The following is a 115343-nucleotide window of genomic DNA, read 5'->3' as shown; positions in this document are numbered from 1 at the left end:
CAGCCAAATGCAAATCGTTCAATATCTCATTCACGCCGTCTTCTATCAAAACTGCATACACACGATTCTTTTTGAGATTAGGTTTTTGATGATGGCGAATCTCAGCCTTAATCTGATAGAAATGATGTAACAGTTCATAAATGTGACGGGCAATCTTTGCATTTTCCGTACTGATAGAAAGAGTCAAACCTGATGAAGCTAAGCCCAAACTGCCTGATAATTTGATAATAGCAGATAGCTCGCTCTTATTTTGGCTAGACTGAAGCAGCAATTCTTCCTTTACTTGTACTGTAAAACTCATGACCGCACCTGCAAAATCTTGAGCAACTCTTCTACCACCAAGTCACCATCATGGAAAGCTCCGCCATTTTCCAAACGAAGAAAATTCGAAGAAATCACACGATTGGCCTGTTTTTGCAAACCTGCAAAATCGTGTTTTACCTGTACCAAGTATTCATCAAACTGATTGCTATTCATATACTCTTGTGGAACTGGCTCAATATTGACCAAAACTGTATCAATAAATTGTTCAGCTAGGTGAGCATTGAGAACCGCCACATGGTCCGCATCTGAGAAAAACTCAGTCTCTCCCCGTTGGGTCATAATGTTGCACACATAGGTCACTTCAGCCTTGGTTTCTTTTAGGGCTTTGCCAATGTCAGAAATCATCAGATTCGGCAAGATTGAGGTAAAAAGAGAACCCGGTCCAAGTACAATCATGTCACTTTCCATAATCGTTTCAACTACTTGGCGACTGGCTTTCGGTTCATCATCGTTATAAGAATTTGTCACATAGACATGATCAATCATCCCATTGTGCTTGGAAATCTTGCTCTCACCTGCTACCTCGGTCCCATCTGTAAAAATAGCATGAAGGGTCAAGGCCTGTTCGCTAGATGGATAAATCCGCCCTGTTGTATGGAAAAAGCGCGTCAACAACCTCATTGCATTGTAGGTTGAACCCTGCATTTCTGAAATGCCAGCAATGATGAGATTCCCTAGCGGATGACCAGCCAAGGGACCATCTGAATCCGCAAAACGATACTGAAAAATTTGTTCATAAAGTTTGGGCATATCCGACATAGCCAAAAGGACATTACGCAAATCACCTGGAGGGGTCACCTGCAAAGCCTGACGAATTTCCCCCGAAGATCCTCCGTCATCAGCTACCGTCACGATAGCGGTAATCTCTACATCCTTATCCCGCAAACTCTTCAAGATGACTGGAATACCAGTCCCGCCCCCGATAACTGTAATCTTTGGTTTTCTCATGAGCGGTTGACCGTCTCCTTCCGTCTATCCTTATCACGATGACTACGATTGACATTCCAATTTTTCTCTAAATCGTCTGCCAAACGTTTAGCAAAGGCTACGCTTCTATGCTGACCACCCGTACATCCAACGGCAATCGTTAGAACTGATTTTCCTTCCTTCTGATAACCAGGAAGAATCGGTTCTATCAAGCCGAGCAAATGACTATAAAACTCTTCCGATTCTTGATGCTCCATGACATAGTCAAATACAGGCTGATCTAGTCCTGTAAGATTCCGTAATTCTAACTTGTAGTAGGGATTTGGTAGGAACCGAACGTCAAAAACCAAGTCTGCATCCAGAGGTAGCCCATATTTGAAACCAAAGGACATCACTTCTATGCGAAACGACGGCTGATTATCTTGACTAGCAAACTGCTCCGAGATTTCCTTACGCAGATTACGAGGAGTCAGCTCTGTCGTATCAATAACATTTTGACTCATATTTTTCAAGGGAGCCAAAAGTTCACGCTCTAGCTGAATCCCGTCCAAAACACGACCATCAGCCGCCAAAGGATGGGAACGACGAGTTTCTTTATAGCGAGCAACCAATTCACTATCCGTTGCATCCAAGAATAGGACTTTAAAATCTAAATCCTCTGCCCCCTCAATCTCATCCAATACCTCTCGAATCTCCGAGAAGAAGGAGCGACTCCGCATATCTACAACAAGAGCAATCTTATTGTTATCCTGGCTATGGCGAATCAACTCTAAAAACTTTGGCAAGAGAGTCGGTGGCATATTATCAATGGTAAAATACCCCAAGTCTTCAAAAGACTGAATGGCTACCGTCTTACCAGCTCCAGACATCCCTGTCACAATCACTAAATGGAGTTTGTCCGACATGACATTCCCTCCTTTTCTCTTCTAATCAATAACTGCAATAACTTCAATCTCAACCTTAACATCACGTGGCAAGCGAGCTACTTCCACCGCTGAACGAGCTGGAAAATCTGCTGAGAAAGCTGTTTTATAAACTTCATTAAAGGCTACAAAATCATTCATATCTTTTAGGAAACAAGTCGTCTTCACCACATGGTCAAAGTCTGTTCCTGCTTCTGTTAAAATTGCTGCAATATTTTTCAAGACCTGCTCTGTTTGTTCTTGAATAGTCTCGCCAACAATCTCACCAGTTTCAGGCGAGAGAGGAACTTGACCAGAGGCAAATAGGAAATTTCCAACAACCTTCCCTTGAACGTATGGGCCAATTGCTGCAGGGGCCTTATCTGTGTGAATGGTTTTCATATCTCTATCTCCTTTTAATTTTTTATATCTATTATAGCACAAGTTCTGTATAAAACAGCTCACCTACTACTATCCTACACCTATTTTCTTTTATAAAAAAGGAATTGAGATAGTATCACCAACATGAAATAAGGCAATATATAATCTATTTCTAAAACTACCTGCTTATACCAAAAAACTAGCCTACTCAGCCAGTTTTCTTGTTTTTACATAAAATCTCCAAGTCAGAAAAATCGCTCGCAGTAGCAGGTCAATCAAAAGCGACAGCCAGACGCCGGCAATTCCTAAACCGAACATCTGACCTAAGACGATAACACCTAAGACGCGCAGCCCCCACATCCCAACCACTGTGGAATAGAGAGGCGACTTGGTATCCCCCAAGCCCTGCAGTGCGCCAGCCATGATTAAAGAAACCGCAAGGCCTGGCTGGTTGAAAGCATCAATACGTAAGGCTGTGACAACTTGTTTGACGGCTTCTAGGTCTTTGGTAAATAGTAGAGCAAAACTTGGAGCTCCGAAAAATAAGATGGTACCGAGCAGGGACATGATGGTAACACCATAGGCAGAGCTGTGAAATGCGACCCGTCTAACTGTGAGGATGTCCCCCTTTCCCAAGGCTTGACCAATCAAAACCGCTGCCGCTGTCGCAAGACCATAGGCTGGCATATAGGTAAAACTCTCGATATTGCCTGCAATCATGTGAGAAGCATAGATAGTCGTCCCCAGCCCCACAATCAAACTGAAATAGACCACCTGTCCCAATCGCATAACCAAGCGTTCGGTTGCTGCAGGTAGGGTCAAATCCACCATTTCCTTAGGACTTCCGAAATGGAACAATTGTTTGAGATCAACTGCCAAGTCAGTCTGTTGTACCTTTCGGTAAAGCAAGACAGTACCAAGCAAGCGAGCTAAGACGGTTCCCAAGGCCGTCCCTACAATCCCCAAACCTGACCAAGAGCCAATACCAAAAATCAAGAAATAGTCCAAGACCACATTAAAACCATTGGTCAGTAAGCTCATTTTCATAGGAGATACTGTATCCCCAGATGCCCGCAGGATTGTTCCCAAAATGGTCATCAGAGCTTGGAAAATCGTCAGGCCACCACCCCAGTAGAAAAATGCCTGGGCGCCAGCCAAACTCTCCGCATCTGCTCCCATTAAGACCAGCATCTGCCGCCCGAAAATAAGGGATAGTAAACCCAATAGCAGACCTACACCTACTGAAAGTACTAAAGCCTGACGTACCTGATAGGCGACCGCTTCCTTGTCACCCGCACCAATAGACCGAGCAATCAAAGCCGTTGCCCCAACTCCCAAAGCCATATAGACCGCCAAATAGACATTCAAAATCGTATTGGCTAGACCAACTGCCGTCACCGCTACCAGACCCAGCTGGGCTATCAGAAGGGTATCCACAAAACCAACCAAGGTCTGAAAGATATTTTCCACCGTCGCAGGCAAGGCTAAACCAAGAATTTCTTTTCCTAAACTTTCTTGATTCATTTTTCTCTCCACAGATTTATTTAGAATAATTATAAATAAATACCGGTTAAAAAGCAAGAAAACAGGGAATGGGGAAGAACTCGATAAGTCAAAAAGGAGTTCGTCTCCCCACCCCCGCACAGCTCCAAAGGTTCGGGGAACCTTTGGAGGTTGGAGATAAGGCGAACTCCGTTCGCTTCAGTCGTATAAGGAAGATTTGGAGTGGAAAACACGAATTGCTGAGATTTGCTTCGCAAATCTTATCTCCAACCTTTAACAGTCCACTGGACTGTTAAACCCAATCAACCACTGCGCTGAGATGTTGACACGAGCTCTGAGAAGTGCACCGATACCGAGCCTAGTTTCCTAAGGCTTCACTTTTTATAGATTTCTTTCCGGTACCCGATTTCAAGGGCTAGGATGACCATTTTGTTATCAATAATATCGCAAATCACACGGTAATTTCCCACACGATACCGCCACAGGCCCTTATAATCTCCAACCAAGGCCTTGCCAAACTGTCTTGGATTTTCCAAACCGTCCAAACGTTTTTTCAAATCCTTAGCAAGCATCATCCCCACATGCCTGTCCATTTTTTTCAACTGTTTCAAAGCATCATCGCTGAGAACAAGTTTATAAGCCATCTTCTAACTCCGCAAGAACATCATCAATCGAGTGTGTAACAGGATTTTCTTGGAATTTCTTCAAAGCCTTGATACCAATTTCATAGTCCAACTGGTCTTCTATCTGTTCAGCAAGTGCAGTTTTAAATAACTCAGACAGGCTTTTTCCTGTATGAATGGCATAGCTTCTGAAGATTTCTTCTTCTGCATCGTTTAACCGCAAGGATACAATTCCCATCATTCCACCTACTTTCTTCTTGTAATACATTGTATAACAATTCGTTCAAAATATCAATTGACACCAGAAAAACAGACCACGTTTGTAGTCTGTAAGTGAATATTTACTTCGCAGTCTTTCAGTTTACTTTTAGTACTAGGCAACGAGCTGCAGGCTGTACTAAGGTACGGCAAAGCGAGTTAACGACGTAATAAAAGAAAAACTGAACGACTGTATTACGGATGCAAGCGATGCAACATACGTGGGAACGGAATGGCTTCACGGATGTGTTTTGTACCAGCGACAAAGGTTACCATACGTTCAATACCGATACCGAAACCACCGTGTGGCACAGATCCGTATTTACGGAGGTCAAGGTAGAATTCGTATTCTGACTTGTCCATGCCGAGCTCGTCCATCTTGGCTACCAAGGCATCGTAATTGTCCTCACGCATAGAACCACCGATGATTTCACCGTAGCCTTCTGGCGCCAAAAGGTCCGCACAGAGCACGCGCTCTGGATTACCAGGAACTGGTTTCATGTAGAAGGCCTTGAAGCTTGCTGGATAGTTAACAACGAAAGTCGGTACACCAAAGTAGTTTGAAATCCAAGTTTCATGTGGCGAACCAAAATCATCCCCATGCTCGATGTGTTCGTAGTCCGTATCTTCATCAGCCTCATGCTCTTGCAAAAGGGTAATGGCATCATCATAAGCCACACGTTTAAATGGTTCTGCAATATAGCGTTTGAGAGCATCCACATCACGCTCAAGAGTTTCCAAGGCTTGTGGAGCACGGTCGATAACACCTTGAATCAAGGCTTTGACATAAGCTTCTTGCAAATCAAGTGACTCTTCATGGCTGAGGAAGGAATACTCGGCATCCATCATCCAAAACTCAGTCAAGTGACGGCGAGTTTTTGATTTTTCCGCACGGAAAACAGGTCCGAAGTCGAAAACACGACCAAGTGCCATAGCACCAGCTTCAAGGTAAAGCTGACCTGATTGGCTGAGGTAGGCAGGTTGACCAAAGTAGTCCGTTTCAAACAATTCTGTCGAATCTTCTGCAGCATTTCCTGACAAGATTGGGCTATCAAACTTGATAAAGCCATTCTTTTCAAAGAATTCATAGGTCGCATAAATGATCGCATTACGGATTTGCTGAATAGCGACCTGCTTACGCGAACGCAACCAGAGATGACGGTTGTCCATAAGGAAGTCCGTTCCGTGTTCTTTTGGTGTGATTGGGTAATCTTGTGACTCACCAATGACTTCAAGGTCTGTCACATCCAACTCGTAGCCAAACTTAGAACGCTCGTCTTCCTTGACAATACCTGTCACATAGACAGACGTTTCTTGGCTGAGGCGTTTTGCTACATCGAACTTTTCCGCACCAGCTTCTTCGCCGAATTTTTCAATGAAGTTTGGCTTGAAAGCAACTGCTTGGAAGAAGGCTGTTCCGTCACGCAATTGCAGGAAGGCTAACTTGCCCTTGCCAGACTTGTTGGCAACCCAGGCACCAATGGTCACTTCTTGACCGACATAATCTTTTACTTGGTTGATGGTAATCAATTTTCTAGACATTATTTTTCCTCTTTTTATTTTTTCATAAATGTGTGTAATCGAGCCACTGCTTCTTTGAGCGTGTCCATATCTGTCGCATAGCTGAGGCGGATATTCTCAGGAGCTCCAAAACCAGCACCTGTCACCATTGCGACTCCCACTTCTTCCAAAATGGCTGTGGTAAATTCAGTCACATCTGTGTAGCCCTTCATTTCCATAGCCTTTTTGACATTTGGGAAGAGATAAAAGGCACCTTCTGGCTTAATCACTTCAAAACCAGGCACTTCTGCCAGCAATGGATAAATGGTATTGAGCCGCTCTTCGAAGGCCAGACGCATGGTTTCTACTGTATCTTGCGGACCTGTAAAGGCCTCAATAGCCGCATACTGAGCAACTGCTGTCAGGTTTGAAGTCGTTTGTCCGATAATCTTGCTCATGGCCGCAATGATTTCAGGATTGCCAACGGCAAAGCCAACCCGCCAACCTGTCATGGCATAGGCCTTGGCCACCCCATTGACAACAATAGTTTGCTGGCGAATGCTTTCTGAAATGCTTGAAATCGGTGTGAAGGTATTTCCATTATAGACCAAACGACCGTAAATATCGTCTGCCAAGATGAGAATATCGTGCTCTACAGCCCAGTTTCCAATAGCTTCCAATTCCTCACGACTGTAAATCATGCCAGTCGGATTAGAAGGGCTATTGAGCAAGAGAACCTTGGTCTTATCCGTACGAGCCGCTTCCAGCTGGTCAACCGTTACCTTGAAATTGTGCTCTTCTGTCGCAGTGACAAAGACAGGCACCCCATCATTCATCTTGATTTGATCTGCATAAGAAACCCAGTAAGGTGTCGGAATAATCACCTCATCACCAGGATTGATAACCGCCGCAAAGAAGGCATAAAGAACAAACTTGGCACCTGTCGCAAGAACGACTTGATTGCGTTCGATGGAGTAGCCGTAGAAATTCTCAAAGTAGGTATTGACTGCGTCCTTCAATTCTGGAAGTCCTGAAGCTACCGTGTAAAAACTCGCCTTACCATCTTCGATAGACTTAATAGCAGCTTGCTGGATATTTTTCGGTGTGACGAAGTCTGGCTCACCCAAGGTCAGCTCTAAAATATCACGTCCGTCTGCCTTCAAGGCTTTTGCACGCGCACCTGCTGCCAGAGTTACACTTTCTTCCATCTCTAAGACTCGTCTTGATAACTTGCTCATAAGCCCTCCCGTTTGATAAAGTTCCCTGTTTCAAATTCAACTAAATAGTAGGCAGTACCTGACTTGACTTCCCAAATCGGCTTCGCATCTCTGTAGCCAAGAACCGATTTTTCTATCTCTCCAGCACCATTCTCTGTAGCGACTGCCTGCGCTTCTTCCTTAGAAATACCATTCGCCATTGGATAAACGTACACAGTATTTGTCTCTTCAGGAATGATAACTGCAATCATTTCTCCCTGACTCGTCTTTCCTTGCACGCTAAAGTATGTTTCTGCCCCATTATAGATAGAGACATCATCAACAACCTCTATATCCGCATAGTCTCGAGCTACAGAAATAGCGTGACTCTGTACATCAGAAAAAGGCTTAGCTGCAAGGTCCCAAATAACAAATATCGAAAAAGTCATGACACTTAGGAGTATAAAGGAACCAGCTATCAGCTGTCCCTTCTTCGTTGCCAATACTTCCAAAAGTTGAAAAATCTTTTTTTCCATAGTAGTCCTATTATACTACAAGTTAAAGCATATTTCCATTTTTTCCGTAATTGAATTGTGAATAAACTTTCATTCTCCTTCAGACAGAGAACGAATATAAGAACCGGGACCCACAGTTCAGCTCCTCCATGCTATAAAAGTACTTTACCTATGGATATAGGATCTAACTTTTTTTGCTTGATAACCGAACTATTTATTGCTAAAATATTCTCATGAGAACTGTTGAACAATCTTTAAATGAGAACAAGCATGCACTTCACAGTCTAGTCGTCTTTCGCAGAGCAGCTAATACTATCGCAAAATCAGAATTAGAAACAATCAAAAAATACGGACTGACAGTTTGTCAGTTTGGAGTGATGGAGGCACTCTACAACAAAGGAAATCTGCGGATTCAAGACTTAATTGATAAATTATTAAGCACATCTGGCAACATGACTGTCGTTATAAAAAACATGATTCGTGATGGCTATATCTACAAGACGATCGATACAAATGACCGTCGTGCTTCCTTGATTGCTCTCACTCCACTTGGACGCGAAACCATTGAAAAAATCCTTCCAGAGCATTATGATCACGTTGGAGAGATTTTTTCTGTCCTTAGTTCAGAAGAACAAGACCAATTAGCCGAGATACTTAAAAAATTCAAGAATCAGCAGACCTAGGATTGCCAACAAAAGACAAATACGATATACTAAATTTATGTTTTTATGAAAAGGAGGCCATCATGGCAAACGTATTGTTTTTAGTTGGTTCACTACGTGACGGTTCTTTTAACCATCAAATGGCAAAAAAAGCCGAAGCGTTCTTGACTGATAAGGCTCAAGTATCTTACATTGATCTTGCAAAAATTCCCCTATTCAACCAAGACATCGAGACACCTATCCTTCCTGAAATTGCAGAGCTACGTGCACAAGTAGACGCTGCGGATGCTATCTGGATTTTCTCACCAGTATATAACTATGCAATCCCAGGCATTGTAAAAAATGCTCTCGATTGGCTCAGTCGTTCGCTCGATTTATCCAATCCAAAAGGACCATCTATCCTACAAGATAAAATCACAACTGTCTCTGCAGTCGCAAACAGTGGTCACGACCACCTATTCAAAGACTTCCAACACCTTCTTCCATTTATCCGTACTCAGATTGCTGGTGAATTTACAGGTTCAACCATCAATCCAGAAGCTTGGGGAACAGGTGTATTGGAGTTATCTGACGAAACTCTAACAAAACTCGAACAACAAGCAGCTGACCTGTTGGCAGCAATTCAATAATCAAAAAAACCAGAAATTCTGGTTTTTTTTGATTAACATTTTAAGAGCATTCCGACTTCTGACAAGAATCAATTACTACTTTGATGACTTCTCAAAATCATTCCCCAACTTCACTTCTCACACACTGCAAGGCAGCTCCGATGACTTGGTGCATATCGTAGTAACGATAATGACCAAGACGCCCACCGAATATGACATTCTCTTGTTGTTCTGCGAGGCGCTTATAAGCAGTATAGAGTTTGTTGTTACGATCATTGTTCACTGGATAATACGGCTCATCGCCTCGTTTCCAGGTCTTCGAATACTCACGTGTAATAATGGTTTTCGTTTGTGTACCAAATTCAAAATGTTTGTGTTCGATGATGCGAGTAAATGGCGTTTCACTATCTGTGTAGTTGACAACTGCATTCCCTTGATAGTTTTCCATATCCAATACTTCTGTCTCAAATCGAAGGCTACGATATTCCAATTCACCAAGTTGGTAATCAAAGAACTCGTCAATCATTCCTGTAAAGACAATCTTCGGATAGGTAGCTAAATAGTCTTCCTTATTGGCAAAGAAATCAACATTTGTCTCAACATCAATATTCTCATGTTCCAACATTTTTTCAACAATCTGCGTGTAACCGCCGATTGGAATACCTTGGTAGCTATCGTTGAAATAGTTATTATCATAAGTCAAACGCACGGGTAAACGACGGATGATAAAGGCAGGTAACTCCGTACATGGTTTTTCCCATTGTTTCTCGGTATATGACTTGATCAATTTTTCATAGATGTCTGTACCAACTAGTGAGATGGCTTGTTCTTCCAAGTTCTCAGGCGTTTTTCCTCCCAAAACAGCTCGTTGCTCTGCAATCTTCGCTTCTGCTTCAGCAGGGGTCACCACGCCCCACAGTTTATTGAAAGTATTCATGTTGAATGGAAGATTGTAGATTTCACCTTTGTAGTTGGCGACTGGTGTGTTTGTATAGCGGTTGAACTCCGCAAACTGATTCACATAATCCCAAATTTCTTTTTCAGAAGTATGGAAAATATGTGCGCCATATTCATGGACTTGAATACCTTCTACTTCTTTTGTATAGATGTTACCTGCAATGTGGTCTCGTTTTTCGATAACCTTTATTTTTTTACCCTTTTTAGCTGCCTCATGAGCAAAGACTGCACCGAACAGCCCTGCACCAACAACTAGATAATCGTATTTTTTCATATTGTTTTTACATTTAACTTTCTAAGGAAGTCAATTCTCCAAATCTTTTACTAGACTATCATTTATACCATCGTCTCATTACCAATAAAGAATGAGTTGTGATAATCTCTTCCCTAAAACCTTTCACTTAAAGCTTGCAATATCCAATATTATAACAGACAATACAACCTTCATCAAGTTTAGCAATAATAGAGAGAATAGTAGGAAATAAATAATATATAGTCATTTGAATTAGCTTTGATACATCGTCACTTTCGACTTGCCGTACTCTAGTACAGCCTGCGCCTCAGTTCCTTGTCTGAAAGCTAATTCATTCGACTATAAAAACCCTAAAAACATTTACTAAAAAATTTTTTAAACTATATATATGTTTACACTAACAACAATATGTAGTATTTCGAAAACATCAAAAAAGGCGACTTCCAAACTAGGAAATCGTCTTTTCTTCTATCTTGACTATCAATAATATCTTCTCAGTTTATCCTGATTTTCTTTAAAAAATTCTTCTAGCCAGTCCATCCCATAGGCATGACTGAAGCCTTCTAGGAGAACGGAGAAATCAATGCTATCAAACCCCATTTTCTTCAAACCATCAAAGGTATTAAACGGAGAACGGAAGTGTTTGTATTTGATAATTGCTCCAATATCTTTCAAATCCTGCTCTCTTGTGCTAACCATCTTCATACCCAATACGTATTCAATTGGAGCAACTAAAACAGTTAAGTTTTCGAATGAATATAGGGTCTCACACAAATGTAATGGTGGCTGTCTGTTCATGTTTGCCACATTATTATTGAGCCATAGTTCTTCGTCAGTATTCAAATTAAAGCGTTGCCCTACACGAGCAATAATTTCGTTGATTTTCTGACTTTCTTCATAAAAAGCATCTACATCTTGTGTAGCTCGCAAACCATGATACTCTAAAACATAACCACCAACACAAATAATGGTTAAATGAAGATTGGCTTGAGATAACTCTTGGTTCAAGGCTTCAAAAACAGGTTTCATTTTATCCATGTCTGTATTTCTCCATCATTTTTTGTACATTGGTTAATTTGGCAGGCTTATTTAACGAAACAACATATTCATGAGTTGGTGTATGCTCTTGAATAGCATATTTCAAACTGACCTTTTGAAAATCTGTTAATTCTTTAGAAGCTAATAACTTTTCGACATCTTCTTCTGTCAAATAAGAATAGTCTTCAAAAATAACTTTTCGCAGATAGCGAAACCAGTGACTAGCATTAAACCGTGATTGCTCTGATGCCTTTATCATGTAGTCGTACCAATCCATCTTGCACCTTCCTTATCTTCTTTTTCTCTGCCGCTCATCTTCTTTAGGATTATAATTTAGAGCCTGTTGCAATTGTAAATCAAAACTGGAAAGTTCTAGCTTTTCTTCCTCAAATGGAATCTCAGGTAGTTTAAACTGAAACTTTTTGTAAAAGAAAGTATCAAATTCATCTTTATTATCTGAAATATCTACTAAAGTATCTAACTCAGAAAGTCGAGCTTGTATGCTAATTTTTGTAACTTCTCCAATTTTTTGATAAATCGCACAATAGGATAGGTCTTGGAAAAATTTTCGGTGTGATTTAACTACTTCCTGAGTGTAAGGGCAGTCATAGTAACTAAGATATTTGGTGTAAAAATTATCAGAGAGAGAAATTTGATAATCTACTAGCTTATTATCAATTGTTTTAGAAACTGTTCGCTCCATTTCTGCATGTAGTTTATCCATGGACTAACTCCTTGTATGTAGTACGAACTTCTGAAGATGACAATAGAAGATTGGAACAGTCGTTGTCAGCCATGCCTCGGGTATTATAACGGAAGTCAAACTCATCTACATAATCTTGTAGATATTTCTTAAACCAAGAATGGTAGATTCCCAGTACACCACGTTTGAGACCTGCCCCAAAACCTTCAATCGTATTTGTATAAACATCATCAATTACATATTCACGAGCACCATGATTTACAAAAGCATAGTCGTACATTTTCGCAACTTTATTATAACCTAACCATTCATCAGTGTAAAGCTGGGCAGCGTCTTTCACAAATTTTACGATTTGTTCTGTTAAAGTTTTTGTGCCTGTATCGGTTACTTTATGAGCATTCAATTTTCCTTCTCGTGCACCCATACCAACAACTGGGATTTTATCTTTTAGGGAGAGACCTTAGGCATTTTTAACTTTTTTTGAGTTATGGCGATTCTTATTTTTACCACTGATGTAGGTTTCATCTACTTCTACAGTTCCGTCCAATTTATTATTATTTTCTGAACTGAAACATCTACGAATACGCTCTAGCATAAACCAAGCTGTTTTTTGTGTAACGTTGATGTCTTTTGATAGTTGTAGAGAGGAGACGCCCTTTTTATGAGAGGCCATTAGCCAGATAGCTATAAACCATTTTTGAAGGGAGACTTTAGTATTATCAAACATTGTACCAGTTCTAACATTAAAATATTTACCAGTGTTTTTACATCTGTATTTACCATTCTTGCATTTATAGACTTTAGATGTTTCATCAAAAGGACTGACTACATAACCATTCCAACGAATTTTTTCTAAATGTTGCTCACAGTAATAGTCATTTGGAAAAGCATTCATCAAATCATACAATGACTCAAATTCACCTAACACTTCTGTACTCCTTCTGTATTATAAAATCATTATATCACTTAAAACATAAAAATCAACAAACCAGTGTAAATATAGATATACTTCTTTTCGGAAATTACCTTTTGTGATATAATAGTTTTATAAAAATAGCAAAGGAATTGATTTGTATGAATGCAATCACAGCTCACAGCTCACAGCTCACAGCTCACAGCTCACAGCTCACAGCTCACAGCTCACAGCTCACAGCTCACAGCTCACAGCTCACAGCTCACAGCTCACAGCTCACAGCTCACAGCTCACAGCTCACAGCTCACGCTGATTATGTAATCGGACGTGTTTTTTGTCAACCCCTAAAACAGGCTTTTTCACGTTTTTGTGAGGAGGCTATTTATTTTATCAATAATTTCGAGGTGTTATGATGAACCGTTTTGAAATTATTGATAAAATAGGCAAATTATACTACTCCACTAATCTTGAAAATGGTGAATTTAGTTATTCTAAGGGATTGAAAGCTGTAGGTAAATCTATTTCTGACTACAGAAATAGTAACTCAACGAAAAAACGTAACCATATAGATATTCGTTTTGAGAATGACCGTTTAGCCATATTGGTTGAAACAAAAGATAGATTCGATAACTGGGATAAGATTGAAATTCAGAAACAATTACAAGAATATGTAAAGTATGAAAAGGCATATTCAGATAGAAAAATTGTAGCTATTTTGACTGAGACAGAAGGTAATGACACTTGGACATGGTATTGTCAATCAGTAATTATTGATGATGAACACATGAATACTGAACTAACAACAGTTCTATCGTTTGAAGAATATGAAGAACTGTGTTTTGGAAAAGTAAACGACAAATTACAAGTAGTAGATTCAATTAAAGTATTGAATGAAATGTTACATTCTGACGGCCTTGCTGAGAAATTACGAAGTCAATTTGTAGGAACTTGTTTATTAGCACTTAAAAATGGACTTGTTTATGAAGGTATAAAACCTACAAAAGATACCGATGGAAATGATTTATCTCCTGAACAAGCTATCCTAAAAAGTATCAAAAATATTTTAGAAGGATTGCTCTCTCAAGGTGGGGGGTTAAATAAAGTTGGTAAGTTAGCGATACTCAATAACAAAGTGTTGGAAGACCAAGATGTAACCAGTCTGAGTTATCAGGAATTAACAGCTCTATTAGCCTATATAGACAATAATATTATCCCTTATATCAATGATAAAAATACAGCAGGGCAAGATTTATTAAATCTCTTCTTTACAACTTTTAACAAATACGTAGGAAAATCCGATAAAAATCAGGCTTTTACTCCGGATCATATTTGTGATTTTATGAGTAAGGTTGTCAATGTTAATAAAAATTCTCGTGTACTCGACCCATGTTGTGGGAGTGGTGCTTTCTTAGTACGTGCAATGACAGATGCTATGGATGATTGCAATACTGAGGATGAACGTAAGGCTGTTAAAAAGAATCAAATTTTTGGCATAGAATATGAAGAGGGAGCATTCGGTCTATCATCAACAAATATGTTGATACATGGAGATGGTAATTCAAATATTATTCAGGATTCTATGTTTAATAAGGGGAAATGGATTACAGATGCAAACATAGATGTTATTCTTATGAACCCGCCATATAATGCTACCAAAAAGAGTTGTGACCCTGAATATACAAAAAAATGGGCTTCAAAAGTTACACAAGACCCTTCAAAAGGACTTCATTTTGTCGAGTGGGTCGCTCGGCAAGTAACTGGTCAAGGCGAAGATAAGACTATTAAGAATAAAACTGCCAAAATCGCTGTTTTACTTCCCATGCAAGCTGCTATTGGCAATAGCAAAGAAACTAAATTATATAAGAAAAAGATGCTTGAAAAATATACTTTAGAGGCTGTCTTTTCTTTACCTGATGAAATGTTCTATCCCGGTGCTTCAGCTGTTGCTTGCTGTATGATATTTGATTTATCTCAAAATCATACTAAATCTGATAAGGATACCTTCTTTGGGTATTTTAAAGATGATAATTTTATCAAAAGGAAAGGCTTAGGTCGTGTTGAGAAAGTTGATAGCAACGGTGATAGCTTATGGGAACAAGTAAAATCCAAATGGCTATCATTGTATAGAAATAAACGTGAAATGGCTGGTCTATCTGTTATGAAAAAAGTTGGATATGAAGATGAATGGCTTGCAGAAGCCTATATGGAAACCGATTATTCAACACTTAACTCTGATGATTTTCAACGAACTATAAATCATTATCTATCTTTCTTGGTTAAAGAAGGAGAATGTGGCAATGATTGATACTCGAGATTGGGAATTTTTTGATTTTTCTAAGGTATTTCGTATGGAGAACGGTTTTTATAATAAGAAACCAGAATCTAGTGGAGTGGGAACTATTCCTTTTATAGGCGCTACTGATAAAAATAACGGTGTTACAGATTATTTCACATTAGAAGAAATCGAATCCGCTTCTAAGACAGGAGAAGAACCTAATCAGGAATTAAGCGATAAGATATTCCCCCCATATGCTCTCTGTGTCACTAACAATGGTTCTGTAGGATATGCTTACTATCAAGAAAAACTATTCACTTGTAGTCATGATGTTAATCCTTTATATAGAATTGACGGTGACTTCAATGAATTTACAGCTCTATTCATTGCAACAGTAATAATGCACGATAGGTACAGATGGGGATATGGACGAAAATGGCGTCCAAAAAGAATGAAATACTCCAGATTAAAACTTCCTATTCAAAAAGAGCCCAATGGAGAACCTGTTCTTGATGTAAGTAAACGATACTCCGATTCTGGTTTTATACCAGATTGGGATTTTATGGAAAACTTCATCAAATCACTAAAGTATAAACTGCCTGAAACTAAAAGAAACACTTATGTTGATATTTCTTCCCAAAACTGGGTTTCATTTACATTAGAAGAACTAGGTATTGATATATACAAAGCTAAAGCCCATACAAAAATTGATATGGATTTTTCTAAAAATCGAAAACCAAGTAAATTACCATTTGTCAGTAGAACAGAATTAAATAATTCTATAGATGGATGGGTTTCAAAAGATGAGGAAAATGGTATCGAAAAAGGCAATGCACTTGTGATAGGCGATACGACATCAACTATTTCTTATCAACCTAATCCTTTTGTTGCGGGTGACCACATTGTTGTAATTAGAGCAAATTGGTTAAATAAATATACGGGGCTATTTATTCAAACTCTACTGAATCAAGAAAGATATAGATATTCATACGGAAGAGCATTTAAGATGGATTTAATTAAAAAAACAAAATTATTGTTACCAGTAAATCACAATAAAGAAGTTGATTGGAGATGGATTGAAAATTATATCCAAACTTTACCATATTCAGAAAATATCTAAATACAAAAAGACGATTTCCTAGCTTGGAAGTCGCCTTTTTTGATGTTCTTGTAGATACTATATATATATATTGTGGTTAGTGTAAACAGACATATAGTTCCCAAAATTTTAATAAACTCTATAAAACAAATGCAGTTTATAGTTTTGCAACTATGTTACTTGATAATGGCGTCGATATTCGACAAATACAACATTTACTAGGCCACAGTAACATCAATGTGACACAAATCTACACCCATGTCTCTCAAAGCAAGCAGGTAGAAATTCTAAGTGAGCACAACCCTCTTAATCAAATTACACCATTACTTCGTACATAAATCATAGCCACCCGTGAAAATGGGTGGTTTTTACACTAACTATGAGGTATTTCTCTCCAGCAACATCTAAAGATGTCCACTAAAGTTTGTCCAGATTAATGCTATGATTACTTGACTAAATCCTGAAAAAATGGGCTTTTATCCTGTTTTAAAAATTACCATCTGAAATAGGTCACAGGATAAACAAAGCTAACCTTCCATGTTTCGGATGTACTTGACTAATTTAGAACTGCCTTATTCCAACGCCAAACTGGAAGCTACCAACAATCTCATCAAAGTAATTAAAAGAAATGCCTTTGGTTTCAGGAAGATGAAAACTCTAAAAAACGCATTTTGATTGCTTTGAACGTAAAGAAAGAGAGAACGAAGTTCGTCCTCTCTAGATGTTAGCTGACATCTACCCACTACAGTTGATAAAGAGCTGCAAATAATCGTAATTGGGCATTCAAAATTACCTCATATACTCAGTACTCTGATTATTTCAATCGTGTAAATAAGCTTTTATTACTACCGATCTTTATCCACATATAGATAATATAAATAACCAAGTATACTAAAAATCCTGCCAAACTTGGTAGAGCCCATGCAGCAAAAATAAATATTACCGCAATGATTGCTTCTATTAGAGCATCTAAAGCAACAGAAATTTCTAAGCTTTTTGCTAACAATATTTCTGCAAGAAAACAACGGAAAAATAGTAGGAAGGTAATAGAAAGCGTTGCCAATATTAAATTAGGAAAAATAAAAGTTGTAACAATAGTCAATAGAACACTTAAGAGCATACTTAACAAATTAACAAATAGTATTGTTCTCTCCATACGGAAAGCTTTCAAGTATGTGTTAATTAATAAAGCCATTTTACCTTCAAATACCGAAATCGGAAAAATTAGCGCCATATATAGCAAACTATCCGCATATTTAGGAAGCCAAATCATTAACGCTGTTCTAAGTGGAAAGAATAATAATAAAAATCCCAACAAAACAGGCATTAATAAAGTTCTAATTTTTACATATAATTCGGGTAACTCACTCTTTTCAGTCCTCTTCAACATTGGAAAAATGACAATTCCTACCGCATTGATAAACGTCATAATCAAATTAGAAATACTCAATGTCAAAGAAATTTTTCCAAATGTTGCTACATCCCAACGCTTCTCAATTCCCAAACGAACAGTCCCAATAACTAGCATACTAGCAACATTTGAAAGCATCAAATTGCTACCAACTTTTATGTTATCAATAACCTCTGAAATATCAAACTTAAAAAAAGTAAGCTTGTGAACTATTATATCTCTACAAAGATAGATACCGTAAAAAAGAGAAATAAATCGTCCAATCACGTCAACTACTATCATTAATTTATAGCTGTAAATACCACCAGCAATTAGTCCCAACAATAAACAGATGTACAGAACTCTATCGAGAATCATTATTCTTGCACTCTCTTTAATTAGATTGGTCGTTTGTAACAAATAAATAACAAAAAATCTAAGGTTGGTTGCTAGCAAGGTTAGTGATAGCATATTGAAGATAAATTCTTTATTCGTCCCGACATCTATGCTATTGCCTACGACAAAAATCAGAATGGCAATTATTGTTTGAAAAAGAGAATAGGCAATGAATTGTGAGAAAAACTTTTGTTTATCCAGTCGCTCATACTCTTCACCACCATATTTTAGATAGATACCATCAATCCAACCTAAATGAGCAAATCCAACATAACTTGTATAGAAAAGATACAATTGCCAATAACCATATTCCTCAACTCCAATTAATTTGGGTAAAATGAGAATGACTAAGGTTGAAACAAGTAGTGATAACAGATTTGATGTAATAGCATAGCTAGAGTTTAACAATAACTTTTTCAATGGTTCTCCTTATTCACTTTCATAGAAGTGATTAATGATTGAAACATAGCTTTTAACTGCACTGTCGGATTCCAACCTAATTCCTTTAGTTTCTTAGTTTCTAAATTAATTTTAACAGTTGGATTATATCCTAGTTGATTAATATCTTGTAAATCAACCTTAACTTTACAAATATTATTTTCATCAAGTTGACTTGCCAATATAGCCATATCATAAATTGAGGTATAGGTATCTTCGTTAGCTACATTATATGCTTGTCCAGAGACCCCCTTAAGTAAAATATGTATAATTGCAGCTACTGCATCCTTTGTATAACAATAACTACGCATTGTTTCACCTTTGGTATGCAATGTAATTGGCTTGCTTTCAATAACAGCACGGGCAAACTGAGCAAACACACGATTGTCCTGATATTCAACACCTGGTCCAAAAGTTTGTGTTAATCTAGCTAAGCTAACTGGAACCTGAAATTGGCTTGCGTAGGAAACACACAGGCATTCTGCCATTCGTTTTCCTTCTGAATAACTACTTCTAACCTGAGTGAAATCAATATAGCCATAATCATCTTCTGATATTGATTCTTTCGATTCGTTTATTCCATAGACCTCAAGCGAAGACAGATAGACAACCTTTTTTACTTTCTTCACTTTTGCTAACTCTAAAATATTTTTTGTCCCATTTAGCGCAGTAAAAATAGTATCAACAGGTTTTTCAACAAAATCACGGGAAGCAGTCACACTTGCACCATGAATAATAAAATCTATATCCCCAGCATAAGATTGTTCTTGACTAATATCCGAAACATGGAAGTCGATCTCACTCAGACAATCCGCAAACTTATACATAGCCTTTTCTTTAGAGCGAACAGCGGCCACTATTTTTATATTGGTCTGTAATAGACGATTTGCAAAAACAAGCGAGTAAACTAAGTGACTCCCGATTAAACCTGTAGCCCCAGTCACAAAAACCGTCTTATTAGTCAAGTCAGTTAGCAATTCTGAATTTTCTCTGACAAAAGCTATACAGTCTTTTTCTAAAGTTGAATCTAACATATTATTCCCTATCCAAAAATTTGAGCATTTTCCCTTGAATCGTAAATAGCTCTAAAAATATAAAAATCTGAAGGAGTTGTAATCTTTATGTTCTCAGGTCCTCCCATCACGGTAAATAAATCTAGACCATAATGACGAACCAATGTTGCTGAATCAGTCATATTGATTAAACCATCTTCTTGTGCTTTTAAATGTAGTGAATAAATATCTGCAAGATAGAAACTCTGAGGAGCTACTGCAGTCTGACAGGAATCCCTATCAACAACATTTGTAATAGCATTATCTTCATTCACTTGAATGACTGTTTCAATAACAGGCTTAACAGTAATTGCAGTCCTATTATTTCTTACACACTCAATATTGTTCGTAATAATTTCTGCATCAATAAGTGGACGCACACCATCATGAATCAGAACAATGTCATCGTTTTCTATATTCCCAGACAATGCTTCAAGCCCATTAAAAATGGACATCTGACCTGTTGTCCCACCTGGAACTACTTTTACAACTTTTTTAATTTGAAACTTAGAAAGCAGTGTTTCTAAATACTCAATCCATCCCTCAATGCATACAATAACAATTTGATCAACCAATGGATGATTCTCAAAATGTTCAATCGTATGAATAATAATAGGTTTTCCATGCAATTCTAGAAATTGCTTTGGCTTTGTCGTGGTTTTCATTCGCGAACCAGAACCACCTGCGAAAATGACTGCTGAAACTACCATATCTTCTCCCTCTTTTTATTACACATGTTCTTGTAAAATAACTTCATCAAGGTAAGTTCCTTTGTAATCCTTTTGTTCATACTTATAGGTTAGCTTATGTACTTCTATCATGCTAGAAATCTCATGCCAATGCTGATTATTAAAATTATCAAACATCCTAAATTGTAAAATATGTGGGTGCGAATTACTATACGGAATTACCTCTTTCCAGACTTCAGGATATGCTTCTATAGCCATTTCAAAAAAACAATGCAATAGAAAATACTCAAGCAAGCTATTGTTTTTCTCCCAATATTTATTCAATAAAAATCTCGTCAATAATATAATCTCATTATTGGCTTTTGCAGTCATAAACCAACTAGATATTCTCCTACTGTGTCCAAATGTATTTGGGCGTAATTCTTGAAACAAAAATAAATCAGATTCAAAAAAATAATCATGAATAATGGGAGAACTCATAAACACTGTTGCATCAACCCATGTCCCACCATATTTTGATAATAATTCAATACGAACAATATCTGAAAAATGAGCATGTGAAATCTTTCCTGAATGAAATTTCTCTACTATGAATACAGGTAAGTCGATATATTGGGATAAATTACTTTCATCTAAGGAAATTATTTTTTTATCCTCAGGCAAATTCCGTTTTAAAGATTCAAAACAATGTTTAACCAATTTAGGAGCATTTTCTATCCCTTGATACCACAGAACCCACACTACCTTCTCGTCGCTATCTTCTTTATATTTGAAATTGTTGATGTTAGCTTTAAAATATTCTATATCTGTTTTATATTTTTTCCTGAGTTTTCGCATAATTTTTTGGTCTATAGAAACTTGTAAAATTTCTAAGGACTTCTTAGTTTTGGGTTGAAGTAGCAATTGGAAAGCCGTGAAGAAAACAAGTCTATTACTTATAAGTTGCTTTACTCTACCGCTCTTAATTATCTTTCTTAAAATTTTAATTAAACTTTTCATTTTTACTCAAATACTTAATCTAATAATAAATTATTTTCAAAAATCGCTCTAAATACACTGTCAAAGAATTGAATCCCACCTGAGCTTCGATAAAAATTTTGAAACCAAAAATTAGTTAGAGAGAAAATAATTAATAGTGTTAGAATTATTTCCCTATTATATTTCAATTTCATTCTCGAACAAACGTTTAACACTATAATATAAAAAAGTATATATCCTAATCTAGAAAAACGTTCAAACTCAGAATTTATCACTTCAAAAAACATACTAATTACTAATATAATATTAGTAGCTTTCATTAAAAAAATATCTCTATCTTCAAAACAATGCTTAAAATACATATATAGAGAATGTAAAAATAATACTGGTCCTAATCGAAAAAATACCACTCTAGAAACAAAGACTACTCCTTTGAATTCTAAGCTTGTTACAAAATATTTTTGAATTGCCTGTGAAATTAAAGGGATTTGTATAAAACTATTCAAATAATTTATCGACAGTAGGGCTATTAAAACTCCTATCAAGCTAATATAAATATGTTTAAAACTTTTAGACTGCGTTAAAAAAAGAACTAAAAAAATAATGGATGAAAAATGAAGGGTTGTTGCTACAATAACTAGTATAAAAAATAGAATTTTCCCGATTGACGATTTATTTAGAAAGTATAATCCTAACAATACCAAAGTATATGCAATAAAAAATCTAAGTTGGACTATACTAATTGTCAAAGGGTATAGTAGTATCAAAACACATACTAAGTTTTTATACTCACTCAATTTATCTATAGAATAAAACAACAGAAGAATTGTAATAATTGCTAATATCTGTAGAAATTGTTGGAATAGTAATTGCTGAGATATACCTACTTTCATTAAACTTATATACCCAATATCTCCCAATTTCCCATCATAATTTCCTAAAGCAAACAATCTATAAATATTCGAATATGATATATAATCCGGATTATATGTATTATAACCAAATAATATAATAAAAAATAGCGCCCAGACTCCAAAAACAAAACTAGATTTTCTAAATAAAAAAGAAGTACTGCTCAATATTATCGCTATAAAAAATAACATATTTTCTTATACCTATCTTATCTTACTTTCCCAATCGTCTCTCAATCGAATATGTCTTTCCACTTGTTCTTCTTTCGAAGGAAGTTTCATATAATCTCCATATCGATTGGTTAGATACGCATTCGCATCATTTGGACCATAAAAGTAGTCAATTTCAAACCAATACTTTTCTTCTGGTAAAAAAACTTTATGAGAGACAATTTCTCCAAAATATCCTTTTACACCATAAGCAATGGTCATACTCTTACCATTTTTTGTCGATTTTAATAATCTTTCCATTAATTGAAACACTCTATGTGGTCCAATGAGATATGATGGCAAGCCAATACATTTCCTAATAAATAAATTTCCCTTCAATTCTTTTGACTTTGTCGCCATATAACTTAGATGTGGAGAATATTTCTTAAAACACCTTGAACTCGAATACGATAAATCGAGGATTTTAAATAAACTGCCGACAACTTTATTTTTCAAGTTATTATCAGAAACATAATCTATAGGCAACATATCTAAATATAGATATTTCTTTTTACTAAACCCCTCTCCCATCACGTCAAATAATGTCAGTGATTTACTCTGAATTTTTAACATTTTGTGGATACTACTACGATTTTGTGCCGGATCAATTATGAAAAAATCATCGTCATCCTTCATTGCAATTTTAAATTTCTCATAATCACTTCTTGGTAACACTAAGTCTATATCGTCATCCCATGGGATATAGCCGTTGTGTCTTAAAGAACCAATTAATGTACCTGCTACCATCATAGGCTTTATTCCAATTTTCTGACACTTTTTATTTAGCAAGACAAACATATCTAAATATGCTTGTTGTAATTTTTTTAATTGCTCAGCATCTATAGTCTGATACATTCCTTGAAATGCTTTATCTAAAGCCAGTTCCCACTCAATTTTTGATGTACTTCTCATTCCTATCTCCTGAATTTACTTACAATCATCCCAAATACGCTATGTAGACGAAGTGCGTACACAATGTCACTTATAAACGCTCGTTTACCATTATAATAATTTCTTAATTGGTATAATTTAAGTATAGAATAGATATTCCAATTTTTAATGAAGTTATATCTTGCAGTATAAAGCTCATAATAATTTTTAGAAATCCTTTCTACATCATCATTTTCTCCATCACAAGCAACCTGGGCAACAAAATCATAGCGATTATACATTTTCATATAGTAATCTAAACGACTCCCCAAAGAATTGTGAAACGACTTGCTACTAGAGGATAATGTAACATTATTTAAGTGTAAACGATGACTATCTAAAATTGAATCTATCTCTATTACGTCACCATAAACACACGCAAGCATCCCAAATAATACATCATGAAATTGAAAATACGGAAATTTATAAAACTCTCTATTTATCATATCACCTAGCACTTCTGCCCTGTATGCAGTCTGATACCCCGATGGCCAAGCTTGCAATAGTTTTTCTAGAGAGTACGTATTGATTCTATCCGAAGTATCTGGGCTACTGATAATATTTCCGTTTTCATCAATCAATCTGGATTTGCAAAACACCATTGATACATTTTCTCTGTCAAAGATTGGAAGCATTGTCTCAATTTTATGAGAGTCCCAAATATCATCTTGATCTGAAAAAAAGACTATTCCTTCCTGAACTAACTTTGTCAAATTTATAAATGTTTGATAATGCCCCTGATTAGATTTATTTTGAGAGACAACCCATGAATCCAAAGAATATTTTTTTATATAATCTTTTATTATTTTTATTGTATCATCTGTCGAGCAATCATCCCAAATAATAACTTTGTCTGCTGATACACTTTGATTTCGAATTGAATCTAACTGTTTTATTATAAATGGGCTTCCATTATATGTAGCCATCAATACTGTAATCATACTATTTCCTTAAGATTTTTCCATAAATGAGTTTCTTTATCCAAGTTGGCATATAAACAAAGACCCTAATGTAAATTTGATTAATAAATACATCTAGTGGTGTAACAATTCCTTGAGCTAACATAAATTCATTTAGTATTGTCCAACTGTTAATTTGTTCTCTGTTCCCCCTCCTATTGAACATCCCATTTCCAACACGTGCAAGAACTAGTGTTTCATCAATGTTTGCAAATTTCGATCCTGAAGCAATCATGCGCACCCAAAGGAAATAATCTTCTACGTACGGAAGTGTTTGATACCCCCCTGCTCTCTCGACACTTTTCTTTTTAAACATTACAGTCATGTGGCACATTGGATTTCTCCGCCTTGCCATCTTTAATATTTCATCGTGCTGGGTTGGAACATTTTTATGAGAAACTATTTCACTAGTAGAATTTAAGAACTCATCTATCTCAGCACCAACAATATCTATAGTCGGGTTTTGTTTTATAAAGTTAACTTGCTTTTCAAAACGTGTATTTATTGCAACATCATCAGAATCCATTCGTGCAACCCACTCATAATTACAATGTTTCAAACCTTCATTCAGTGCAATTCCTAAACCCGAATTCTTTTCCAAGGCTATCGTTTTAAAAAATGAAAATCGACTTTTAAATTCTTCTAAAATACTATATAAGCTCTGATTGAGTGGCCCATCCTCTACCAAGACAACCTCCGTTGGAATCATTGTTTGATTGACAAGGATGCTTTCCAAAGATTCCCTAAGAAACTCTGGTTTTTCTTTCTCATAGACCGACATTAATACTGAAAATTTCATCCTTTTCCTTTCTGCCCTGTTCCACCTTCAACAACACCTTCGCTTCTGGCTACACTGAGGAATGTACCTAAGAAACATTTAATATCCAAACCTAGACTCATATTTTGAACATAATATCCATCTAATTTTGACTTTTCATCAATTTCCAATTCATCACGACCATTAATTTGAGCCCAACCGGTTAGTCCAGGACGAATATCATTTGCACCATATTTATCTCGCTCTTCAATTAAGTCATATTGATTCCATAAGGCTGGGCGTGGACCAACAATCGCCATTTCACCTTTAAAAATATTAAAAAGCTGTGGCAGTTCATCTAAACTTGTTTTTCTGAGAAACGCGCCCACCTTGGTAATCATCGCCTTAGGATCCTTTAATAGATGAGTCGGCATATCACTTGGTGCGTCAACGTACATAGAACGGAATTTATAAATCATAAAGTATGACTTGTTTTTACCAACCCGCTTTTGTTTAAATAATACCGGACCTTTAGAATCTAATTTAATTGCCAATGCAATCAATAATAAAATTGGACTCAGAACAACAATAGCAATCCCTGAGATAATAATTGCTAAAATACGTTTACAAATTGGATACATTTCACATCTCCCTTTTGACCAAATATACTTATTATAAAGATAGTTTGTAGCACTTAGTTGCTATTATCTGACTCTTAATAAATAGTAATATTGTTGTTAATTAGGTATTCTAACCTTCCTAGAACTTAAACATCGTTTAAACTCTAGGAAAGTAAAAATATTTTTTACTTTCTTATTCTTGTTTTGCAAATTCAATCAACATATTTTTTAATTCATTTCTATCTTTTTGGAGTAATCCATTGATAAATGAATTGACAATGTCCGACTGCTTATTTGTAACGCGACCCACAAATATTTTTTCATGAATCTGTTCGCTGACACGTTCTTCTGTTGATAATAATTCCTCGTAGAGTTTCTCGCCTGGTCTGATTCCAGATTCTACAATCCCGATTTCTTCCTCTGTGTGTCCACTTAACAAGATAACTTTTCTTGCCAATTCCAGGATTTGTACTGGCTCGCCCATATCCAAGACAAATATTTCTCCACCTTTTGCCAAATGTCCAGCTTGGATAACCAAACGACTTGCCTCAGGAATCGTCATGAAATAACGAGTCATCCTAAAGTCGGTAACCGTAACAGGTCCACCTTTTCTAATTTGCTCTTTGAATAGCGGAACAACACTTCCACGACTACCTAGAACATTCCCAAACCGGACTGCCGCAAATTGAGTCTGACCTGGCTCGTTTAAACCTGTAACAATCATTTCTGCAACACGTTTAGTCGCTCCCATGACATTTGGTGGATTAACAGCTTTATCTGTTGAAACCATAACAAATTTGGCAACCTTTGCAGTTTTAGCCGCCTCAGCCACATTCTTCGTTCCAAAAATATTATTCTTCACTGCTTCATGTGGATTATATTCCATCAAAGGAACATGCTTATGTGCTGCAGCATGATAAACAACATCGGGTTGATATTCAGCCATTATGCTAAAAATCAATTCTCTATCTTGAATATCTGCAATGAGAGGGACCAACTCAATCTTACCTTGGTACTTTTCCAGTAACTCTCGATGAATGAGATAGATTGAATTTTCTCCATGTCCAAGCAACAACAAGCGTTTAGGCGTAAACTTAGCAATTTGACGACATAGCTCTGAACCGATAGAGCCACCTGCTCCTGTGACAAGGATTGTTTTCCCTTTGAAAAACTGATTCAATTCATCCTGATCCAAAACAACCTCTGGTCGACCAAGAAGGTCTGCTACGTCAATTTCCTGAAAGGCACTGACAGACATGTTCCCCGCCATAATATCTTCAATGCTCGGCATATTATTGACGGTCACTCCTGTAGTATTACAGATCTCAACAATCTTCTCTCGCTCCTTACCATTTAAGGAAGGGATGGCAATCGTCACTTGGTCAACAGCTAATTCTTCTACCAATCGTGGAATATCATTACGGTTTCCTAAAACTTTAGCGGTACGGATAAATGTTCCAAGTTTATTTGGATCACGATCAACAATACCGACAATTTCAAAATTCAATTTTCGATCTTTGACAGTATTGATAAAAATATTACCACCATCTCCAGCACCTACTACTAAGATTCTTAGTGGGCTATCCTTCTTACGAATGGCATTTTTTCTCGTCTCATGTAAAACTTTCCAAACAATCCTTGGGGTAATGAGCATTACAAATGACAAAAATAAGGACACCAAGATGAAGCGATAACTAAAAGCCTGCCACAACACCATTGAAATAATTAAAAACAATGAATGCGCAGATATTAAACTAAGTCCTATTTTTACATAACTCTGATACCCTGTGTAACGCGTAATTAATGAAAAGACTTTTAATCTAAACGATAGAATCAAATAAAAAATTGATACGAATAAAACTGCAAGAATAAATCGTTCATCTGGTATGTCAATAATAACATCCAAAAACAGCCTGCTCAAAATCATGGAAACTATAAGAAGACACGTATCCATGCACATTAGTATCAATCGTTTACTGTTGCGCTCTAACAGTTTATCGGTAACAGTTCCTAAATCCATTTTTCTCTCCACAATCTAGAGTAACCAGTTTAAATCGCCTGGTTTTTTAATAGCATAAGAGGATTCTTTTTCAGCAACGCTTTCGCTTTATCTTTGCCAAATTCCTCTGTTATTAACTTATAAGCCTCCCTCATAAACGGAAGTCTGCTAGATAAATTATGCATATCACTGGCAACACAATGTACTAAATCCTGCTCTAAAAAATACCGAGTGCGTTTTTTAAATTCTTTTGCTCGATCGCCAATTAAAGCGGGCTTCAACACATGATTACTATTTACCTGAGTATAGCATCCCTTGTCAATTAGCTCTTCTACTCTCTCTACATGAAACGCTAGGGCATCATATCGTTCTATATGGGCAAGTACGGGAGTTAGCCCAAGTAACGTCACTTCATTCACTGCTTCTTGAATCTCTTTCCAAGGAGTATTCATACTAAATTCCAAGAGAATATAGCGCGAGCCATTAAGTGTTGGTACTTTCTTTTTTTCAAGTTTGCTTAAGATATCTTTACTATAATACAATTCAGCACCATAGCACAATCGTATTTCAGGATAAACTTCTGCTACTGCTTCTTTAAGTTGAAGAAAGTTAGTCATGATAACTTTTTCTGGTGTTTCAAACATCCCTTTTCTTCTATGAGATGTCGCTACGATATAGCGAACACCTTGACGATAAGCTTCGCCTATCAAACTCAGGCTCTCTTCAATAGTTTTTGGTCCGTCATCCACACCAAATATGATATGCGAATGAATATCAATCATACTAATACCTACTTATCAAACTTATATTATCTGAGAAATTAGGCTTTTTTGCCGTAATTTCCGTAGTTTCCGTATTCACCATACTTCTCAGTGGCAATATCATATTTGTTCAAGATAACGCCTAAGAACGGTGTGCCTGTTTGATCCAACTGCTCTTTTACTTTTTTCAAAGATGAGCGCTTAACATTGCCTGCTTCTGCTACCAGCACCATCGCATCACATTTCTGTGCAATGATAGCTGCATCAATTACCAGTCCTAATGGGGGACAGTCAACGATAACATAATCATAATAGCGACGAAGAGTCGCAAGTAAATTTTCAAAATTCTTACTTTGTAACAGGGCAGTAGGATTAGGTGAAACCTTTCCTGACTCAATGACGGTCAAGTTTGGAATATCTGTATCGCATAATCCCTGAGACAAATCTGTTGTCCCTGCTAGGTAATCCGTCAAGCCTGTAATCTTTGTAATTGGCTTGAAGAAACCAGACATGACTGAATTTCGGATATCTGCATCCACCAAAACGGTCTTATAACCTGAACGAGCATAGGCAATAGCGAGACTAGCCGCAGTTGTACTCTTACCTTCATTCGATTGAACAGAGGTAATGCCAACAACCTTAATATCCGCTCCGCTAAGCTGAATGTTGGTACGGATGGCATTGAAATATTCTTCTGTCTTATTTACCAATTCTTTTTTAGTACGTGCAATTTCTAACGTTGCCATATTGTTCTCCTATTTCAATTTCTTCGAATCTGGTACTACACCAAGCAAGGTCAAGCCCATTACCTCTTCAATATCCTGAGGGCGTTTGACACGGTCATCCAAAACCTCCATGACCAGTACAAGACCTGTTGCCAAGATACCACCAGCTAATAAGCCGAGTATGATATTTCGTTTTGTATTTGGAGTGGTTGGTTCTTCCGCTGGGACTGCTTCTTCAAGTGTTGTCACATCACTTACCTTGGTGACCTCAACAATCTTTTGCGCCGCAAAGGTACGAAGACTATTTGCAATACGTGCCGCTTCATTTGGATCCGCATCACGCACGGAGATAGAAACGATACGAGTATCGACAGGGATAGAAACTGAAACCTTTTCTTTTAAGTTCTCGTTCAAGTTCAACTCTGTAGCTACCTGCGTCAGTACATCTTGTGATAGGATAATTTCCTTATAGTCTTTTACTAAATAAGAACCAGCTTGTAAATCCTGATTTGTTAATCCCGCACCGGCTTCAACATTTTGACTCACTACATAGATACGGGTAGTAGAGTCATATTGTGGAGTTACCAGAAAACTGCTATAAACAAATGCCAGCCCTGCTCCTAATACTGCAGTTACTAGAATAAAGAATTTTTTTCTCCAGATTGTTTTCAATAATGACAATACATCAATTTCGATTGTATTTGATTCTTGATTATTCATGTTTTCTCCTATTTTTTAATTTCCATCCAATACTGACTGAATCGCTGCCTTTGCTTGCTCCAGACTGTCTTGGTTAATTTCCATCATATAAAGTTGTGATCCAGGCATCGCATAAGAAGATAAATCTGAGCGTCCTGTTCCTGTCAATGCTTGTGACTCTACTGTAAATTGTGTTCCTGACTCTAATTGGGTATTTACCAAGCCCATAATCGTTTCTAAGCTCAAATCTGTTTGGATAGATCCTTCCAAACCTGTTAGAATAGCTTGATAATTCGCTAGATTATCTGGTGAACTCAATTTTTTTATGAGGGCTGCAATGACTTTTTCTTGGTTTTGACCGCGATCATTATCACCATTAGCCAACGAATACCGCTCACGAACAAAGATTAGCGCTTGCTCTGCATCTAGATGCACTGTCCCAACAGGGAAATTATACCCTCCGCTTGTAAATTCTTGGGTATTTTCAACATCAATACCACCAACCAAATCAATCAACTGTAAGAAGGAAGTAAAGTTGAGGCGGATATAGTTACTAATGTCAATACCATAAAGATTTTCTAAGGTGTGCACTGAGGCGTTAACACCATAAATCCCAGCATGTGTTAGTTTATCGTATTGATTTTGCCCACCATCTGCGATAGCAACGTATGAATCTCGTGGAGTAGTTGTCAATAAAATCTTATGTGTCGCACGATTGACAGTCATAATGATATTGACATCTGAACGCGAAACAGATGAAATTGGACCGTAGGTATCAATACCACTAATATAGATATTAAAACTGTCTCCACTCACCTGCTCAGTAGCTGTTTCAACAGTCTGAGTCACTTTGAAACTATATATTTTTTTCACTTTTGAAGAAAAGTCTGGATCTTCATTTTCTAAAATATTGGTAAAAACTCCGTTGAAGACCATCGCTTGACTCTCACCATTCAACATAGATTGATATGCTGTCAGGTAAGAGGTTGTGGGGCTAGTTGCTAGTTGAGTAGATTCCATTTTGGATATGTCATCCAACAAAGCGGTGATGTTATCTTGGTCGTATTCGGCTGGAGCAAGAATACTAGTAAGCTGACGAACGTCCGTAATATCACTATTTGCTGGGACAAGGATGCTCATTTCATATTCTGAAAATGTCGAATTTGAATTTAGTCGTGTTGAAAATTTTACAACTTCTTGCATACCATAGATTCCAACAGACGTGATGACCAGTGAAAAAACAAGTAAGAGCGCTGTAAAGACACGCGCTTTCTTACGCCACATCAATAATCCAGTCAATACTGCCACTCCTACTAGCAAAAGTGTCACAATATAGTTTAAATACCGGAAATCTAGGATGTTATAGCGATACATGGTCACTAAAAACAAACATAGAGTAATGGCGTAAAGCCCCAAAAGCGCAAAATTTACCAATTTGAGCTTGGACGACTTCCTTCGCCCGCTTCTCTTTTTCATAAACAACCTTCCTTTTACTTATAACTTACCCATTATATCATAGAAATTAATATTTTCCTACCCTTCTTTAGTGCTGGAAAACGTTATCTTGTTCATAATTTCACATTTTGATTGATCGGATGAAGGTCAGTTGGTTTGCCGTTGATTCGGAAGCACAATATTCAAAGCCATCCACCTTAAAATCTTGAATGTCCGATAATTTCTGAATATTGTTCTTAGCCAACCAGGACAGCAATCTTCCTCTACCTTTTTTTGATATAGTCGAGTGAACTTTTAGCTGACCTGCTTTTTCTTCCATGAAAAGAATTTTAACTAATCTTTTCTGAATCTGTGGAGAAAATACCTGCTCAAATTCTGACGAAGCCAATGAGAGAATCAGTTCATCATCACCAACTTCTTGGTCATAATACGGTCGCCAGTACTGTTTCAAAGATTGATTGCCTATCTTTAAGCTCCCTTGAAAATCTAAGCGGTGAGGTGAAATGAATTCAAAAGGATGAATCAATCCGTATAAGGCTGTCGCAACACGAACGTGGTCACGTAGGTAATTTTCTTCTTTCGAACCTATACCTCGCCTATCCATATAACGATACATGAGACCATCATATAACTGCCAGGCTGGATAGGTTTTTGCTTGACCTGTCCTGATTCGATGCCAACGATCAGCTTCTAACTCAGCCTTTTCTTCATTCAATTTATAAAAGGCTGCCATCTTTTTTACATCAAATTGACTTATGGCATCCAGCACCGGCTTGCTTCGATCAGACAGGGGATAAAACGAGGCATTCTCTAGATTTGTATTTACTTCTTTTGCATTAGGTATAATTATTTTCATCACTTAATTATACCATATAGTAGCTTAATTCCTGAGCCTCAACCCCATTATTCATATATTGTATTTCTGCAACTTTTCCTATATACTAGCTAGTAACATAGTCTATAAAAAAGGGGGCTTAGATGAAAAAATATCAAGTTATCATCCAAGATATTTTGACTGGAATAGAGGAACACCGATTCAAACGTGGAGAGAAATTACCTTCTATCCGTCAACTCAGCGAGCAATACCATTGTAGCAAAGACACTGTCCAAAAGGCTATGTTGGAATTAAAGTACCAAAATAAAATCTACGCTGTCGAAAAAAGCGGTTATTATATCTTAGAAGATAGAGATTTCCAAGACCATACTGTAGAGCTCAATCCTGCAGACTTTCAAGAATTACCCTATGAAGATTTTCGGATTTGTCTAAACGAAAGTCTTATTGGGCGGGAAAATTACCTATTCAACTACTACCACCAGCAAGAGGGATTGGCAGAATTGATTTCCTCCGTTCAAAGTCTGTTAATGGACTATCATGTCTATACAAAAAAAGACCAGCTGGTTATCACAGCTGGTAGTCAACAAGCTCTATATATTCTCACACAAATGGAAACCTTGGCTGGAAAAACGGAAATCTTGATAGAGAACCCTACCTACTCACGAATGATCGAGCTCATTCGACATCAAGGAATCCCCTATCAAACAATTGAACGGGATTTAGATGGAATTGACCTAGAAGAATTGGAAAGTATCTTCCAAACTGGAAAAATTAAGTTTTTCTACACAATTCCTCGCTTGCACAACCCTCTCGGTTCAACTTATGATATAGCAACAAAAACAGCCATCGTAAAATTAGCAAAGCAATACGATGTCTACATCATTGAGGATGACTATTTGGCAGATTTCGACTCTAGTCATAGCCTACCTTTACACTATCTTGATACAGATAATCGTGTCATCTACATAAAATCTTTTACACCGACACTCTTTCCTGCCCTCCGAATCGGTGCAATCAGCCTTCCTAATCAGCTACGTGATTCCTTCATCAAACATAAGAGTCTAATCGACTACGATACCAATCTTATCATGCAAAAAGCTCTCTCACTCTACATTGATAACGGTATGTTTGCACGGAACACACAGCATCTTCATCATATTTATCACGCTCAGTGGAATAAAATAAAAGATTGTTTAGAGAAATACGCTTTGAATATCCCATATCGAATTTCCAAAGGGAGCGTGACCTTTCAGCTAAGCAAGGGGATTCTTTCGCCTAGCGTCCAACACATGTTTGGAAAGTGTTATTATTTCAGCGGACAGAATGCTGATTTCTTACAGATCTTCTTTGAACAAGATTTTGCAGATAAGCTGGAGCAACTTGTGAGATATTTGAATGAGTGAAATCTAATAACCTCATGCAAATAATCCCCCTCGAACTTAAAAGACGAGGGGGATTATTCTATAATGGAAATTACATCCCAAAATTGTTATACTCTTCGAAAATCAAAATTATCCGTTGTCAAGAGCCTTGATGAGTGAAAAGCTCCAGTGGAGGTTTTCAGCCTGTTACCTTGAAATAAGATAGTAACAGAGTTCTATCTTCGACTTCGTTTCCTAGGCTACTTTTGATTTTCATTGAGTATTACTCTGTGAATCACGCTTTCACTTCATAGCCCATCAAAAGTCCGCCTTCTTCAGCATAAAAACTGCATAGACCTGATGTTGCAACTTCGTCAATAACAGCCATTGGAAAACTTGCTTTTACCAACTCTGAGAATTGTTGGAAAAACTTGGCATTATTGCGGTGGGCCATGACAATTCGACCACCATCATAGCCTGCTTTTTTCATTTCTTCAAAGGCTGCTGTCACAGATTTCTTATGACCACGCGCCTTTTGAAGCAACTCTAATTTTCCTTCAGCACTTGCCTCACCAACCATACGGATATTGAGAAGACCAACGACAGTGCCTACCAATTTGCTCAGCCTTCCATTCTTAACAAGATTATCAACCTTCGCTAAAACAAAGAGAAGCTTACTGTGTTCCCGATAGTGAGTTATCGCTTCTACTACTTGTGGAAAATCTAATCCTGAACCAATTAAGCGATTGATTTCATCTACAAGTAAATCCATCTCCCCACTGGCTGACAAACTATCTATCAAATGGATATTGACATTCGGATGCTCTTCGATATACATATCCCTAGCTACACGTGCCGCATTAAAACTCCCCGATAGCCCACCTGTAATCGTCACAACGATAATGTTCTCAGCTCCCTCAAAAGCTGCCTGATAAGCCTGCGGACTTGGACACGCCGACCCAGCTGCAGCCTTAGATGCCTCCATCACCTCCATCATGTGATCAATATCCAAGCTTGCATCATCAACAAATGCTTGTTCTCCAACCTGGATGGTAAGTGGCACACTAATAAATTCCCTATCCGGAGCTAGATTATCTAATTGACGATAGTCACAGCCCGAATCTGCAACAATTTTCCATTTTGACATAATATTCTCATTTCCAATTTTACTTTTTTATTTGACAATAAATCTCTATTTACTTACAATTATATCATTAAACTACCCCATCTGAAAGCATTTTCTTTCAGATGTGACACTCGGAAAAGGAAAACTATGGCAGGTCGTAAAATTTCACCCCAATCTTTGAAAAACCTCTATCAATCAAATAAAGAAGCGAATCAACTGACTAAGGAATCAATAGAAACTGCTCTGCTATTTCTCCTAGAGAAAAAGGAGCTCAAGCAAATTTCGGTATCTGAATTGGTTCGTAAAGCGGGAGTTTCTCGCAACGCTTTCTATCGCAATTATAAGTCAAAAGAAGAAATTTTAGAGATTTATTACGAACGGACTTCCAGCAACCTCAAAAAGAAATGGCATGATTTGCAGGATAAGGTTCAAAAGGACGGCGTCAAGCAAAGCTTTGCAGATTTTGTCCACGAACAAAAACGCAAGGCAGAGCAAAGCAAAACCCTGTCCAACGTTAGTCAATGGATCAAGGAAAAAACAAAACGGGATTAAAAGTCCCGTTTTTTGCTGTCTTCTATTTTTTACCCAATTTTCTCGTCTTTTTGAGGGCAGCAGCGACTGCCTTGATGATGGCGTAACGGAAGCCTTCTTTTTCAAGAGCTACCACGCCTGCGATGGTCGAACCGCCTGGCGAAGTCACTTCCTGTCTCAGTTGGGCTGGGTGCTTGTCGCTGTTCAAGACCATTTGGGCGGTACCTGTTAGGGTTTGAGCTGCAAGAACTTTGGCGTCTTGAGCCGTCAGCCCGTTCTGCACACCAGCATCCGTCAAGGCCTCAATCATCTGATAGACAAAGGCTGGACCGCAGCCTGCGATAGCCGTCGCTGCGTCAATTAGGCTCTCTGGCACCTGTTGGACCTTGCCTGATTTTTCTAGGATTTGTTCCAATAGCGGAGCGAGCTCTGGATTGACCAAGCTATAGGTTGTCATGCCTTGGCCGATAGCGACAGGTGTATTGGGCATAATCCGGATGAGTTTATCTGCCGACACAAATTCTGCCAGGCTATCAATGGTCACTCCCGCTGCCATGGAAATCCAAATAGCTGACGGATTCTGGCTAATCTGGTCCTGTAAGCCTGACAAAACGGACTGAATTAGGTGAGGCTTGACCCCAAGGAAAATGACCTCGGCCTGCTCTGCTATTTCCCCATTAGAAAAAAGCTGACCGCCCACCTTCTCTTGAAGAGCCTGGGCTTTTGCTGGGTTGTGGTTGCTGAGGAGGAGCTGGGTGTCTGGTTGCTGGCTGACCGCTTGGGCCAGGGCCGCTCCCATGTTGCCCAGTCCGATAAATCCAATCTTCATCTTGTCCTCCTAGCGAATATGGCCGTCGCCTGTGATGATGTACTTGTAGGTGGTCATCTCACGCAGGCCCATAGGACCACGGGCGTGCATCTTCTGGGTGGAAATGCCCAGCTCGCAGCCCAGACCGAACTCGCCTCCGTCTGTGAATCGGGTCGAGGCATTGACATAGACGGCTGCCGAGTCCACATGGAGTGTGAAAAGGTCAGCCGTCTGGCTGTTTTCCGTCACAATGGCCTCGCTGTGCCCTGTCGAGTGTTGGGCGATGTGGCTGACAGCCTCTTCTACACTTGAAACGACTTTGACAGCCAAGATATAGTCCAAAAATTCTGTGTCAAAATCTTGGTCGCCTGCTGGTGTTGCTTGATTGAGAAAAGCCTGGGCCTGACTGTCAGCACGTAATTCCACCTGACCAGCCAGAGCTTCTTCCAAGCGTGGTAGGAATTGGCTGGCGATGGCTTCGTGAACTAGCAAGACTTCCGCCGCATTGCAGACTGAGGGACGACTGGTTTTAGCATTAACCACAATCCGCAAGGCCTTGTTCAAGTCCGCATCCTTATCCACATAGACATGGCAGATACCAGTGCCTGTTTCGATAACTGGCACAGTCGCATTTTCTACAACAGCTTGAATGAGTCCTGCACCGCCACGTGGCACCAACAAGTCAATCTTTCCTTTGGCAGTCATCAACTCCGTCGCAGAGGCACGGCTGGTATCTTGGACCAACTCAATGACCTTTGGAGAAAGACCAGCCTCTTCCAAACCAGCCTTGAGGGCTGTGACAATGGCCTGAGCCGAATGAAAGGCTTCCTTGCCACCACGTAAAATGACTGCGTTTCCGCTCTTGATTGCCAAGGCTGCAGCGTCTGAAGTCACATTTGGACGACTTTCATAAATCATTCCCACCAAGCCAAAGGGAATGGATTTCTTGCGAATGTTCAAGCCATCTGCCCGAGTGAATTCTTCCAAGACCAGTCCAACAGGATCTGGCAAGCCAATCAAGGCACGAATGCCGTCTGCCATAGCTTCAATCCGCTCAGCTGTCAGGAGCAAACGGTCCTGCATGACTTGGCTAATCTTGCCTTGGGCATTCTCCATATCAATGGCATTGCCAGCTAAAATTACCTCAGTCTGAGCAACCAACTGGTCTGCCATAGCTGACAGGGCCTGGTTTTTCTGTTCGGTTGTTGCAAGGTTGATAGAGGCCTTGTGAGTCAATAAACTATCTAATAATGCTTGTGTTGTTGTCATAAATTTCTCCTTTTTAGTCTTTCAGTTTGCTCGTTCGTCAACATAATCAAGACAAACTGAACAACTATAAGCTCACCCAATCGTTGCGGTGAATCAACACGCCCTCTGCTCTGCCATTTGCCAACTGGTCCTGCAAGTCTTTGGAGGACAGTTTAACCCGCCCTTTACCAATCAAACGATGGTCTGCTTGACTATAAACCTCTACGACCTGCCCCACTTCAAAGTCACCTTCGAGGGCTTTGACACCAGTAGCTAACAAACTGCGCCCCTGGTGCAACATAGCATCAACTGCTCCTGCATCCACTTCAACCGCCGCGTCTGTCCGAGCATAGAAGGCCATCCACTGCTTACGTTGGTTCATGGCATGGTCATCTGCTAAAAAGAGTGTGCCACGGTTGGCTTGGGTGACCGCCTGTAAGAGAGCAGTATCCTCTTTTGAAGAGCAGATAAAGACGGGCACTCCTGACTTGGTCGCAATCTGTGCCGCTTGCAATTTTGTGGTCATGCCACCTGTTCCGTTAGACGAGCCTGCTCCTGCTGCCATGGCAAACAAATCTTCCGTAATTTCCTTGATTTCAGGCAAGTGCTGGGCTGTCGGATCACTGTTGGGATTGGCAGTGTAAAGTCCATCCACATCCGTCAAAAGCACCAAGAGGTCTGCTTTCAAGAGAGAAGCCACCTGGGCAGATAAAGTATCGTTATCCCCCACCTTAATCTCCTCAATAGCAATGGTATCATTTTCATTGATAATAGGAATAGCCCGTTGCTTGAGCAAGACCTGCAAGGCCTGAGAAGCATTCTGATAACGTCTGGCATCCGCAAAATCATCCTGGGTCAGCAAAATCTGCGCCGATACAATGCCGTCTTTCATTAGATTTTGCGTGTATTCCTCAATCAGCAACCCCTGACCCACAGCCGCAGAAGCCTGTTTCTCCGCAATCTTAGTCGGTCGCTTGTCAAATCCCAATCTCCGAAAACCAGCAGCAATGGACCCCGAAGTCACCAGCACAATCTGGTAGCCCTTCTGGTGCAACTGAGCCAGCTGATTGGTAATCCGAGCAATCTTAATACGGTCCAGACTGCCATTCTCTTGCGTCAGAGAACTTGTCCCAACCTTAAATACAATTGTTTTTTCTGTCATAATCTCTTCTCACAAAAACTAATATTTGGAAAATTATACCATATTTTAATCATAAAGAAAATCACTGTTATTCAGCAAGGAGAAAGGGAATATGAGCAGCATTAAAAACGCGCGAAACAAAAGGAAGCCTTGTGGCTCCCTTTCAACTTATTCAAAAAAATCTTGAATAGCTCCTTCTATTTCTTTCACATCCACACTTAGCATTGAATAATCTTTCTCAAAGAAGGACAGAATTTGCCGTCCATAGCGTTTGGTGTGAACACGCGGGTCCAAAACCAAGACTAGTGAATCTTGTTTGTCATGACGATTGGTACGCCCGATGGCCTGTTTGAGCTTAATCATCATCATAGGCAGGCTGTAATCATAAAATGGATTTTTCCCTTCTTCACGTAGATGGTGATTGATTTTCTGGACAAAACGGTCTTTGGGATTGTCGAATGGCAGCCTTGTAATGACCTGAATCAATTGGTCCTGGCTGGCAAAGTCAACTCCCTCCCAGAATACGCCTGTGCCGAGTAAAATTTGGCATTCCCCTCGTTCAAATTTGCGTTTGAGAGTCATTTCCTGTCCATGCTTGTGCTGGGCTAGGTGGGGAATGTTATTGTCTTCTAACAAATCCGACACCTGCAAGAGCAGAGAAATCGATGTGAACAAGACCAAAATCGGTCGTCCCAGCTCTGCTATTTCTCTTAAAGTAGTAGCCAAATAAGCTGCATGCTCCTCCTTGGTCCAAGCGAGGATGTCGGGGAGATGAGTCGGAAAAAGCAGCTGCTGGTTGGTCACAGTTTGAGTCGGTATCAAATCCAAGGTGACCTGCTCAAAGCCCAGCAGATCCGCCAGACTGACCTTTTTGCTGATGGTCAAGGTGGCGCTGATGCAGAAAATCTTGGTATCAGGCAGGTAGCTGGTCGCATTTAGGAGGCTGTCCTTGGAGCCCCGCAAATAGGCAAGCCGCTTTTCTTCTAAATTTTTCTCCTCCAACCAAAAGGTATCGTAATAGTCTATGAGCTGATGCAAGTCGTGCAAATCAACATCTCCAAGCTCCACCAGGTTCTGACCAAGTTGATGAAGTTCAACCTTTTGAACCTCTCGTTGACCATGCTGACGAAAACGACTCAAAAAATGGTTGAGTTCAAACTGGCAAGACTCATACAAGCGTTGGTCCAAAATAGTCGTCGCTCTGTCCTTTTTACTTTGCAATACTTGTAACATACTTGTCAAATCTTGCGAAGCCGTCGCTAGATTTTCAGCAGCCAAGAGAAACTTTTGAGCTTCATCAATCACCACCAGACGCTTATCCATGAGAGGGTCTTGATCCTTAAGATGGTTGAGAAAATAAGCGTGGTTGGTAATGAGCAATCTACTAGAGAGAGCTTGTTGGTTCAACCGTTGCCAAAAATCCCAGCCCCAAAAAAGACTTTCAGTCTCCAATTTCCCATCGTGGGCAATCTCATCAAAGTAGGCTTGATAGCGTTGTTTCTGCTTGAGTTCGTCCAAATCGCCTGTGTGAGTTTCTGTCAGCCAGACCAGGACCTGCATCTTAAATTGATTGACCAGGCGATTATCATCCTGCCTTTGCAGGGTTCTCCAATAGCTGTCTAACTTGATAAAATGCTTGGGCGATTTTAGAGAGACAATTGGAATACGAAATATCTCTTTAAGCTTGCTCCCTTCCTTTTCCATAATCTGCTCTTGAAGGAGCTTGGTCGGTACGGTGACCAATAAAGGCTGGTCTGACTTAGCAAGTAAAGGCAAGAGATAACCGTAAGTCTTCCCCAAGCCTGCCTGTGCCTGTATAAAATGCACTTTTTCTTCGTCAGCCAAGCGTTTTTCTACTACTTGAGCGAAGGCTGTTTGTTTTTTGCGTTCATGCAAGCCGAGAAGGGCAATATTGGTCGAAAAATCTTCAGATAATCGGTAGGCCGACTTGATTTCTTCTGGCTTTTTCAAGACCAAGCCATGAATAGATTCTAAATCGTATGATAGGTTTTCTGACAGAACAGGCACCATTTCATCAATGACCAGACGGGATTCAAAGAGCAGATTGTCCGCCAAATCAAGAATCTTTTCAACAATAGACCTGGGTAAACTCTTTATTTTCTCTTGAATTTTGATGAACAAGCGCGCCGTAGCCATGGCATCTGATATGGCCGTGTGCGCCTGGTCCAAACCAAGTTCCAAATGCTCTGCAAGATTTCCCAAGCTGTATTTTTCAAAAGTCGGGAAAAATAGCTGTGATAATTCCACCGTATCTACACGTGGCGTCAACAGTTCATAGCCTTCAAAAAAGAGTGCTTCTGCCAAGAGATTGGCATCAAATTTGACATTATGTGCTACAAAAATAGCATCTCCAATCATGTCATAAATGGTACTTGCTACCTGACCAAAATCCGGAGCCTGACTTAGCTGTTGGTCTGTGATACCTGTCAGATTCTTGATATGGTCATCCAGTAGCTCATAGGGATTGATGTCCGTTGCGTAACTGTCAATGATTTCTCCATTTTCAACGAGAACAATCCCGATTTGAATGATTTTTGCATCGGTACCTGTACCAGTTGCTTCCAAATCTACAACGGCATACCGATTGCTTGTTCTTGTGTCTTTCATACTGTTCATTATAGCATATTCCCTCTCATGGAAAAAGCTCCAAACAAATTCCATGAAGAAGACGTGTTTTTTTGTTAGACTAGTAACATCAGTAACTGTTAGAAGAGGGAAAAAGAATGATTATTCACAAATCTGTCAATCCTGTCGCTTTTCAAAATACCTACTACCTTGAAAATGATACCCATCTGATTATCATTGACCCTGGGAGTGACTGGACAAAAATTCAAGCAACTATCGAAAAAATCGGAAAACCAATTTCGGCTATTCTCCTGACTCACACTCACTATGACCATATTATGAGCTTGGACATTCTGCGTGAGACCTACAATTTCCCACCTGTCTATGTGGCTGAAAGTGAAGCCAGCTGGCTCTATACACCAGAGATGAATCTATCAGGTCTACCTCGTCATGATGATATGGAAAATGTAGTCTGCCGACCTGCTGAAAAAATCTTCCAATACCAAGAAGACTACCAGTTTGACGGTTTTCATTTCAAGGTAGTTCCAACACCAGGTCACTCTATTGGTGGTGTTTCCTTTATCTTCACAGAGGATGAATGTGTCATCACTGGCGACGCACTTTTCCGCGAAACTGTGGGACGTACAGACCTGCCTACCAGCAACTTTGATGACCTGATTACTGGTATCAGAGAACACATCTTCACCCTGCCAAACCACTATACTGTCCATCCAGGTCACGGTCAAAACACCAGCGTTGGACATGAGAAAAATTTCAATCCATTTTTTAGAATGTAAAATAAGTACTGCCCAGTTCTGATTGAACCAGGCAGTTTTTTTATTATTATTCATCTAATGCATGTTCGGCTATGACAATTGTTTTTCCAGCTATTTCTTTGACCTCACCAGTTGGACAAAATCCAACTTTGGACCAAAAATGACTGGACTGAGGATTGCTTTCTACATAGCCTAGACGCACCTTTTTGAAGTAAGTTGCTAACTGAGATAGGAGCTCCGCTATGATCTTTGAGCCAAGACCCTGACCAGCCAATCTTGAATCCACCATAAAAAGTCCGATGTAGGCAATCTCTGCTGTCGGATAGCCGTCAATTAGGTCTAGGATGGCAACTAATCGCTCTTTGTCCCAGAATCCTAGAAAATATTTATCTGATAGCTCCTTACCTGACGGACAGTCGACAAGGTCATTTGCTAAACTTTCCAGACTAGGCAAGGGTGGAAAATGTTCAAAATAGAGAGGGTTGGTCTGGTAGAGTGCTAAGACCTGCTCCAAGTCGGCGTCTGCTAACTTTCGTACTTGATAACGATTTGAAAATTGACTAATCTTCATCCTCTTCGCTCCGACTAGGCTGCCCAATCGTTTCAAAACTTGCTCGACTATCAGCTACCAGATCCTCTTCTTCATAGGCATTGATAATCTGGGCAACAACTGGATGGCGAACCACATCCTTGGCTGAAAAATGTACGAAATCAATCTGTGGTATTTTGCTTAGTTTCTCCGTCGCATCAATCAGACCTGACTTAACCTTGCGTGGCAGGTCAATCTGACTAATATCCCCATTGACAATCATCTTGGAATTAAAGCCAAGACGGGTCAGGAACATCTTCATCTGCATAATGGTGGTATTCTGCGCCTCATCCAAGATGACAAAGGCGTCTTCCAAGGTCCGACCCCGCATATAGGCCAGCGGGGCAATCTCGATGATTTCCCGCTCCATTAGGCGCGTGGTCTGCTCCTTGCCCAAAATCTGGTAGAGGGCATCATAGACAGGACGCAAATAGGGGTCTACTTTTTCTTTTAAGTCCCCTGGCAAAAAGCCTAAACTTTCGCCTGCTTCTACCGCAGGACGTGTCAGAACAATCCGCTTGACCTGTCCCCGCTTGAGAGCTGTTACAGCTAGAGTAACCGCCAAGAAGGTCTTACCTGTACCAGCAGGACCGATTCCAAACACGATGTCATGACGCTTTACGCTGTCCACGTAGAGTTTTTGTCCAAGAGTCTTTACGCGAATGGGTTTGCCATAGTTGTCCTTGATAATCTCTTCTTCATAGAGGGCAACGAATTTCTCAATCTCATCATTTTTTGCCATGGAAATAGCTGTGACTACATCTGGCGTATTGATAACCAAACCACGACTCACCAAGACAAGAAGAGACTGGATAACAAGACGCGCTTGTTCTACATGTTCTTCCTGTCCAATCACCTGCACTTTTTCCGTACGGGCATGAATAACCACACCTAGTTCCTGTTCCATCAATCTCAGATGGCGTTCATTCGAACCAAATAGACTAAACGAATCATCTGGATGCTTGAGTTGAATATCAATTGAATGTTCTAGCAAGAGTTGCTCCTTTTCCTGTGCTTTTCTCTATTATAACAAAAATAGCCCAAACAAGGCTGTTTTGTACTATTTTATCCATCAATGTCCCAAATAATCTTCCCAAATCGCATCAAAATCAGACATGGAAAATGCAAAGCTGGCCGATTCCTCCAAAAAACGACTGACTTCATCAAAATTATCTGATTGCTTAGGAAAATCAGATTCATCAAAGGCATAATCTGCCAAGATAGCTACTGGTTCATTACTTTTCGGGTTGCGCTGGGTCATCAACCAAGAATAAAAACTTCTTCTCACTACATCTACTTTCTATGATTTTTTTCGTAGAGCTCTATATAGCGCTCCATAGACATCTTACTAACCAATTCCCCTATCAATTCATAAGGAATATTCTTGGGATTTTTCATGCGAACACAGGACTTGCCCATATCCAGTTTGGTAGGCACCTGTGCTTGATAAGCAGCAACGAACCAATCATTCAATTCTTGGTCCATATAGATTCCCATGTGGTAGAGGGCGATGTGTGCCTTTTGTGATGCCAAGGCAAGGAAAGGCAGTGGCTCTCCTGGTGTGCAATGATAACCATCAGGGTAGGCAGTAAGCGGCACATAATAGTTAATCATACCTCCCAAGATGCCTACTTCAAAACCAGCTGGTAACTGTTCCACAATCACTTGATGGAGCCGTTCAACCGCTTCCTTCCGATTCTCAGGCAAGGCAGCCATATATTCTTCAATCGTTTCCACTTCAATCAGCATGACTTTCTCCTATCTCAACCCCAGCATACTTTCCTTGGCGTGAACCATGTCTGTTATCATCTGACAGTATGGCGTAGGGATGCCTGCTCGCTTGCCTTTGAATACAACTGCTCCATTCAGATAATCAATTTCTGTCTTTCGACCATGTTGGACCAAATCCTGATGCATAGATGGATAGTGATTGGAAGCCTTCTTCGAAGCATCAATAACATATTTCCAAATAGCTTCTTCGTCAATTCCATCTGCCTCAGACTTAGCAACAGCAATAAATTCTTTGAAAATCCCCTGTACTAGATTCAGTCCAGCCTCCGTACCAAATAATTCACCAATTGTACAATCTAAAATGGTACAAGTTGGATTCATCACACCATTGACACAGGCTTTCTGCCAAATAGCACTGACAACATGATTGTCATAGGTCACATTTAGTCCAGCTTCATTCAGCATTTCAATAATATCCGCAACTGATTGCTCATCACCAAGAATATGCTGAACGGACATAGAACCCGGACCTTCTAAGTGAGCATGTCCAGGACCCTTTAGTCCCGCCAACCACATGGTCACCCCAACCATGATACTTTCATCTGGCACGTACCGACGCATGGTCGTCGCATGCCCCAAACCATTCAAGAGACTCAAAACCTTGGTAGTTGGACCGATAATCGGCTTAATATCCCGCAACATCTTTGGCAACTGAACAGCCTTTGTCAATAGAATGATAAAATCTGCTTCTCTCGTTGCTTCGGTCGGTTTCATGATAGGTAAGTGTACAGTTTCCTCTACATCTCCAGTCACTTTCAAGCCGTTTTCTCGAATCGCTTCGATATGCTCTTCCCAATTATCCAACAAAATCACTTCATGATTTGTCTTAGACAATTGATAACCAAACCGACACCCCATTGCCCCACTACCAGCAATATAAACTAGCATAGAAGCCCCCTACACCAACTCTGTTCCCAAAGAATCCTGTTTAATTTTCCCAGCCTTCATCAGACCACCAAGAGCTTTTTTGAATTGCCCTTTGGAAATACCAAAGGTGGCCTTGATGTCTTCCGGAGCAGACTTATCGTTCAAGGTCATGAAACCTCCATTGCTTTCCAGATAAGTCAATATCATCTGGGCATCATTTTCCAGCATCTCAAATGAACGTGGCTTGAGAGACAAGTTCAAGGTCCGATCAACTGCACGGTAGCCGATGACACGCGCCTCTAAAACCTGACCCAAACGTGGTTCCGCAAAGCGTTCGCTCGGATGGATAAAACCAAGCATATTGTTGTCTGGCAAATAAACAAAAGTACCATTCATTTTCAAACGATAGACAATCGCTCGCAGATTTTGGTTTTGCATATTGTCATAGGCAGGTCCAGCCATTTTCTGAAAATCTTCCTGAAAAGCTGGCAGAGCCCAAATGCGGTCCTTCTTATCGACGTCTAATTTGACGTACAACTGATCCCCTTTTTTCGGCCAGAGTTCCTTGATTTCAGGCAAAATGTCTAAGGAAACAACCACTTGCTTGTCTGGCAGACCTGTATCCACAAAGACACCCAAATCCTTACGTACCTCTGTGACAGTTCCCCAACCAAAGCTGGTACGACTCGCCCCAACTTCCTTAGTTGTCAAACGGAGTTTTTGTTTCATATCGGTATAGGCAAATCCCTTAACAGATTGACCTAGACTATGTTCTCCTTCATCCTTAGAAAGAGCAAAGGTTCTACCCTCTTTTTGGACAAAGTAAAACTGATCGTTTTCGTCAGTCACTAAACCAACGATATACTGTGCTAATAAATCATTCATGATTTTCTTCTTTCTGATTAAAAAGTGGGGAAAGTCTTGTCTAACTCCCCCCATTAGATTTCTTATTGGTTCACCACTGGAAGTTAGACAGCCCGGTGATGATCTGTTTTTGTAGCCTAAAAACGTGTTGATTAAACTTCCAACAATTCTTTTTCTTTGTCGGCAGTCATTTTATCAATTGTCTTGATAGCATCATCTGTTACTTTTTGAATATCTTTTTCAAGTGACTTCAATTCGTCTTCAGTGATTTCTTTTGCTTTTTCAGCTTTTTTTGCTTCATCCATGGCATCACGACGGATATTGCGGATAGCAACTTTTGAATTTTCGCCAACTTTTTTCACATCCTTCGCCAAGTTCTTACGAGTTTCCTCTGTAAGGGCAGGAATAACCAAACGGATAACAGTACCATCAGATTGAGGCGTCAAACCAAGATCTGAAGCGTTCAAAGCACGCTCAATATCCTTCAAGATTGACTTATCAAACGGAGTAATCAATAGAACACGCGCTTCTGGCACTGTAATACCAGCCAACTGGTTCAATGGTGTTGGAGAACCGTAGTACTCAACGGAAATACGGTCCAACAAACTAGCATTGGCACGGCCAGCACGAATGTGGCTAAATTCACGTGCCAAACTCTGATGAGATTGATTCATGCGCTCTTGCGCTTTAGCAATAATTTCTTTAGACATAAGACTTCCTTCTTTGTATTTTTTTACAGTTTTTTAGTTTACTTTTAGTACTAGGCAACGAGCCACAGGCATAACTGAAGTTAGGTAAGGCGAGTTCAAATGAGGCTGGGCAAAAAGCCCAGGACCACTACTCAGAGTTCGTGTCAACATCTCAGCGCAGTGGTTGATTGGCAGATTTGTTCGTGTTTTGCACTCCAAATCTGGCCATTACGACTGTTGCGAACAAAGTTCGCTTCATCTCCAACCTCCAAAGGTTCCCCGAACCTTTGGAGCTATGCGGGGGTGGGAGTGAAACAGTCTGGGGATAGACTGTTTCAGCTCAACAACTTAAAACGAAAAATTGTTGACGAACTCTTTTTATCTTGGTCGAGTTCTTTCCCACTCCCGTTTGAAGTTGGAAATAAGGAAACAATATTTCCTCGATCGTCGAAGTACATAAAAGAAAAACTAAATGACGATATGATTTATTTTTCTTCTGAAGAATTTGAAACGGTAGTACCGATTGGCTCACCGAAGACAACACGTTTAATATTTCCTGGTTCATTCATATTGAACACGACCAAATCAATATCATTGTCCATTGAGAGAGTTGATGCCGTCGCATCCATGATTTTCAAACCACGACTAATCACTTCACGGTGGGTCAATTCATTGAATTTAACTGCATTAGCATCTTTCTTCGGATCAGCATTGTAGACGCCATCCACACCATTTTTAGCCATCAAAATCGCATCCGCTTCAATTTCTGCAGCACGAAGAGCTGCTGTCGTATCCGTTGAGAAGTACGGAGAACCAATACCAGCTCCAAAAATAACAATGCGACCTTTTTCAAGATGACGAAGAGCACGACCACGAATATAAGGCTCTGCAACTGACTGCATCGCAATCGCTGTCTGCACACGTGTATCCACACCAAGCTGTTTAAGGGAATCAGCCATTACAAGAGCATTCATAACAGTCCCCAACATGCCTGTATAGTCTGCTTGAACTCGATCCATACCCGCTTCAGCAGCAGGTTCTCCACGCCAAAGGTTACCACCACCAATAACAAGGGCAATCTGAATACCTGATTCTGCGACTTCCTGAATTTCCTTTGCCATTTCCTGAACAGTTTTAAGGTCAATACCGACACCACGTTCACCAGCCAAGGCCTCACCAGATAGTTTGATTAGAATACGTTCGTATTTAGGTTTCATCATCTCTCTCCTCTTTTTTATCCCTACTATTCTACCACAAAAACCGTTTTTTTTATACTGAAATCTCCAAGAAAAAAGGAAAATCCTCAACGAACTTTCCTTCTCACATTCTAAAACGCCTCTTTTTCCCAACTTTTCAATAGTAGAAAATAGAGATTTTTAAAACAAACTAGCCTAGGCGCAATTTCCTCCGTAAACTCTGAGCCCGACTTCCAATTAAACGATCTAGCTGACGAGTCTTCAATGTCAAGATGACAAAAACAAGCACACCTGCTCCACCTGCAACAGCCAAGTGGATAAAGCTAGATACATAGCCATTTGCTGGAAGGATAAGATTCAGGACAAATTCAATCCCCCATACAACGATCCCCATTACGATAGAAATCCAACTAATGGTCGCAATATCTTTTATCACTAGTCTTTCATCAATATGCAGAACCTTGTCAATTCGTCTATAGAAGAGATACAGCATAATTCCCAACCCAAATATCGTTGAGATAAAGCTACCATATACCTTAAAGACATAGATCATTGGTACTTGTAAAACGATTTTCACTAGCATTCCAATCAAGAAATAATAAATCGCTCTTCTATTTTCAAATATCGCTTGAATGACTACACTAATGACAGAATATAGTCCCAGAGGTAAAATTAAAAATAAGTTCCAAATGAATAGAGTAATGGCGATAGGCTCTGACGGTCCGTAAAAAATCGTATAGAGTGGCCCAGCTAACAGGACTGTTCCAACAATTGCCGGTATAGTGAATATAAAGAGTAATTGTAGATTATCCGCCACTAAATGAGACGCCGCCTTCAAATCTTTCTTGACAAATTTCTCTGTAATCAATGGAATAGCAACACTTCCCAGACTCAGTGAAATCCCGATAATCATCATCGTAATCTTACTTGGATTGGCAGCCATATACGAATAAAGTTCCAAAAGTTCCGAATTACTGTAATTCGTAATTCTTTCCATAACACGAATAAATGTGACTTGGTCAATAAACTGCAATAATTGAATCGTTAGACCTAAAATGATAATTGGAATCGCATCTCGAACAGTTTCCTTAATAAGTTGACCTGTATCCAAAGAAATCTTTTGTTTCTTAGCATGAAGCAACTTACCAAGGTAACCTTGCTTCCATAAAGTATAAACTAAAATCCCAACACTAGCAATCATCCCGACAAAAGCTGCAAAGGTAGATTGGACAACTGCTTCAAGATAGTCACCGCTACCCAACTTCATAATCATAAATGTTGCTGCCAGTATCCAGATAACCCGTACCAGCTGCTCTGCAAGCTGGCTGATCGCATAAGGCTTCATATCGTGCCGACCTTGGAAAAAACCACGCAAAATACTCATGGCTGGGAAGATAAAGAGAGGCGGGACTAGACTATACATGACTGGAAGTAACTTTTCCTTCGCCCCCGATGCGTCTGCCAACCACGGAGCACTTAGATACATGACCCCTGCAAAGACAGTTCCAAAGACCAACATGAGCTTGAAGAATTCTCTGACCAAGTAGAGCGACACCTCTTCTTTACCCAAGACATTGTATTTAGCTACTTGTTTGGCAATAGCTGTCGGAAGACCAGCTGTTGAAATCAATAAGAAGTTGGCATAGATTTGATACCCCATACTAAAGAGGGCATTGGCTTCAGCTCGATATTCCCCTAACCAAATATACCAGGGAATAACATAGGCAACACCAAGCAGGCGACTAAGAATATTTCCAGCAGTTAACCAAGCCAAGCCTCTGGCCATTGTCGCCTGTTCTTTGGACTGCTGCATTTCAACTTTTTCGGACATTTTTCTATTACTTTCTATGTAAATATAAGACAGGAAAAACTCATACTCTTCGAAAATCAAAATCAGACGTTGTTGACTTGATTTGATGAACTTCAGTTCTATCTGCATCTACGTCGCCTAGTCTAATTCTGATTTTCATTGAGTATCAATTATTAATTTCTATTTTTGGATTTTCACAAAGTCTAACTCTTTCATTATAAACTTTTATCATACCAAAGTAAAAGAAAAACCCACCTATAAGGTAGGCAAGTCAATTAATTATCAATTGAATGATATTTCACTGTCAACCCTCGTTGTACAGCTGGGCGTTGGGCTATTTTCTCTACCCAGGACTTTAGATGCTTGTAAGAATCAACATCTAAAAATTCTGCTGAACCTGGATATAGTTTTCCTTGAACCAAGCGACCATACCAAGACCAGATAGCAATATCTGCGATGGTATAGGTATTTCCAGCTATATATTCTCTTGTCGCCAATAGTTGATCTAAAAGATCCAGCTGACGCTTAGTTTCCATTGTATAGCGATTAATCGGATATTCTTGCGCTGTCGGAGCGTAATGGAAGAAATGTCCAAATCCTCCACCAACAAATGGAGCGGCGCCAGTTTGCCAGAAGAGCCAATTAAGAACCTCTGTCCGCTCTGCCCATGATTTTGGCAAAAAGGCTTCAAACTTTTCTGCCAAGTAGAGGAGAATATTGGCTGATTCAAAGACCGAAATCGGTTCTTGCTCGGAATAATCTACCATAGCTGGTATTTTGGAGTTGGGGTTGATGGCAACAAAATCGGAGCCAAATTGATCTCCTTGACCGATATTGATGAGAAAGAGGTCATAATCAGCTTCCGAAATACCTAACTCTTTCAACTCCTCCAACATAATAGCAACCTTAATGCCATTCGGAGTCCCCAATGAATAGACTTGGAAAGACTTCTCTCCCTTTGGTAGGTCTTGCTCAAAGCGACTGCCCGCTGTTGGACGGTTGCCAGATCGGTTGTCATTTTCATCTTCCCACTTCCAAACGAGTGGTTTTGTATATTCTGTCATGTTTTCTCCTATTTTACCTTTCCTGGAAAAAGACTGGCATAGCGATAATGGTTTTGAACCTCTTGAAGGTAATGGGCTAGTTGCACCAATTCCTTAGGCGCTCGGCAAGTCAGAGCTGTTAACTCTGCATTGATAAAGCGACTTAAGTGTCCTGCCAGTATATAGAGATTTTCCTCCTTGTCCAGCTGACCTGCTACCTCCAATATTTTTTCACGCAGGGCTTCTGAAAATGCTTCCTGCGGAAGGTTGTAGGCTGCAGAAAGGTATTTATAAAGCTCTTCTTTCTCTGCTACTTTCATCGGATAACTCCTTTTATGTAAATTGAATATAGTATAAATCGAAATTAAGTGCTTGTCAAGAAAATCTCAAGAAAAAAAGATTGCCCTAAGACAATCTTTCTACTGATTAAAGTGAGTTAGGATCAACTTTGATACCAACACCTTGTGTTGTTGTAATTGATACTGAAGTCATGTAAGTACCTTTAGCTGTAGCTGGTTTAGCTTTAGCCATTACATCGTGGAAAGCTTTGAAGTTTTCAACGAGTTTGTCAGCGTCAAATGATACTTTACCGATAAGAGCTTGTACGATACCTGCTTTGTCAGCACGGTAAGTGATTTTACCACCTTTAGACTCTTCAACTGCTTTAGCAACATCCATTGTTACTGTACCAGTTTTAGGGTTTGGCATCAAGTTACGTGGACCAAGTACACGACCAAGACGTCCAACAACTGCCATCATATCTGGAGTTGCGATAACAACGTCGAAGTCCAACCAACCACCGTTGATTTTAGCAACGAGGTCATCTTCACCAACAAAGTCTGCACCAGCAGCTTTTGCTTCTTCTGCTTTAGCACCACGTGCGAAAACAAGAACGCGTGAAGTTTTACCAGTACCGTTTGGCAATACCATTGCACCACGGATTTGTTGATCAGCTTTACGTACGTCGATGTTCAAGTTGTAAGCAACTTCAACTGACGCATCAAATTTAGCGAAGTTAGTTTCTTTTGCAAGAGCAACAGCTTCTTCTACGCTGTAAAGTTTTGTGCTGTCGATTTTTTCAAGAGCAGCACGCAAGTTTTTGCTTTTTTTAGCCATGTTATATGTCTCCTTGTAATCAGATAATCTTGGGTGCTACTTAGTCAGTAACAGTGAATCCCATAGAACGAGCAGTACCTTCGATCATACGCATTGCAGCTTCAAGAGATGCAGCGTTCAAGTCAGGCATTTTAGTTTCAGCAATTTCTTGTACTTGTGCACGAGTAACTGTTGCAACTTTAGTTTTGTTTGGTGTACCTGAACCTTTTTCAACACCTGCAGCTTTTTTCAAAAGAACAGCAGCTGGTGGTGTTTTAGTGATGAAAGTGAATGATTTATCTTCATACACAGAGATAACTACTGGGATAATCATGCCAGCTTGGTCAGCTGTACGAGCGTTAAACTCTTTTGTGAATCCCATGATGTTGATACCTGCTTGACCAAGTGCTGGTCCGACTGGTGGAGCTGGAGTAGCTTTACCTGCAGGAATTTGAAGTTTTACGAGTTTTTCGACTTTTTTAGCCATGATATAAAATCCTCCTATTGTGGTTTTGGCGGTAATTAAAGATTTTTACCTCCCACAAATATGTGTTTTACACATACCTTTTCATTATACACGAATTTCAAAGAAATGCAAGCTTTAGGTTTACTTTTTTTCACATTTTTTATAGAATGAATGTATGTTTGAATCGATTATATTTTTAAAAATAGTAGCCTTTCTATTTATCTTTCTAACCTTGGCCATTTCGATAATTGCTGTCAAGTTTTTTAGGTTGCAAAACCGAGGATGGAACTTTGCAGACATTGCCTTTCCTCTCTATGCAATTGAATTTTATCTGATTTCGGACAAGGCCTACTATAACAGTCTACTGCCTCAGCTTGTCCTAGCCCTCTCACTACTAGCGATTGGTCTTTGTGGTTTCTTCCTTTTAAGGAAAAAGAATTTTTTATATCGCCGTTTCTTCAAGGTTTTCTGGCGAGCTAGTTTTATCTTGACCTTTTTGATGTATCTAGCTTTGGTTATTGCGGTCTTCACTTTAAAATCCTAAAATCATCCATCCTTTCATCGATGGCATAATGAATCCCCATTGCAGGCGCAGTGGGGATTCTTTTTTATACTAAATCAGACAAGGCGACGTAGATGTAGATAGAACTGACGTTCATCAAATCAGGTCAACAACGTATGATTTTGATTTTCTAAGAGTATTAATTAGTTGTCATATTGATAGACCTCTCTGGGCATGAAAAGATGGACTTATTCATGAATTTCTAGAGGGAGGCCATCTGGATCAAAGAAGAAGGCCATTTTTTTACCATCAAAATCATCTGTTCGCAGGACTTCATGTCGGATGTCCAGACGGTCAAACTCTTCCAGACAGGCTTCCACATCTGCAACCTGGAAAGCTAGATGGCGTAGACCTGTATGTTCAGGATTGGGCATGGCCGGACGCATTGGTGCATCTGGTTTGATGAAGATTTCCAAGATCAGATTGCTTTTTTTGACATTGAAGAGAATATCATTTTTTTCTGGGCGAATATGTTCATCCACCTGTTCAAAGCCTAGTTTTTCAACATAAAATTCTCTTGTTTTGTCATAGTCACTACCGATAATTGCAATATGATGAACTGCATCAAATTTCATTATTGTGTTTCCAATACCTTTCTAGGTTTTGTTCCTTCAGCTGGACCAATGACACCCGCTGCTTCTAGCTCTTCCATGAGGCGTGTTGCCCTGTTAAAACCAACAGACAAGCGTCGTTGAATCATAGAGGCGCTGGCTTTTTGTGTCTCAACTACCAAGGCACGTGCTTCGTTGAAAAGTGGATCTCCTCCAGCATCACCAAAACCTGCATCGCCATCACCTTCTGCCACTTCACCAGGATCAAAGGATTCATCATAATCTGCATCTGCCTGATCCTTGATAAAGCCAACTATTGCTTCTACATCATCATCGGATATAAAGGAACCTTGCAAGCGGACTGGATGGTTTTCATCAATCGGTTTAAAGAGCATGTCACCGCGACCCAAGAGTTTTTCAGCACCATTTTCATCTAGAATCGTCCGACTGTCTGTACCGCTTGATACGGCAAAGGCGATACGAGATGGTACATTGGCTTTAATCAAGCCTGAAATAACATCAACAGATGGTCGCTGGGTAGCAAGAATCATGTGGATACCTGCTGCACGAGCCTTCTGTCCCAAGCGAATAATGGCATCTTCCACCTCCTTGCTGGCTACCATCATCAAGTCTGCCAACTCATCTACGATTACCACAATGAGAGGAAGAGGAATCTGTTTTTCTTCTGAACGGCTATTAAATTCTTCGACCTTCGCATTATAACCTTCTAAGTTTCGGACACCAATTTGGCTAAACAACTCATAGCGTTTCTCCATTTCATCCACTACTTTTTGAAGAGCTCGAGCAGCCTTGCGTGGGTTGGTCACAACGGGAATCAATAGGTGGGGAATATCATTATAGACCGATAATTCGACCATTTTTGGGTCAATCATCATGAACTTAACTTGGTCTGGACCAGCTTTCATGAGAATTGAAGAGATGATACCGTTGACAGCAACAGATTTCCCTGAACCAGTTGAGCCAGCCACCAATAGATGGGGCATACGTGCTAGGTTAAAGGAACGGACGGAGCCATTTACAGCCTTACCGAGAGGAATTTCCAGAAGCTTGTCTGGGTCTGTTTTAGATTGTTCCCAGAGCTCACGGAAAGGTACTGTAGCCACTTCGGAGTTTGGAACTTCAATACCGACCAGAGATTTTCCTGGGATAGGAGCTTCAATACGGACATCTTTAGCCGCAAGAGCTAGAGCCAAATCATCAGCTAGGTTAGAAATCCGATTGACTCGGACGCCGACTGCTGGTTTGACCTCATACTTGGTTACCGATGGTCCAATCTCAGCACGCTCAACCACCACCTTGATTCCAAAACTGGCAAAGGTGTCTTCTAAAACTTTAATATTCTGGCGAACAATCCGTTTTTCATTGGACTGACTCTTAGCTTTTATAGGAGCAAATAAGTCTATGGACGGAAGTTTATATGCTAGTCTCTGCTTAGGCTTGAAATCAATTTGCACCTCTGTCTCGTCCTTCTCAAACTCATTTGTTTCAGAATCCTGGGTTGCCGAGTTTGATGGTGCTGGTTGGTCATCTTCTGCCAACATAATAGGAAATTCATCTTCTATGTCTAGGTGGTCATATTCTGAAATAATCGGTACTTGAACAGGCTCTTCTTCTAGGATTTCACCCGTTTCTAAATCGACATGTCTATCTACCAGTGCCAAAGCCCGAGCTGACTCTTCCTCTTCCTCTAGACGAAGGCGTTCCTCTTCTAGACGAGCTAATTCTTGCTGACGTTTTTCTTCTCGTTCTGCTTTCTTCTGTGTTCGAAGCTCTGCTCTTTTTACCTGCGTCTCCGCCAACTTATCTTTGGCAACCGCCAAGCCATCGGCAACATCATAAACAGACCATGGGCTTACAAAAAAGATACCAAATGCTATCACTAGAAGACCGATGAAGAAGGAACCGACATTTGCAAAGAGGAAGGAGACTGGCAGATAGAAGATACTTCCAATCATCCCTCCGCCTAGAAATGCTGTTACCTGAAACTTAGCTAGGTCTGACAAGGCCAATTTTAGAGTATGACCGAATAGGTCACTCCCTTGATAGGTCCAGTCTAAATAAGCCTGAAATTCAATTAATAACCCGATAACAATCAGCCAGAAGCCCGATATGGTCCCTTCTCTTTCGCGTAAGACTTTGGGAATAAGAAGGTAGATAAATGCACCCGCCAATAATAGATAGGCCAGACTACCAAATAATAGCCGGAAAATATTGTAGCTGGTCACGCCAAACACACCTAAGCGACTGGTTGCAAAGGCAATGAATAACAGCCCCAATACTCGAAGGGTGATATTTTTAACACGTTCTTGCTGTGCTAATTCTGCCTTGGTTGGGCGCCTCGTAGCCTTTCCTTTTTTACTTGTCTTTCTCATAGATACCTCAACTTTCTCAATCTCTTTATTTTATCATAATTGGGAAGAATTTTCATGATAGAAAAAACCCTGCAAATACAGGGTTTCTCTTGGAGTGAAAGAATAATTTAAGAGGACAAATAATATTATAGAGCGTTTAGAATAATCTGACCTTCTACGTAGAAGGTTGATGTCAAGGTTTCTTGACCATCGTTAATAAAGATTTCCAAACAGTTGGTGTCAACCAAGACCTCTAGCTCTGTCGCTTGAACCGTGACCGCTCGACGAACGGTTGACCATTCCTCCTCACCAACTTGCTGGATTTTGAGAGAGCTACGGTCGATATAGACTTCTTGTCTTTCTTTATCATAACCAAATTGCAAATAGTCTTGGTCTGCTCCCAGTTTCAAGTCTAGACTATCGTCCAGTTTGAGGGAGAGCTTACTTGGTCCTTGAATAACTTGACCGATTTCAATGTCGTCAAAGCTGTTCAAGATACTTGCTGGCAAGACCTGTCTGAGTCCATTCTCACCTTGCTTAAGTAGACGAGGTAGGTTCATTTGACCATACCACTTATGTCCCAAGTCATTGGTTACAAGCGGACGTCCCCATGTATGCATCCAGGCAATCATGACACGTTCCCCTTCTGGACCTTCAGTCGTTTGAGCTGCATAGAAATCATGCCCATGGTCGATTTCCTTAAAAGAATCTGCCTCAAAGACTTTCTTGTCCCAGTCCACATGACCAGTCACAAAGATATTGGAATTGATATTGACAAAGTCATTATCTTCTTTTTGATAGCGCATCGGCGAAACAATCAGGTATTCTTGACCATCTACTTCAAAGTAATCAGGACATTCCCAAACGTGACCTTGGTGGACTTGGCCTTTTAAGAAGATAGACTCAAATTGCCAGTCCAGCAAATCGTCAGATCCTAGTAGGACAATACAGCCGACACCGTCTTTATGCTTGGTCGCTACAACGGAGTAATAGCGACCATCTTTCTCGAAAATCTTTGGATCACGGAAGTCATTGGCGATGACTTCTTCTGGTAGAAGTTCCTCCGTTGCGACAGGGTTCTGAGCGATTTTTTCAAAATGAATACCGTCTGTCGAATAGGCCATGTTCTGCACCTGTCTGACAGAGCCATCTTCATTGACGATGTTGCCCGTGTACATGAGCCAGAGGGTATCTTCTTTGACAATAGCAGAGCCCGAGAAACAGCCATCCTTATCGTAGTCCTTGTCTGGAGCCAGGGCAACTGGGAGATGTTCCCAGTTGACCAAGTCCTTACTTTTGGCGTGGCCCCAATGCATTGGTCCCCAAACACTTTCATAGGGATTGAATTGATAAAAGAGGTGGTATTCTCCTTTGAAATAGACAAATCCATTTGGGTCATTGATCCAGCCAATTTCTGGAACGAAGTGACGTTCTGGTCTAAAAGTCGGATCAAGGGTTACTTTTTCTGCTTGAATATATGCATTGGCTTTTTCAACTGTTTTCACAGGCAGCCTCCTTTTTGATTACTGATTTTCTTTGTATTGATCGTAGTATTTTTGCTTGATAGCTAACCAGTCAGACAGACCGTAGCTTTCCAATTCTTTCAAATAGCTATCCCATTCTTCTTCAATACCGCCGTTGACAATCCATTCTGCACGTTTGCGGTAGATGAAGTCGTTCATATCTGCTTCAACTTGGGCAATCTTATCCAAATCTTCTTGTTCCATGAAGACACGAGGGTAAATATCATCGTTTGTTACATAGTCAAGATAAGTAGCGTGCATCAAGTCCAAACGCCATTTAGCGTCATCTGGCATGGTGGTCACTTTGCCGTAGTATTCATCAAGAATAGCCAAGGGTCCACCAACTTCTGTCTTCTGACGCAATTCGCCTGGAGCTGTACCGTTCAATGGTAGGTGTTTGAGGCTATTAGTTGCTGTGTCAAGTTCAAAGATATTTTGCTGTGTCTCATCTCCATAAGTACCCCAGTTGTTTTGGACAGATTGGAGCGGAGCGTATTGGGCATCAATCCACTTGGCTGTCAATTCCAAGTTTTTATTAGCTGATGTGATGACCATGCGGTCACGTTGGAAGCCCATACCGTTTGTACGAGTGATGTGCTTGGTTCCATCAGGACCTGCCAAGACTGGCAAGATGTCATAGGTATCGTTCATACCTGTCACATTTGCCTTATCCCAAGTAAAGTAAACACCGTAGAGATTTTCACTTCCTTTAGAGATGTAAGTGTTCCAATCTTGTTCGAACGCTTCAGGATCTAGAAGACCTTTTTCTTGAAGGGTGCGCATAAATTCAACACCTTCTTTGTAGTCTTCATTGTCCGCTGTGAAGTCAACAGTTCCGTCATTGCTGACAACTAAGTGGTCATCATTATCACCTACACCGAATGCACCAAAAAGAATTTTGAAGTCCTCATTTCCTCCACCATTGATGAAGCCCATTGGAATTTCATCCGCCTTGCCGTTTCCGTTTGGATCCTTGGTCTTGAAGGCTTCAAGGACCTTAATCAAGTCGTCCGTTGTTTTTGGCATTTCAAGACCGAGTTTGTTCAACCATTCTTTGTTAATCCAAGCGATATCGTTAACGGTGTGAATTGATTCCTTACCTTCACCTAACTCTTCAATCCATGGGAATGAGTAGATATGTCCGTCTGGAGCCGTAATCATTGAACGGTATTCTGGGTTCTCATCAAGAATTTTCTTGAGGTTTGGCATATGCTCATCAATCAAGTCTTCAACTGGTACGATGACCCCTTGCTTCGCCCAGTTCATCAATTCCACATCAGAAGCCCCGTCATTATGAATAGCATCTGGCAAATCACCTGAGGCAATATCTAAGTTCCGTTTTTCACCAAAGTCTGACTGATAATTTGTCCAGTCAATATGAACGCCTGTTTCCTCTTCTAATCGCTTGAAAATTAATTTTTCATTCGGATCTGCTGGGGCTAAAGGCGAACTTGAAGTCATAAACTTAAGCGTAACTGATTTTTCCAAAGGGAACTGGACATCTGTCAATTCATAGTCAGGGCTTGATGCGGTATTTTTTGAGCCACAAGCAGCCAATAAAACGGTACTTGCAAGAAGCGTAACAACTGTTTTTCCAAATTTGTGTTTCATCAGAAACAACCTCCTATTTTGTTTTCTTAAAAATAATTGATACTTATACTCAATGAAAATCAAAAACAGACTAGCTCCAAAGGTTTGGGGAACCTTTGGAGGTTGGAGATAGAGCGAACGTAGTTCGTTTCTACTCACGCAGATATAACTCTGTTCCTTTTATATTTCAAGGAACAGGCTGAAAAGATCCACTGGATCTTTTCACTCATCAAATCAAGTCAACAACGTCTGATTTTGATTTTCGAAGAGTATTATTAACCTTTTAATGAACCAGCCATAATACCCTTGTCAAAGTATTTCTGGAAGAATGGATACATGACAATGAGTGGCAAGCTAGAGATGACAATAGTCGCATACTTAATCATTTCTGCGATTCGTTTCATTTCATTCATAGCAGCCTGAGCACCAATCATATCCTTGGCAGGCTCACTTTGAATGAGGATTTTCCGTAGCACGAGTTGGAGTGGTTCCAAGTCTGGATCCTTAATGTAAATCATGGCATCGAAGTAAGAATTCCATTGACCAACAAAGGCATAGAGGAAGAGGACAAACATAATTGGTTTTGCCAACGGAATCATGATTTTCCAGAAAATCTGAAATTCATTGGCCCCGTCCATTACCGCTGCTTCTACCAACTCATCTGGCAAGCCTTGGAAATAGGTCCGTGCCAAGATAATATTCCACACATTGACTGCACCAGGGATAATAATGGCCCAAACGGTGTTCAACATTCCCAAATCTTTGACCAAGAGATAGGTCGGAACAAGGCCACCACCAAAGAACATAGTGAAGACTAGGAAGGCATTGATCCATTTTTTCCCGACCAAGTCTTTTTTCGAGAGAGGATAGGCAGTCATGACCGAAATGGCTACAGTCACAAAGGCAAAGGAGAAAGAATAAAAGAGGGAGTTGAAAAATCCACGTAGGATAGACTTGTCTGAAAAGACTCGTTGGTAGCCTTCTACTGTCCAGTCCTTTGGATTAAAGCTAATTCCCTTGCTGACCAAGGCCTGTGGGTCCATGAAGGAAGCTACTAAAATGTAAGTCATAGGCACAACTGTTATGAGAACAAGAAATGCCAGCAAGATTTTATTGACAATCAGCATTCGCTTGTCAAATTTTGTGTACATTTGTGTATTCATACGAACCTCCTATAAGCCTTGTCCGTCGTTAATGCGTTGGACAATCTTATTGACTGCAATCAGCAGGATAATATTGATAAGGGCGTTAAATAAACCAACCGCTGTTGAATAAGAGTAGTCACCTGACACCAAACCGATTTTGTAGACATAGGTGGAAATAATTTCAGAACTGGTAAGGTTGAGGGAGGTCTGCATCAGGAAGGCTTTTTCATAGCCAACGTTCATGATGCCCCCAGCTGCCAGGATAAATTGGATGACCATGACTGGTTTCAGTGCAGGCAAGTCAATGTGCCAGATTCGTTGGAAGATGTTGGCACCGTCTAGTTTAGCCGCTTCAATCAAGGCTGGATCAACATTGACCAAGGTAGCCGTGTAGAGTGTCGATGCCCAGCCCATTCCCTGCCAGATACCACTTAAGATATAGAGCGGTCTGAAGAAGTCTGGGTCTGTCAGGAAGTTGGCTTCAATACCAAATAGACTGAGGATTGAGTTGACTGGTCCTCCTACTGAGAAGAAGAGGAAAATCATACCAACGATGACAACGACTGAGATAAAGTTTGGAGCATACAGTACCAATTGAATCCGTTTTTTAGCCTTATCACTCAATAGTTGGTTGAGCATGATTGCTAAGATAATAGGTGGCAGAAATCCTAGGAGCAGACCGTAGACACTCAATTTCAAGGTGTTGGCAAGTAAGGTGCCGAAATTTGGAGAAGAGAGAAACTTGGTAAACTCTTCAAACCCAATCCACTCACTACCAAGCACCCCTTTTAAAGGATTATAGTCTTTAAAGGCAATCAACACTCCGTACATGGGAATGTAACGGAAGATGAAGGTCAAGACCAAGCCTGGTAGTAACATCAGTAACAAGAGTTTCTGTTGCTTGATTCGATCCAAGAGCCCAGCTTGTTGCAGTTTTGATGTTTTCATAAGAACTCCTTTTTGAAACGTTTCAAATTTATTGATTTTAGAAAGAGGATGTAAACCTCTTTTTGAAACGTTTCATTTTTCTTGTAAAAATAAAACCAACTGTTTATTGATGATTTTATTTTATCATTGTAACCGTTTTCTGTCAACTGCTTTTTTTTTAATTTTTTGTAGTTTTTCCGTCCACATAAGAAATTGGTAACGTAACTTGGAGGGGACGCTCTCTTTTCTCGATGACATCGACTAGACAGGCAACTGCTTCTTGGGCCATAGCCTCTAGAGGCTGACGAATGGTGGAAAGTTCTAAAGAACGTTCGTTTGCCAACTGAATACCGTCATAGCCGATCACCTGCACATCTTCTGGAACCCGTCGTCCCAGTTTTTCCAAGACAGCAAGTGTGTCTAAAGCTACAAAATCATTGATGGTGAAAATGGCGTCAACCTGTGGATTTTTAAGCAAAAAGGCTTCGACTTGATCGACAAAGTCATCATATGGCTCTTCCAAGTCCAAGACCTGACAAGGAAAACCTGCTTCTAAAATCCGCTTTTCAAAGTACAATCGACGCTTTTTAGTTTCATTGATGGTTTTATTGTGCCCGCCGATAAAGGCAAAATGGCGACCTCCTTTTGCAATCAAGGTATCCGCTGCCAGTTCCGCACCAGCTTGGTTGTCCGAACTGACACAAGGAATAGCCTTATTTTCATAGGTGCGGTCGATACTGACGAATGGGATGTTAGAAGATAAGTAATCCTCAATCGGACTGTAGGTGATGGCAATGATGCCGTCAACCTTATTTTGCTGGAGCATAGTTAGGTAGTCCAGTTCCCGCTTTGGTCCTGAGATATTACAGAGCAAGAGCTTGTAATTCTTCTTGCTAAGGGCCACTTCGACATGGTAGGCAAACTCTCCAAAAAATGGATGCCAGACTGTCGGAATAATCAAGGCAATGGTTTCAGTTTTGTTCTTTTTCATCCCACGTGCATAAACATCTGGGATGTAATTTAATTCCTGAATGGCAGTCTGAACTTTTTCAAGTGTGCTTTCCTTAATACCAGGCTCCTTATTAATAACTCGAGAAACCGTACCAACACTGACACCAGCTAGTCTTGCTACATCTTTCATAGTAATTGATTTTTGCTCTTCCATTGTTTGCTCCTTTCTATTTCGTTTTTGAAACGTTTCAATATTTTATATTAGAATACCATTGATAACGTTTTCTGTCAAGAAAAAATAGACCAGCCTTGCCAGTCTACATCTTCTTCTTTGGGTGTTTGTCAATGACTTCTGGGTGATTATCCAGAGCAGCTCTGCCTTTTTCCGTCAGGGCATAGCCACGGACAGCAAAGTAGGGAGCTAGTTTTTCTTCTGTCAAGTGGTCCTTGAGGGCAGTGTCGAGGTCAGCCGCCTTCATCTTGGAAAGACCGGTCACGCCTTCTGCCTTGAGGATATTCTTCTTGGCAGTGGAGGTGATGTGGTCCAGCGAATCAAAGGCTGACTCTAAATAAACATAGCCTTCCGCCAACAACTTTTCCATGTGGGCAGGTCCGTTGATGCCGTAAATGTACTCAAAATACTTGGAATAGGGCGTCGTAGTTGTAAAAGTGCCAAAATTGACACGCCAGAGAAGGATAATGTCCCCTGCCAGCAGACCTTCTTCTAGCCGAATCATATTGCGTTTTGGAACGGGCTTGGCCTCCAAAAGCCAGGCTGCCAGGTCACGTTCAGGGGAAATATAGGGCTTGACCTCATGGTCTTTGTACATTTCTTCAATCCGATTCTGAATTGACATTTATTTTACCTCTTGTACTGCGTAATAGTTGCCTTCTTCGTCGCTAAAGTTGAAAGTTTTCATAAATCCAAGATCCATAACTGGGTTGGCATTGACACCGCGTTCGATAAATTCTTGGTAGGTTTTTTCAACATCTGCAGATGCCATCAAGATGGATGGAATACCAAGAAACATCTCTGGATGCATTTCAGCAACTGCTGCCTTATCATGAAGAACAAATTGAACATCGCTATCTACTTTTGGCGCGATAACATAAGAAACTTGCGGACCTTGTTCTTGGCGTTCTACACGCTCAAAGCCAACTTTTTCATTCCAGAATTTTGCGGCTGCTTCAGGATTATTGACATACAGCATAACCTGTCCGATTGATTGAATCATTTTAAATACCTCTTTTGTGTTGTACGAATATCTGTTCAGACCATTATACACTAGGTAGGGATATTTTCAAAAGAAAAACGACTCTTAAAGCCGTTCAAAACCTAGGAAGCGAGTCCCCTGAAAATGCAGGTTGCCTACATCTCCCTCTGCCAAGAGGGCATACTCGTCCGAGCGTACACGGAACTCCTGCCGTCTCCCCTCCCATTCAAACGTTACATAATAATTGGTTCGTGCTACTTCATTACCAAAAACATGAGTTCGTTTTGAGACAAGCTTGGCCCTGTAGGATTCTTTTGGGGCCTGATTGTTATGGTGCCATTCCATAAAATTTTTAATAATATGGAAACAAACCGTCGCTAATATGATTGCAGAAAAACTGTAGAAAAGGACCGTATGCCATACTAGGCTTCCATCTGGGCCAAACAAGTTCTCAAACATCACTATTCTCCTTTTTACATTTGTGAATATAGTATATCATATTGTTGAATTAGATACACTTTTTATACTAGATAAAAATTGAAAAAATCCATATTTCATGGTAGAATGAGCATAATTTTGAACAAGCCAAGAAAGGATTTTCAATGAAAAAAATACTAGCTCTTGCTCTAGCTTCGAGCATCTTGCTAACTGCCTGCACAAACAACTCGACAGCTAATAGCTCATCTTCTACAGCATCTAGCTCTAGTTCAAGCTCGACTACGACAGCTGATACAACTGCTTCTAGCCAATATGCCAAAGATTTGGCATACGCCATTAACAATCCTAAAGCTACATTCCCCCAACTTTCCAATGAAATTGGTGAAAATGAGGCTGCTGTTAAAATAAAAACAACCGAAGGCGACATCACTATAAAACTCTTCCCTGAGCAAGCTCCACTAACTGTAGAAAACTTTCTGACCCATGCCAAGGAAGGATACTATAATGGAACAATCTTCCATCGTGTCATTAAGGATTTCATGATTCAAGGTGGCGATCCTCTTGGAAATGGTACTGGTGGAGAGTCTATCTGGGCCGGAAAAGATACTACTATCGATGCTGGAAATGGTTTTAAAGACGAGATTTCAGCTTTCCTTTATAACATTCGTGGCTCACTTTCTATGGCAAATGCTGGTGCAGGAACAAATGGAAGTCAGTTTTTCATCAATCAAAATACAACAGACATGTCTAGCCAACTTTCTAGTTCTAGCTATCCTGGTAAAATCATCGATGCTTATAAAAACGGAGGCAACCCAAACTTAGATGGCAAGCATACCGTATTTGGTCAAGTCATCGAAGGGATGGACATCGTAGATAAAATCGCTTCCGTCGAAACAGATGATAGCGATAAACCTAAAACAGATGTAAAAATTGAGTCTATTGAGATTCTGAAAGATTACACCTTTTAAAAAAGAAACAGAGTGCCCACCTCCTGTCGGAGAGTAGGCACTCTGTTTCTTTTATCACGTGAAAACCAGTTACTGTTTGCTAGGGTCTTTCAGCTTACTCTTACTCTATAAAGAAAAATTATCGGTATTCGGAAAGAAGAAAACAATCATCCCTAAGTAACAAAAGGAAGACGAAAGACATAAATTGGAGATTATATTATGAAAACAGGGGTGTCAACTGTTTTTCACGAGTTTAAAGACATTATTTAAAGAAGCCAAGCTAGGTTAATTTCTCTTATGACTTTTACGTGACGGCTTCATTTTTCCGCAGCATTTCTTTAACAATATAGCCAAAAAGATAAATGAAAGAGGTATTCCAATAAACAGAGGGATGTACTTGACTGGAAGGGCTGCGACTTGCTTCACTTCTGCTTCCATTATCTCCGCCTTGTATGGGATACGATGTCCCCTAACCAAAATCCTATGGCTATTTACCATATAAGGTGTGCAAGTCACCAACGTGACATAATCCTGTCCTTCAACAATCTGTAGGCTACTAACGTCACTAGGATCAACAACTTGAATCTTGTCTACTTGGTAGGCATGAATTTCAGACTCTTTGAGCTCAATATAAAATCTATCCCCTTCAACCAGGTCTGGTAAGTCTGTAAACAATTTAGCTTCTGTCAGACCACGATGTCCAGAAATAACCGAGTGCGTCGATTCTCCACCGATTGGGAAGGAGGTCCCTTCTAAATAGGTTGCACCACGCGCGAGAAAGTCCTCCCTGGTTTGGTCAAAAATAGGCAATCTGATTTGGATTTTAGGGATAGAAATAACGCCCAAAACATGGTCTTCATAGACCGTTTTTAAATCTTCAATTTTTTTGGCCTCTTCGGAGAAAGGATCAAATCCGGGAGAGATATTTTGATAGGCAAATTGCTTATTTTTTGCCTCCATTTCGGCTAATTTTTGTTGATATTCCTCGGCACTTTTTTGATTTGCTTGCTGCTGGTAATGTTGAATGATTTGTTGGTTCATCAAGTCATTCAAACCATTTCTAATGAATGGATAGGAAAGAATGCCAATACCACAGGCCAGAACGACCCCCATAACAGTATCCACTATTTTTCTTTTTGTATTTTTCTTGGTTCGCTCCATATTCTCCCCTGTTCATTATCATTATGCTGCTTTACGACGAGACACAAAATAGGTACCTGCAAGAGCAATCATTACAGTTCCAAGTGCAACGAAAAGAACAATTCCTGTACCACCTGTAGAAGGAAGGAAACCTTTCGGTGTATTGACGAGTTTATGCGGAGCTCCTGTAGTAGTCGTATAAGAATTAGCTGTTACTTCAAATTGAGTGTAGGCTGCCTTACCAGTCGGTAAAGCGTAGCCCTCTGGAGCTTTTGTTTCTTGAAGTTGGTAGGTGCCATATTCGAGACCTTTTACATCCACAATTCCTGTTGAATCAGTTGTATATTTTGTTGCTTCTTCATAAGAAGTAACCCATTGACCACCCTCGGCACTTGCTTTGAAGTATTCTGCAGAATCAGTAGTATTTTTGCGAACGACGAATTCTGCTCCCTCAAGAGTTTTAGCCTCATTGTTCACATCAACTTTTTTAAACTTATAACCACCTGTTTTTACTGTTTCAAAATCTTCTGGTGTTTCTTTGTCCCATTTATTGATACCTGTAGTACCATCGTTACCAAAAATTGCTTTTGCGGTATTGACGATGCCCGTATCAATATATTGGAGGGAATGAATCTTCATTTGATAGCTAAAAGCAATTTCTTTATTGGCATGACTTGCTAATTTTTCAATACCTGCTTCTGTTAATTTCGTTGTGACAGTGGTTTTACTACCTTGTTCTGCTACTGTTACAGTATAGTCCTCAGTTGCTACCAATACAGGACCGCCTGCCACTTTTACTGAGTAAGTAGCTGGTTCATTGATAAAGACAAGTTGGTCTGTTTCAAAACTATCTACAAATTGGAAAACATTGTACAATTTTTTAGCTACACCATCGACTAATTTGGTTGCAGCGATGTCTGCTGGGATGGTGGTTTTTAATTTATAATCAATGGTTTGTCCAATAGAGAAATCCGTTTGTTTTGCACTATTTTTTTGACTGGTAATATCTTTGTCAAACGGTGTATCTTTTGTGATATTCTTTGGATAGAGGTGAATGGATGTCAATACCGTATCATTTGTTCCCTGTTTATAGATCGGAAGGCTTACCACCAGATTATCAGCAACAGTTGTTACCCCTTCGCTCGCTTGTTCTACAAAAAGATATACTGCATTACGGCCAGAAGATTTGGCATTAAGGCTGAATGTAGTACTGCCATCTGGACCTGTTGTTTGAGTTGCAGATGCAACCTTACCTGATGGAGCCACTCCAGCTGTTCCTTTGACAGTGGCAACCGCATCATTTACCGCCTGTGATACTGACTTTGTCGCAACAGAGGCATCATAGGCTGCATAATATTCTGTCGTTACATCATAAACATCAAAGGTAATTCCAGGAAGAAAGTTAAAATCTCCTGCTAGAATTTCACCTGTATTGGTAATCGTACCTGTATAGTCCTTTACCTTATGTAATGTAATTGATACTTTTTCTGTTTCGTCAGCCGACACAAACGGTGTCAGTAAACTGCTAAACGTACTCACTAAAAGAGTCGCTAGTAATGCAAAAAACTTAAACTTTTTCATTATATTTCTCCTTTTTAGACGAGCATCTGCTCCTATTTATCATAATGGATGATACTAAACATAATAATCCGATAACTGCTAACGATGTTGTTGCTGTCCCTGTTTTAGGAAGCTGAATCCGAGGTTTTTCAACATTATATATCGATAAAATCGGCCCTTTCGTAAAAGTAGAGGTAGAGATAGTAAATGTAATCGGCTTTTCATTTAAGATGTAGCCTGATGGCGCTTGTATCTCACTTAGAAGATAGGTGCCATAACTCAATCCCTTTATCTCAAAATGACCTTGGGCATCGGAAGTCAGTTGAACAACATCCTTTTCCTCAGGGGCTACCTTTTCAAATTGATACCTTCCTTCCTTATAGGTAAGGATTGTTTGATTAACGGGATGCTTGATAATAAATTTTGCATTGGCTAAGGGAGACTTGTTTCCACCTGCCTTTTGCTTGATAAATCGAAAACCGCCTGTTATCACCTGTTCCCTATCAACTAATGGAGTTAGATCTCCAGGATAGAGAGTTGCTGTATTTATCAATGGTTGATCTATTGCAGCTTCATCGGTAATAACCATATTGTAGGTAAGGTCTAGTGTTTTTCCGCCAAACTGAGCGAGTTTTGCAATATCAAACGATAGTTTAAAACGATTTTCTGACTGACTGATTGACTCTATGAGACCCGCTTGTTCCTGTCCATCAATCGAGACTCTCAGACTTTCACTGATAAATTCCAAACCTACATCATAAACATCTTCTAATTCATAACTTGCTAAGTTTACAATATCTTGTGGAAGAATAGTAGACAGACGGTAATGAATGGGTTCTCCCAAACTGTAACTGTCCCTCTTTCCATCTATTGTTTTATCAAAAGTAAAGGTTCCCTGTGATTTGGGATAAACCGATATTTGAGACCGCTCTTTCCCTTGATCATCTAACAGGGGTAATACTACTACAAGCGGCTCCATAGGTGTAACTGCAACAGGTGTTACCCTTTCCCTGATGAGGTAGACCGCCGGGTGGTCTCTACTTATTTTTTCTACAGTGAAATAAGCCTTTCCTTTATCGTCCGTTACAGCCTGACCTACTTTCTCACCTTGGACGTTTTGCGCCTTACTCAATGTTTCCTGCGCCTCTAGTCTCGATAAGGAATTCAAGTGGACCAGGTCGTAAAATTCATTCGTAACATCAACAATTTCCAAGTATGCCCCTGCTACTGGACTTCCTGATTTGTATTGAGTATCCGTTACTGGATAAATCAGACGATTGACCTCAATGGTGACCTGCCCTTGCTCTTGTGCAAAAATCCTAGTATTCTGCCCAATAAGCCCTGCTGTTGCAATGATGATCACAAAAAGCCATTTGACAAATCGCTTTCGTGTGAAAAAGAGTAAAGCAAGAAACGTCAAACTGCCACCAATGACAATATAGGGGACAATCCCATTCCCACCTGTAATGGGTAACATTGACTTCCGCTTATTATAGACTGCTAAAGTACCTTTGTAGATAGTGTCGTCTGCCCTGGTAAATTCAAACGGCCTCGAATCTTCTTCACCATCTGCTTTCGCATAAGTAATATTGATACCATCTGTTTTGGATGTGGTTATCGTAAAGTAACCTTCTAAACGTATAAAACCATCAATCGTCTGACTTTCAACCAAATAATAGGTTTTATCAGCTTTTAGAATATCCTTTCCAAAAACAATTTTTCCTTCTGAATTTGTTCTGACTCTTGCCAACTCTCCAGAAAAAGTATCTCCATTACGTGTTGAATAAAGTTTGAATTCAACATTTTCAAGCGGTCTTTGGAATGTAGAGGATTTTTTCTCCAAGAATAACTCAAAATCCTTAGGTTGATTCGTAACGGTTGTTGTATCAAAGATATAATTATGATACACTTGGTCAACTTCCAGACCCTCACGATATGCTACTACAAAACCATCTTCATTTGGATAATATTGCTGACTAAGTTGGTAACCTACCGGAGCTTGTTTTTCCTCCCATCGATACCGCCCAGCAGCGAGATTTGGAATGCTGATTTTTCCTTCTAGATTCGTAGTGAATTCTGTTTTCCCGCTATAGCTGACAGGAATCCATTCGGAACCAACTTTTTCCTGTAAAGCAAAAACAGCTCCTTGCAAGGCAGCATTGGTGTCACTACCTTTTTTCTCTAAGTTGATTTGGAACAATCGTTCATTTCTTTGACTAGCCGTATAGCTGTATTTATTATCGGCTACAGTAGTAAACGATCCACTCAGAATCGTTTTAGAATTGTATCCAGTCGGTACGGACACTTCTTTCCAAAAGAGATTCGGTGCATCTGGAAAATACTGGATGCTGATTTTTCCATCTTCTCCAATTTGCTCAGAGACTTGGCCATCTGCCCCTATAGAATAGGATTTGCCAGATAGAAATTGTTTGGCCTCGCCCTCTATTCTTGTCCAATCAAAGCCAGTGTTATCTGCCTTGATTTTCAGATAATGTGAGATGTCATTTTCAATCTTTGAAATAACAAAGGGCACATCATTTATCGCCTGACCCGTATCTGCATCAGTTTTTATTAATTCAAGTTGATATATTTTTTTATTTGTAGCCGTATAAACAAAGGCATTTTCTTTGAGAGATTCCGCATAATTAACAACAAAACCATCCTCATTTGGATAATATACCTGATCAAGCTGGTAGCCCTCAGGAGCTGCTATTTCTTTCCAACGGTAGGTCCCTTCTGTTAATTGCGAGAGTTTCAAAATCCCCTCTTCTCCAACTACACCTTGATAGAATCGGTGTGAGCCTGTAGAAATCTGAGAAACTGTTCTTCCAGTCCTTGGGTTGTAAAATTCCAGAGGAATCCACTCACCTGTATCAGGATTTTTCTTTTCAATTTCAAAGATAGCATCAGAAACTAAATTGCCATCCTGGTCTTCTTTCCTCAATTCAGCATTGTAATACGAGATTGGTAATTGCACCATTTGAACAGCCTGATTATTCAGGAAACCTCCTGTCGACCCTGAGAAGCCCCAGTAAACCGTATGATTTAGATCTGAAATACCAAATACCTTTTCAAGGGAATAGTCACCTGTTCCGATTGCGACATCATAAGAGATAACATCCGTACCATCTTTGGAGCGATCGTCGCTATATTCGATATTACGGGACCCCTCATGACCTTGCTTATATATCGTATAATTCAAATTCCCTGTATTACTAGCAGTATCTGGTGTCCAAGTCACCTCGAGGCGATGCCATCTACCATCTGCTAAACTACTGGTTGGCCAGTTAGAAAGATTCCAACTGTAAAGATTAGTCTTATCCGCTACCTCGCCATCCCATCCCAAACTAAGCTTTATTTTATGCTTGTTAGCTGTTTTATCTGGCTCTTTATTGTAATTTGCTCGATTATTTTTAAAATCATTTAATAAATTTATGGCAATGTGACCGTACTGCGTATTGCTGTGGTTCTCATTGTAGATAATCGAAGTCAGGTCATTATCTGAATGTTGGGTAGTATTATTATCGTTGAAAAAGGTATCAAACTCCAATGTAATCCCATTTTCAACACCACGCCAAAAATCAACCATATTATTTTTTTCACTGCTGACGTTTGCGCTAAAGTTTGAACCATATACTCCCAAGCCGTTCCCCAGAGCACCGTAGGCATTTATTCCTGTATTGCTCAGGTCTCCCGAACCAATCTTATTCCCCGCTTGCATATCTGCAACGGATTTCTTGTCATTGTGCATCGTGAAGGTAATACCATCCGCACCACCGAGACCATTAAAATTCTTATCATATTGGGTTCTGTTCCCTAGATAAACATAACTAACCATCTGGAAGGGTTCGTTGAGCTTAATTTTATTCTCTTCCAAACTCCACATAACCCCTGATTGCCATCTGGCATCACGTGTGATGACGGCTACGGATGTATCAATATCCGTGACATAGGAACGATTTTTAGCCAACTTACCTGTCTGAACAGCATCATCGGATATTGAACCTGTATATATCAGCTGTGGATAATGAAACATATCCGCCATATCTACAGTGTTAGCTATAGCAGGAGGGGCAGGTAGGTCGCTGGCAACATAGTTGCTGTCTTTGGTAGGCCACTCACGCAAACTTTGGTCAGGAAAGTCCGTATAAGGACTCCATGCCACTGTTTCCAGCGAGCCACTAGCTAAGGTTACAAAAACAACCAAAAGCCCTGCCAATAATTTCTTTAAAAACTTCATAGGCATCTCTCTTTCATTTATTTAAAAATCAAGAACATCACTATACTGTTTTCTTTCGACAATCTCCACTTTGTCTTTACGCAAACGTTTTCGTAAAGCATAATAACACATTTAAGATGAGCTGGCAAGCTTCCTGAAAAAGCTATCTAATCGCGGAAAAACCCTTATTTGTCCATGTTTTCAATGCATTTTTATACATTTTCATAAAAAAATTAAATAAAATTGATACCGATAACAATTTTAAAAATCTATTCAAATTGAGCCAAAATATAAAATACAACAATAAAAGTACCCCCATTGAAATACCTTGTATTCAATGAGCGTACTTTAACACTTTATATAAATTATTTTCTCTTATATAACTTTTTACATACCTGATAAAGAATAGGTACAGCAATGATGGTCGTAATTGCAGTGCCATAGGTTCCTAAAATCCTACCCAAAGCAGCTAAAAGTGATGCTGATGGCGTTAGTCCACCGACTAAACTCCCCGTCAATGTGTACTTCAACAGGTTTAAGATAATTTTTGTGAGGGCTGCAACTATCCCAACCAACATAATATTTGATAGACTATCGTTTGCCTGTAGGAATTTTTCATAAAATAAGTGGAGGACAAAACAGACAATGAGTGATTCTAGAATGGTAATCCAAGCAACGGAAGCATATCCCGACAGTAAATCAAAGATGCCTAGACCGAGTGAGGCTGCCAATGCCCCTTTTTTGGAACCAAAGATTAGTACTCCTACTACCACCAGAGCATTGCCTAGATGGACAAATTGACTCCCAAAAGGAATACGAATAAAGAAGACAACCACACAAATAAGGGCTGCAAATAAACTAACTTCGGTTAATTGACGCAATTGATTCTGTTTCATAATTTCTCCTTTAATGTTTGAAATGCCTGCTGTAATTCTGCTAGAAAAGGTTCAAAGGAAATCCCAAATTTCAAGTCTCTATCCAAAGCGAGAGTACGCTCTAAACTCTTGTCAATAAATTCTAAAGCTAGAGGGATGGCTTGATGGAGATTGATTTGTTGGATGGTTGCTACTGCCAACAAGGTAGATAGAATGTCACCTGTTCCAAAGAAATTTGCTGGATATTTTTTAGACATATAGGTAGTTATTTTCCCTGTTTCCTGCTGAAAATAGGCCACACCTATTTGGCTATCATCAAAGGAAATCCCTGTCAGTACAATATCTGCTGATACCTGCTCTGCTAAAGCTTCCAGTAAGTCCTCAATAGCCGCCCTATCGTAGCAAGCTCCCAAATAATCCCTCCCTGTCAAAAAAGCTGCCTCTGTTACATTGGGGAGAATGAGCTTGGCCGACTGAATCAATTCTTTCATGGCTTCTACATAGGTAGGGGTGAAACCTGTATACAACTTCCCTCCATCCCCCATGACCGGATCAACAATCAACGAAGTCTCTGTTTGTTTAGCATACATAGCCAATTGACTTAGTTGCTGAGGATTTCCACAGTAGCCAGACAAGATGCCTGCCAACTCCAAATTCAAGTTCTTCCACTGTTCAAAATAGGCTCGATTCAAGTCAGTCATATCTTTAACGACAACATCTGGAAAACCACCCGTATGAGAAGAAAGTAGTACCGTTGGTAAAAGAATCGTTTCTACCTGACAGGCTGCTGCAATTGGGATGCTAGTGGCTAGGGCAACCTTGCCCACACCAGGTAAATCATTTGCAAGCAATAATCGCTGAACCATAACAACCTCCTAAATTATTTTTCTTAAACAAAATTGTAAAGTATTTTCACGAGCTTTTCAATAACTCTTATCATAAATTGTATGGGGACAGATGGCTGAAACCTTATAATATCGGGCTCAAATCACTGCATAAGAAAAACAGTAACAACTTTTTGCTACTGTCATCCTATTTCAATGTATTGTTGTCACAATCTGCTTATACTCAATGAAAATCAAAAGTAGCCTAGGAAACGAAGCCGAAGATAGAACTCTGTTACTATCTTATTTCAAGGTAACAGGCTGAAAACCTCCACTGGAGCTTTTCACTCATCAAGGAAGTTGACAACGGATAATTTTGATTTTCGAAGAGTATTAATTTTTCTCCAGAAAGGCAATCAATGTCTGGGCAGAACGTTCTCCTGCTTGAATAATAAATTCATCAAAGGTGATATTGGCATCTCCCTGAGCTGTGTCACTCATGGCACGGATAACCAAGAATGGCTTACCTGTATTGACAGCTGCTTGAGCGATAGCTGCTCCTTCCATCTCTACGGCAAGGACTTCTGGAAAATGAGTTTTGATTGTAGCAATTCTCTCCTGACCTGCGATAAAACTGTCACCTGTCACAATCAGACCCACATGGCTAATCATTTCCTGCTCTGCTAAAACGGTTCTTAGCTGTTCTAACAAGGCTTGGTCTGCTGGATAATACAATTCCTGCCCTGCCATTTGCCCGTAAGCATAGCCGAAAGCCGTCACATCCACATCGTGGTAAGCCAATTGATTTGCTACAACCACATCACCGATGGCAATACCTTCAGCAACAGCTCCTGCCGAGCCAGTATTAACAATGACATCAACTGAAAAACGATCTGCCAAAACAGCCACGGACATAGCTGACATAACCTTACCGATACCTGACTGAACAAGAACGACTTCATGTTGACCGATTCGTCCCTGATAGTAAGTTCGACCCAAGACATCGATTTCAGTTGCATCTTGTAGATGCTCGACCAAAATCTTTAATTCCTGAGGCATGGCTGCGATAATTCCAAATTTCATCTCTTCTCCTAAATAAATAATACTGCAATGATAAACATTATCAGTAAGATGATGACCCAAAAAAGGATTTTGTTTACCTTACTGCGGAAAGCTTCTCGCTTGATGGTTTCGATACGGCGACTTTTTACTACAGTAGGTTTGACCGGGATTCGGATCGTTTGTCCCTCTTCATATCCCTGATAATCTTCTTCTAGATATGGATCGAATAGAGCATCATCCATTGATATATCCTGGTTTGGACGATAGTGTCCAAACTGGCTAGATTGGTCGGAATACTGTTTCTTTTTCACTTTCTCTAAAATTTCATCCGTCAACAAGGGCTTGCCCATTGCTAGTTTCCTACTTTCTCATGAGTTGTAAATATTGGATAGCCATGATGGTCTTTGCATCACAAATATCGCCAGTAGCCACCAAGTTCAAAGCCTCTTCCAAGGTTACCTCATGTAATTCGATAACCTCATCTTCATCCATTGGACGAGGATTTTCAACCTTGATAAGGTTATCTGCTAAATAAAGGCGAATCCGTTCATTACAGAAACCGATGGCTGAATAGAAATCTGCCAACAAGGTCAGTTTGTCACTAGTATAGCCTGTTTCTTCTTCTAATTCACGCAAAGCAGCATCTTCAAGCGTATCTTCTTCGCCCAGCTCCAATTTCCCCGCCGGAATTTCATAAATAGTACGTTCAATAGCCTTGCGGTATTGTTTGACTAAAATCATTTTACCTTCTGGGGTGACGGCTAAAACGCAAACTGCTCCCTTGTGGAAAATGAGTTCGCGCTTACCAGTTCCACCATTTGGCAAGGCAACATCATCTACTACTACATCAAAAATGTGCCCTTTAAAAATTTCTGTCCGCTCAATGGTTTTTTCTTCAAAATTCATACGATTACCTATTTTTGACTTGGATGGAACGGAAAACGAGTCGCATAGCCTTCTTTGTTTTCTTGACGACCACGACCAATACCGATGGCATCCTCTGGAATATCTTTTGTAATAACAGAACCTGCAGCCAACAAGGCATTGTCCCCAATAGTTACTGGTGCGATAATGGTTGAGTTAGAGCCAACAAAGGCATTATCTCCAACGGTTGTTTTAAATTTATTTTTACCGTCGTAATTGACAGTGATGGCGCCAGCACCAACGTTAACATTATTGCCAATCGTTGCATTTCCTAGGTAGGTCAAATGACCAGACTTCGTTCCTTGACCAAGTGTAGAGGCCTTGATTTCCACAAAGTTTCCAACGTGAACATCTTTTTTCAAGAGACTGCCTGGACGAATATGGGCGTATGGTCCTACCGTCACACCTTCTTCAATGACAGATTCTTCAATGTCTGAGTTGCTGATAACGACATCTGCTGCAATTTTGGAGTCACATACACGGGTACCATTGGTTAAGACAGTGCGTTCACCAATCACCGTTTGACCTTTCAAGACAACATTAGCTTCGATAACAGCTTCTGCGCCAATCTCAACATCAATATCAATATAGGTAGCATCTGGGTTGATAAATGTCACACCATTGACCATGTGTTTTTCATTGATTCGTTTGCGCATAACAGCTTCTGCAGTCGCAAGAGCGACGCGATCATTGACACCCAAACTTTCATCAAAATCACGCAATACATAGGCACCAACCTTTTCGCCTGCCTGACGGAAAATCGAAATAACATCTGTCAGATAGTACTCACCTTGGGCATTGTCCGTATTAATATCTTTAAGCGCTTCAAAAAGACGTTTATTATCAAACAAGTAGGTTCCTGTATTGATTTCTTTCACTTGTTTTTCAAAATCGTTGGCATCTTTTTGCTCAACAATTTTTTGCACTTCCCCATCAGCATTGCGAATAATCCGACCATATCCGAATGGGTTATCAGCCTGAGCTGTCAAGATAGTCGCAACGTTCTTGTGGCTGACATGGAAGTTAATGAGGTTCTTCAAGCTTTCTCCTGTAATCAGCGGTGTATCCCCTGCGATAACAAGGGTCTGACCTTCCAAACCTGCAAGAGCTGGCTCAGCCATCATAACGGCGTGGCCTGTCCCCAACTGTTCAGATTGAAGGGCAAACTCTGACTGCCCTTCGAGAACAGTCTGCACCAATTCTGCCTTGTGACCGACAATGGTTACTGTTTTAGCAGGTTCCATAGCATCAACAGCCCGTTTGACATGCTCCAACATGGTAATTCCTGCCACTTTGTGTAAGACCTTTGGCAAGTCAGACTTCATGCGAGTTCCCTTACCCGCCGCTAGGATAATTGCATAGTTATTGCTCATAGTTTTCTCTCTTTTCAATGATATACTCCTATTATAGCAAATTTTGATGTTTTTGGAAAATAGCGGAAGAAGTGAAATATAACTCGACAAAATGCAAAGTATCCCTCTCACTTCCAAGCATCTAGTCTGGGCTAACTGTAGTCCCTGAATGATGTGAACCTACTACCGCCAACATCTCAACCTTTTCCTCGCTTTTACCTTTCTAGGTTTAGGCTGAAACACTTCACTGAATAGCCTAGACTGTTTTAATGCCAGGTTCAAGAAAGATGCTACAATCTAGGATAGAAAAAGGAGCCTAAGCTCCTTAGATTGTTAAATGAAGGCCTCGTTGACCATCTTCTCTTGCTTTCTCTGTCAAGGCTTTAAACTCTTCCCAAACAGGGCGTTCTTGGTCTGTAAAACGGAGATTGGCACCTGGAAGACTAGCATTAGAAATGGTCTGCACAAAACCTGACAAACTATTTGCCAAAGCCACTCCTTCCTTACTAGCCACATCTTCCTTGGCAACAAGCAAGACCGACTGCAACTTCCCTGTCTTCTCTTTGCCAATCTCCTCCTCTTTTCCAGCAAGAATAGAAGAAAGCTGGTCCAATAAATTGATGACACGTTCCTTATTCATAGAAACCTCCTTGTTTAATTTTATATTATTATAATATAAACAACTTAAAATAAACAAGAGAGGACCTAATTTTTAGGGTAAACCAATTCAAATTCTTCACAGACGACCAGCATATCTTCTGAGAAGGACAGGCCTGCTTCTGCCAGCCAGATAGTGAAAAGCTCTTCATGGACCTGTCGCCAGTGAATCAGACTTTTCGCTTTTATGTCAGACAAGTCACCTTCCTGACGGAACTCCCCCTCCTTATAGGCATGATTTTCCGTCACTTGGGAAAAGGGCGTCACATAGACCTTGGTGGTCTGGATAATGCACACAGCCTGACCTTGCCCGTCAAGAATGATGTCATAGCCACCAGCTATAGGGATTTCTTCTCCCTCTACTGCGTAAAGGGCATGAGCAGAGCTAGTCGAGGTTTTGATGCCCTTGGCTACCAAATCAGCCAGCCAATCAGCTTCCGCCCCAAAGGCCCAGGCCTCCGGCTCAGGACCAGCTTGGGAATTGATGGCAAGAAAATCTTGCCAGAGTTGTGTTGGTGTCATGGTTTTTCCTTTCTAGAATACCATTCCTCTCTCGTCAATAAACTCACTCGTTCGGTACGAACTTCATCAATGAGTGGGAAATGCACATCTTCCAAGAGGTATTGGTATACAAAACCCAGCTTTTCTTGTACACGCAGAGACTTGCTATTTTCTACAAATGCACAACACCAGATTTTATCTAAATCCAGTTGAGTAAAGCCGTAGTTCAGTATAGCTTGACTAGCCTCTGGTACCAGGCCTTGTCCCCAAAATCCCTGGCCAAGCCAGTAGCCCAGTTCTGCTTCTGAATCTGGCAAATCAAGACCGCTCTGCTTGCCAATCATGAGACCAATACTGCCAATGACCTGACCTGTTTCCTTGAGGACAAGGGCATAGGTTCCGGGTTGGCTGAGGACTGTCTTGATAATCTCTCGACTTTCTTCCAGACTTTGATGAACTGGCCAACCTGCTGCGGGTCCTACATCTGGATGACTGGCCTGAGAAAATAAGTCAACTGTGTCTGACTCGCTCCAAGGACGGAGCAAAAGGCGATTAGATTCAAGAATCATAACATTCCCCCTACTTCAAACTCCAGCCACCGTCAATAGTGACAATCTGGCCTTGCATGGAAGCGAGTTTGCCAGTAGCCAGCATGAAGGTCAGCTCTGCGATTTCGCTGGGCTGGGTCCAGCGTCCGATAGGGGTCTGGTCTGCCACCCAATCGGCTAATCCCTCTGGCTCAAAATCTTTCTGGGTCATGCCTGTCTGGACAGCACCTGGGGCAATACCAAATACCTGTACCTTATCCTTGGCATAGTCCAAAGCCAACTGCTTGGTAAAACCTGCCAAAGCGTGCTTGGAGGCGGTGTAAGCCGAGCCTCCGCCGCCTGCAAGGTTAGAAGCAATGGAGCACATATTGATAATGATGCCTGACTGTCTGTCCACCATTTGCTGCAGATAAGGGCGGGTTAGTCTTGTCACCGCAAAAAAATTCACCGAGAAGACCCGAGCTAATTCTTCCTCCTCAATATCTAGGTGGGGGCGGTAATCGTCTAGAATGCCTGCGGTGTTACATAGAACATCAACTGTCTGGCACCACGAAAAGACTGGTGATAAATCGCCAGTCAGGTCCAGTTGTAGAAAGTGGAAATCACCTGCCAAATCAGGCTTGATGGCCTGGTCAATCCCGTAGACACGCCAGCCATTTTCCAAAAAAATCCGCGCTTGTGCAAGACCAATGCCACTGGAAACGCCGGTGATGAGGGCTGTCTTAGTCATGGACTTCTACCCAGTCGGTCGCAAGGACATCGCAGGGGGTCGGGCTCCACATGGAGAAGCCTTCGCCCTCGCCTGTCACGTTGATGAGGAAATAGGGCGTCGCCTCCAGTTTTTGCCCGTGAACCTCAATCGTGTCAAAGAGCTGGACGTAGTTCTCCGCTCCGCCCCAGCCTGTGCGAACGTACTTTTTCTTGGCCTTGAGGCCTGGTAAAATCTCTTCAAATGTCATGGTTTTCTCCTTTGTTGTCTATAAATGTTGATTTAATAAGGTTTCTGTAACCTTGTAATGCGTTGATTTAGTAATTTGTTCACCCTCGTATTCACCCTAGAGATTATTGATGGCTTTTTTGTAATATGAAACAGCATCTTTTTTCTGCAGGTCATCTTCTGTCTCCTATTTTACTGGATATTCCGTTTAAACAGGGGTGCTTCTTGCTAGAAAGCAGAAAATATCCATAATTTGATTAAAAAGAAACAAATAGGGATGAATTCGAGCGATTGAAAGGTCAATCGGTATTCTGATATACTTTCCTTGCCCCTTTGGGATAGAAAGGGGGTGAAGTGTTCTAATGGAACTTTTTATCATCACGTTTGTTGCTCCTTTGCTGGTATCTATCCTGACAGCATTGTTTGAGTATTGGCTCAACTCACGCAACAAATAACCCTAGGGCATAGCTTTAAATAGCTAAGAGCCAAAAAGAAAACCCTCAACGCTGGCACGTTGGGGGCTTTTTGTGTTCCTTTAGAACTACTTATCATTACTTAGAGTATAGCACCCCTCTATTCAATTGTCAAATAGTTTATTTACGTTAGCTATTCATAGACTATCTCTAAATTGGCAAAATATAGTCTAGTATCAGAATACCCCCGCAGTTTACCTGACACGAGGGATTAGCATAACGCGCCGAAGGTGACTTCTTATTTCCAGTCTATCAATCGAACCCTACAAACCTCACTCCATTATACCAAAATATGCCGTCTATTTCTTTTTCCCCACCAACAAAACCGCAGTTCCAATCCAAAAGGCCATAGCTGGAAGAATCACCAACATCAGATTGAGCCAAACGGGAACGGTCATGACCATATTTACTACACCGCCAACAATCATGAAGAGATAGGTCGGTAAAAAGACATAGCGGACTAATTTTTCCTTTTGGAAAAATAGCAGAGTGAGACCGAGCAAGGCGAGTGGTACTAGAAGCCCCCAGCCAGTCAAGACTAGGTCAGGTTCCTTGGGCATTGCCCAGAGACGAAGTCCGCAAATCACAAGAAAAAGAAGGGGAATGCAGAGAAAGCTTGCCCATATCTTGATTTTGCTAGTCTGGTAAATCAAACCGCGAATGACGAGGAAAATACCAGCGGGGAGGAGGAGGCTAAGTAGCGCGTCGCAGATCAAACCCAGCCAGTTGAGGGAGATGGTTCCCGTCCCTGCAAAATCCATCAGCCATTGGCTACCAAGGTAAATAATGAGCATGAGGCCACTCAGGTTTGCGACTTCCCTGAAACCAATCGGAGGGAGGTAGCTGAGTAGGTCATCCGCCATCTGCTTGCTATCTTTACCCAGAAAATCCTCCGCCGAAAGCCCGTCTTTTTGGGCTTCCAGAACATCTTGGTAAATGGATAAGAGCTGGGCAGTCACTGCTTCTTCCTGCCTGTGAAAGACAGAGGCAATCATCATATAACCATTGATACGGCCCATATACTCCTTGTTTTCCTTGGTCAATTGGCTTTCAATCACTTCAATCTGCTTGCGGTATTCCATTTGTTTGCTCATCCTACTCTCCTTTCAATCGCTGAACCTTTTGGACCAATTCCGTCCACTGGCTCCAAAAATCTTCTAGATAAGCCTTTCCCTGGTCTGTCAGATAAAAATACTTTCTATCTGGCCCGTCTGGCGAGGGCTTATTCTGACTAAAAATCAGGTTATTTTTCTCTAACTTCTGAAGGAGGGGATAGACTGTCCCTCCGACCATGTTTTCAAAGCCCTGATTTCTCAACTCCTGGACCAGCTCATAACCATAAATCTCCTTCTGGCTGATTATCTGCAAAACACAGCCATCTAGGACTCCCTTGAGCATCTGGGTTTCTTTCATAAGTCCTCCTCTTCCTCTACAAAAAATCCAAACAGCAAGCCTGACGCTAACATGGTGCCTAAGATCAAAATAGAATCCAAGGCCCAACCTGTTATAATCGCCGTCACAAGCGTGATGCCTGCTAGTTTCCAGTTTTCACGTTTCTTCTTGTCCAATTTATATGTTATACTTCTATCTAGTTTGTAATACCAATTAGTCTGATAAAAATAAAAGTGATTTTCTTTGTCTTCTATCACCAGTTTGTTTTACCTATTAGTTTTGTACCTATAGTATAACACAAGGTAGCTAGTTTGTAAAACAAAATAGTTAAAATTTGTAAAGAAAATAAAAAACTTGGGTCACCCCAAGTTTAGGAAATAATCTGTTTGTAAGATCGTGTTGTGATGGCATAGACCACTAGGTAGAGGAGGAGATAGCCTCCACAGATGCCTGCTGTCACCTGCAACATAAGCCCTGCATTAACCACGCCTATAGACAAAAGAATGGATGATAGCATCTTGTAGGCAAAGGCAAGATGGACAAAGGCAAGTAGGATAGGTAGAAAAAAGACGGTCAGCAATTGCTTGCGAATGGACTGTCTCGTCTGATCCTCATCCAGACCAACCTTAGTCATAATGACGAAGCGATCTCTGTCTTCATAGCCTTCTGAAATCTGTTTGAAGTAAATCACCAGCACCACCGCCATCAAAAAGATGAGCGATAGCAAGAGGCCGATGAAGAAAAGTGAACCTGCAAAACTGAAGAAACCACGCATCGCATAGGCACGATAGGCGAGACTGATGGCGTTCGTTCCATTCGGTAATATATTGGACTCCCAAAGCTCACTTTCAAAACTTCCTGATAAAAAGGTGTCATGGCTATCTACCTGCTCTTCTTCTGATAGACTGCTTTCAAATCCCATATAATAGCGATTTTCGGCTTGATTTTCAAAAACAGCCAAGTCTTGAACAACAATGACCAGATACTGGCTGAGAAGGAAGGAACCATGGTCTGGTAGATGTCCTAAAGTCACATTCTTGGGCAAGACTTGGGCAACTTCCATCTCCTTTTCATCAAAGGTGAGGGTTTGACCAGCTTTATACTGGACTCCCTTACTAAAAATTGCCACTTGGTCAGATGCCAACTGGAGTGCTTCTCCTGTCATCTTTTCATAGCTGGCTTGATCAAGGACAAAACCGATCCCCACTCGATCAGAGAAATCCATACCAGCGGCCTCTTCATCCGTCAAAAATCTTACTTGCTGGTTTGTCACCTCAGAAAAATAGGCTTGCTGATAAGGATAGACTACCTTACTTTCAACTGGAATATCTGTCTCTTCTAAGATAGCTTCCGCCCACTCCTCCGTTTGATCTTTTGAAGTGGTTGGTTGCATTCCAACATCGATCGAATAGTCATTTGGATTTTGATTGGCAATATAATCTTTGCCACCGATGTATATATTAAGTCCTCCAACCATAGTTACCAAGAACATACTGGAGAGGATGGTAATGGTCGCAAGGCCCAGAGCATTTTTCCGCATGCGAAAAATCAAGTTGGATACAGAAATAAAATTCTCAGGCTTGTAGTAACAGGTCTGACGGTTCTTTAGCCAGTTTAAGAGACTGATAACACCTGCTTGGAAAAGCAAATAAGTCCCAAGGATAACCAGAAGAGTCGCTCCAAAGAAACTCGGAACCGCCTGAAAAGGATTGGTCACTAGCTGGGCAATGGCATAGCCTGACCCCAGTAAAATAATAGCTAAGAGGGTTTGTAGCCAGAGGAAGCCTGTTTTCTTATCCCCACGCTTCTTGCCCTGAACTAGTTTGAGCGAGTCGGTCAAGCCCAACTTCCCAATATTAAAGAGGCTGACCAAGGCGAAAATACCGAAGAGATAGATAAGTACAGTGACTAGACTTTTCAACTGGAAGGTTGAAGCCAGGACCACAGGCATCTGCATGGCTTTCAGCAAGAGCGCATAGAAGAGTTTATCTAGAGCCAGTCCCAAGAGCAAGCCAGATAGAATGGTACCGACTGAAAAGACCAGATTTTCTAGAAAAGTCATCAAGAAGAGATGTTTTTTCTCCAGCCCAAGAATGCTATAGACACCAAACTCTTTTGACCGCTGCTTCATAACAAAACTATTGGCATAGAAGACCATGATGGCAACGGCCAGCATAACCACAATCATACCGAAGCCCAGCACTTGAATCACTCCATTGGCCCCCTTGACCTGACCTAAATCAGGATGAAAGGCAAGCGAGGCAAAAATATAGGCAATGGCTGTGGACAAGATGGTCATCAGGGCATAGGGAAAATAGAGCCTGAAGTTCTTTTTAAGATTGGTCAGAGCCAATCGAAAGGTTAGTCCAAACATATTACTCACCTCGATTCGCCATAAGTGTCAAGGTATCTGAAATCAGTTGATACATTTCCTGACTGGTTCTCTCACCTCGGTAGATTTGATTGTAGAGGATGCCATCCTTGATGAAGAGGACCCGTTTGGCACGACTAGCTGCCACTGTCGAGTGGGTTACCATCAGAATGGTTTGCCCTTCTTGGTTGATTTTTTCAAAAATATCTAGAAGAGTTGCCGTTGATTTAGAGTCGAGAGCCCCAGTCGGCTCATCCGCTAAGAGGATTTCTGGCTGGGTAATAATGGCACGCGCCACCGCAACTCGCTGCTGCTGACCACCCGAAATCTCGTAGGGCATCTTGTCTTGCAAGGTCGCAATTCCCAGACTATTGAGCGTATGAACGAGTCGCTTGTTCATCTCATCAATCGGATAGCGGGATAAAACCAGAGGTAAGAGCACATTGTCCTTGACAGAGAGGGTATCCAAGAGATTGAAATCTTGGAAGACAAAGCCCAATTTCTCCCGACGAAAGGCTGCCGCTTCCTTGCTCTTGATAGACTGGGTATCCAATCCGTTAAGCAAGACCTTGCCCTGCGTTGGCTTATCAAGGGTTGCCAAAATATTGAGCAAGGTGGATTTTCCAGAACCAGACTCACCCATAATAGCGACATATTCACCCTTTTCCACTGTAAAATGAATATCCGTCAAAGCCTCAACCTGTCCCGCCTTAAAGAGAGAACTGTATATCTTTTGAACGTGTTGAACATCTAAAACTGACATAACTTGACTCCTTTTCTTTTTCTACCTTCATTCTACACGGTCCCAAGATAAACTACCATAGCCTTAGCTTTCATTTACGTGACAGTTTTGTAAGATTAATCAAAAATCAACTCCACTTCTTTGATACCGATTCGCACCTCTGTTCCCCGCCCCACTTTTGATTTTAGCTTTAGGGAATAGCCCAGCTCCGCAGCAATTTTCCGTGAGAGATAGAGCCCCAGACCCGAAGATTGCTGGGTTCTGCGGCCATTGAAACCTGAGAAACCACGCTCAAAGACCCGTTCCAAGTCACTCTCTGCAATCCCAATTCCCGTATCGCGAATGACTAAATCATCCCCATCCAAAACAATCGAAATGGTCCCCTCCTGACAATACTTGAGGGCATTGGATAAAATTTGCTCAATCAAGAGACCCAGCCAGCGTTTGTCGGTCTTTACTGTCCTATCCAGCAGTCCCAAGTCCAAGCTGGTATTGGCCTGGATAAAAAAGAGGGAATACTTTCTTACTAGATTTCTGACCAGTTCATCCAAATTGACTGATTCGATAACCAAATCATCATGAAAGGACTGTAAACGGAGATAGTTCAAAACCAGACCTGTGTATTGCTCAATCTTGAAGAGTTCAGATTCCAGTTGGTGCCGGACTGGACTACTATCTACTTCCTTGACCAAGAGCTGACTGGCTGCAATAGGTGTTTTCATCTGGTGGGCCCAGAGGGTGTAGTAGTCGTCTAATTCTGTCTGTTCCTGTCTCTGTTTTTCTAGGATTTTCTTGTTCTGAACTTCTAGCCACTCCACTTTTTCCTGCAAACAACGTTCACTGGCTGTCCCAGTAGCCACTTTCTGACCACGCCAGATTTTTCTAAAGCGGGAAAATTCCCTGACAAAATCCCAGAGAAGGGCGAGAATCCAACAAATACTGAGGAGGAGGATGGCATAGAAAATCAGGTTTCTTTTGATGTCAAAGAGGCTACTATAAGCCAGAATAGCCACAGCAAAAATGGCGTAGGCTATCAGAAAAATCAAGCGATGACCAAGCCATGATGTCAAAAATCCTGGTACTAATGAGCCAAAATCATCCTTATTCATGTGTCCACACCAGGCCGTAGCCTACTCCTTTCTTGGTCGCAATCACATCTGGCAGACCCAGTTCTGCCAATTTCTTACGCAGGCGAGCGATGTTAACCGACAGGGTATTGTCATCCACAAAAATATCACTGTTCCAGAGTTCTCTCATCAGCTCCTCACGGCTGACCACTTCCTTGCCATGTTCAAAAAGCACCCGTAAAATCTGAAATTCATTTCGCGTCAGCTCTTCCACAACCTGTCCATAGGACACCTGCATGGTCTTTAAGTCTAGAGAAATCTCCTCAAACCAGAGTAAACTTTGTTCACCAACAAAGTCATAGGTTCTTCTGAGAAGCCCCTGTATTTTGGCCAGGAGAACCGTCATTTCAAAGGGCTTGGTCACATAGTCATCCGCCCCCATATTGATCGCCATAACAATATCCATTGGCTGGTCATGGGAAGATAGAAACATAATGGGCACACGGGATGTCTTGCGAATTTCCTGACACCAGTAATAGCCATTGAAAAAAGGCAGGCCAATATCCAGTAAAATCAAATGGGGCTGAAACTCTTCCATCTGTTCCAAAACCATCTGAAAATCCTTGACTTCTTGCACCTGGTAACCCCAGTTTATCAAGTTTTTAGCAACTAGTTGGCTAATCGTTTTATCGTCCTCGATAAGAAGAATTTTCTGCATAACTATCTCCTTTCATATCCCTACTATTTATTATAGCTTACATTGGAACAAATTTGAGTATTTTTATACATTTACACAAGAAGTAGACTATAAAACCAGGTCATCAGTAGTGCAGATTTGTCATTCCCCACATATTTCGTTATACTAGATAAAAAAGGAAAGGACTGCTATGCCGAATTTATTAACCTATATTGAAGAAACTCAATACGATAATTTTTATGATAAACCTATCAATAAGCTAGATATTCTGGCTCTGACCGAACTTTCCTACCTCCCTTTTGATAATCTGGTCCCCTACTCTTTTACAGAAAATGGTGTACGACTTGATCGGTTGGCAGCGGCCTTTGAAGAGACCTACAAAAATAATTTCCCTCCCTTTTCTATGGTGACCAAAAACCGCCTAGCCTTACTTGGACTTCTAGCCAAATCCAAACGCTTCAAATTTATCAAGGCATTTGGCTTCGTTGACGATTATCAGTTGGAACAGGAAAAGCAGTTTTCAGCTATCAGCTATCGCATTGACCGAAAAACAATTGTGACTTGCTTCAGAGGAACAGACGACACCATTATCGGTTGGAAGGAAGATTTCCACATGACCTATATGGATGAAATTCCTGCCCAACGTGCAGCGAGTGGCTACTTAGAAAAACTTATGATGCAGCAGATGGGCCATTTTTATCTGGCAGGTCATTCGAAAGGCGGAAATTTAGCCCTCTATGCTGCATGCCAGCAAGCTACAGACCAACAGGATAGAATCCTAGCTATCTATCCCTTTGATTCACCTGGCTTACACAAAAAACACTTGGAAGCACCTAGTTACCAAGCTATTCACCAACGGATTTTCCCTGTCATTCCCCAGAATTCAATTGTCGGTATGATGTTAGAAACACCAGAAAATGCTCAAATCGTTCAGAGTAATACCCTCGGCATTCTACAACACATCAGTTTTTCTTGGGAGGTTGACGGAAGCGACTTCAAACTAGCCCCTGCCCTGACCAGCGATAGCCTACAAACAGACCAAGCCTTAAAAACTTGGACAACTAGTTTAACAGACGATGAATTACGAGACTTCTTCGATTTGTTTTTCGGCATTTTCATCAAAGCAGGAATTGAACGTTTTAGCGACATCACGGTAAATCCCCTACAGAAATTACAGGAAATTGATCGACTGAGAAAAGAAGTAGCTCCAGAAGAAGCTGAAATGATGGACAAACTCATTCGGCTACTCTTTGACACTCGCTACCAAATTTGGAAGGACAATATTAGCACCTCCATTCCAAGCCCTGAAATCTCCCTGCCAGATTGGCGGAAATTGTTCCAAAGAACTACAGCTGAAAATAAAGAAAACTAGCTCAACCACTGAGCTAGTTTTCTTTATCGAATCTTCTTAAAAATTGGGATAGTTTTTCTAATCCTTTGATTAGAGTTTCTTGTTCACAGGCAAAACCTAGACGGACATAGCCGTCACGTTCAAATCGATTACCAGGAACTAGGAGAACACCGTATTCCTGCAAAAGTTGCAAGCAAAAATCTTCCATAGGCATATCTACTGCAATCTTGACAAAGCTGGTAGAAACAACCGCTGGACGGATATAGGAAACGAGGGGTTCATTCTCAATCCATTGGTCCAAAATTGCTAGATTTTCTTCTAAAATGCGCCGATTTCGTTCTAGAATTTCTTGATAATGAGCCAAAGCTAATTGAGCCACCAAATCGTCAAAGACACCTGCACAAATCATAGTGTAATCCCGATAATCTCTCAATATATCTGTCACTTCAAGATTGGCAGCCACCCAACCAATGCGAATACCTGGCAGGGAGTAGGTCTTGGATAAGCTATTTACAGCAATTCCTTTATCATAGACTTCTATAATAGATGGCACATCCAGCTCAGAAAAGGAACGATAGACTTCATCCGATAGAATGTAAGCTCCAACTTCACCAGCAATTTCCGCCAATTCTTCCAAATAAGTCCTATCCATGACAGCACCAGTTGGATTATTGGCATTGTTGATGCAAATCATCTTAGTATTAGGACGAATGAGCTGACGTAGTTTTTCCAAGTCTGGCAACCAGCCATTTTCCTCCTCAATCTGCCACAAATCCACTTCTGCTCCCAAGGACTTTGGAATATCGTAGAGTTGTTGGTAGGTCGGATAAAGGGAAATGACATGATCTCCTGGCTCAATCAAACTATAAAGAACTAACAAGTTGGCCCCTGTTGCCCCGTTGGTCTGGAGAATTTGTTCTGGCTTGACGCCTGTATAGAGTTGACTAACCGATTTTTTAAATGCTGGCGAACCTTCTATCCAGCCATAGTTGAGCTTGGTGCCCTGCAATTTCTCATAAAAATCCTCAGGATTAGTGCCCGACAAGGCAAACAATTCCTCCAAAGTCAATGAAGAAATGGACACCCCTGCTATATCATAAATCGCGCTATTTTCATGGACATTCAGCCATTCCTCAACGCCAAAACGTGGTAATTTCATTAAACTTCCTACTTTTATTTATTCTGCCCTTATTGTACCATATCCTTTCAAAAAATGTATAAATATGCAATATAGCAAGTAAAGAATGTTGCTATTATAAAAAGGCAGACAATCTCAACCGAGCTCGCCTGCTTTACTTTTCCATTAAAACTTCCCTAAATTGGTCAAGTCTTTTTTATCTGGCATGACTTCCTTGTTGTCCCAGTGCTCGACAATCTTTCCGTCTTTGAGGCGGTAGATGTCAAAGTGGGCGTAGTCCTGACCTGCAATCCAGACTTTCGAATAAGCCACGACGTAGTCACCCTGTCCCATCACCTTAAAGACAAAGTCGTAGTTGACTTGATTCTCTACCAGATAGCCCTTGTAGGCCGCACCGCCTTGGGCTATGTCTTGGTTATGCTGAATCAGATCAGCTGACACATAGTCCTCGAACTTGTCGATTTCTCCATTTTGAAGGACATCTACCAAGAAACGACGGACGATTTTCTTGTTGTCCTCAGTCTTATCTAGGTCTGTCAGCTCAAAGTCTGCGTAAATCGGGTCTGTTTCACCAATGTTTTTTGGATAGGCATCAATAACATCCCAATGCTCGACAATACGACCATTTTCATCCGAACGAAAGATGTCCGCCGTCACCCACTCAGCCTCACCGTCATTGAGTTTCTGGTGGACATGGACAAAGACAAAATTCCCGTCTTCAATGGCACGCACAATGGTGATTTCCCGCTTGGGATTGCGTTTGAAAAAGTCCTCAAAGAAAGCCGCAAAGCCCTCTTTCTCATCAGGCACACCCGTACTGTGCTGGGTGTAACTGGCACCCATATAGTTTTCATGAACTTCCTTGATTTCCCCGTCCCGAATGCCACGAAGGTAAAGATTTTTAGCGTTATCTAGTTGATGTGACATGATGTTCTCCTATTTTAACAATCCTTCTTGTTCCAAATATTCCCTCGCCACTTGCTCTGCCGACTTGCCTTCCACATCAACCGCATAGTTCATCCGCATCATCTCCTCGGTCGAGATTTTGCCTGCCAAGACTCCTAGGACTTGCTCCAACTCAGGGTATTTCTCTAGGGTTTCTTTGGACAATAGCGGAGCGGCCTGGTAGGGGGGGAAGAGCTGTTTGTCGTCTTCTAGGACTTTCAATTTGTAAGTGACTACCTTGCTGTCTGTAGAATATGCTTCGATAATCTGCACATTACCACTCTTAATAGCTTCATAACGAAGGGCTGGCTCCATGGTCTTGACATTGAGTTGGAGATTGTATAGATTTTTTAGACCGATATTACCATCTTCGCGATCATTAAACTCTAAAGAGAAGCCTGCGACAGCTGTCTGTTGCACTTTTGCCAAATCCGAAATCTTTTCAATGCCATTTTTCTGAGCATAGTCTTCTGTCACTGCCAAGGCAAAGGTATTTTGGAAGGCCATTGGTGCTAGATACATTAGACCATCCTGCTCCAGAATCGCTTCTTTAGCGTAAGTATAAACCTCCTCAGGATTCGTTGATAAATCCGTTGGTGAATTTTTCAAAAGAGTACTTGTAATGGTCCCTGTGTACTCAGGATAAATATCAATCGATCCTGATTTGAGTGCTTCATACAGGAAGCTAGTCTTTCCGAAATTAGGTTTTATCTCCACCTTGATGTCTGTCTGGTCCTCAATCAGCAACTTATACATATTGATGAGAATTTCAGGTTCTGCACCAAGCTTCCCTGCAATGACCAACTGCTTTGTGGAAAAATTAAGCATGGGAACATAACTAGCTCCAACAGTAAATAAAGTCACCAATAGAGCCAACAAAATTGTCTTGGGTTTCTTGTCCTGCAACAGACGAATGCCGTAACCGAAAAGTACTGCAAGGACAGCCGACGATACCGCACCAATCAAAATCAAGGCTGAATCATTGCGGTCAATTCCAAGTAGAATAAAGGAGCCCAGGCCCCCAGCCCCCACCAAGGCCGCCAGAGTCGCCGTTCCGATAATCATAATGGAAGCTGTCCGAATCCCTGACATCAAAATAGGCATGGCAAGAGCTAACTTAAATTTTTTCAACTTCTCCCATTTATTCATGCCAAAAGCGGTTGCTGCTTCTTCCAGAGAAGGGTCGATTTCTCCAAGGCCTGTCAATGTCCCCTGCAAGATAGGAAAGATAGCATAAATAACGAGTGCTACTACTGCTGGCAAGGTTCCAATTCCCATAAAAGGAATGAAAAGACCAAGCAAAGCAAGGGATGGAATAGTTTGGAAGATACCTGTTATTTGCAGACTCCACTCAGTCAAGCGTTTTTTACTAGATAGAATCAGTCCCAAAGGTACTGCAATTGCAATCGCAATAATCAAAGCTAGAAGGGAGATGCGAAGGTGTTCAAAAAGAGCGATTCCCCACTCATCCTTTCGTTCTATAAAGGTTTCAAATAGGTTCATTACATACCTCCTCGAGCTCTGATAAATTCCTTGACAAAATCATTGGCAGGATGATTCCTCAATTCATCAGGACTTCCTAATTGCACAACTTGTCCATCTTGCATGAGACAGATGCGATCCGCCAATTTAACCGCCTCATCCATATCATGAGTAACGAAAACCGTTGTCATCTTGAATTCCTCATGTAACTCCTTAATCAAGTCCTGCAACTGAGCCTTACTGATTGGATCTAGAGCTGAGAAAGGTTCGTCCATGAGCAGAACCTTTGGATTTGCAATGATGGCCCGCAAAATCCCGATCCGCTGTTTTTCTCCTCCAGACAAGTCCTTGGGCAAACGATTCAGATAGCTGTCTGGTTCCAAGCCAACCTTGGTCAAGAGCTCTCTCGTCCTCGTCAAGGTTTCTTCCTTGTTCAAGCCCTTCATCTCAGGAATAAGAGCAATATTTTCAGCTACCGTCATATTTGGAAAAAGGGCTATCTGCTGAAGGACATAACCTGTCTCCAAACGTAATTCACGCAGATCGAAATCCTTAAGTCGCTTACCTTGAAAAAAAACCTCTCCCTCGGTCTGCTCAATTAGACGGTTAATCAATTTCAACGTAGTGGTCTTTCCACTACCACTCGGTCCAATTAAGACAAAGAACTCCCCTTCTTGAATATCAAAGGTCAAATTTTTCAAGATTGGTCCGCTAACCTTACAGGTCAGGGATACATTTTGATAATCAATCATCATTTTCTCCTTTTAAAATAGCCATGAGACTCTGACTGTAGCGCTGAATTAATCCTAGCATAAGCTCCTGTTCCTCCTGACTGAGTTGAGACAGCGCCTTATTTTCTGCCTCCTCTAAGGGGTCCAAAATGCGACTAGCAAATTGCTGCCCCTCCTCTGTCAATTTAATTTTCTTATGTCGCTTATCTGCTGGATTCTCCTCTAAAACTACCAGGCCTCCATCCAAAAATTTCTTTACAGTAGCATTGACAACTTGTTTGCTTGAATAGGTCTTCTTACTGACCCAGTTTTGTGTCACACCTCCGGGATTATAATAAATCCACATGAGAATGGATAAGCATTTTGCATTGAGCCCATGCCGGCGAGCGTAGCCCTCATAGAGCCCGACTTGCTGGTCAAACATACGAGCATAATCCTTACTTCTTTTCCTAACTTCTGTCATCGTCACCCTCCCTATTAAGCACAATCACCTTACCAAAAGCCTCTGACCCCTCCAAATAGCGATGCGCTTCTTGTATAGTATCTAGACTGAACACCTTCTCAGGCCCAACTGGCACCTGATAACGAGCTATGTAGTCAAACATCTCCTGTAACTTGTCCTGATTGACATGGCCCGAATAAAAAGTAGTCAAGTAAACATTCTTTCGCAACTGCTCAATGGGATCAAAGTCCTCCAGATACCACTTGCCACCTAGCTGCCCCGTTGAACAGACAATGCCGTCCTCTTCTAGATGAACCAGCGAATCCGACAGGGTAGCAGGCCCGACCAACTCAAAAATCTTGCTAAAGGTCAGGTCCGTCTGCAAACGCCCGTCTTTTTCAAGGATGACTTGGCTAAAACCAGAGGCAAGCAGCTGATCCGTCTTTTCTAACTTGCGGACAGAAGCGTAGATAGGAAGGTCTGGAAATTGGCTCCGCACCAATTTGACAAAGGCCTGTCCAACCCCGCTAGCCCCCGCACGCACCAAGATCCGATCTGCCGCTTCCAGCTTGAGATTTTTCATGGAGCCGTAGGCAGTGTAGTAGGTTTCAGGGACGCTAGCTAGTTCCACCCAGTCCAAATCAGTCTGAACAGGGTAGAGAGTTTGATTGGGTACCAGAGTATATTCTGCATAGCCACCGTCAAAAGCACGCCCCAGCTCGCCCATGATGGACACAACTCTTTGCCCAACTGGCAACCTAGTCGGTTCCGTCGTTTCCTCGACCACTCCGACCAATTCAATCCCTAAAATTCTCGGAAAGACAACACTTGGTGACAAGCCTTGTCTGGTAAAAATCTCCGAATGGTTGATACCAAACCCTTTGATTTTTACCAAGGACCAGCCTGTTTTGACCTGTGGCTTTGCTACTTCTCGTACCTCCAAAACCTCTGGACCACCTGCTTTTGAAACTACAACAGCTTTCATAAACTGTCCTCCTTCATCGAATTAGTCAAAGTTTTTTACCATTTTATCAAAAAAAGAAAATTAGTCAATCACTTTGACTAATGTTTTAGTAATTTTTGATAGTTTTCTTTATCCTCATCTTTGAAAACATTAAAAATTACCTTGATTTCTGGATGTTCTTTGATAAAATTCCGCACAGTTCTGACCGCAATCTCCGCAGCCAACTGGTTGGGAAAACGAAACTCGCCTGTACTGATGCAGCAAAAGGCTATGCTGGTCAGCCCATTTGCAACAGCCACTTCCAAACTTTTTTGATAAGAGGAGGCGAGCAGTGCCTCATCTTGAGGACTAACCTCCGCCTGAATAATCGGCCCAACCGTATGAATGACATAGTTGGCTGGCAGATTGTAGGCTGGCGTTATCTTTTCCTGACCCGTTGCTTCCAAGTGCCCTTGAACCTTCATAAGTTGATAACAAGCCAGCCGTAGTTGAAGACCCGCCTGCGAATGAATGGCATTGTCAATACAGCGATGATGCGGCACAAAGCAACCCAAGAGCTGACTGTTGGCTGCGTTGACAATAGCATCTACCTGCAAGCTAGTAATGTCCCCCTGCCAGATATAAATCTGCGGCTCCACCTCCTGCAAATCGGATAGACCAGTCAAATTTTTCTGAGACAACTTTTCCTGTAAATAGGCATCTTGCAAGGTCCAAAACTCTGCTGGCAGGACCTTGGGCTCCCAAAGATTCATCAAGGCGCGCAAGGCCCATTCTTGCTCGTCCTCTGTCTGAGGCAGGTCCAAGTCAGGTGCCAGATAGTGAATCAATTTTTCTAGTTTTTCCATGCTCTTATCACCTCCTGCATATCTTGGTGAAAGGTCAGAATCCCTTCACGCTCTGGGTCTTCTAGATTGACCCGAATCAGACTGGCATTTGGCAAAATCTGATTCAAGCGTTCAAAGGGAAACTTGATAATGGTCGGCGTATTGTAGCCCACGCCCAGCTCCAAAAAGACAATGTTCTTGTCAGCATTGCCCTGCAAAAAATCCAGATAAGCCTTTTCTTGCCTATGCCAATTAGCATCTTCAACAAAACGGTGGTCAATTCTTAAGCGGTTCATCATATCCGCCCCACACTTGGGACACTTTGGAATATCTTCACTTCTGACCTCCAAGCCCTGACGATTGGCAAGCAGAGTTTCCAAGGCCGCTTGATTGGTATAAACACCGTCATGACAGGGAACTGAACATTGAAACTCACCGTAATTTCCCTGGACTTCAAAGATTTTCTCTCTTTCAAAACCCGCTTTTTCAAACTGACTATCCACATTGGTCGTGATGACAAAGTAATTCTTGTCCGCCACCAGCTCATACAAATCCTGATAGAGTGGCAAACTGCCTGTCTGGTAACGATTGAGATAGAGGTGCTGGCTCCAGTAGCCCCACTTTTTCTCCTTGGTCGCAAAGGGATAAAAGCCAGCAGAATACATATCTGTCAGCCCATATTCCTTGATAAAAGGTGCAAAATGTTCCTCAAAACGTTGACCTGAATAGGTCAAACCTGCCGCACTGGACAAACCCGCACCTGCACCAATCACGATTGCATCTGCTTCTGCGATTAATTTTTTAGCTTGAGTTATTTTTCTATCTTCTGTCATTTTAGTCCTCTTTCTATAGTCTTTCCTTGCTTTTTTCCAGCTCTGCCCTTATACTAACACTATCAGTTTCTTTTGGAAAGTATGCACCTTAAAGTAGGGTAGTTACCTCAAGGTAAGAAATGTCTACTTTCAAGGAAAATTAGACTAAAGTTTTTTGAAAAAATTTTTGGAGGAAGCCATGACCAGTAAAAAATTACCCCAAACTCTACCAGCCTGTCCTGTCGAAACGACCTTGCTGTTGATTGGCAGCAAGTGGAATATTCTCATCCTACGCGACCTCATGGACGGCACCAAACGCTTTGGAGAGTTGCAACGTTCCATTGGCTCCATTAGTCAAAAAGTCCTGACCAGCAACCTGCGGGACCTCGAAGCTAAGGGCGTGGTGGACCGCAAGGTCTATCCAGAAGTACCACCCCGTGTGGAATACTCTCTGACCGAACTCGGACACTCCTTAAAACCAATCCTGGATTCCATGTCTGACTGGGGAGAATGGTACCAAGAACAACAAAACTAGCCTAGAACATTCTAAGCTAGTTTCTTTTTATCCTTCACTTGTTTCTGAGGCAGTTTCGCTTGCTACTTCTGAAACTGTTTCTGATACAGGTTCGATGATGACATCATCAATTGTAAGCTCAATATCTTCAGACACAACTACAGCATCCTCAATATCTTCTTCTGTCAAATCCACTGTCGGAGCTTTAGCAGTTTTTGCCTTGATAGCTTCCAAAATGTCAGCCGTTGACAAGTTTTGTTCCGCAATTTTTTCCTTGATTTGCTCAAAGGTTTCCAAGGATTTTTCCTTACCAGACTTGACCAAATCTTCTACTGTCAATTCACCAGTTTCAAGTTGAGTTTTTACTTCGGTAAATCGTTCAGTCGCTTGTTTACCCAAGTCCTGTGCCTTAGTGACAAAATCAGCATTGATTTCTTCATGGTTTTCTTTATAGTCATTAGCAAAGTTTACAACTTTTTCTTTGACTGTTTTACCAGTTTTACTTGCTAGAAAGGCAGCTGCAGCAGCTCCTCCTGCTGCCCCTAACAAAAGGCTAGTCCACACGCTACTAGATTTTTTTACCATTTTTTTCTCCTTTCTTACCTAAGAGAGATGAGAGAGTTGATAGAGCAGAAAGAGCTCCGCCGGCTTTTACAGTACTTGCTCCAGCAGACTTAGCTTTGACTGTCAAATCACGCGCTGAAGCATTCAAATCTGATACAGAAGTTGACAAGTCAGCTACCGCTACAAAAAGAGGATCAAGAGTCGAAACCTTACCATTTACATCTTCGACTAAGACATTGGTTTTAGCCAAAAGCTCGTTGGTCTGATAGAGAGTCACATTGACATCGCTGGTCAAGACCTTAAGCGTTTGCTGGGCTTCATCTGTCACCGTACCCAATTTTTTCAACAACAAAACAATATATACTGCCACCGCCGCGATGGACAAGGCAATAATCAAGACAGAAATTTCAATAATCATATCTTCTCCTTTAGGGTTGATAGAATGGAATAGAAGACTTTCTTCTCCGCAACACAACCATGATAATACCAACGAGGATTAACACCCCAGATAGCCATTGTGAAATACGTATTCCCAAGAACATGAGGCTGTCCGTCCGCAAGCCTTCTATCAAAAGGCGACCACAACCATACCAGACTAGGTAGAAAGCTGTAATTTCTCCCTGTTTAAGGAATTTTGGCCGTCTACGTAACACACAAACCAAGCCAAAGCCTAGCAAATTCCAGAGAGACTCAAACAAGAAGGTTGGTTGACGGTAGGCACCATCAATATACATCTGGTCTCGGATAAAGGCTGGCAGGTAGTTCAAACTTTCTACTGCTTTACCATAGGCCTCTTGGTTAAAGAAATTTCCCCAACGACCGATGGCCTGAGCAATCATGACCGATGGCGCTACAATATCCAAAAAATCCAGGGTATTAATAAAGCGATACTGGGTAAAGAAATAAAGGACGATTGCACCTGTAATCAAACCACCATAGATGGCAATACCACCGTTCCAGATAGCGAAGATAGATAAAATGTTATCCTTATATTCACTCCATGAAAAGGCTACATAGTAAATCCGTGCCCCTATGATAGAAAGCGGAAATGCGATTAGAATAAAATCTAAAATATCATCCTGACGGATTTTCTTTCGTGGTCCCTCTTTTGTCGCCAGATAAACACCTAGAATCAGACCAAGCAAAATGCAGATTGCATACCAACGAATTTCTAAGGGACCTAATTTAATCGCAATAGGATCCATATTAAGCCTCTTCTCTATTGTGTTCAATTAGATTTGACAAGCGTTCTTCGAAGATCTTCGTTGCATCAAACCCCATCTGTTTGGCACGGTAGTTCATGGCTGCAGCTTCAATTACGACAGAAATATTTCGACCGGTTTTTACAGGAATACGTATTTGTGGAATAGCAATTCCTGCTATTTCGATAGTATCGCCAGAATTTCCCAAACGGTCAAATACCTTACCTGTTTCAAAATTTTCAAGATAGACAGCTAATTGCACTTCTGATGAATCTTTCACGGCACTAGCACCGTATAGACTCATGATGTCGATAATGCCGACTCCTCGAATCTCTAATAAGTGGCGCAGAATTTCCGCAGGTTCACCCCAGAGAGTAACATCGTCTTTTGCATATACATCAACACGGTCATCAGCCACCAATCGGTGTCCTCGTTTAACCAACTCAAGACCAGTCTCACTCTTACCGATACCAGAATCGCCCTGGATAAGCACACCCATACCGTAAATGTCCATCAAGACACCGTGTACACTCGTCCGCTGAGCCAGGCGACTATCCAAGTAAGAAGACAATTCTCCCGATAGACGACTGGTTGCTGTCTTGCTTCGACAGATAGCAATTTGTTTTTCTTTTGCAGCCTTGTACATCTCCTCAGGGATTTCCAAGCCACGTGCCACTATGACAACAGGGGTTTCTGGCTGGAACATCTGAGAAAGAACCTGATAGCGGTTATGGGCAGTCATGGCCATCAAATAAGACCACTCCTTCATCCCTATCAACTGGATGCGCTCTGGAGCATAGTAATCAAAATAGCCAGTCATTTCCAATCCTGGTCGGGTAATATCTGCCGTCGTAATTTGCTTTTGCAGGAGCTCTTCCGTACTGTAAGCGCATTCAATCCGCAGATTATCGACCAAATCTTTCACATAAACGGTCATTTCTTCCCTCACTTTCAGTTTTATTATATTATACCATAAGCTAGGGGTTGGGGGAAAAACAAGGGGCTGATTTGGTAAAAAGAATGAGTTTCTTTCTTTTTCTCACAAAATTAGCAAAACTTCCACAGATTAAATGCACTTCTCTTCCTTCGCTACATATTTTTAACAAATCTGTTATACTTTATATAGATCAATACTTACTACTAAGGAGAAAATCATGGAACCATTGTTTCTCACACCTGTTATGCACGAAAAAATTTGGGGGGGCAATCGCTTAAGGACCAACTACCACTACGACATTCCTAGTGATAAGACTGGTGAATGCTGGGCTATTTCTGCCCATCCAAATGGCGTAACAACTGTCTCAAACGGTCAATATAAAGGAAGAGGACTGGATGACCTCTATAAGAATGAAAAACATTTATTTGGCAATCCAACAGATGATGTCTTTCCATTATTAACAAAAATCCTTGATGCAGACGATTGGCTTAGCGTCCAAGTCCATCCCGATGATAGCTATGGCTTGGCTCACGAAGGCGAACTGGGCAAGACAGAATGTTGGTACATTTTGGAAGCCGAAGATGGAGCTGAGATCATTTATGGTCACAATGCCCAATCCAAAGAAGAACTCCGTCAGCAAATCGAAGCCGGAGATTGGGACAAGCTGTTGACCCATGTACCCGTCAAAAAAGGTGATTTCTTCTTTGTACCAAGCGGCACCATGCACGCCATCGGTAAGGGAATCCTGATTTTAGAAACTCAACAATCCAGTGATACAACCTACCGTGTCTATGACTTTGACCGCCGTGACGATGCAGGCAACCTCCGTGAACTACACATTGAGAAATCGATTGATGTACTGAGCATCGGACCTGTTGCTAACTCCACACCTGCCCACCTCAAAGCGGGCAATCTTGACTCGACACTTCTGGTTGCTAATCCCTTCTTTACCGTATATAAATGGAATATCCAACAAGAAATTAAAATGGAACAGACAGTTCCTTACCTGCTTGTCAGTGTCATTGAAGGGGAAGGTGCCATCCAAGTCGGTGAAACCAGCTACCCACTTCAAAAAGGAAGCCACTTTATCTTACCAGCCGATGTGACAGACTGGACATTTACAGGACAAATGGACATCATCGCAAGCCACACAAACTAATACTCTTCGAAAATCAAAATTATCCGTTGTCAACTTGCCTTGATGAACTCAAGTTCTATCTTCGACTTCGTTTCCTAGGCTACTTTTGATTTTCATTGAGTATAAGCATACAAAAAACTTGAGCCTTTAAACTCAAGTTTTTTTGCATTATTCAAACCAAGACTTATTTATCTTTTCCGCTTCTTTTATCTTACGTGGACCTGTTCCATAGCGTTCCGCGTCCCTATCTTCCTTATAAGGTAAAAAATAAGCTGCTGCAATATAGAGAGCAATCAGAAGGAGGAAGGATTTGCCTAAGAGGAGGCCTGCAATAAATATAGCGCGTGTTACCCAGGATTCCCAGCCCAATTTATGCGCTATGCCGGCAAGAACCCCAGATACTATCTTCCCCTGCCTTACTTTATATAATTCAATTGACATCTTTTATTCCTTTCACGTAAAATCCCCCTTGACCTGTTTGTACCTTCAAGAAAAGTAAATCATTGCCAGATTTTTCAAACTGATAGGGACTATTTTTCTTTTTCCGGTTAACCAAGACATGACCTGATTGCGACTCAATCTGCCCCCGAATTCCCTGGCCTTTGCCAGTTTGTAAAGTCAAGGGAGCCTGAGCTAGTTGCACATACAAGTGTTGGGGATAACCACCGCAAGTCGTCAAGCGAATATCCTGTTGTTTTTTATCCCTTGAACTGCGGATAGAAATATCTTCAAATGGTAAGTAATCCAAGCGAGCATCTGCTTGACCAAGTTCTACATCTAGTACTGACATCCATTCCTGAGGTAAGTTGATTGTCAAACGACAGGCCAAACTACTGTGAAAATAAAGCCCCTTTTTTTCAACATAAAGACGAGGAAGCTTATCTTCTGGTGCATCTTGATTGTAGCAAATCTCCACACTAATCTGATTATTTTTTGACTTAGCCAAAGTTAGACGTCCCTCAGATAATTTTAAAAAGAGTGATTCAATCCCTTCAAAACTATAGGATTGTTTCAATTTGGAGGAAGCAAAGACCTTAAAACTTGGCAAGGTAAAATTCAATTTTACTTTTTCTTCCACAAAAAGAAAGTCTGGTTCTTGATTCATTTCCTTAAAACAGGCACGCGCCTCTTCCTTGGTCAAGACACCTTTTTCATATAACTCAATTAAGCGTTCTTCTCTCTTTTGCGTCATAGACTCACCTCAATTCTACTCTAGTATATCACATTTCTCCACAAAAAAATCAGCCCGAAGACTGATTCTCTATTCTTTCAAAGTAAGTTTGCCCCTACACTTCCCACATCGGTATTTTTTTAGGTCAATGCGGCGCTTGCGCTGGTAGACTTGTCCACAGGACTGACAGGTATACAGCAGGCTAGGCTTGGCAGTTTGTTCCAGTTTGGGAGCATAGCGCAGGCCGTCCACCGCAGCCAGCAGTTCTTTGAAGTCCCTATCTCCGTGCCGATAGCCTTTCTTCTCAAAGTAAAGATGGTAATGGCAGAGCTCGTGGCGGACAATCTTCCGAAAGATTTCTAAGCCTTGCTCCTCCAAATGCTTGGGGTTAAAATCCAAATGCCCATCTCTTGGAAAAAAGCGACCACCTGTTGACCGCAGTCGCCTGTTCCAGATTGCTACATGCCGAAATTCCTTACCGAAGTCTTGCAAGGAGACTTCTTGCACATACTTATTCAGATCCATTTGGTTTCAAAAGGCTAAGGCCGATACGGTTGCGTTTGATGTCCACTTCAACCACCCAGACAGTAACGATTTCCCCAACAGCGAGGACTTCGCTAGGATGAGGTAAGGCTTGTTGGCGTCCATTCTTATCTCGTTTGCGTTTAACCATGCGTGAAATGTGGACCAAGCCATCTTCATGGACACCGATGTCCACAAAGGCTCCAAAGTCCACAATATTTCGGACTGTACCTTGCAATTCCTGTCCGACTACCAGGTCCTTAACATCCAAGACATCTTGACGGAGGACTGGTGCTTCAAAGTCATCCCGCAAATCACGACCTGGTTTGAGCAAGTCTGCAATGATGTCCTTCAAGGTTTCCTGACCAACACCTATTTTTTCAGCCGTATCTGCAATAGCCACCTGCTTCAATTTTTCCTGCGCAGCTTCATCTAAGTGGTCAATAGCTAGAAGTTCTAACAGGTTTTCCACAGCCTTGTAAGACTCGGGGTGCACGCCAGTATTGTCCAAAAAGTTAGTCGCATCTGGAATCCGCAAGAAACCAGCTGCCTGCTCAAAGGCCTTGTCACCCAGACGAGGCACCTTTTTGAGCTGCAGGCGAGAGGTCAGGGCTCCATTTTCCTCGCGGTACTTGACGATATTCTCCGAAATGGTCTTATTGAGACCAGCCACGTGAGCCAAAAGGGCAGGACTTGCCGTATTGACATTGACCCCGACCTGGTTGACCACCGTATCGACTACAAAGTCCAGACTTTCAGACAGAGATTTCTGGTTAACATCGTGCTGGTACTGGCCGACACCGATAGACTTGGGATCGATTTTGACCAGCTCTGCCAGAGGGTCTTGCAGACGGCGGGCGATGGAAATGGCAGAGCGTTTTTCCACAGGGAGGTCTGGGAACTCATATCGAGCCAGTTCAGAAGCTGAGTAGACAGAAGCTCCGCTTTCATTGACGATGACATAAGAAACTTCTGGGAAATCCTTGAGCAAATCAGTGACGAAAGCCTCCGATTCACGGCTGGCCGTTCCATTTCCGATAGCAATAATTTCCACTTGGTATTGCCCAATCAAGTCTGCCAAGTCTTTCTTGGCCTGAGCAATTTGGCGCTGACCAGCCGGCTCAACTGGATAGATGACCTGGGTTGTCAAGAGTTTTCCCGTCTGGTCTACAACCGCCAACTTAGCACCTGTCCGAAAGGCAGGGTCAAAACCAAGAACAACCTTGCCTTTGAGGGGAGATACAAGGAGTAGATTTCGTAGGTTTTTAGAGAAGAGCTGGATAGCTCCTTCTTCTGCTTCTTCCGTCAATTCTGTTCGAATACGACGCTCCATAGCAGGCAAAATTTTCTTCTTGATGGCCTGCTGAATGACATCCTTAATGTAGCTATTAGACTGTGGAAAACGCAGTTCGAAGAAACGGACCATCTTATCCACATTGTGTTCAAAAGTAACCTTGAGAACGCCTAATTTCTCTCCACGATTGATGGCCAGGGTCTTATAACCCTGCATTTTTACCACTTTCTCAGAAAAATCATAGTAAATCTGAAAGACTTCTTTCTCGTCTGCTTCTTGATCTTTTAGCTCTGAAGTAAGGCTTGAATTGGTCTGTACTTCATGGTAGACCCAGGCCCGCAGTTTATTGTCTTCTGAGATAGCTTCGACCAAAATATCCACAGCCCCAGCCAAACAAGCCTGAGCAGGGTCAAAACCCTCGCAGATAAAAGCAGCAGCCTGTTCTTCCAAGTTAGCCACATTCTGCAAAATTAGACGAGCCAGCGGGAACAGCCCAGCCTCACGCGCCACCGTTGCCTTGGTCCGACGTTTTTCCTTATAAGGCAGGTAGAGTTCTTCCACATCTGCCAACTTTTCCGCTTCCTCGATAGCCTGACGGAGCTGGTCTGTCAATTTACCTTGTTCTTCAATCTTGGCAAGAACGGTAGCCTTACGTTCAGCAAGAGCAGTCAAGGCCTTATCCCGATCGATGATGGACTTGATGACCACCTCGTCCAAGTTCCCCGTCACATCCTTCCGATAACGAGCGATAAAGGGAATAGTGTTGCCTTCAGCCGTCAAAGACAGGACAGTATCAATCTGTTTTAAACTAACGCCCAATTCCTGAGCAATTTTCAAATATTTTTCTTCCATAGCTACTATTATAGCATGAAAGCGGTACAAGTGACTCAATAGAAAAAGCACGTAGATAAACTACATGCTCTCAATAGCTAATTAAAATTCAGCCTGATCCGGATCAAGTCGACCTTTCACTCCTTCTAGTTTATCCAACTTTGCAACTGCTGTCGGACTAATAACCAAGCCATCAATTTCCAAATTCGCCTTAATATTTTCTGGACTAGTTGATTTCGGGAGAGGGAGAAAGCCTTTATCTAAAGACCAAGCCAATGCTAACTGGGCAACACTACAACCAGCTTCTTTAGCCAAATCAGCTGCTTCTTGGCTTTGGAAAAGGCTTCCTGTACCAAATGGGCTATAGGCTTCCAAGAGAATGCCTTTGGCTTTGCAGTAAGCAACTAATTCTGACTGAGGAGTACCTGGAGCTAACATAATCTGATTAGCCATCGGGATAATCTCAGCCGTTTCCAGCAAAGCTTCTAGATGGTGTTCCATAAAGTTAGAAACTCCAATTACTTTCACTTTTCCAGCACGATAGAGCTCTTCTAATGCCTTCCAAACCTGGGCATTCCGTTTTTTCCATCCAATCGTCTCACGACTAGCCTTTGGATTTGGCCAATGGATCAGCAATAAATCCAGATAATCCACCTGAAGTTTTTGCATGGATTCTTCTACTGAAGCAAGGGTATCTTCATAGCCAATCTTATCATTCCAAACCTTAGTTGTTAAAAAAATGTCCTCACGAGCTAGACCACTATCAGCTATAGCCCGACCAACACTAGCTTCATTGCCATAAATTTGAGCAGTATCAATATGGCGATAACCAGCTTCCAATGCATAAGAAACCGCACCGTACGCTACTTCACCATCAGGTATCTGCCAAGTTCCAAAACCAATTTTAGGAACAGTTACACCATTTGAAAACGTATATCTTGTCATAAAAGACCTCCTATTTCTTCTATCCCCAGTATAAACTAAATTGTCAATCAATACAAAATAATGCGACCTAAAAATAAAAGACACCCGAAAGTGTCTGCTCACATTTATTGTATACTTACTTTTCAAAATTTATTTTCTTGGATAGTTTATCGATAACAACAGCTCCAACTAATAGAGAAAGCAATTCTCCTGCTGCTGTTGTCAACCAAGTTAGAAAGAATGGCAAATCATATAAGACTTTTAATTCTAAAGCAATGGTAAACATAGTTGCCGCAAAAAAGAATGAGAAATAAAAGAAAGCCTTGTTAAATAATCCACCGAATAGATAGTCCTTCTTGTATTTTTCAAACAGAATAACTCCCAAGGTAACGAAGATTAATGTCGAGAATCCACCCACAAAGAGGTCAATCACGCCAAAACCAATCAAGTTGGAAATCATGCAGCCAATGGTCACAGCGATAATATACTTACGATTATAAAAAGCCAAGAAATTGAGCATTTCAGACAAACGGAACTGAACAGCCCCGAAGGAAATAGCATTCAATGGCGGCGTCAAGGTAAGAGCGACATAAATCGCCGCAACAAGAGCAATTTCTGCCATATCTCTGGCAGTCCATTTAGATGTATTCATAAAATTCTCCTTTAGCGAAAAAGCTTAAAATATGCTTGGGTAAAGTGAGCAAGCCCCAAGGGTCATTGAATTTGTCAACAACGTTGATTAGTATAGCATATTTTTCCTAAAAATGATAGACTAGTCCTATGAAAAAACTATTTTATCAACTCATCAATAACGAAGTTATTCTCTATTTGATTGCAGGTGTTGCAGCAACTCTTGTTTATATGATTACCCGTATGGGACTCTTTCTGTTCATCCCATCCATTCTGCTAGTAACTCTTTTAGCCAATGCAGTAGCTATCCTCTTTGCCTTTTGGACAAATGATCGCTTTGTATTTAAGCAAGTAAGGGAAGGCTGGTTCCAACGCCTCATCAAATTCACTACCGCTCGAATTGTCACTCTTGTTTTGGATATGGCTTTAGCCTATATACTCGTAGCTGCCTATCCACAATTGATTGGACAATTTGTACATAACAACATCAACCTGGTCAATGCCATTGCGACACTTTTCTCGCAAGTCTTAGTTATTGTCCTAAACTACGTTTTAAGTAAATTATTTGTATTTAAAGATAAGAAATGAGGTTGGGCAAAAAGACCAACCTCATTTCTCAGAGTTCGTGTCAACATCTCAGCGCAGTGGTTGATTGGCAGATTTGTTCGCGTTTCACACTCCAAATCTGACCATTACGACTGTTGCGAACAAAGTTCGCTTCATCTCCAACCACCAAAGGTTCCCCGAACCTTTGGAGCTATGCGGGGGTGGGAATGAAACAGTCTGGGAATAGACTGTTTCAGCTCAACAACTAGAAATAAAGACTTGTTGACGAACTCATTTTTGAAAATAGAGTTCTTTCTCACTCCCATTCTTTATCTATCGCTGTAAATCTTGCCTTGAGCCTATTCAAGATAGAAACAATATCCCCATCTCTGGCATGAAACTCTTCTACCTGCATACTTTGAACCGTAGCATTAATCATTGCACCAACGATGAGTACCTGAGCCATAAAAATGAACCAAAGCATAAAAACAAGAAAGACGACAGCTGTTACTATTCTAAAATCCAGCAACTTATTGGCATAATTATCAACATAAATCGAAAATAACTTTCCAATAGAAGTCATCGTCAATAGAACAAACAAGGTTCCTGGAAAAACATATCGAACTTTTTTTATCCGAACATTTGGCAAAAAGAAATAAAGCATAACCAAGGCGGCAAACAGAGCCATTAAACCTACTAACTGTGTTTGACTAAGAAGTCCCTTCAGCCAGGCGTCTTCAATAGGAACCAGCTTATTAATATAAGAAAAAACTGCCTGCCCGAAAGTCAAAAGCGTAATACTTAAGAGGATAATTACCTGCAGACCAATTCCTAAAAATATGCCAATCAAGTGCCCAATAATAAAATCACGGTGTTCATTGATGCCATAGGCCTTATTAAAGGCCTTCTGCAAAATGGTCATACTACGTGACAGGGTCCAAAGAGTGGTCAGAATTGAAATCCCTAACCATGATGACGACGGCTTTGTTAATACAGAAGTGATAAAAGATGAAACCGAAGGATAGAGCTTGTCTGGCACAAATTCAGCTACAACCGATAAAATCATATCCACATCAAATGGATAATATGGCAGTAAATTCGCAAGAGTTAGAAGAATAGGGAAAATAGAAATTAACAAATAGTAAGCTACTGCAACACTTGTTACATCGCTATCAGCAGAACGATAAAAAGAAAAGAAGGTTGAGCAGAATGTTTTCAAACCTTCAACTATTCTGGTTTTCTTCATTCTCTCCTCCTTCCTCATTCATCTATTATTCACGACCACACCGAGAATTAATAGGTCCCTTCTTCACCTTGACTGGTCAAAATAACCGGTCCATCTTTTGTGATGACAAATTGGTGTTCGTATTGACAAGACAAGCCACCATCAAGTGTTTTGTGAGCCCAGCCAGTCTTCATATCCGTATCGATTTCCCAAGTCCCTGTGTTAATCATAGGCTCGATAGTCAAAACCATGCCTTCACGCAAGCGAAGACCACGACCTTTAGTTCCATAATGAGGAACCATCGGCTCTTCGTGGAAGGTTGGTCCAACGCCGTGCCCTACCAAGTCACGAACAACACCGTAGCCAAGACCTTCTGCATATTCTTGAATGGCTGCACCAATATCACCGATACGATTACCAACAACGGCTTGCTCGATACCGCGATACAAACATTCCTTAGTCACGTCCATCAAGTTTTGAACTTCCTCAGAGACCTGACCAACCGCATAAGCCCAGCAGGAATCCGCACAACCACCACGATAGGTCTGGGTGATTTTCTTCATAGCCTTGACATCATTAAAGTTGAGCTTAGAAACATCAACTACTGCTTTATCCAAAGGCTCGCTCAAAACCATATCGACCTTCAGTAAATCACCTTCTTTAAGTTTGTAATGACGCGGAAAGGCATGAGCGACCTCGTCATTCAATCCACAACAAGTCGCATAAGGATAATCCATCAATTCTCCATCAACACCAATTTGGAGTGGCAAAACATTCTTTTCCTTACACGTTTTACGGACATATTCCTCTACTTCCCACATGTCCACGCCTGGCTTGATAATCTCTCGCAAACCAATATGAATACCAGCCAGAACATCTCCAGCACGGTTCATTGCATCAATTTCTCGTTGTGATTTAATGGTAATCATTCATTCTCCTCATACATTTCTAAACTAAAGTCAGCCCTCTTCAAGCTAAATTTTAGATAATTTCTTGTTTTATGGCTATAGCGGTCACTTCCGCGATACTGCGCAACCTGTACCAAACCAGCTTTTTTCGCCACCATCTGACTGGCCACATTTTCCTCATGGGTGACAATAACCAGCTCCCTCAGACCAAACTCATAAAAAGCTAGATAGACTAAAGTCCTCACTGCTTCCGTCATTAAGCCTCTTCTCCAGTAGTCTTTTTTTAGGAAATAGCTGAGCTCCGCAGAAAGTTGACGTTCATCTACCTTTTCAAAGCAAAGCGCACCAATCATCCTCTCCGAATACTTATCAACTAAGGCCCAGTTTCCCAATGGTGAACGCATAAATTTTTCAACCATTGTCGAAAAAGCAATATTTCTGTCCTCCAAAGCCGGAAAGATAAAAGGAAGATTTTCGGGATTTGATACAATTTCATAGAAACTTTCTCCATCTTCAAAAGAAAATGGTCGTAAATACAAACGGTCCGTTTCAAAGTAAGCAAACTTCGCTAGTCTTGTCCAAAGTGTCATAGTGTACCCAAGGGGCTGAGAATTACTCCCAGCCCCAGATTTTTTTGTTTTTAAATCGTTTACGTTTTGAGAAAGTAGTTCTCAATTAGACTCTCTAATCCTCAATCAATTGAATATCTGCACCCAATTCTGTCAGTTTATCAATAATATTTGAGTAACCACGTAGAATAAACTCAATATTTGTAATTTCTGTACGCCCTTGAGCCATTAAACCAGCGATAACCATTGCGGCTCCCGCACGCAAATCGGTAGCTTTAACAGATGTACCAGTCAGTTGATTTGGACCTTCAAAGGCAATATGGTTGTTACGAGTAGAGATTTTTGCTCCAAGATTAGCAAGCTCCTGCACATGACCAACACGTTTTTCATAAATCGTATCAACAATCGTACCAGTCCCTTCTGCCTTAAGCAATAAAGGTGTAATGGGTTGCTGCAAGTCTGTCGCAAAACCTGGATAAGGTGAAGTTTTCACACTTACCGCCTTCAATTTCTCTTGCTTTTCAACAAAAATACTATCTTCAGAAATGGTCATGCGAACACCCATTTCTTCCAACTTAGCGATGTAACTCTCTAAGTGTTCATAAAGGACATTATCGATACGAATACCTTCACCAACAGCAGCAGCAAGGGCAATATAAGTCCCTGCTTCAATACGGTCTGGAATCACTTGATGACGTGTTCCTTTTAGACTGTCTACGCCTTCAATGGTGATAATATCTGTACCCGCACCACGGATACGTGCCCCCATATTATTAAGCAAAGTTGCCACATCGATAATTTCAGGTTCACGCGCCGCATTTTCAATAACTGTACGGCCTTCTGCTTTGACAGCTGCTAAGATAGTATTAATTGTCGCACCGACGCTGACAACATCCATAAAGATATGTGCCCCTTGAATACGCTGACCATTAGTTGCCAAGCGCATATAGTCACCTTCATAGGTTGTCTCAGCTCCCATTGCCGCGAATGCTTTCAAGTGCAAATCAATCGGACGCGGTCCCAAATCACAACCACCTGGCAAGCCAACAACAGCTTGACCAAAGCGACCAAGGAGGGAACCGTAAAAATAGTAGGATGCACGCAAGCTATTAATTTTGCCAAATGGCATAGGCATGTCTTTTACACCACGAGGGTCAATCTCCAAGGTTTCACCATCACGCTTGACCGCCGCGCCCATTGTTTCCATAATATCAACTAAGCTATCTACATCCGAGATTGCAGGTACTCCGTCCAGAGTAACAATCCCATCTGCAAGAATAATGGCCGGAATAAGAGCAACAACTGAGTTTTTTGCACCACTAACGGTAACCGACCCTTTCAGTGTTTTTCCACCATTAATTACAATTTTTCTCATACTAACATTCACTTTCTTAATTTGCCTAAAAAGGCATACGTTTCATTCTATCATAAAGTCTTAGAAAAAGCTAGTTATATAGCAGGCAAAAGGACCGAGCCAATGAACTCAGTCCTTCATATTTATATACTATTAGTGAATCTCTCTTCATCATTTATGAAAAATTCTCTGAATTTGCTCCCTTGCATCCACGAGATACAACTCCACCTCTTCTCTCGTTAAATAAGGTACTCGCCCATAGAAGATATGGTCAATAACTTGAGCACCGTTGCTGTTGAAAAGCCATTCTGAGGTCAGGATTTTCATCGCTTGATCAATCGGTGTCAGACTTCCATCTGCATTTTGTGGCTGCCCTGTTGGCGTAAAGAAAATAGCTTTCTTAGTGGAAAATAATTTACGTGGTTCATCAGATTCAAAACTATAAGCAAAGCCATGTTGAAATACACGGTCTACGTAACCTTTCATAATAGCAGGTATTCCATTCCACCAACTCGGAAATATATAGACTAGTAAGTCGCTTTCGGCAATCAAATCCATTTCAACTTGAACATCTGCTGGAAAAACAGTTGCCTGACGTACAAATTTACCATCCTCAATATAAATGGTATCTTCTCCACGTAACACGGGATCGAATCCTATTTCGTATAAATCTCGTATGACGACTTCTGCTCCATTTTCCAGCAGAGCTTCTGCCACTCTATCAACCAAAGCATGTGTAAAACTTTCTTTTCTAGGATGTGCAAAGACAATTAACGCTTTCACAAACTTCTCACTAAATGGACAACTATTTCATTACAAAACAGCAGTTTTCAAGGCTTCCACCTTGTCCAATTTCTCCCATGGGAGATCAATATCGGTACGTCCCATGTGTCCATAGGCTGCGGTTTGTTTATAAATCGGACGTTTGAGGTCCAGCATTTGAATAATTCCTGCAGGACGCAAGTCGAAAATCTGACGAACAGCTGCTTCTAATTTGCTTTCCGCTACTGTGCTCGTACCAAAGGTATCGATGCGAACTGAAACTGGGTGAGCAACACCGATAGCGTAAGCCAATTGAACTTCCGCCTTTTTAGCCAAACCAGCTGCGACGATATTTTTTGCGATGTAGCGTGCCGCATAAGATGCAGAACGGTCCACTTTGGTCGCATCCTTACCAGAGAAGGCACCGCCACCATGACGAGAATAACCACCATAGGTATCAACGATAATCTTACGACCTGTCAAACCAGAGTCCCCTTGAGGTCCACCAATAACAAAGCGACCAGTTGGGTTGATAAAGTAGTTGGTTTGATCATCCAAATATTGAGCTGGAATGATTTCCTTAATGACACGCTCAATGACATCCTGACGAATTTGTTCCTGGCTAACTTCTGGATCATGCTGGGTCGAAATAACGACAGTATCCACACGAACAGGTTGATTGTCTTCATCGTATTCAACTGTTACCTGTGACTTAGCATCTGGACGGAGATAAGCAATTTCACCAGATTTTCTCAACTCGGCCAAGCGACGCACCAATTTGTGGCTAAGTGAAATTGGCAACGGCATGAGTTCAGGCGTTTCATCAACCGCAAAACCAAACATGAGCCCCTGGTCACCTGCACCAATCAAATCCAATGGATCTTGACTAGCATCTTGACGAGTTTCCAATGCTTCATTGACGCCTTGGGCAATATCTGGCGATTGCTCTACAAGTGACGGATGAACCCCAACCGACTCAGCTGAAAAACCATACTCACCTTTTGTATAGCCAATCTCCGCAATCGTATCACGTACCACACGGTTAATATCCACATAGGCAGTGGTTGAAATCTCTCCAAAGACATGAACACTACCTGTATAAACAGCCGTCTCTGCCGCTACGTGCGCATCTGGATCCTCTGCTAAAATAGCGTCCAAAATGGCATCTGAAATCTGGTCTGCAATCTTATCCGGATGACCCTCCGAAACAGATTCAGACGTAAACAACTTACGTTCTGACATAAAAATGTCCCCCTTAAAATAGAATATATGCTAGAAACCTAGCGGGTTACTAAGGTTACAAAGAACTAGTCAAAGACTAGTTCTTTGCGAAAGACTCCTGTCTTGAGCAAAGGGAAATCCTATTTGCGAAAGACTTCTGTCTTGAACAAAGGGAAAATTTCCAGATACATAACGAGAAAGACAATACCAGACTGTATGAAATCAGCCTTATTTAAAGAAAATGGTGACTGAAGTGTAGTAAAGTTTTTACGCTTACTATTCGATGTTACCAGCTTCTTTAATTGTGTTTCAAGTGTTTCTGCAAATATTAACTAGTCTATAAACTACCTTTTCGGGACTTAATAACGTTTCTAGTATAGCATAGATTGACCGACTATCCTAGCATTTTCTTAAAAATAAAGAGGGTTGTTCTATACAACCACTCTTCTACAGAATCATTAGATAAATTCGGCATCTGCAATTGCCTGTTTAACCACCTCTAGAGGCAAATGAACCAACTCACAGCCCTTTTCTTTATACAAGTACTGAGCATAGTCATCCATGCGGTATTGATTGATATAGACAACCCGCTTACAACCAACCTGTAACAATTGCTTGGAGCAGTTGAGACATGGGAAATGGGTCACATAGGCAGTAAAACCTTTTGGAATTCCCCGCTCCGCTCCTTGTAAAATGGCATTGACTTCCGCATGCAGAGTTCTAGCGCAATGATCATCAATCATAAGGCATTCCTGATCCAAACAATGTTCGGTTCCTGAAACAGAACCATTGTAGCCTGTTGCGATAACCTTATTGTCCTTAACCAAAACCGCACCGACCTTGGCTCTCTTACAGGTTGCCCGATTGGCAATCAAAAGCGCCTGAGCCGCAAAATACTCATCCCAAGCTAAACGATTTGTTGACATGATTTCTCCTTTCTCCACTCAATCCACCATCCCATAAATCTCTGCCAAGTCCTGGGCTGTGACAATACCAACAAGATCCTCTGGCGAATGAAGCTTCCCACTCGCCTGACGACTGACTAGGAGGGTTGTGCGCTTACGCCCCTCAAAATGATTAATTACCTGATAAAGATGGGCTGTTATTGGCAGAATAATTACCTGAATACTATCTTCCTCACAAGCTAGTACATCTTCAAGACTAGCCTCCACCAATTTTTCACGTATAGAGCCCGTTTCCTTGCTTGCCTTGGCCAACCAATTTGTCAATCCCTTGTCAGAAACCAGGCCTTGATAAACCTTGTCAGAAAAAATAGGAAACTTAGAAAAATGCTCTTGCTCCACAATTTCTAAAGCCTTTATCAATTTGTCCTTGGCTTCAAAAATAACCGGCTTAATTTTCTGGGTCTTTTGCAAATAGTCAGCAATGGTAACCGGTTCTTGGTACTGGGCTATCACTTTTTCCAAAACAGTGATTAATTCCTGCGAAGGTTGGGCTACTTCCTTCAAACCTGTTCGTTTCTCATGAACCATGAGATTGCGGAGCTGTCTGGCCACATAGAGTTTATCCCAGTTCGCCTCAACGGGATTATGTCGCGTCAATTCCTTTGCCTTGGTCAACATAGAGCCTACATCTGCATATCCCCCATCCGCAACACCGCACACCTTGCGCAAGACCTTATCCAAGTCATTGAATAACTCTAAAAAACGGGTTTCATTCATCTTTAATCTACCATTGCTGATTTCAAATAGGCATCTACCATCCGCTCAGTCGCAACTACAGAATCCAAATGCGTCCGTTCATAGGAATGGCTGGACTCGATTCCAGCACCAAGCAGTGCATGCTTAACATCTGCACCTGCTCGCATAGCTGCCGAAGCATCGGAACCATAGTAAGGATAAATATCCAGCTTGTAAGGAATTCCATCTCTTTCAGCCAAGGCTATCAAGTGCTGACGGAGTTCATAATGGTAGGGACCTGAGCCGTCCTTGACACAGATAGAAACCGTGTACTCATCCGTCTGCTGGTCATCTCCCATCGCCCCCATATCGACTGCCAAATATTCAACCACCTGAGCAGGAATGCTGGAGTTAGCACCGTAGCCGATTTCTTCATTGTTTGAAAAATAGAAATGTGTCGTATAAGGCAAGGTCGCTCCCTCTTCCTTATAGACTTTCAAAAGATGAAGCAAGATAGCTGCGGATACCTTATCATCCAAGTGACGACTCTTGATAAAGCCAGTTTCAGTCACAACAGTCCGAGGATCAAATGATATAAAATCTCCGACTTCAATACCCAAGGCCCGCGTCTCGTCCGCATTGGTCACTTTTTCGTCCAAACGAATTTCCATATTGGTCTGATTGCGCTCAGCGGTACTGGCATCTCGGTAGACATGGACAGAGGTCTGGTGCATGAGAATGGTGCCTGTGAAGGTCTTACCATTCTTGGAACAATGAATCAAGCAGTTTTCTCCCTCAATAGAAGGGTATCCAAATCCTCCCACCAAATCCATTTTGAGTCGGCCATCTGGCTTCACTGCACGCACCATGGCCCCCAATGTGTCCAGGTGAGCAGTTACCATGCGGTGTTCCTGGTCATTTTCCCCCGGAACTGTCACCAAAACACCACCTTTAGCGGTCTTACTAGCAGCATAGCCTAAACTTTCAACCTCTGCCTTGATGTAATTCATAATATCCGTCGTAAAACCAGTTGGCGACGGAGTGTTGGTCAATGTAACAATGTAATCAAGTGTCTTCATGAAAACCTCCTTATTTGAAACTATTATATCACGTTTTAGGTAAATTTTTTGCTATAATGAAGGTATGAAAACCTATCAGAAAATATATCTCCTTCTAAAAGAGAGAGAGGATTATGTCAGCGGAGAAGATTTGGCCCAGGAATTGGGGATTTCTCGGACTTCCATTTGGAAAGCCATTCGCCAGTTAGAAACGCATGGTTTAACTATTGAGGCTGCCCGTAATCGTGGCTATAGATTAGCCGAAGGCGATTTACTCCTACCCGAATTAATCTCTCAGGAGCTTCAACTACCTGTCCATCTGAATATGGATAGCGACTCCACCCAGCTAGATGCCAAGCAAGGTATTGAAGCAGGTCATTCTAGTCCTGCCTTATATCTAGCTCCCTATCAGAATAAAGCCAAGGGACGATTTGGGAGACCCTTTTATGCCTCCAAGTCAGGTGGCATTTATATGTCGCTTCGTCTCTCTCCCAATGTTCCATTTCTAGAATTTAAGCCCTACACCATACTGGCCGCTGCCGCTGTTGTGAAGGCCATTCAATCTCTTTGCGACTTGGACGTCCAAATCAAGTGGGTCAATGACATCTATCTCGGACACAAAAAGGTCGCTGGCATCCTCACTGAGGCTATCTCTTCTATGGAAAACCAACGGGTAACCGATGTCATTATCGGTGTCGGCATCAATGTCCGCATAGACGATTTCCCTAAGGAATTACAACAATCAGCAGGAAATCTTTTCGAGGAACAACCACCATTTACCCGCAACCAACTCATTACTGCCATCTGGAAAGCCTTCTTAGAAACCGATGAGAAGGAACTAATTGCCCTTTACAAAGAAAAATCACTTGTCGTTGGCCAACAAGTGAGCTTTGTAGAAAATCAAGTTGAATTTAAGGGTACTGCCATCGCTGTTACTGATACAGGAAATCTGGTTATCCAGTTAGATAACGGCAAAGCAAAAATTATCTCCAGCGGAGAAATCAGCCTTACTTCTTGGTCTGCTTCTCCACCAAACGAATAAATTTAGTCACCTTGTAAGCAAAATGAAGATTCCGATAGGCGATAAAGGCGTAGATACCTGCAATCAAGAAATCTCCTGTCAAAATCGATGCATTCATAAAATAAACAGCTAAAATAGTTGTAATGGCTAAAAAAAGAAATTGTGGAAGTTTCATAAAATAGATTATACCAAAAATTCAGTCAACTGGCTGAATTTTTATATGCTTTCTTGATAGGTTTCGATTCTTTTCTAAACAAGAAAACACCAACTAATCAGTCAGTGTTTCTTAAGGAGATATGAAAAATATTTAGGATTGAATATAGTATAAAATATCTATCAAAACTATTCATCAGTCTTAGGACTGATATTTTTTAATCATTCAAAATCTCTACTGAGTCCGCTAGAAAGCCAAATTCTTCTGGGACTGGACTGGCTTCTTTTTCGATTTCTTGCGTTTTTTGCCCTTTTGCCTTAGCCGAAAATTCAGCACGAATGCTGACCCAATCTTCCTGAGCAATGGCTAAAATCTGTGGCGAAAAACCTGCGGCCTTGCTGAGAATATTTCCAAACATGGTATTGAGATTGTCACGCTTCATAGTCTGTTCAGCATTAAGTGGAGAATCAAAGGCTAGAA

At 41.0% G+C, this 115343-nt stretch carries 122 protein-coding genes, 3 pseudogenes and 1 riboswitch (2 of these 126 cut by a window edge); of the genes and pseudogenes, 17 read left to right on the top strand and 108 right to left on the bottom strand.

From position 1 onward, the window contains the following. The 10 genes from whiA to GPW69_RS03240 form a co-directional block, all read right to left on the bottom strand. Positions 1-301, bottom strand: partial view of a DNA-binding protein WhiA gene (gene whiA / locus GPW69_RS03290; RefSeq protein WP_074391506.1) — the start only. Its footprint begins 617 nt before the window's first position; only the first 301 of its 918 coding nucleotides appear in the window; it begins with the start codon at positions 299-301; its stop codon lies off the left edge, out of view. Further along, entirely contained in the window at positions 298-1272 is a 975-nt protein-coding gene (locus tag GPW69_RS03285; protein ID WP_024400159.1) for a YvcK family protein, read from the bottom strand. Before GPW69_RS03285 ends, whiA begins: the two co-directional genes overlap by 4 nt. Then, entirely contained in the window at positions 1269-2156 is an 888-nt protein-coding gene (gene rapZ, locus GPW69_RS03280) for an RNase adapter RapZ (RefSeq protein WP_024412169.1), read from the bottom strand. Before rapZ ends, GPW69_RS03285 begins: the two co-directional genes overlap by 4 nt. Before the next feature lie 21 nt (positions 2157-2177). After that, the gene (locus GPW69_RS03275) at positions 2178-2555 is read right to left on the bottom strand and encodes a RidA family protein (RefSeq protein ID WP_024412168.1); all 378 of its coding nucleotides are present in this window, start codon (positions 2553-2555) and stop codon (positions 2178-2180) included. A gap of 183 nt (positions 2556-2738) precedes the next feature. Beyond that, the gene (locus GPW69_RS03270; protein WP_024412167.1) at positions 2739-4058 is read right to left on the bottom strand and encodes an MATE family efflux transporter; all 1320 of its coding nucleotides are present in this window, start codon (positions 4056-4058) and stop codon (positions 2739-2741) included. A 353-nt stretch (positions 4059-4411) separates the two neighbouring features. Beyond that, positions 4412-4681, bottom strand: a complete 270-nt coding sequence (locus GPW69_RS03260) for a type II toxin-antitoxin system RelE family toxin (protein WP_024385504.1) — start codon at positions 4679-4681, stop codon at positions 4412-4414. Then, on the bottom strand, positions 4671-4898 hold the full coding sequence (gene relB / locus GPW69_RS03255; RefSeq protein ID WP_002938604.1) for a type II toxin-antitoxin system RelB family antitoxin: 228 nt from the start codon (positions 4896-4898) through the stop codon (positions 4671-4673). The genes GPW69_RS03260 and relB overlap by 11 nt, the downstream gene beginning before the upstream one ends. A 215-nt stretch (positions 4899-5113) precedes the next feature. Next, the gene (gene asnS / locus GPW69_RS03250; protein ID WP_014638198.1) at positions 5114-6460 is read right to left on the bottom strand and encodes an asparagine--tRNA ligase; all 1347 of its coding nucleotides are present in this window, start codon (positions 6458-6460) and stop codon (positions 5114-5116) included. Positions 6461-6474: 14 nt separating this feature from the next. Continuing rightward, complete coding sequence (locus tag GPW69_RS03245) at positions 6475-7656, bottom strand: pyridoxal phosphate-dependent aminotransferase (RefSeq protein ID WP_024385505.1); 1182 nt, start codon at positions 7654-7656, stop codon at positions 6475-6477. Beyond that, a complete protein-coding gene (locus GPW69_RS03240; RefSeq protein ID WP_044679671.1) occupies positions 7653-8150 on the bottom strand; it encodes a cell wall elongation regulator TseB-like domain-containing protein in 498 nt (165 codons plus the stop codon). Before GPW69_RS03240 ends, GPW69_RS03245 begins: the two co-directional genes overlap by 4 nt. A 212-nt stretch (positions 8151-8362) precedes the next feature. On the opposite strand from GPW69_RS03240, the gene GPW69_RS03235 reads away from it, so the two are divergent. Next, a complete protein-coding gene (locus tag GPW69_RS03235; RefSeq protein WP_009909619.1) occupies positions 8363-8812 on the top strand; it encodes a MarR family winged helix-turn-helix transcriptional regulator in 450 nt (149 codons plus the stop codon). A gap of 62 nt (positions 8813-8874) precedes the next feature. Continuing rightward, positions 8875-9420: an NADPH-dependent FMN reductase gene (locus GPW69_RS03230; protein ID WP_024385507.1), complete on the top strand. Its 546-nt coding sequence runs from the start codon at positions 8875-8877 to the stop codon at positions 9418-9420. Positions 9421-9517: 97 nt separating this feature from the next. Here the strand turns inward: GPW69_RS03230 and glf are convergent, their stop codons facing one another. From glf to GPW69_RS03205, 5 genes and pseudogenes are all read right to left on the bottom strand, one after another. Further along, entirely contained in the window at positions 9518-10630 is a 1113-nt protein-coding gene (glf, locus tag GPW69_RS03225; RefSeq protein WP_024384918.1) for a UDP-galactopyranose mutase, read from the bottom strand. 459 nt (positions 10631-11089) lie between these two features. Then, positions 11090-11647: a DUF6036 family nucleotidyltransferase gene (locus tag GPW69_RS03220; RefSeq protein ID WP_024384919.1), complete on the bottom strand. Its 558-nt coding sequence runs from the start codon at positions 11645-11647 to the stop codon at positions 11090-11092. Beyond that, positions 11640-11924 (bottom strand): hypothetical protein, encoded by a 285-nt coding sequence (locus GPW69_RS03215; protein WP_024384920.1) that lies wholly within the window; start codon positions 11922-11924, stop codon positions 11640-11642. The genes GPW69_RS03220 and GPW69_RS03215 overlap by 8 nt, the downstream gene beginning before the upstream one ends. A 12-nt stretch (positions 11925-11936) precedes the next feature. Further along, positions 11937-12371 (bottom strand): hypothetical protein, encoded by a 435-nt coding sequence (locus GPW69_RS03210; RefSeq protein WP_044761802.1) that lies wholly within the window; start codon positions 12369-12371, stop codon positions 11937-11939. Next, positions 12364-13245: pseudogene (locus tag GPW69_RS03205) on the bottom strand (IS1595 family transposase). The gene GPW69_RS03210 and the pseudogene GPW69_RS03205 overlap by 8 nt, the downstream one beginning before the upstream one ends. A 430-nt stretch (positions 13246-13675) precedes the next feature. Between GPW69_RS03205 and GPW69_RS03200 the strand changes: the two are divergent. The 4 genes and pseudogenes from GPW69_RS03200 to GPW69_RS03185 all read left to right on the top strand — a co-directional run. Beyond that, on the top strand, positions 13676-15568 hold the full coding sequence (locus GPW69_RS03200; RefSeq protein WP_074391588.1) for an HsdM family class I SAM-dependent methyltransferase: 1893 nt from the start codon (positions 13676-13678) through the stop codon (positions 15566-15568). Continuing rightward, a complete protein-coding gene (locus tag GPW69_RS03195; RefSeq protein ID WP_050584682.1) occupies positions 15561-16658 on the top strand; it encodes a restriction endonuclease subunit S in 1098 nt (365 codons plus the stop codon). The genes GPW69_RS03200 and GPW69_RS03195 overlap by 8 nt, the downstream gene beginning before the upstream one ends. 137 nt (positions 16659-16795) lie before the next feature. Then, positions 16796-16975 (top strand): annotated as a pseudogene (locus GPW69_RS03190) (tyrosine-type recombinase/integrase); the annotation flags it as partial. Positions 16976-17195: 220 nt separating this feature from the next. Continuing rightward, positions 17196-17365: pseudogene (locus GPW69_RS03185) on the top strand (transposase); the annotation flags it as partial. Between the two features lie 86 nt (positions 17366-17451). Here GPW69_RS03185 and GPW69_RS03180 read toward each other — a convergent pair. From GPW69_RS03180 to yaaA, 15 genes are all read right to left on the bottom strand, one after another. After that, positions 17452-18843 carry a polysaccharide biosynthesis protein gene (locus GPW69_RS03180; protein WP_024384925.1) on the bottom strand — a complete coding sequence of 464 codons (1392 nt, stop codon included), beginning with the start codon at positions 18841-18843 and terminating at the stop codon, positions 17452-17454. Further along, positions 18840-19895, bottom strand: coding sequence for an NAD-dependent epimerase/dehydratase family protein (locus tag GPW69_RS03175; protein ID WP_024384926.1), 1056 nt, complete (start codon positions 19893-19895; stop codon positions 18840-18842). Before GPW69_RS03175 ends, GPW69_RS03180 begins: the two co-directional genes overlap by 4 nt. Positions 19896-19903: 8 nt before the next feature. After that, positions 19904-20623, bottom strand: a complete 720-nt coding sequence (gene ispD, locus GPW69_RS03170; RefSeq protein WP_024384927.1) for a 2-C-methyl-D-erythritol 4-phosphate cytidylyltransferase — start codon at positions 20621-20623, stop codon at positions 19904-19906. Between the two features lie 18 nt (positions 20624-20641). Further along, complete coding sequence (locus tag GPW69_RS03165) at positions 20642-21601, bottom strand: capsular polysaccharide synthesis protein (protein WP_024384928.1); 960 nt, start codon at positions 21599-21601, stop codon at positions 20642-20644. A 14-nt stretch (positions 21602-21615) separates the two neighbouring features. Then, positions 21616-22683 (bottom strand): EpsG family protein, encoded by a 1068-nt coding sequence (locus GPW69_RS03160; protein WP_024384929.1) that lies wholly within the window; start codon positions 22681-22683, stop codon positions 21616-21618. Positions 22684-22695: 12 nt separating this feature from the next. Then, the gene (locus tag GPW69_RS03155; RefSeq protein ID WP_024384930.1) at positions 22696-23613 is read right to left on the bottom strand and encodes a LicD family protein; all 918 of its coding nucleotides are present in this window, start codon (positions 23611-23613) and stop codon (positions 22696-22698) included. 2 nt (positions 23614-23615) lie between these two features. Then, positions 23616-24572 carry a glycosyltransferase gene (locus GPW69_RS03150; RefSeq protein WP_024384931.1) on the bottom strand — a complete coding sequence of 319 codons (957 nt, stop codon included), beginning with the start codon at positions 24570-24572 and terminating at the stop codon, positions 23616-23618. A gap of 1 nt (position 24573) precedes the next feature. Beyond that, on the bottom strand, positions 24574-25389 hold the full coding sequence (locus tag GPW69_RS03145) for a glycosyltransferase family 2 protein (protein ID WP_024384932.1): 816 nt from the start codon (positions 25387-25389) through the stop codon (positions 24574-24576). Then, positions 25386-25988: a sugar transferase gene (locus GPW69_RS03140; RefSeq protein ID WP_024384933.1), complete on the bottom strand. Its 603-nt coding sequence runs from the start codon at positions 25986-25988 to the stop codon at positions 25386-25388. The genes GPW69_RS03145 and GPW69_RS03140 overlap by 4 nt, the downstream gene beginning before the upstream one ends. Positions 25989-26160: 172 nt before the next feature. Next, entirely contained in the window at positions 26161-27987 is a 1827-nt protein-coding gene (locus GPW69_RS03135; protein WP_074391508.1) for a polysaccharide biosynthesis protein, read from the bottom strand. Positions 27988-28016: 29 nt separating this feature from the next. Further along, positions 28017-28748, bottom strand: a complete 732-nt coding sequence (cps4B, locus tag GPW69_RS03130; RefSeq protein ID WP_074391509.1) for a capsular polysaccharide biosynthesis protein Cps4B — start codon at positions 28746-28748, stop codon at positions 28017-28019. Positions 28749-28786: 38 nt separating this feature from the next. Continuing rightward, entirely contained in the window at positions 28787-29473 is a 687-nt protein-coding gene (locus GPW69_RS03125) for a tyrosine-protein kinase (RefSeq protein ID WP_024384936.1), read from the bottom strand. 9 nt (positions 29474-29482) lie between these two features. Beyond that, positions 29483-30172 (bottom strand): YveK family protein, encoded by a 690-nt coding sequence (locus GPW69_RS03120; RefSeq protein WP_044679677.1) that lies wholly within the window; start codon positions 30170-30172, stop codon positions 29483-29485. Between the two features lie 15 nt (positions 30173-30187). Continuing rightward, entirely contained in the window at positions 30188-31627 is a 1440-nt protein-coding gene (gene cpsA, locus GPW69_RS03115) for an LCP family glycopolymer transferase CpsA (RefSeq protein ID WP_074391510.1), read from the bottom strand. Positions 31628-31727: 100 nt separating this feature from the next. Further along, a complete protein-coding gene (gene yaaA, locus GPW69_RS03110; protein WP_044693618.1) occupies positions 31728-32462 on the bottom strand; it encodes a peroxide stress protein YaaA in 735 nt (244 codons plus the stop codon). A gap of 122 nt (positions 32463-32584) precedes the next feature. Here yaaA and GPW69_RS03105 point away from each other — a divergent pair, with 122 nt between their 5' ends. After that, positions 32585-33844: an aminotransferase-like domain-containing protein gene (locus tag GPW69_RS03105; protein ID WP_044679680.1), complete on the top strand. Its 1260-nt coding sequence runs from the start codon at positions 32585-32587 to the stop codon at positions 33842-33844. Between the two features lie 253 nt (positions 33845-34097). Here GPW69_RS03105 and GPW69_RS03100 read toward each other — a convergent pair whose 3' ends face one another. Next, a complete protein-coding gene (locus tag GPW69_RS03100) occupies positions 34098-34949 on the bottom strand; it encodes a DegV family protein (protein ID WP_074391511.1) in 852 nt (283 codons plus the stop codon). Positions 34950-35075: 126 nt separating this feature from the next. On the opposite strand from GPW69_RS03100, the gene GPW69_RS10845 reads away from it, so the two are divergent. Beyond that, positions 35076-35480, top strand: a complete 405-nt coding sequence (locus tag GPW69_RS10845) for a TetR/AcrR family transcriptional regulator (protein ID WP_014736032.1) — start codon at positions 35076-35078, stop codon at positions 35478-35480. A 22-nt stretch (positions 35481-35502) separates the two neighbouring features. Here GPW69_RS10845 and proC read toward each other — a convergent pair whose 3' ends face one another. From proC to GPW69_RS03075, 4 genes are all read right to left on the bottom strand, one after another. Then, positions 35503-36288, bottom strand: coding sequence for a pyrroline-5-carboxylate reductase (proC, locus tag GPW69_RS03090; RefSeq protein ID WP_074391512.1), 786 nt, complete (start codon positions 36286-36288; stop codon positions 35503-35505). A gap of 9 nt (positions 36289-36297) precedes the next feature. Continuing rightward, complete coding sequence (locus tag GPW69_RS03085; RefSeq protein WP_074391513.1) at positions 36298-37536, bottom strand: glutamate-5-semialdehyde dehydrogenase; 1239 nt, start codon at positions 37534-37536, stop codon at positions 36298-36300. A 64-nt stretch (positions 37537-37600) separates the two neighbouring features. Then, a complete protein-coding gene (gene proB / locus GPW69_RS03080) occupies positions 37601-38677 on the bottom strand; it encodes a glutamate 5-kinase (protein ID WP_024393632.1) in 1077 nt (358 codons plus the stop codon). Positions 38678-38824: 147 nt separating this feature from the next. Further along, positions 38825-41293 (bottom strand): bifunctional DnaQ family exonuclease/ATP-dependent helicase, encoded by a 2469-nt coding sequence (locus GPW69_RS03075; protein ID WP_032513004.1) that lies wholly within the window; start codon positions 41291-41293, stop codon positions 38825-38827. A 107-nt stretch (positions 41294-41400) separates the two neighbouring features. Here GPW69_RS03075 and GPW69_RS03070 point away from each other — a divergent pair, with 107 nt between their 5' ends. Continuing rightward, positions 41401-42039: an MBL fold metallo-hydrolase gene (locus GPW69_RS03070; protein ID WP_024384946.1), complete on the top strand. Its 639-nt coding sequence runs from the start codon at positions 41401-41403 to the stop codon at positions 42037-42039. A gap of 46 nt (positions 42040-42085) precedes the next feature. Here the strand turns inward: GPW69_RS03070 and GPW69_RS03065 are convergent, their stop codons facing one another. The 13 genes from GPW69_RS03065 to rplK all read right to left on the bottom strand — a co-directional run bounded on the left by GPW69_RS03065 (position 42086) and on the right by rplK (position 52449). Beyond that, positions 42086-42589, bottom strand: a complete 504-nt coding sequence (locus tag GPW69_RS03065; RefSeq protein WP_024384947.1) for a GNAT family N-acetyltransferase — start codon at positions 42587-42589, stop codon at positions 42086-42088. Further along, on the bottom strand, positions 42579-43601 hold the full coding sequence (locus GPW69_RS03060) for a PhoH family protein (RefSeq protein ID WP_024384948.1): 1023 nt from the start codon (positions 43599-43601) through the stop codon (positions 42579-42581). The genes GPW69_RS03065 and GPW69_RS03060 overlap by 11 nt, the downstream gene beginning before the upstream one ends. A gap of 78 nt (positions 43602-43679) precedes the next feature. After that, the gene (locus GPW69_RS03055) at positions 43680-43895 is read right to left on the bottom strand and encodes a YozE family protein (protein ID WP_009910192.1); all 216 of its coding nucleotides are present in this window, start codon (positions 43893-43895) and stop codon (positions 43680-43682) included. 5 nt (positions 43896-43900) lie between these two features. Beyond that, positions 43901-44356: a DUF1801 domain-containing protein gene (locus GPW69_RS03050; RefSeq protein WP_023369741.1), complete on the bottom strand. Its 456-nt coding sequence runs from the start codon at positions 44354-44356 to the stop codon at positions 43901-43903. A 9-nt stretch (positions 44357-44365) separates the two neighbouring features. Then, a complete protein-coding gene (locus GPW69_RS03045; RefSeq protein WP_074391514.1) occupies positions 44366-45286 on the bottom strand; it encodes a 2-dehydropantoate 2-reductase in 921 nt (306 codons plus the stop codon). 9 nt (positions 45287-45295) lie between these two features. Continuing rightward, a complete protein-coding gene (gene cvfB / locus GPW69_RS03040; protein ID WP_024384950.1) occupies positions 45296-46150 on the bottom strand; it encodes an RNA-binding virulence regulatory protein CvfB in 855 nt (284 codons plus the stop codon). Positions 46151-46281: 131 nt separating this feature from the next. Then, positions 46282-46839, bottom strand: a complete 558-nt coding sequence (gene frr / locus GPW69_RS03035; RefSeq protein WP_024384951.1) for a ribosome recycling factor — start codon at positions 46837-46839, stop codon at positions 46282-46284. A gap of 464 nt (positions 46840-47303) precedes the next feature. Beyond that, complete coding sequence (gene pyrH / locus GPW69_RS03025; RefSeq protein ID WP_015445263.1) at positions 47304-48038, bottom strand: UMP kinase; 735 nt, start codon at positions 48036-48038, stop codon at positions 47304-47306. A gap of 166 nt (positions 48039-48204) precedes the next feature. Then, the gene (locus tag GPW69_RS03020) at positions 48205-49845 is read right to left on the bottom strand and encodes a putative polysaccharide biosynthesis protein (protein ID WP_074391515.1); all 1641 of its coding nucleotides are present in this window, start codon (positions 49843-49845) and stop codon (positions 48205-48207) included. A gap of 254 nt (positions 49846-50099) precedes the next feature. Next, entirely contained in the window at positions 50100-50888 is a 789-nt protein-coding gene (gene yghU, locus GPW69_RS03010; protein ID WP_074391516.1) for a glutathione-dependent disulfide-bond oxidoreductase, read from the bottom strand. Between the two features lie 8 nt (positions 50889-50896). Then, entirely contained in the window at positions 50897-51187 is a 291-nt protein-coding gene (locus GPW69_RS03005) for a hypothetical protein (RefSeq protein ID WP_012775208.1), read from the bottom strand. Positions 51188-51293: 106 nt separating this feature from the next. Continuing rightward, positions 51294-51983 (bottom strand): 50S ribosomal protein L1, encoded by a 690-nt coding sequence (rplA, locus tag GPW69_RS03000; RefSeq protein ID WP_004194879.1) that lies wholly within the window; start codon positions 51981-51983, stop codon positions 51294-51296. Positions 51984-52023: 40 nt separating this feature from the next. Then, the gene (gene rplK / locus GPW69_RS02995; RefSeq protein ID WP_002935890.1) at positions 52024-52449 is read right to left on the bottom strand and encodes a 50S ribosomal protein L11; all 426 of its coding nucleotides are present in this window, start codon (positions 52447-52449) and stop codon (positions 52024-52026) included. Positions 52450-52603: 154 nt separating this feature from the next. On the opposite strand from rplK, the gene GPW69_RS02990 reads away from it, so the two are divergent. After that, positions 52604-52972 (top strand): DUF3397 domain-containing protein, encoded by a 369-nt coding sequence (locus GPW69_RS02990; protein ID WP_029171884.1) that lies wholly within the window; start codon positions 52604-52606, stop codon positions 52970-52972. A gap of 206 nt (positions 52973-53178) precedes the next feature. Here GPW69_RS02990 and gloA2 read toward each other — a convergent pair whose 3' ends face one another. The 10 genes from gloA2 to GPW69_RS02940 form a co-directional block, all read right to left on the bottom strand. Continuing rightward, positions 53179-53565, bottom strand: coding sequence for an SMU1112c/YaeR family gloxylase I-like metalloprotein (gene gloA2, locus GPW69_RS02985; RefSeq protein WP_044687164.1), 387 nt, complete (start codon positions 53563-53565; stop codon positions 53179-53181). Then, complete coding sequence (locus GPW69_RS02980; protein ID WP_074391517.1) at positions 53565-55934, bottom strand: FtsK/SpoIIIE family DNA translocase; 2370 nt, start codon at positions 55932-55934, stop codon at positions 53565-53567. Before GPW69_RS02980 ends, gloA2 begins: the two co-directional genes overlap by 1 nt. A 125-nt stretch (positions 55935-56059) precedes the next feature. Beyond that, entirely contained in the window at positions 56060-57418 is a 1359-nt protein-coding gene (locus GPW69_RS02975) for a glycoside hydrolase family 32 protein (protein WP_074391518.1), read from the bottom strand. Positions 57419-57436: 18 nt separating this feature from the next. After that, the gene (locus tag GPW69_RS02970) at positions 57437-59047 is read right to left on the bottom strand and encodes an ABC transporter substrate-binding protein (protein WP_074391589.1); all 1611 of its coding nucleotides are present in this window, start codon (positions 59045-59047) and stop codon (positions 57437-57439) included. A gap of 254 nt (positions 59048-59301) precedes the next feature. Continuing rightward, complete coding sequence (locus GPW69_RS02965; protein ID WP_074391519.1) at positions 59302-60189, bottom strand: carbohydrate ABC transporter permease; 888 nt, start codon at positions 60187-60189, stop codon at positions 59302-59304. Positions 60190-60198: 9 nt separating this feature from the next. Then, positions 60199-61119, bottom strand: coding sequence for an ABC transporter permease (locus GPW69_RS02960; protein ID WP_074391520.1), 921 nt, complete (start codon positions 61117-61119; stop codon positions 60199-60201). A 157-nt stretch (positions 61120-61276) separates the two neighbouring features. Further along, positions 61277-62263 (bottom strand): LacI family DNA-binding transcriptional regulator, encoded by a 987-nt coding sequence (locus GPW69_RS02955; protein WP_074391521.1) that lies wholly within the window; start codon positions 62261-62263, stop codon positions 61277-61279. A 103-nt stretch (positions 62264-62366) separates the two neighbouring features. Next, positions 62367-62906: a cytochrome P450 family protein gene (locus tag GPW69_RS02950; protein WP_074391522.1), complete on the bottom strand. Its 540-nt coding sequence runs from the start codon at positions 62904-62906 to the stop codon at positions 62367-62369. Next, positions 62907-63284 (bottom strand): VOC family protein, encoded by a 378-nt coding sequence (locus GPW69_RS02945; RefSeq protein ID WP_024407510.1) that lies wholly within the window; start codon positions 63282-63284, stop codon positions 62907-62909. An 84-nt stretch (positions 63285-63368) separates the two neighbouring features. Further along, entirely contained in the window at positions 63369-63722 is a 354-nt protein-coding gene (locus GPW69_RS02940; RefSeq protein WP_044683780.1) for a DUF2500 domain-containing protein, read from the bottom strand. Between the two features lie 143 nt (positions 63723-63865). Between GPW69_RS02940 and GPW69_RS02935 the strand changes: the two genes are divergently transcribed. Beyond that, entirely contained in the window at positions 63866-64669 is an 804-nt protein-coding gene (locus GPW69_RS02935; RefSeq protein ID WP_029171894.1) for a peptidylprolyl isomerase, read from the top strand. Positions 64670-64933: 264 nt separating this feature from the next. On the opposite strand, the gene GPW69_RS02930 is transcribed toward GPW69_RS02935, so the two are convergent. The 14 genes from GPW69_RS02930 to GPW69_RS02865 form a co-directional block, all read right to left on the bottom strand. Then, positions 64934-65809, bottom strand: coding sequence for a class C sortase (locus GPW69_RS02930; protein WP_074391523.1), 876 nt, complete (start codon positions 65807-65809; stop codon positions 64934-64936). A gap of 21 nt (positions 65810-65830) precedes the next feature. Further along, on the bottom strand, positions 65831-67369 hold the full coding sequence (locus GPW69_RS02925) for a SpaH/EbpB family LPXTG-anchored major pilin (RefSeq protein WP_074391524.1): 1539 nt from the start codon (positions 67367-67369) through the stop codon (positions 65831-65833). Beyond that, entirely contained in the window at positions 67356-71588 is a 4233-nt protein-coding gene (locus GPW69_RS02920; RefSeq protein ID WP_044679713.1) for a SpaH/EbpB family LPXTG-anchored major pilin, read from the bottom strand. The genes GPW69_RS02925 and GPW69_RS02920 overlap by 14 nt, the downstream gene beginning before the upstream one ends. 344 nt (positions 71589-71932) lie before the next feature. Next, entirely contained in the window at positions 71933-72463 is a 531-nt protein-coding gene (locus tag GPW69_RS02915) for an ECF transporter S component (protein ID WP_044679714.1), read from the bottom strand. Continuing rightward, positions 72460-73308, bottom strand: a complete 849-nt coding sequence (locus GPW69_RS02910) for a pyridoxamine kinase (protein WP_074391525.1) — start codon at positions 73306-73308, stop codon at positions 72460-72462. Before GPW69_RS02910 ends, GPW69_RS02915 begins: the two co-directional genes overlap by 4 nt. A 351-nt stretch (positions 73309-73659) precedes the next feature. Further along, positions 73660-74349, bottom strand: a complete 690-nt coding sequence (locus tag GPW69_RS02905) for a 5'-methylthioadenosine/adenosylhomocysteine nucleosidase (RefSeq protein ID WP_029188668.1) — start codon at positions 74347-74349, stop codon at positions 73660-73662. Positions 74350-74357: 8 nt separating this feature from the next. Further along, the gene (gene macP, locus GPW69_RS02900; RefSeq protein WP_002936700.1) at positions 74358-74678 is read right to left on the bottom strand and encodes a cell wall synthase accessory phosphoprotein MacP; all 321 of its coding nucleotides are present in this window, start codon (positions 74676-74678) and stop codon (positions 74358-74360) included. A 10-nt stretch (positions 74679-74688) separates the two neighbouring features. Beyond that, on the bottom strand, positions 74689-75234 hold the full coding sequence (locus GPW69_RS02895) for an NUDIX hydrolase (protein WP_004194850.1): 546 nt from the start codon (positions 75232-75234) through the stop codon (positions 74689-74691). 8 nt (positions 75235-75242) lie between these two features. Further along, positions 75243-76625 carry a bifunctional UDP-N-acetylglucosamine diphosphorylase/glucosamine-1-phosphate N-acetyltransferase GlmU gene (gene glmU / locus GPW69_RS02890; protein WP_024390222.1) on the bottom strand — a complete coding sequence of 461 codons (1383 nt, stop codon included), beginning with the start codon at positions 76623-76625 and terminating at the stop codon, positions 75243-75245. 304 nt (positions 76626-76929) lie between these two features. Next, complete coding sequence (locus GPW69_RS02885; RefSeq protein WP_024384968.1) at positions 76930-77244, bottom strand: hypothetical protein; 315 nt, start codon at positions 77242-77244, stop codon at positions 76930-76932. A 65-nt stretch (positions 77245-77309) separates the two neighbouring features. Continuing rightward, positions 77310-77783 (bottom strand): ASCH domain-containing protein, encoded by a 474-nt coding sequence (locus tag GPW69_RS02880; RefSeq protein ID WP_024384969.1) that lies wholly within the window; start codon positions 77781-77783, stop codon positions 77310-77312. Further along, complete coding sequence (locus tag GPW69_RS02875; RefSeq protein ID WP_024384970.1) at positions 77780-78331, bottom strand: GNAT family N-acetyltransferase; 552 nt, start codon at positions 78329-78331, stop codon at positions 77780-77782. The genes GPW69_RS02880 and GPW69_RS02875 overlap by 4 nt, the downstream gene beginning before the upstream one ends. A 10-nt stretch (positions 78332-78341) precedes the next feature. Beyond that, positions 78342-79040 carry a 3-oxoacyl-ACP reductase gene (locus tag GPW69_RS02870; RefSeq protein ID WP_044693640.1) on the bottom strand — a complete coding sequence of 233 codons (699 nt, stop codon included), beginning with the start codon at positions 79038-79040 and terminating at the stop codon, positions 78342-78344. Then, positions 79033-79269 carry a DUF2829 domain-containing protein gene (locus tag GPW69_RS02865; protein ID WP_004194840.1) on the bottom strand — a complete coding sequence of 79 codons (237 nt, stop codon included), beginning with the start codon at positions 79267-79269 and terminating at the stop codon, positions 79033-79035. Before GPW69_RS02865 ends, GPW69_RS02870 begins: the two co-directional genes overlap by 8 nt. A gap of 340 nt (positions 79270-79609) precedes the next feature. On the opposite strand from GPW69_RS02865, the gene GPW69_RS10770 reads away from it, so the two are divergent. Then, positions 79610-79702, top strand: coding sequence for a type I toxin-antitoxin system Fst family toxin (locus GPW69_RS10770; protein ID WP_109371243.1), 93 nt, complete (start codon positions 79610-79612; stop codon positions 79700-79702). Positions 79703-80019: 317 nt separating this feature from the next. On the opposite strand, the gene GPW69_RS02855 is transcribed toward GPW69_RS10770, so the two are convergent. The 7 genes from GPW69_RS02855 to GPW69_RS02825 all read right to left on the bottom strand — a co-directional run bounded on the left by GPW69_RS02855 (position 80020) and on the right by GPW69_RS02825 (position 86010). Next, positions 80020-80814 (bottom strand): DUF1129 domain-containing protein, encoded by a 795-nt coding sequence (locus GPW69_RS02855; RefSeq protein ID WP_024384972.1) that lies wholly within the window; start codon positions 80812-80814, stop codon positions 80020-80022. Between the two features lies 1 nt (position 80815). Then, positions 80816-81133, bottom strand: coding sequence for a PadR family transcriptional regulator (locus GPW69_RS02850; RefSeq protein ID WP_024408398.1), 318 nt, complete (start codon positions 81131-81133; stop codon positions 80816-80818). Then, the gene (locus tag GPW69_RS02845) at positions 81130-81288 is read right to left on the bottom strand and encodes a hypothetical protein (RefSeq protein ID WP_171841466.1); all 159 of its coding nucleotides are present in this window, start codon (positions 81286-81288) and stop codon (positions 81130-81132) included. Before GPW69_RS02845 ends, GPW69_RS02850 begins: the two co-directional genes overlap by 4 nt. A gap of 194 nt (positions 81289-81482) precedes the next feature. Further along, complete coding sequence (locus tag GPW69_RS02840) at positions 81483-83486, bottom strand: ABC transporter permease (RefSeq protein WP_074391526.1); 2004 nt, start codon at positions 83484-83486, stop codon at positions 81483-81485. 1 nt (position 83487) lies between these two features. Further along, on the bottom strand, positions 83488-84246 hold the full coding sequence (locus GPW69_RS02835) for an ABC transporter ATP-binding protein (RefSeq protein ID WP_074391527.1): 759 nt from the start codon (positions 84244-84246) through the stop codon (positions 83488-83490). Positions 84247-84341: 95 nt separating this feature from the next. Further along, positions 84342-85334, bottom strand: a complete 993-nt coding sequence (locus GPW69_RS02830; RefSeq protein ID WP_074391528.1) for a sensor histidine kinase — start codon at positions 85332-85334, stop codon at positions 84342-84344. Further along, positions 85327-86010 (bottom strand): response regulator transcription factor, encoded by a 684-nt coding sequence (locus GPW69_RS02825; RefSeq protein WP_002936735.1) that lies wholly within the window; start codon positions 86008-86010, stop codon positions 85327-85329. Before GPW69_RS02825 ends, GPW69_RS02830 begins: the two co-directional genes overlap by 8 nt. A gap of 169 nt (positions 86011-86179) precedes the next feature. On the opposite strand from GPW69_RS02825, the gene GPW69_RS02820 reads away from it, so the two are divergent. Continuing rightward, on the top strand, positions 86180-87361 hold the full coding sequence (locus GPW69_RS02820) for a DUF2974 domain-containing protein (protein ID WP_074391529.1): 1182 nt from the start codon (positions 86180-86182) through the stop codon (positions 87359-87361). Positions 87362-87374: 13 nt separating this feature from the next. Here GPW69_RS02820 and GPW69_RS02815 read toward each other — a convergent pair whose 3' ends face one another. From GPW69_RS02815 to GPW69_RS02780, 8 genes are all read right to left on the bottom strand, one after another. Further along, complete coding sequence (locus GPW69_RS02815; protein ID WP_074391530.1) at positions 87375-88499, bottom strand: aminotransferase; 1125 nt, start codon at positions 88497-88499, stop codon at positions 87375-87377. Between the two features lie 144 nt (positions 88500-88643). Beyond that, entirely contained in the window at positions 88644-89405 is a 762-nt protein-coding gene (locus tag GPW69_RS02810; protein WP_074391531.1) for a nuclear transport factor 2 family protein, read from the bottom strand. Between the two features lie 9 nt (positions 89406-89414). Then, entirely contained in the window at positions 89415-90926 is a 1512-nt protein-coding gene (locus GPW69_RS02805) for an ABC transporter permease/substrate-binding protein (protein ID WP_074391532.1), read from the bottom strand. After that, a complete protein-coding gene (locus tag GPW69_RS02800) occupies positions 90926-91657 on the bottom strand; it encodes an ABC transporter ATP-binding protein (RefSeq protein WP_029171918.1) in 732 nt (243 codons plus the stop codon). Before GPW69_RS02800 ends, GPW69_RS02805 begins: the two co-directional genes overlap by 1 nt. Beyond that, complete coding sequence (locus GPW69_RS02795; protein ID WP_024384984.1) at positions 91650-92099, bottom strand: MarR family winged helix-turn-helix transcriptional regulator; 450 nt, start codon at positions 92097-92099, stop codon at positions 91650-91652. The genes GPW69_RS02800 and GPW69_RS02795 overlap by 8 nt, the downstream gene beginning before the upstream one ends. Further along, positions 92086-93063, bottom strand: coding sequence for a zinc-binding dehydrogenase (locus GPW69_RS02790; protein ID WP_074391533.1), 978 nt, complete (start codon positions 93061-93063; stop codon positions 92086-92088). The genes GPW69_RS02795 and GPW69_RS02790 overlap by 14 nt, the downstream gene beginning before the upstream one ends. Positions 93064-93140: 77 nt before the next feature. Next, positions 93141-93887, bottom strand: coding sequence for a protein-ADP-ribose hydrolase (locus tag GPW69_RS02785; RefSeq protein WP_024384986.1), 747 nt, complete (start codon positions 93885-93887; stop codon positions 93141-93143). Continuing rightward, positions 93875-94699 carry an SIR2 family NAD-dependent protein deacylase gene (locus GPW69_RS02780; RefSeq protein ID WP_024384987.1) on the bottom strand — a complete coding sequence of 275 codons (825 nt, stop codon included), beginning with the start codon at positions 94697-94699 and terminating at the stop codon, positions 93875-93877. Before GPW69_RS02780 ends, GPW69_RS02785 begins: the two co-directional genes overlap by 13 nt. A 178-nt stretch (positions 94700-94877) precedes the next feature. Between GPW69_RS02780 and GPW69_RS02775 the strand changes: the two genes are divergently transcribed. Next, positions 94878-95213, top strand: coding sequence for a winged helix-turn-helix transcriptional regulator (locus GPW69_RS02775; protein ID WP_024384988.1), 336 nt, complete (start codon positions 94878-94880; stop codon positions 95211-95213). Between the two features lie 27 nt (positions 95214-95240). Here GPW69_RS02775 and GPW69_RS02770 read toward each other — a convergent pair whose 3' ends face one another. From GPW69_RS02770 to hprK, 4 genes are read right to left on the bottom strand one after another with little or no spacing between them, the layout of a single operon-like run. After that, positions 95241-95777, bottom strand: coding sequence for a YtxH domain-containing protein (locus tag GPW69_RS02770; protein WP_024384989.1), 537 nt, complete (start codon positions 95775-95777; stop codon positions 95241-95243). Further along, positions 95761-96171, bottom strand: a complete 411-nt coding sequence (locus GPW69_RS02765; RefSeq protein ID WP_024376744.1) for a DUF948 domain-containing protein — start codon at positions 96169-96171, stop codon at positions 95761-95763. Before GPW69_RS02765 ends, GPW69_RS02770 begins: the two co-directional genes overlap by 17 nt. Before the next feature lie 13 nt (positions 96172-96184). Continuing rightward, on the bottom strand, positions 96185-96961 hold the full coding sequence (lgt, locus tag GPW69_RS02760; RefSeq protein WP_024384990.1) for a prolipoprotein diacylglyceryl transferase: 777 nt from the start codon (positions 96959-96961) through the stop codon (positions 96185-96187). A gap of 1 nt (position 96962) precedes the next feature. Continuing rightward, on the bottom strand, positions 96963-97895 hold the full coding sequence (gene hprK / locus GPW69_RS02755; protein WP_004194807.1) for an HPr(Ser) kinase/phosphatase: 933 nt from the start codon (positions 97893-97895) through the stop codon (positions 96963-96965). Positions 97896-98112: 217 nt separating this feature from the next. On the opposite strand from hprK, the gene manA reads away from it, so the two are divergent. After that, positions 98113-99054, top strand: coding sequence for a mannose-6-phosphate isomerase, class I (gene manA / locus GPW69_RS02750; protein ID WP_074391535.1), 942 nt, complete (start codon positions 98113-98115; stop codon positions 99052-99054). A 147-nt stretch (positions 99055-99201) separates the two neighbouring features. Here manA and GPW69_RS02745 read toward each other — a convergent pair whose 3' ends face one another. The 6 genes from GPW69_RS02745 to GPW69_RS02720 form a co-directional block, all read right to left on the bottom strand. Beyond that, entirely contained in the window at positions 99202-99474 is a 273-nt protein-coding gene (locus tag GPW69_RS02745) for a PspC domain-containing protein (RefSeq protein WP_002936774.1), read from the bottom strand. Beyond that, positions 99464-100225, bottom strand: a complete 762-nt coding sequence (locus GPW69_RS02740; protein WP_024384992.1) for a hypothetical protein — start codon at positions 100223-100225, stop codon at positions 99464-99466. Before GPW69_RS02740 ends, GPW69_RS02745 begins: the two co-directional genes overlap by 11 nt. A gap of 69 nt (positions 100226-100294) precedes the next feature. After that, positions 100295-100729: a SprT family protein gene (locus GPW69_RS02735; RefSeq protein WP_024384993.1), complete on the bottom strand. Its 435-nt coding sequence runs from the start codon at positions 100727-100729 to the stop codon at positions 100295-100297. Further along, a complete protein-coding gene (locus GPW69_RS02730; protein ID WP_074391536.1) occupies positions 100716-102872 on the bottom strand; it encodes a Tex family protein in 2157 nt (718 codons plus the stop codon). Before GPW69_RS02730 ends, GPW69_RS02735 begins: the two co-directional genes overlap by 14 nt. Positions 102873-102953: 81 nt before the next feature. Then, on the bottom strand, positions 102954-103796 hold the full coding sequence (locus tag GPW69_RS02725) for an aldo/keto reductase (protein ID WP_074391537.1): 843 nt from the start codon (positions 103794-103796) through the stop codon (positions 102954-102956). 115 nt (positions 103797-103911) lie between these two features. After that, complete coding sequence (locus GPW69_RS02720) at positions 103912-104427, bottom strand: QueT transporter family protein (protein ID WP_012027540.1); 516 nt, start codon at positions 104425-104427, stop codon at positions 103912-103914. Continuing rightward, positions 104425-104527: riboswitch (PreQ1 riboswitch) on the bottom strand. It overlaps the preceding gene by 3 nt. 28 nt (positions 104528-104555) lie before the next feature. Here GPW69_RS02720 and GPW69_RS02715 point away from each other — a divergent pair. Continuing rightward, a complete protein-coding gene (locus GPW69_RS02715; protein ID WP_024384996.1) occupies positions 104556-104993 on the top strand; it encodes a GtrA family protein in 438 nt (145 codons plus the stop codon). Between the two features lie 274 nt (positions 104994-105267). Here GPW69_RS02715 and GPW69_RS02705 read toward each other — a convergent pair whose 3' ends face one another. The 9 genes from GPW69_RS02705 to GPW69_RS02665 form a co-directional block, all read right to left on the bottom strand. After that, positions 105268-106197 (bottom strand): YihY/virulence factor BrkB family protein, encoded by a 930-nt coding sequence (locus GPW69_RS02705; protein WP_074391538.1) that lies wholly within the window; start codon positions 106195-106197, stop codon positions 105268-105270. 47 nt (positions 106198-106244) lie between these two features. Then, positions 106245-107105 (bottom strand): methionyl aminopeptidase, encoded by an 861-nt coding sequence (locus GPW69_RS02700; protein ID WP_002936813.1) that lies wholly within the window; start codon positions 107103-107105, stop codon positions 106245-106247. Further along, positions 107102-107674, bottom strand: coding sequence for a GNAT family N-acetyltransferase (locus tag GPW69_RS02695; protein WP_074391539.1), 573 nt, complete (start codon positions 107672-107674; stop codon positions 107102-107104). Before GPW69_RS02695 ends, GPW69_RS02700 begins: the two co-directional genes overlap by 4 nt. A 94-nt stretch (positions 107675-107768) precedes the next feature. Beyond that, on the bottom strand, positions 107769-109028 hold the full coding sequence (locus GPW69_RS02690; protein ID WP_074391540.1) for a UDP-N-acetylglucosamine 1-carboxyvinyltransferase: 1260 nt from the start codon (positions 109026-109028) through the stop codon (positions 107769-107771). A 150-nt stretch (positions 109029-109178) separates the two neighbouring features. Continuing rightward, on the bottom strand, positions 109179-109790 hold the full coding sequence (locus tag GPW69_RS02685) for an NAD(P)H-dependent oxidoreductase (RefSeq protein WP_156697651.1): 612 nt from the start codon (positions 109788-109790) through the stop codon (positions 109179-109181). Between the two features lie 30 nt (positions 109791-109820). After that, entirely contained in the window at positions 109821-111011 is a 1191-nt protein-coding gene (gene metK / locus GPW69_RS02680; RefSeq protein WP_024385002.1) for a methionine adenosyltransferase, read from the bottom strand. Positions 111012-111448: 437 nt separating this feature from the next. After that, positions 111449-111916, bottom strand: coding sequence for a deoxycytidylate deaminase (locus GPW69_RS02675; protein ID WP_074391542.1), 468 nt, complete (start codon positions 111914-111916; stop codon positions 111449-111451). An 18-nt stretch (positions 111917-111934) separates the two neighbouring features. Further along, positions 111935-112672: a hypothetical protein gene (locus GPW69_RS02670; protein ID WP_171841467.1), complete on the bottom strand. Its 738-nt coding sequence runs from the start codon at positions 112670-112672 to the stop codon at positions 111935-111937. 2 nt (positions 112673-112674) lie between these two features. After that, complete coding sequence (locus GPW69_RS02665; RefSeq protein ID WP_074391543.1) at positions 112675-113709, bottom strand: M42 family metallopeptidase; 1035 nt, start codon at positions 113707-113709, stop codon at positions 112675-112677. A 64-nt stretch (positions 113710-113773) separates the two neighbouring features. Here GPW69_RS02665 and birA point away from each other — a divergent pair, with 64 nt between their 5' ends. Then, positions 113774-114730 (top strand): bifunctional biotin--[acetyl-CoA-carboxylase] ligase/biotin operon repressor BirA, encoded by a 957-nt coding sequence (gene birA / locus GPW69_RS02660; RefSeq protein ID WP_044693680.1) that lies wholly within the window; start codon positions 113774-113776, stop codon positions 114728-114730. On the opposite strand, the gene GPW69_RS02655 is transcribed toward birA, so the two are convergent. Further along, positions 114696-114884 carry a DUF3272 domain-containing protein gene (locus GPW69_RS02655; RefSeq protein WP_002936839.1) on the bottom strand — a complete coding sequence of 63 codons (189 nt, stop codon included), beginning with the start codon at positions 114882-114884 and terminating at the stop codon, positions 114696-114698. The genes birA and GPW69_RS02655 overlap by 35 nt on opposite strands. 196 nt (positions 114885-115080) lie before the next feature. Further along, a protein-coding gene (gene dnaX, locus GPW69_RS02650) for a DNA polymerase III subunit gamma/tau (protein ID WP_074391544.1) crosses the window boundary here: on the bottom strand, positions 115081-115343 show its 3' end. Its footprint extends 1405 nt past the window's final position; the window shows 263 of its 1668 coding nt (coding positions 1406-1668); its start codon lies beyond the right edge, outside the window; its stop codon occupies positions 115081-115083.

It is taken from the genome of Streptococcus suis (assembly GCF_902702775.1).
GTDB lineage: Bacteria > Bacillota > Bacilli > Lactobacillales > Streptococcaceae > Streptococcus > Streptococcus hashimotonensis.
Note: the sequence above shows the minus strand (reverse complement) of the source record. Positions and strands in the feature narration are given on the sequence as shown.

Excerpts from the sequence above, each read along its gene's own strand:
- GPW69_RS03245 (WP_024385505.1), bottom strand. The coding sequence starts at position 7,656 with ATGAGCAAGTTATCAAGACGAGTCTTAGAGATGGAAGAAAGTGTAACT.
- GPW69_RS02920 (WP_044679713.1), bottom strand. The coding sequence starts at position 71,588 with ATGAAGTTTTTAAAGAAATTATTGGCAGGGCTTTTGGTTGTTTTTGTA.
- GPW69_RS03075 (WP_032513004.1), bottom strand. The coding sequence starts at position 41,293 with ATGAACAGTATGAAAGACACAAGAACAAGCAATCGGTATGCCGTTGTA.
- GPW69_RS02990 (WP_029171884.1), top strand. The coding sequence starts at position 52,604 with ATGTTTGAATCGATTATATTTTTAAAAATAGTAGCCTTTCTATTTATC.
- GPW69_RS03175 (WP_024384926.1), bottom strand. The coding sequence starts at position 19,895 with ATGTTAGATTCAACTTTAGAAAAAGACTGTATAGCTTTTGTCAGAGAA.
- asnS (WP_014638198.1), bottom strand. The coding sequence starts at position 6,460 with ATGTCTAGAAAATTGATTACCATCAACCAAGTAAAAGATTATGTCGGT.
- manA (WP_074391535.1), top strand. The coding sequence starts at position 98,113 with ATGGAACCATTGTTTCTCACACCTGTTATGCACGAAAAAATTTGGGGG.
- GPW69_RS02725 (WP_074391537.1), bottom strand. The coding sequence starts at position 103,796 with ATGACAAGATATACGTTTTCAAATGGTGTAACTGTTCCTAAAATTGGT.
- GPW69_RS02880 (WP_024384969.1), bottom strand. The coding sequence starts at position 77,783 with ATGACACCAACACAACTCTGGCAAGATTTTCTTGCCATCAATTCCCAA.
- GPW69_RS02820 (WP_074391529.1), top strand. The coding sequence starts at position 86,180 with ATGCCGAATTTATTAACCTATATTGAAGAAACTCAATACGATAATTTT.
- GPW69_RS02780 (WP_024384987.1), bottom strand. The coding sequence starts at position 94,699 with ATGACAGAAGATAGAAAAATAACTCAAGCTAAAAAATTAATCGCAGAA.
- GPW69_RS02910 (WP_074391525.1), bottom strand. The coding sequence starts at position 73,308 with ATGGTTCAGCGATTATTGCTTGCAAATGATTTACCTGGTGTGGGCAAG.
- GPW69_RS03105 (WP_044679680.1), top strand. The coding sequence starts at position 32,585 with ATGAAAAAATATCAAGTTATCATCCAAGATATTTTGACTGGAATAGAG.
- GPW69_RS02935 (WP_029171894.1), top strand. The coding sequence starts at position 63,866 with ATGAAAAAAATACTAGCTCTTGCTCTAGCTTCGAGCATCTTGCTAACT.
- gloA2 (WP_044687164.1), bottom strand. The coding sequence starts at position 53,565 with ATGAAATTTGATGCAGTTCATCATATTGCAATTATCGGTAGTGACTAT.
- GPW69_RS02870 (WP_044693640.1), bottom strand. The coding sequence starts at position 79,040 with ATGACTAAGACAGCCCTCATCACCGGCGTTTCCAGTGGCATTGGTCTT.
- GPW69_RS03085 (WP_074391513.1), bottom strand. The coding sequence starts at position 37,536 with ATGACAACAACACAAGCATTATTAGATAGTTTATTGACTCACAAGGCC.
- GPW69_RS02815 (WP_074391530.1), bottom strand. The coding sequence starts at position 88,499 with ATGAAATTACCACGTTTTGGCGTTGAGGAATGGCTGAATGTCCATGAA.
- frr (WP_024384951.1), bottom strand. The coding sequence starts at position 46,839 with ATGTCTAAAGAAATTATTGCTAAAGCGCAAGAGCGCATGAATCAATCT.
- GPW69_RS03125 (WP_024384936.1), bottom strand. The coding sequence starts at position 29,473 with ATGGCAACGTTAGAAATTGCACGTACTAAAAAAGAATTGGTAAATAAG.
- GPW69_RS02875 (WP_024384970.1), bottom strand. The coding sequence starts at position 78,331 with ATGATTCTTGAATCTAATCGCCTTTTGCTCCGTCCTTGGAGCGAGTCA.
- GPW69_RS02690 (WP_074391540.1), bottom strand. The coding sequence starts at position 109,028 with ATGAGAAAAATTGTAATTAATGGTGGAAAAACACTGAAAGGGTCGGTT.
- GPW69_RS02960 (WP_074391520.1), bottom strand. The coding sequence starts at position 61,119 with ATGAAAACATCAAAACTGCAACAAGCTGGGCTCTTGGATCGAATCAAG.
- GPW69_RS02740 (WP_024384992.1), bottom strand. The coding sequence starts at position 100,225 with ATGACGCAAAAGAGAGAAGAACGCTTAATTGAGTTATATGAAAAAGGT.
- glmU (WP_024390222.1), bottom strand. The coding sequence starts at position 76,625 with ATGAGCAATAACTATGCAATTATCCTAGCGGCGGGTAAGGGAACTCGC.
- GPW69_RS03230 (WP_024385507.1), top strand. The coding sequence starts at position 8,875 with ATGGCAAACGTATTGTTTTTAGTTGGTTCACTACGTGACGGTTCTTTT.
- yghU (WP_074391516.1), bottom strand. The coding sequence starts at position 50,888 with ATGACAGAATATACAAAACCACTCGTTTGGAAGTGGGAAGATGAAAAT.
- GPW69_RS02835 (WP_074391527.1), bottom strand. The coding sequence starts at position 84,246 with ATGTCAGTTTTAGATGTTCAACACGTTCAAAAGATATACAGTTCTCTC.
- GPW69_RS02655 (WP_002936839.1), bottom strand. The coding sequence starts at position 114,884 with ATGAAACTTCCACAATTTCTTTTTTTAGCCATTACAACTATTTTAGCT.
- GPW69_RS02700 (WP_002936813.1), bottom strand. The coding sequence starts at position 107,105 with ATGATTACCATTAAATCACAACGAGAAATTGATGCAATGAACCGTGCT.
- GPW69_RS02965 (WP_074391519.1), bottom strand. The coding sequence starts at position 60,189 with ATGAATACACAAATGTACACAAAATTTGACAAGCGAATGCTGATTGTC.
- GPW69_RS03235 (WP_009909619.1), top strand. The coding sequence starts at position 8,363 with ATGAGAACTGTTGAACAATCTTTAAATGAGAACAAGCATGCACTTCAC.
- GPW69_RS02955 (WP_074391521.1), bottom strand. The coding sequence starts at position 62,263 with ATGGAAGAGCAAAAATCAATTACTATGAAAGATGTAGCAAGACTAGCT.
- GPW69_RS02775 (WP_024384988.1), top strand. The coding sequence starts at position 94,878 with ATGACCAGTAAAAAATTACCCCAAACTCTACCAGCCTGTCCTGTCGAA.
- GPW69_RS03140 (WP_024384933.1), bottom strand. The coding sequence starts at position 25,988 with ATGTATCCAATTTGTAAACGTATTTTAGCAATTATTATCTCAGGGATT.
- GPW69_RS03165 (WP_024384928.1), bottom strand. The coding sequence starts at position 21,601 with ATGAAAAGTTTAATTAAAATTTTAAGAAAGATAATTAAGAGCGGTAGA.
- GPW69_RS03005 (WP_012775208.1), bottom strand. The coding sequence starts at position 51,187 with ATGAAAGTAGCAGAGAAAGAAGAGCTTTATAAATACCTTTCTGCAGCC.
- GPW69_RS03070 (WP_024384946.1), top strand. The coding sequence starts at position 41,401 with ATGATTATTCACAAATCTGTCAATCCTGTCGCTTTTCAAAATACCTAC.
- cpsA (WP_074391510.1), bottom strand. The coding sequence starts at position 31,627 with ATGAAAAAGAGAAGCGGGCGAAGGAAGTCGTCCAAGCTCAAATTGGTA.
- cps4B (WP_074391509.1), bottom strand. The coding sequence starts at position 28,748 with ATGATTGATATTCATTCGCATATCATATTTGGTGTGGATGACGGACCA.
- GPW69_RS03270 (WP_024412167.1), bottom strand. The coding sequence starts at position 4,058 with ATGAATCAAGAAAGTTTAGGAAAAGAAATTCTTGGTTTAGCCTTGCCT.
- pyrH (WP_015445263.1), bottom strand. The coding sequence starts at position 48,038 with ATGATGAAACCTAAATACGAACGTATTCTAATCAAACTATCTGGTGAG.
- GPW69_RS02930 (WP_074391523.1), bottom strand. The coding sequence starts at position 65,809 with ATGGAGCGAACCAAGAAAAATACAAAAAGAAAAATAGTGGATACTGTT.
- GPW69_RS02695 (WP_074391539.1), bottom strand. The coding sequence starts at position 107,674 with ATGACACTTTGGACAAGACTAGCGAAGTTTGCTTACTTTGAAACGGAC.
- GPW69_RS03160 (WP_024384929.1), bottom strand. The coding sequence starts at position 22,683 with ATGTTATTTTTTATAGCGATAATATTGAGCAGTACTTCTTTTTTATTT.
- GPW69_RS02795 (WP_024384984.1), bottom strand. The coding sequence starts at position 92,099 with ATGACAGAAGTTAGGAAAAGAAGTAAGGATTATGCTCGTATGTTTGAC.
- yaaA (WP_044693618.1), bottom strand. The coding sequence starts at position 32,462 with ATGAAAATAATTATACCTAATGCAAAAGAAGTAAATACAAATCTAGAG.
- GPW69_RS02800 (WP_029171918.1), bottom strand. The coding sequence starts at position 91,657 with ATGATTGATTATCAAAATGTATCCCTGACCTGTAAGGTTAGCGGACCA.
- GPW69_RS10770 (WP_109371243.1), top strand. The coding sequence starts at position 79,610 with ATGGAACTTTTTATCATCACGTTTGTTGCTCCTTTGCTGGTATCTATC.
- GPW69_RS02785 (WP_024384986.1), bottom strand. The coding sequence starts at position 93,887 with ATGGAAAAACTAGAAAAATTGATTCACTATCTGGCACCTGACTTGGAC.
- GPW69_RS02805 (WP_074391532.1), bottom strand. The coding sequence starts at position 90,926 with ATGAACCTATTTGAAACCTTTATAGAACGAAAGGATGAGTGGGGAATC.
- GPW69_RS02970 (WP_074391589.1), bottom strand. The coding sequence starts at position 59,047 with ATGAAACACAAATTTGGAAAAACAGTTGTTACGCTTCTTGCAAGTACC.
- GPW69_RS03145 (WP_024384932.1), bottom strand. The coding sequence starts at position 25,389 with ATGAAATTTTCAGTATTAATGTCGGTCTATGAGAAAGAAAAACCAGAG.
- GPW69_RS02705 (WP_074391538.1), bottom strand. The coding sequence starts at position 106,197 with ATGAAGAAAACCAGAATAGTTGAAGGTTTGAAAACATTCTGCTCAACC.
- GPW69_RS10845 (WP_014736032.1), top strand. The coding sequence starts at position 35,076 with ATGGCAGGTCGTAAAATTTCACCCCAATCTTTGAAAAACCTCTATCAA.
- metK (WP_024385002.1), bottom strand. The coding sequence starts at position 111,011 with ATGTCAGAACGTAAGTTGTTTACGTCTGAATCTGTTTCGGAGGGTCAT.
- glf (WP_024384918.1), bottom strand. The coding sequence starts at position 10,630 with ATGAAAAAATACGATTATCTAGTTGTTGGTGCAGGGCTGTTCGGTGCA.
- GPW69_RS03240 (WP_044679671.1), bottom strand. The coding sequence starts at position 8,150 with ATGGAAAAAAAGATTTTTCAACTTTTGGAAGTATTGGCAACGAAGAAG.
- GPW69_RS02675 (WP_074391542.1), bottom strand. The coding sequence starts at position 111,916 with ATGTCAACAAATCGTTTAGCTTGGGATGAGTATTTTGCGGCTCAGGCG.
- GPW69_RS02840 (WP_074391526.1), bottom strand. The coding sequence starts at position 83,486 with ATGTTTGGACTAACCTTTCGATTGGCTCTGACCAATCTTAAAAAGAAC.
- GPW69_RS02905 (WP_029188668.1), bottom strand. The coding sequence starts at position 74,349 with ATGAAATTTGGAATTATCGCAGCCATGCCTCAGGAATTAAAGATTTTG.
- GPW69_RS03020 (WP_074391515.1), bottom strand. The coding sequence starts at position 49,845 with ATGTCCGAAAAAGTTGAAATGCAGCAGTCCAAAGAACAGGCGACAATG.
- GPW69_RS02670 (WP_171841467.1), bottom strand. The coding sequence starts at position 112,672 with ATGAATGAAACCCGTTTTTTAGAGTTATTCAATGACTTGGATAAGGTC.
- GPW69_RS02980 (WP_074391517.1), bottom strand. The coding sequence starts at position 55,934 with ATGAGAAAGACAAGTAAAAAAGGAAAGGCTACGAGGCGCCCAACCAAG.
- GPW69_RS02825 (WP_002936735.1), bottom strand. The coding sequence starts at position 86,010 with ATGCAGAAAATTCTTCTTATCGAGGACGATAAAACGATTAGCCAACTA.
- GPW69_RS02665 (WP_074391543.1), bottom strand. The coding sequence starts at position 113,709 with ATGAAGACACTTGATTACATTGTTACATTGACCAACACTCCGTCGCCA.
- GPW69_RS03045 (WP_074391514.1), bottom strand. The coding sequence starts at position 45,286 with ATGCTAGTTTATATTGCTGGTAGTGGGGCAATGGGGTGTCGGTTTGGT.
- GPW69_RS02945 (WP_024407510.1), bottom strand. The coding sequence starts at position 63,284 with ATGATTCAATCAATCGGACAGGTTATGCTGTATGTCAATAATCCTGAA.
- GPW69_RS02810 (WP_074391531.1), bottom strand. The coding sequence starts at position 89,405 with ATGTCACATCAACTAGATAACGCTAAAAATCTTTACCTTCGTGGCATT.
- GPW69_RS02830 (WP_074391528.1), bottom strand. The coding sequence starts at position 85,334 with ATGAATAAGGATGATTTTGGCTCATTAGTACCAGGATTTTTGACATCA.
- GPW69_RS02885 (WP_024384968.1), bottom strand. The coding sequence starts at position 77,244 with ATGAATAAGGAACGTGTCATCAATTTATTGGACCAGCTTTCTTCTATT.
- GPW69_RS03215 (WP_024384920.1), bottom strand. The coding sequence starts at position 11,924 with ATGGATTGGTACGACTACATGATAAAGGCATCAGAGCAATCACGGTTT.
- GPW69_RS02730 (WP_074391536.1), bottom strand. The coding sequence starts at position 102,872 with ATGGAAGAAAAATATTTGAAAATTGCTCAGGAATTGGGCGTTAGTTTA.
- proB (WP_024393632.1), bottom strand. The coding sequence starts at position 38,677 with ATGACAGAAAAAACAATTGTATTTAAGGTTGGGACAAGTTCTCTGACG.
- GPW69_RS02855 (WP_024384972.1), bottom strand. The coding sequence starts at position 80,814 with ATGAGCAAACAAATGGAATACCGCAAGCAGATTGAAGTGATTGAAAGC.
- rapZ (WP_024412169.1), bottom strand. The coding sequence starts at position 2,156 with ATGTCGGACAAACTCCATTTAGTGATTGTGACAGGGATGTCTGGAGCT.
- GPW69_RS03150 (WP_024384931.1), bottom strand. The coding sequence starts at position 24,572 with ATGATTACAGTATTGATGGCTACATATAATGGAAGCCCATTTATAATA.
- GPW69_RS02925 (WP_074391524.1), bottom strand. The coding sequence starts at position 67,369 with ATGAAAAAGTTTAAGTTTTTTGCATTACTAGCGACTCTTTTAGTGAGT.
- GPW69_RS03155 (WP_024384930.1), bottom strand. The coding sequence starts at position 23,613 with ATGAGAAGTACATCAAAAATTGAGTGGGAACTGGCTTTAGATAAAGCA.
- macP (WP_002936700.1), bottom strand. The coding sequence starts at position 74,678 with ATGGGCAAGCCCTTGTTGACGGATGAAATTTTAGAGAAAGTGAAAAAG.
- GPW69_RS03210 (WP_044761802.1), bottom strand. The coding sequence starts at position 12,371 with ATGGATAAACTACATGCAGAAATGGAGCGAACAGTTTCTAAAACAATT.
- rplK (WP_002935890.1), bottom strand. The coding sequence starts at position 52,449 with ATGGCTAAAAAAGTCGAAAAACTCGTAAAACTTCAAATTCCTGCAGGT.
- ispD (WP_024384927.1), bottom strand. The coding sequence starts at position 20,623 with ATGGTAGTTTCAGCAGTCATTTTCGCAGGTGGTTCTGGTTCGCGAATG.
- GPW69_RS03200 (WP_074391588.1), top strand. The coding sequence starts at position 13,676 with ATGAACCGTTTTGAAATTATTGATAAAATAGGCAAATTATACTACTCC.
- GPW69_RS03195 (WP_050584682.1), top strand. The coding sequence starts at position 15,561 with ATGATTGATACTCGAGATTGGGAATTTTTTGATTTTTCTAAGGTATTT.
- rplA (WP_004194879.1), bottom strand. The coding sequence starts at position 51,983 with ATGGCTAAAAAAAGCAAAAACTTGCGTGCTGCTCTTGAAAAAATCGAC.
- lgt (WP_024384990.1), bottom strand. The coding sequence starts at position 96,961 with ATGGATCCTATTGCGATTAAATTAGGTCCCTTAGAAATTCGTTGGTAT.
- GPW69_RS02940 (WP_044683780.1), bottom strand. The coding sequence starts at position 63,722 with ATGTTTGAGAACTTGTTTGGCCCAGATGGAAGCCTAGTATGGCATACG.
- GPW69_RS03260 (WP_024385504.1), bottom strand. The coding sequence starts at position 4,681 with ATGGCTTATAAACTTGTTCTCAGCGATGATGCTTTGAAACAGTTGAAA.
- proC (WP_074391512.1), bottom strand. The coding sequence starts at position 36,288 with ATGAAGATTGGATTTATCGGACTGGGCAACATGGGAGCGGCCCTGGCC.
- GPW69_RS03275 (WP_024412168.1), bottom strand. The coding sequence starts at position 2,555 with ATGAAAACCATTCACACAGATAAGGCCCCTGCAGCAATTGGCCCATAC.
- GPW69_RS02745 (WP_002936774.1), bottom strand. The coding sequence starts at position 99,474 with ATGTCAATTGAATTATATAAAGTAAGGCAGGGGAAGATAGTATCTGGG.
- birA (WP_044693680.1), top strand. The coding sequence starts at position 113,774 with ATGAAAACCTATCAGAAAATATATCTCCTTCTAAAAGAGAGAGAGGAT.
- GPW69_RS03065 (WP_024384947.1), bottom strand. The coding sequence starts at position 42,589 with ATGAAGATTAGTCAATTTTCAAATCGTTATCAAGTACGAAAGTTAGCA.
- relB (WP_002938604.1), bottom strand. The coding sequence starts at position 4,898 with ATGGGAATTGTATCCTTGCGGTTAAACGATGCAGAAGAAGAAATCTTC.
- GPW69_RS02950 (WP_074391522.1), bottom strand. The coding sequence starts at position 62,906 with ATGTCAATTCAGAATCGGATTGAAGAAATGTACAAAGACCATGAGGTC.
- GPW69_RS03100 (WP_074391511.1), bottom strand. The coding sequence starts at position 34,949 with ATGTCAAAATGGAAAATTGTTGCAGATTCGGGCTGTGACTATCGTCAA.
- GPW69_RS02895 (WP_004194850.1), bottom strand. The coding sequence starts at position 75,234 with ATGAATTTTGAAGAAAAAACCATTGAGCGGACAGAAATTTTTAAAGGG.
- GPW69_RS02735 (WP_024384993.1), bottom strand. The coding sequence starts at position 100,729 with ATGGATCTGAATAAGTATGTGCAAGAAGTCTCCTTGCAAGACTTCGGT.
- GPW69_RS02790 (WP_074391533.1), bottom strand. The coding sequence starts at position 93,063 with ATGAAAGCTGTTGTAGTTTCAAAAGCAGGTGGTCCAGAGGTTTTGGAG.
- GPW69_RS02715 (WP_024384996.1), top strand. The coding sequence starts at position 104,556 with ATGAAAAAACTATTTTATCAACTCATCAATAACGAAGTTATTCTCTAT.
- GPW69_RS02720 (WP_012027540.1), bottom strand. The coding sequence starts at position 104,427 with ATGAATACATCTAAATGGACTGCCAGAGATATGGCAGAAATTGCTCTT.
- cvfB (WP_024384950.1), bottom strand. The coding sequence starts at position 46,150 with ATGAATGATTTATTAGCACAGTATATCGTTGGTTTAGTGACTGACGAA.
- GPW69_RS02850 (WP_024408398.1), bottom strand. The coding sequence starts at position 81,133 with ATGAAAGAAACCCAGATGCTCAAGGGAGTCCTAGATGGCTGTGTTTTG.
- GPW69_RS03135 (WP_074391508.1), bottom strand. The coding sequence starts at position 27,987 with ATGGATTTAGGAACTGTTACCGATAAACTGTTAGAGCGCAACAGTAAA.
- GPW69_RS03220 (WP_024384919.1), bottom strand. The coding sequence starts at position 11,647 with ATGGATAAAATGAAACCTGTTTTTGAAGCCTTGAACCAAGAGTTATCT.
- GPW69_RS02865 (WP_004194840.1), bottom strand. The coding sequence starts at position 79,269 with ATGACATTTGAAGAGATTTTACCAGGCCTCAAGGCCAAGAAAAAGTAC.
- GPW69_RS03285 (WP_024400159.1), bottom strand. The coding sequence starts at position 1,272 with ATGAGAAAACCAAAGATTACAGTTATCGGGGGCGGGACTGGTATTCCA.
- GPW69_RS02770 (WP_024384989.1), bottom strand. The coding sequence starts at position 95,777 with ATGGTAAAAAAATCTAGTAGCGTGTGGACTAGCCTTTTGTTAGGGGCA.
- GPW69_RS03050 (WP_023369741.1), bottom strand. The coding sequence starts at position 44,356 with ATGCTGATTGAAGTGGAAACGATTGAAGAATATATGGCTGCCTTGCCT.
- GPW69_RS02915 (WP_044679714.1), bottom strand. The coding sequence starts at position 72,463 with ATGAAACAGAATCAATTGCGTCAATTAACCGAAGTTAGTTTATTTGCA.
- hprK (WP_004194807.1), bottom strand. The coding sequence starts at position 97,895 with ATGACCGTTTATGTGAAAGATTTGGTCGATAATCTGCGGATTGAATGC.
- GPW69_RS03120 (WP_044679677.1), bottom strand. The coding sequence starts at position 30,172 with ATGAATAATCAAGAATCAAATACAATCGAAATTGATGTATTGTCATTA.